Below are 113,257 nucleotides of genomic sequence, written 5' to 3' on the forward strand. Positions count from 1 at the left end.
CCGGCGGCTCCGGTCACGGTGACGGTCACTGGCGCAACATTGCTCACGGCGATCTCCTCGCGATAGCGGCTGATCTCTCCCCGAGCCTATCGACGCTCACATCGCGCGAACCCCGGCCGTGAGCAAGGGAACATCACTCGGGAAACCGCATCACACGCCGCCGGCGAGACCGAACCGCACGTCGGCGTGGGGACAGCGCCGAGCATTGTTCCCCGCGACAGGCACCTGACACAGGTGGCACCCGAACCGGCGCGAAGGCTCCTGCGAACGGGAGCGCTCTCTTGCGAATAGCAGCGCAGAAGCCGGTCAGCGCGCCAGGTCGGCGATATCGGAGTCGGCGAGGACGATCGTCCCGGCTTCGTCGCGAGCGCGGACCAGCCGGACAGCACGGTAGAGCGGGCGTTCCTCGGCATTGGCGTCGCGGGCCTCGGCGCGCAGTTGCTGGACCAGCATCCCGGAGATGGCCAGGGCGGCGGCGAGCGGGCATCCGGCCAGCGCGTCGGCGAGTTTGCGCAGGCCCAGGATGTGGAGTTCGCGGCCGCTGCCGGAGTCGCTGTAGATGGCCAACGGCACGATCTGGGTGTCGGGGCCCACGGTGACGCGCAGCACGATGCGGCTGATCTTGCCGGGGTGGACGACGATCTCCACGGCGGCGGCCGCGGCCAGGTCGAGGTGGCGTTCCCCGCGCCAGGTGCGGGCGTGGATGACGGTGCCGGACACGGTGATCCGGCGGCGTTGCACGGCCATGGCGTACAGGGCGGTCGGTGCGCCCAGGACCAGACCGGCCGCGAGGGCGGTCGGCCAGTGCACGAACAGCGCCATCAGCAGGCCGACCCCGATGCCGATGCCGAGCGCGGCCAGGGTGAGTTTGCGCAGCGCGGGGGCCAGCAGTTCGGGGGCGATCAGGTCGAGGCCGACCTCGCCGGATCCCGGCGTCGATTCATGAGTCACAGGAGTGCATTCGTCCAGGTATCGAGGGGTCGCGCGTACCGGCGGCACGCACGGCCCGGTGCGGTATATCAGCAGGCCTTAACCCAATACCCCGATTCGCACCCGCCCACTCGCGTATTGGGTTCGGCGTTCCCGAGGCCGTAACAAACCGACCGCGCCTACGCGGGTACCCGGGGTCAGCGACTCCTGACCCCGGGACCGGCGTACGCGATCAATCCTGTTCGCCCGCAAGGGCGGCCGCGACCTGGGCGACGGCCTCGTCCAGCGGGATCTGCCGCTGTTCGCCGCTGCCGAGGTCCTTGAGCCCGATCTCGCCGTCGGCAACCTCGCGGTCACCCAGGACCAGCGCGAGCCGGGCGCCGGACTTGTCGGCGGCCTTCATCGCGCCCTTCATACCGCGCCCGCCGTAGGCGAGGTCGACGCGGATCCCGGCCTTGCGCAGGTCGGCGGCCAGCACCACCAGGCGCTGCTTGGCGACGTCGCCGAGCGGGATGCCGAAGACCTGCACGCGCGGCCCGTCGACGGCGGTCTTGCCCTCGGCCTCGAGCGCGAGCACGGTGCGGTCGACGCCGATGCCGTAGCCGATGCCCGACAGCGCCTGCCCGCCGAGTTCGGCCATCAGCCCGTCGTAGCGGCCGCCGCCGCCGATGCCCGATTGCGCGCCGAGTCCATCGTGCACGAATTCGAAGGTGGTCTTGGTGTAGTAGTCGAGCCCGCGCACCATGCGCGGGTTGACCACGTACGGCACGCCGAGCGCGTCGAGGTAGCCGAGCACCTGCTCGAAGTGGGTCTTGGCGGACTCCGACAGGTGGTCGATCATGAGCGGCGCGTCCGCGGTCATCTCCTTGACCTCGGGACGCTTGTCATCGAGCACGCGCAGCGGGTTGATCAGCGCGCGGCGGCGGGTCTCCTCGTCGAGCGGGAGCTTCATGAGGAATTCCTGCAGCAGTTCCCGGTACTGCGGGCGGCAGGTCTCGTCGCCGAGCGAGGTGATCTCGAGCCGGAAGCCGGTCAGGCCCAGGTTGCGGAACCCGGCGTCGGCGATGGCGATCACCTCGGCGTCCAGGGCCGGGTCGTCGATGCCGATGGCCTCCACGCCGACCTGCTGCAGCTGCCGGTAGCGGCCCTTCTGCGGGCGCTCGTAGCGGAAGAAGGGTCCGGCGTAGCAGAGCTTGACCGGCAGCGGGCCGCGGTCGAGGCCGTTCTGGATGACCGCGCGCATGACGCCCGCGGTGCCCTCGGGGCGCAGGGTGAAGCTCTCGCCGTTGCGGTCGGCGAAGGTCCACATCTCCTTGGAGACGACGTCGGTCGACTCCCCCACACCGCGCGCGAACAGGGCGGTCTCTTCGAAAACCGGCAGCTCGACATGCCCGTATCCGGCCAGTCGCGCGGTCTCCACCAGTCCGTCACGGACGGCGGCGAACTCCGCGGAGGTGGGGGGCAGGTAGTCGGGGACCCCCCTCGGGGCACTGAAGCTGCTGGTCTTGGTCACGATTGTCAAGTTTCCACCACGGCCGCGCGCCAAGTCCAACCGGTTACCGGCCCGGCCCTCATATGTAGGTTTTTCTCAGCGAATGCAGGTAATGTCTGCCGCGGCCGCTGGGCTGACGGGCTCGTTCGTGCTGACGGCCCCTGTCTGTGCAGACATCAGATACCGACCGTTCACGGAGGGACAGTTAGTGCCGAGCAATGAACAGCGACGCGCTGCGGCGAAACGGAAGCTGGAGCGTCAACTCGAGAACCGGGCCCAGCGGGCGCGCAAGCGCAAGCAGCTCACCATCGCGGCGTCGGCGCTGGGCGTCGTGGTCGCCGTGGCGGCCGGTGTCGGCATCTACTTCCTGACCAAGGGCGATGACAACAGCACGAGCGCGAAGGCGTCCGAGACGCCCGACGCCTCGCTGACCGCCGCTCCCCCGCCGGCCGCGAAGGCCAAGCCGGCCTCGGTGAGCTGTGAGTACCGTCCGTCGCAGAAGCCCGCCGACAAGGCGGTGAGCGCGCCGGGCACGGCCAACATCACCACCGCCGGTCAGGTGAAGGCCACCATGGACACCAATCAGGGCCCCATCTCCATGTCCCTGAATCCGGGCGAATCCCCCTGCACGGTCAACAGTTTCGAGTCGCTGGCCAAGCAGAAGTACTTCGACGCGACCAGCTGCCACCGCATGACCACCGGTAAGGGTCTGCAGGTGCTGCAGTGCGGCGACCCGTCCGGCACCGGAATGGGCGGCCCCGGTTACGAATTCGACAACGAGTACCCGACTGACCAGTACGGGCCGACCGATCAGGCCGCGCAGTTCCCGGTCGAGTACAAGCGCGGCGTGCTGGCCATGGCCAATGCCGGCCCGGGCACCAACGGCAGCCAGTTCTTCCTGGTCTACGGCGATTCCCAGCTGCCGCCGCAGTACACCATCTTCGGCACGGTCGACGAGGCCGGGCTGGCCACCCTCGACAAGATCGCCAAGGGCGGCGTCGCGGGCGGCGGTCAGGATGGCAAGCCGGCCATGGATGTGAACATCCAGTCGGTCCAAATCAACTGACCAGCATGGTATTTCGGCCCCGGCGCGAATCGCGCCGGGGCCGTTGCTTTTCCGGCGAAAGTCTCGGGAAGGTCCCGTTGAACCTCTCGCCTAAGGCTTCCCTAACCAAAGAAAATCCTGAGTTTTCCCTCACCTGCCGGAATTGTGCGATATATGCTGGATCGCGACGCGCGCGTACGGCGGTTTCGGAGTTTTCGCTGGTAATCTCGTAGAACGGAGTACCAAGGCGAAGTAAAGCCCATCGGGCAATCCCCACTCGGGCCGGCGCTTCGCCCCATGTTCTCCGGGTGTCCGCGTTTGCAGGCGGGACGACCTATGCGCAACCACCGTTCGTGTAGCGATGTCCGTGACGAAGCACCATCATCCATAGTGATCCAACTGCAGCATCGGGGAGCAGGCAATGGCCGAGGAACTCGACGACATCGGCCGCGAAACGGCGGCGATGATGAGGCAAATGTTGCAGCTCGCGACACTTGTCGCGCTGCGCACCCGGGAACGTGGCCAGAAGGAAGCGGAAGCGCGTGTGAGGGTCACCGAGGCCCGCCAGAAGGAAGGCCGCGAGCGCCGGTTGCGTGAGGCGGCCGATGCCAAGGCCCGCGATCCGCGTAACCGTGAACTCTCGCGAATCCTGGAGCGCCCCACGCTCGAACGCGGTGGCGTGTCCCTCGAGAAGGATCGCTTCTCGGCGGCGACCGAGGCCTCCCGCATGGCCGCGCAGCAGGCCGGTCGCGGTGGCGCCCGGTACGACTCGGTGGAGCGGCGAACCGCTCTGGCCCAGCATCTTTCGCGGATGGGGATCTCGCCGGAACTGCAGTCGGTGCGCATGCTGATGGAAGTCGGTCAGGCGCAGTCCGCTCAGGACGCCGTGCGAATCCGCGAGCAGGAGGCGGCTCAGCGTCGCGTCCGCGAGCAGGAATCCCACGAGCGGGAGCGCGAACGCGCCCGCTCGCGCGAACGAGTCTGAGTACCAGTCGTTTCGGCCGTTGTGATGTGTACCGTGGCGGATCGCCTTGCGATCCGCCACGATCCGTTTCCGGGGCCTAGAGCGGGAACTCGCCCATGGTGGGGTTGCTGAACAGGCCCTGCTGCGGCGACTTCAGCGGCAGCGGCGTCAGCATGTCCTTGTGCCCGTTGCGCACGCTGCAGTACTTGAACGGGCCCTTGGGGTCGAACAGCTTCGCCATGTGCGGGTCGGCGTGGTCGAGGAACCACACGCTCAGTCCGGTCTTGCCGTCGTGGCGGAAGTGTTCCCACGCCCGCCACATGGCGTCCAGTCGCGCGACCGCCTCGGCGTGCTTCCACCATTCCGGACACCACACGGTGTCGCTGATGTCGGTCACCTGCCGGCGGTACACCAGGCTCAGGTAGTTCTCGACGAACTCGACCACGCTCTGGTAGACCATGCGCTGCGGCTCGTCGGGACGACGGCCACGGGAGTCGTCGAAGGGGAAATTCTCGGGGTGCTGCTCGTCGCTCACAGCGGTCGGACCTCCTTGGGAGCCGCGACATCCGGGATTGTCTCTTTGATCAGCGCGGGACTGGTCAGATCATCGATGGTGGTCTTCTTCGTCGGTGACGGGTCGTGCGCCTCGATGGAACGCTCCACCGCGGCCGCGTCGGTGCCCTCCCACCACGGGACGGTGCGCAACAGCACCGCTGGTGTGCCGGAGGAGAACAGGATGGCGCGCCCGCGCGGCAGGGTGGCCAGGGCGTGTGCGTTGAAGGTCCGCGAGGAGCTCAGCGAACGCGAATAGCTCTTGCCGCCCTTGGATTCCGACACCGACTGAGCGATCGAGTCGTAGTCGCCGATGGCCTCGGAGCGCTGTTGCAGGAAGGCCATGTCGTCGATGCCGCTGCCGATCACCTTGATATTGGCCGCGCCCCACAGCGCTTCCATGCCGTCGGGTCCCCAGCAGCGCGCGCCCTGGGCCCAGGACTGCAGCACCGTCATCACCACGATGCCGCGAGATCCGAAGTGGCTGTACTGCTTCGGCAGATCCTTCCAGCGCACCACGTTCGCGGCCTCGTCGAGCGCGGCCAGCAGCGGCACCGGCAGGCGGCCGCCGGGCGAGCGGGAGGCCTTGTGGGTGGCGACCTCGATGACCGCCGCGGTCAGCGCGCTCACCAGCGGCGCGGCCGAGCCCCGGCCTTCCAGGGACAGGCAGTACAGGGTGCCGTTGCCCTCCAGGAAGGCCAGCTCGTCGAAGGGTTCGCGGCCGCCGTTGGGGATGATCCACGGCTGGATGTGCGGCAGTTTCAGGCAGCGGATCATGGCCTTCGCGCCACCGAAGATGCCGTCGCGGGTACGCACGTCGAGGTTGTACTGCCCGGCCAGGCCCTCGGCCATGTAGTGCTTGGCGCTGCGGCGCAGGATCTCCACGGGCGTGGTGTCGAGCGGGTTGTTCACCCATTCCCACGCGCGCAGGATATTGCTGCCCTCGAGGCCCGCGGCCAGGAACAGTGCCGCGAGCAGGTCCTCGGCTTCGGGGTCGAAGTAGGAGTCCGCGCCGCCGCCGGCCGAGGGGCTGCCCTCGGCGTCGGAGAAATGCCCGGCCAGGCTGACCGCGCGCACCTCGGCGCCCGGGCGGTGCACGTCGACCCAGGCCAGCGGATCCCAGTACCACTGGGGTTCCTGCTGGGCCTGCCAGTCGTGCGAATCCGGGGCCACGCCTTGCGGATCGAAGACGAAGATCGGGGAACCCTTGCCCGCGCGCACATCCCGGGTGGCATCGACGACGTCACGCTTGTTGGAGGTGACGACCACCGGGCCGATGGCGGCCAGCACCGCCGGGATGACGCGGGAGGTGGTCTTGCCCTGGCGCGGACCCCAGATGTCGACCTGCAGGTCCTCGTAGGAGCCGTACATCATCTCGCCGTCGGCGACCGACATGCCGATCGGAATGCCCGGCACCAGCGCGTCTCCCGGCCGCATGAGCGAACCGGGGATGACCTTGTCGCCGGTGAGGTGGGTGTGCAGCGGCACGCCCATCTTCCCGGCCTTCTCCCGCACCCCGGCCAGGGTGAGCGCCTTGATCGCGCCGCCGGACCCCATGTGGTCGGCCTTGTCGTCGATGGCCAGACGGCCCTTCTTCGAGGCCTCGGCGCGGTGGCGCTTGTAGTACACCCAGCCCGCCGTTCCCGCGACCACCAGCAGCACGATGACGGTGGCGGCCGTGGGCCAGCGCACCTGACCCTTGATCAGGTTGACGACGATGGCGATCGGGTTGATCGGCAGGTTCTGGCGCGGAGAGCTGAGCAGATTGCCCAGTTGAACTGCCAGCCACAGGGTTCCGAAGATATAGAAACCCGCGTACACGAGGTGCAGGGTGCGGTCTGGACCCGGATCCGCCGGGTCCTGCACCGGTGTCTTCGCCATCTCTATCCTCCTGGGATGACCTGTGAGTCGTTGCCGCTCAACGGAATTCGTCCAGCAACCAGCTACCGCCGGGGCCACGCACGACGGTGGCGACGACCGTGGCCGGGGGTAGCTTTTCCCGCTTGCCGTCCGGGTGGACGACCGTCTGCTCGATACCGATCTTGTACTGCTGCCGGTTCGGGTCGGCGCCCGCGGGCGCCTTCTCGCCGGAGGCGAACGCGAACGCCTCGACGTGCGCGTTCTCCTTGGCCCATTCGGCCCACCGCAACGTCGGGCGCGGTGTGTCCACGGCGGTGGACGGGCTGTCCAGCGTGCGGATCAGGGTGGGGCCCAGCCATTTCCGGGCGCGGCGCAAGGCGTCGCCCTCGGATTCGGTGGCCGGGTTCCAGGTGTAGATCTGCTGCAGCGCCGCCACCGCGACCCCGTCGGGGGTGGTGGGGTCGGGCGCGGGCGCGACCTCCAGCAACCGGGTGGTGGTCGTGGGCGCTTGCCCGGCAGGCGGATTCGAGCCGCCGCCGTTCGAGCCGCCGCCGGAACAGGCGGTGGCCAGCATCGTGACGCTCACCACCAGCATCACCACCCCAATCGGACCACCCTTCCAGGCTAGTCTCCGGGTGCGGCGCGCGCGCCATACCAGCCGGTTTCGGTGCTCGGCGTGTCCAGCCCCGTTGCGGCCGTTCGGGTCATCGTCGCGGCAGCGGCTCATGTGCCGCGCTTGGCGTCGTGGAGGGTTTCCACCAGCGAGCGATTCATCTCCGCGGCCGCGGCCAGCTGTTGTTGCAGCAGCGCCACCTTGCGGCGCAAAGCGACCGCGTCCATCCGCTCGAGGCCGGGGGTCTCGGCGGCACGCACCCAGTTGCGCACCGAATTGGTGTGCACGCCGATCTGTTCGGCCACCACCCGGCACGCCTCGGATTCCGAGCGCAGCTTGCCGGTCAGCGCGATGACCTGTTCGACGGCGGCCTGCCGGACCTCCGGCGACACTCTTCGATACGACCGGTGCGGCATCATGCGGCGCTCCCCTCGTCCGAGCCGGACTCCGTGCCCGCGCCGCGGGTGGCGGTGGTCTCGGTGAATTCGCTGAAACGCTGGTTGGTGTCGTGGATTCCGCTCTCCCGCTCGGAGATGGTGAACTCCATGTGGAACGGGATGCCGGGGCGGCGGTCCTCGCCGATCTTGAGCAGGAACTTACCGGTGCCGGGCGCGGGCGGGCGCTGCTGACCCGGTTTGAGCGCCTCACCGGTGAGCGCCTGCGGCGCGGACCAGCTGGTCACCATGTCCTCCTCGGCGGCGGTGAACGGCACCGTGGAATCCAGACGTGCGATCTCCTCGGCCGGCAGCGCGCCGAAGATCTTGGCGCGCGCGCGTTCCAGGAAGCCGAGCGCCTTGGCGATGGCGGCCTCGGATCCCAGCGCCTGCAGGTCCTTGATGGTGTGGCTGATCATGATCAGCGAGGTGGCGATGCCGCGCTGCAGACGGGTGAGCTCGTCGACGCGGTCGACCATGAAGTCGCCCAGGCCCAGCACCTGCCACAGCTCGTCCATCACGACCTGGAAGTAGCGCTGCGGGCCCAGGTCGGCGTCGGCCAGCACGTGCGCCGCTTCGACGGACGCGAATCCGTCGGCCCAGCAGGCCAGCATGACGGCGGCCTTGAGCTTCTTGTCGCCGGTGGGGATGTGGGAGACGTCGATGCAGACCGCGGTCGCGGTGGTGTCGATGGGAGTCGTGGTGCGGCCGTTGAAGATCGCGCCGAACGGGCCCTGGGTCAGCGCGCGCAGCGAGCGGCGCAGCTCCTTGATCGCCTCGGCGTACTCCTCCTCGTCGTCGGCGCCCGCGTCCAGGCGCAGTTCGTCGCCGCCGGCGACCACCACGTCGAGCAGGTCCTCCATGATCGGCGGGTTCTCCGGGGTGAAGCCGCTGCCCTCGCGGTAGAGGATGCGCAGGCTGGTCGAGATCAGCGTCTCCTCGAAGTCGCGCACCCGCTCGCCTCGCACCAGTTCCACCAGACCGGCGACCAGGCTGACCTGGCGCGCCCGCATCTCCTGCATCACCTGGGTCTGCAGCTCCGGGAACTCGTGCAGCAGCGGCACGATCGAACCCAGCACACCGGCGGCGAGCGGATTCAGCTTGCCGTGGCCGTAGCCCAGGTCGATGACCTGGCCGCCGACCAGCTCCACCAGTTTGCGGTAGTCGGGCTTGACGTCGGCCAGCACCAGCGGCGTGATGCCCTGCGCGACACCGCCCAGCACGATCCGGCGCACCAGCGAGGACTTGCCGAAACCGTTGAGGCCCAGCACGAACAGGCTGGGCGCGGTGATGAAGCTGCCGCGCATGAACCAGTTCATCGGGTCGAAGCAGACCGGCGCGCCGGTGTGCAGATGCGAACCCAGCGGGGTGCCGATGAGCGGCGCGCCCGCGCCGACCGACCATGGCCACAGGCCCGCGACCTGCGCGGTGGTGGCGCGATACTCGACGGGACGGCCGACCACGTTCATCCGCCCGCCGCCCGCGCCGATATAGCCGCGGTCGGTGAGTTGTGCGGTGGTCCGGTCGAATTCGTCGTAGTTGCCGTACTCGATGCGCTCGGCCCGCGCCGCGAAATTGCGCCGCCGCAGGTCGTCGGTGTGCAACCGGAAGGTGGCCCAGGCCGCCTTGATCCCGTTGCCCTCCCGCGCGGTCACCTCCAGCTTGGCCCGCTGGGCGTCGTCGAGCAGCTTCGGACCGGACTGCTTCTTCTTGGCCGCCGCCTTGCGCGCCGCGGCCCGCTTGGCCGCCGCCGCCTCCCGCGTGGCCTGATCGAGATCCTTGTCCCGCTTGTCCTTCCGGAGTCCGCCGCGCCCGCGCTCCTCCGCGGTGGACCGCTCGGGGCGTCCATTGCGCGTGGGCCGGTTGCGCGCCGGGCGCTCCCCCGACTCGCTCTCGGGCCGCGCCGATCGCGCCCGCCCGGGCGTTCCGGTGCGGCCACCCAAATGCACGCGATCCGCGTCTGTCGCTCGGCCGCGTCCTTCGGAACCGCTGCCGCGCCGCGCATCCCGATCGCCGTCACCGGGCCGCGCGTCTCGGTCGCCGTCACCGCGTCGCGCGTCCCGGTCGCCGGTGCCGCGCCGCTCCCGTGGGAGGTCACCCTCGCCGCGCCGGTGACCATCAGCGCCTCGGTGACCGTCCGCACCTCGGTGACCGTCCGCGCCGCGGCGGCCGTCAGTGCCACGGTGGCTGTCCGCGCCGCGGCGGTCACGCCCGGGATCACCGTCGGCACCGCGATGGCCGTCGGCCCCGCGGCGGTCACGTCCGGGATCTCCGTCGGCGCGTCGGCGTTCACGCCCGAGTTCACCGTCCATACCGCGCCGTTCACGTCCGGTGTGTCCCTCGCCGTCACGTCGTGCACGGCCGGTAGGGCTGTCGCCGTCACGCCGTCCACGCGCGGAGTCGGTCTCGGCGCTCCGGCGGTCACGCCCGTCGCCGCTCTCGGCACCGCGCCGGGCGCGGCGGGGATCGTCGTCAGCGGGGCGTTCGCGGCGTGGGCGCTCGCCGGTCTCACCGCGGCGCGCCGTGTCGGCTCCGGGTTCCACGTCACGAGTCCGCTTGCGGTCCATGCGATCCCCCTCGGTCCGTTCCGGCCCGCGCGCCCGCCCGCGTTCCGCGGCCACGTCCCCGGAGCCCGCGCCGTCGCGCATCGCTGCGCCCGGGTCCGTCGCACCGCGCACCGCGAGCTCGCGCCCACGGGACACCGCGTCACCTGCCGACGGCTCGGACGGGCGGCTGTCACCGAGAACCGCAGTCGAATCGGTGTTCTGGCCACCGGGTTCGAGGGCGGGCAGGGCCGGAAGCCGCCGCTTCGGCGATGTACCGCTCCGCTCCCCGGCGATGTCGTCGCGACCGGTCGGTTCGATCGCCCCGGAAACCTCCTGCGTGCCACGGATCACCGTTGCCGCCCGGGATTCCACCGGATCCGGCCCACCGGCTTCCACGCGCACTCCGGCCGGCTCGAACCGACCACGGTCCGCCGATGCGCCCGGTTCCCCGGCCCGATCGCCGAGTCCCGGTGCGGGAACGACCGATTCGGCACGATCGAGCGAAGCCTGACCGCTGGTCGAGTGGGACTCCGGCTGCCCGTGCCCCTGCCCGGCCGCTCCCTGCTCCGCGCCCGGGACCGGATCGTCCTGTCGCGCACCGAGAGCCGCGTTGTCCCAGGCTCCGCTGTCGGCGCGGCGCACCTCGCCTCCCTCGGCACCGGACTGCGCGGCGTTGTCCGCGAACTCCGCCGAGTAGTCGATCGGGGTGTCGCGGCGGAGCATGCGGCGGTCCGGGAGGGTGCCGCGGCGGGGACGGTGCTCGTCGCGCATGACGCGAGAGCCGGTGGGCGGGTACGGGTCCGCGTCGTCGTAGGGTTCGGCGGGAGCCTGCTCTCGCCGCGAACCGCGGCGCGCAGGGGGTGGCGCGGCGTCGCGTTCGCGGACGGGCGGGTCGAGGTCACGTGACATGGTGGGCTACCCCGCGAGTGCTTTCGGGATGGTGGCGTGTTCGGGGAGGATCACCCCGCAGCCGAGGGAGGCCGCGAAGGCCGCGGCCTGATAGCGGTAGCAGCGGCGGATCTTCAGACGGGCCTGGGTGGACAGGTCCCGGGTGATCGACTCGATGCGGGGCAGATCGCCGCGCAGCGGTTCGGTGATGGTGACCAGCGCGCCGAAACGGGTGACACCGTGGCCGCGGGCCTGCTCCTCGCGGGCCTGCTGGGTGGCGCCGACGCGCAGGGTGGCCGCCGCGGACACCACGCCGCGCTCGGATTGCTGTGCGACGAGGGCGTTCTTGTAGTCGTCGTCCACGATCTGGGCGGCGTCACCGGCCGAGTGCGGGCGGTAGACGATGGTGATGCGCTTGCGCGGCACCTCCGGATTCGGCGCGAGCAGCCGCTGCAGCACGCGTTCGTCGACCGCGCCCTCGGGGGCGGTGTCCATCTCCCAGGTGACCGAGCGGCCGCCGTCGTGGATGAAGTGGTCCCAGCGCTCCTCGTGCGAGACCGGTCCGGCGTCGGCCCAATCCAGGCCGTGCCCACCGGGTTCGCCAGCCGCCACCTCGAGGTCGGCCTGCGCGGCCGGGTCGTAGCTGCGGCGGATGAAGGAGATGATGTCGTCGGCGGCCATGGGCTGGCAGCGCACGCCCGCCTCGGCCAAGGCCGCGCAGATGCCGGGCAGCCGGCGGCCGATCTCGACCGCCTCCTCCGCCGGATTCTTGCGCCGCTCGGCGGTGGTCGCCTTGAAGGTGATGGCCACGCGCGGCAGCAGCTGCACCCGTTCCTGCGGCAGTTCGGTGGCCAGCTCGTACATGACCTGCTGGGCCAGATCGGGCGCCTCGGGCCGGGTGATGGCGGAAACCTCGGTGAGCAAACGGTTTCCGGTCTCGGGCACGGTGTCGATGACCGGCACCACCGCCACGATGTCGGAGGTCTGGCCCAGCGAGGCCAGGAAGGTGCCCCACGCGCCGACCCAGCGGTCGATGACCGGCTGGTCGACGGCCTCGTGGCCCTGCGGCCAGGCCCGCAGCACGACCGTGTACTGGGCGAACTGCGGGAGGTGGATCATGCCGAAGCTGTAGCCGCCCGCGTCGATGCCCTCGTACAGGCGCGACGGGGCCATCAGCCCGGGCAGCCGGGTGACGCCGCCGGGGATCCGCGAGAAGCGCCCGCCCCGGTACACGTGCTCGCCCTTGGACCGGCCGCGCAACCAATGGAACATCATCAATCCGTTCTCGTAGCCGGAGCGGCCCCCCGTCCGCCACACCAGTGGAACCATCACGACCGTGCCGATACCCGCCACCACGGCGGCCGGTTGCGGACCGGCCACCAGCGCCGTCAGCAGCGCGGTGATGACGACGGCGAATCCGACCACGGTCTCGCCCCAGCGCAGGCCGAAAAGGCCGGCGCTGCGGGGCTTCTGCCACAGTCCGTACGAGCGCCGCTCGTAGGTGTCGGTCATCGTCATCGCGGGATGGTGCTCCTGCCGAGGTCGGGTGCGCGGTTGGCCCAGCGGTCACCGGCGACGTCGCCCGCGGTCGATTCGGCCTTGCCCAGCGAGGCGGTCGCCGCCCGGGCCTGCGCGACCCGGCTCGCCACCGCGGACGCGCCTGACGGTACTGCGCCGCCGCCCCCTTGGGCCGCAGGACTCGCGGCCGCGCCGCCACCGGCGGGACGCGGCGGCGGGGTCGGGCGCGGCGCGCCGCCGCCACCCGGGCCGCCGCCGGGACCGGGCCGGGGCCGTCCGCCCCGGCCGCCGCCGACATATCCGGCCGAACCCGGACCGGCGACCCCGCGCGGGGCCACCGCGCGCGAACCGACCGCGCCGAGCGCCGCGATACCGACCAGGGTGCCGGTGGTGGCGGCCAGACCCGAACCGCCGGAACCGACGATGGCCACCTCACCCGCGGTCGCCAGACGCATCAGCGCGGGCAGCACGAACGCCACGGTGCCCAGCAGCACGATGGCGACCAGCATGCGCTGGGCCTCGTCGGCGTCGGGCAGGTTCGCGGTGCCGGTGCGGTCGTCGGTGACGCCCGCGGTGGTGAAGGCGATCATGTAGACGATCGCGGCGACCGGCTTGTACAGCATGAACGCGATGATCCAGCGAATCAGCTTGTTGTAGGACGACATTCCGATGCCGGTGCCCGAGCCCGCGGCGGCCAGCGGCAGCACGCCCGCGGCGACCACCAGCATGCCCTGGCGCACGATGGCCAGCACGATCTGCGCGAGCGCCCCGAGCAGGCCGACGATGGCGATGATCAGCACCAGGCCCGGCGAGAACGCCTGCAGCTTGGAGGTCTTCACCATCAGCTCGGCCATGTTCTTGGCATTGCCGTTGGTGGAGTCGTTGATCACCCACTCGGAGAACTTGTCCGAGGCCTGGGTGGCGGCCACGATCACCGCGCCCAGCATCCAGGAGCTGAACACCACCCGGGCGAACATCCAGAACGAGTCCGTGGCCTGGTCGACCGCGGCCCCGCGTCTGGCTCGCGCCAGTTTCAGGCCGGTGAGTATCACCGAGGTCATCAGGAACAGGATCTGGACTTGATAGGTGTAGTCGTTGATCTTCGTGAAAAGTGTTCCGGCGTCGCTGACTCTCTCGTTCGGGATCTTCATCCAGAACGTGAGCGCCAGGATCAGCGCCTCACCGAGACCACTCATCAGCGAGTCCACGACCTTGCCGAAGGTGGAGTCCCACGCCTTGTCGCGCACGGTGTTGGCCACCTCGTTCGGGTGGGTGGCGACATTGCCGGCCTTGCACGCGGCCGAGGCCGCGTCGCCGAGCGAGATGCCGGGTACACCCAGTCCGTCGAGGGAGTCGTGTAATTCGTTGCAGGCCTGGTCGAAACCGTAGGTCTGGCCGTAGGCCACCGTCGGGGTCGCGATCATGACGGTGAATACGACCGCGAGAATCGTGACTAGCCGCCTCAGCATGTGGTCCACCTCTCGATGGGTCGCGATGCCATATCTTCTGTTGTCACCTGTGGAGCTGTTGTCGTCACCAACGGGTCCACCCCGCCAGCGAATCCACGTACTCGGTCTGCGAAGTCCGCGACGTGGAGGGTTTGAGCCGCCAGTCGCCGGCGTCCCAGACCATGATCAGGCGCACCGCCGCCCACAACTGCCGGTTGTCGACGACGGGCCCGCGCGCGGCGAGCCGCACGATGGCCATGTCGTCGGCGTAGTTCTCGACCTGGAAGCCGTCGGGGGCGACCAGGTAGCGGGTCACCTTCTCGGGCTGCTGTTTCGGCAGTCGCTGATCGGCGAGCGCCTGGTCGTAGGCGGTGAGCTGTTCGGCGGGCACGCGTACCTGCCGCACGTACAGCTCCCGGTCCGCGGGCCGGGCGTTGAGCCGATAGGTGATCTGCGCCGCCGCCAGGGCAGCGCCCTGCGGAGTGTGCGAATAACCCACGGCCAGGCCGTTTTCCAGGCGAGCCGGGCCGTCGGAGGTGGAGAAGGGGACCGACGCCCCGTACACCCGCTGCCAGCCGTGCGGGTCGGTGATGCCCAGCGGGGCCGCGGTCAGCCAGTCGGTGTCGGTGGCCTTGCGCTGCTTGCCGGATTCCTGCGGCAGGGGCTGGCCCGCCGTGTTGTTGGGGATGTCGATGCGGCGGCCGAACAGATCCACCTCGGGCGAGGCGAATCCGGTGGCGCCGGTGTCCGAGGTCGCCGGCGTCGCGCCGGGGTCGGGTTTGGCGCTGGGCTTGGCGTCACCGTGCCCGAAGTAGACCACCAGACCGGCGATCAGGATGACCGCCACCAGGGCGGCCGAGGCGATCACGCCGAACGAGACGCCGTCGCGCTCGGGCGACTCCTTCTCGCTCATCGCAATGCCTCCACGGTGTCGTGTACAAGAACGTGTGTGCGGGTGGTCAATTCGGTTGACCGGCCCCTCAGGTCGGCAGCAGGGCCAGCGCGATGCCGCTGGCCGAGGTCGCCATGATCGCGCCCAGCAGGCTCATCACCACCCCGTGCGTCGCCTCGTTGGCCGCCAGGTCGCCGCGGAACGCGTACCACAGCCGGCCCGCGGCCAGGATCATCCAGGCCAGGCAGAACAGCAGGACGCACCACAGCAGCCAGTCGATCAGCTGCATCATCGGCCGGAGCACATCGGCCGGCATCTGCTTGTAGGCCAGCACGGCCACCGCGTCCGCGCGGGTGGAGAGCGCGGCGTGCAGGGCCTGCGGCACCAGCGCGGCGGGCATTAGGTGATCACTGCGTTCATGATCGTGCCCGCGCTGGTCGCGACGATGCCTCCGATCATCGCGCCGGCCACCATCTTCGGGGACTCCAAACCGCCTCCCGTCCATTTCTCCCAGGCGAACCGGCCACCGGCGTAGGTGATGCCCAGGATTCCCGACAACAGAACGAACCAGGTGAAGTACCGAACCAGTTTCAGCAACTTGTCCGACGCGGGCGGCGCCTCGGGGGTCGGGTTACCGACCTGGGCGAGGATCTGACCGTACGCGTCATGTACGGCGAGGAGCATGCTCATTGTCTGTCCTTCTCCAAAAGCGAACTGCTAGTAACAATCTCGCCGATCACCGGCCCCGCCGTCCAACCGGAGGCGGTGCCTACTTCGGAAATCTTTCCAGCACAATGCAATCCAAGGGTGTTCATGATCACTCCCCCCGGTCCGCGAACACGTCGCGGGGAGAGTCGAGCGCGTCCTGGGCGGCGGCCACGATGCCCGCGCCCAGATCCCGTACCGCCTGCGTAACCTCTTCCAACGGATCGGGTTTGCGCTTGCGCTGCACGGGCGGCGGGTCGCCGGGCGACCAGACCGGCAACTGGTCGGCTTCGACCAGCGTCCACTCCTCGTGCCAGGGCAGCTGCCACACCTGACCGGCCAGCGAACCGACCACGTCGCGGTAGCGGCGGATCTCGGCGGGCATCCGGCCCGGGCGCGCGGCCACCGTGATCAGGCCCAGCACCTCACACGAACCGGCCAGTCCGGCGTGATGCTGGCGCAGCAGGTCGTGGGCGCGGGTGAGCCCGGCGATGGTCTCGCGGGCCACCAGCACGACGAACGGGGACTCCCGTTCGAAGACGCCGGGCCAGCGCCGATACGAATCCGCCGCCGGCGCAAGCACATGCGCGAGGGTGGTCGCGCCCGCGCCACCGTGCACGCCGAGCAGCCACACCAGCGGCGCCCGGCCGCCACCGGGTACGGGTCGGTCCCACAGGGGTGCGCGGCGGGCTTCCGGTGGTGGCACCACACCGGCCGCGAGAGCGGCCCCTGAATCGATGTTCCGGTCGGCGGATCGGCGTTCCTTCATGGCTGCGGTCATGATGCCACTCCAGCAAGCAGGCGGCGATACGCGCGGCGTGTCTCGGCGGCCAGCTCGCTGTGCCGCACCAGCTCGCCCCGCGCGAGGTGTGCGTCATAGGGTATCTCGACGATCTCGTTCACCCAACCGTCCAAATGCTCGCGCAAATGTTCAGCGATTCGAGAATCGCTGGCGGGCAACTGATGTGAGACGACGATCGTGGTGTCGCCGACAATTCCTTCGCCGGGGCCCTCCCCCTGCCCGCCGAACTGGTCGTCGAGCCACTCCAGGGTGACGCGCAGCCGGTTGGCGGCGTCCACGCGCGCCGGAATCGCCAGTACCAGTGCGATATCGGCGTCCTCGAGCAGCGGGCGCAGGTGCCGGCTGGCGATCGGATTGCCGCCGTCGTAAACCGGGGTGTACCCGGATTCGCCGAGAGCGCGGGCGACGGTCAGGTAGGTGGCGCGGCGGCGCAGCGGCGCGGGATCGCGCCACAGCAGCCCGATTCCGGACGTCGCCCGCGAGAGGCACTCCTTGAGCGGCGCGGGCTCGTCGTCGCCGCGGCCGTAGAGCCAGTCCTGCAGGCTGATCGGGCTCAAGTGCTCGTCAGCGCCCCGCAGCGCTAGATCGCTGCCCGCGAAAGTGCCGTCCACGGCCACGGTTCGGTCACCGGCGGCGCCCAGCTCCCCCGCGATGCCGAGCGCGGTGGTCGTCGTCCCGGCACCACCGCAGCCTCCCACCACCAGAATCGGGCGCGGGGCGGGTCCGGACTCGCCGGAATCGCCACGGCGCTTGCGCAAGCGCACCACCGGAGTCTTGGAACGCGCGGCACGACCCGACGATTCGCCCACTTCGGGCACCTCGTCGAGCCAGCGGCTCCAGTCCTGATCCATTGTCTCCGCTCTCTTCTTATCCGGCCGGAACGCCCACGGTGGGTCCATGGTCGCCGATGATCGCGGGGGCCGTCATCTCGTTGTACGCCGCCGCGACCGCGATCGGGTGAGAACCGGCTCCGGCACCGGGTTCGCCGAGGGATTGCGCCGCGCCGCCATGGGAATTCAGCACATACAGGGCAACCGCGCCGACGATGGCCAGCAAAACAATGGCAACGATCAGGAAGGCGAGCGTGAGCAGCCGTCGATCCGGGAGTCGTTGGGCGAGTGCGGGTTCGGGGGTCTCGAAGGTCTCACGCCACTGCGCGGTGGTGTCGATGGCCGGGATGGCGGGTTCACCACTGTCCGTGGGGAATTCGATCACCGTGTTGCCGCGGTAGCGCGGCGGCGGGGTGTAGGAGTCGATCTCGCCGGTCTCGGTCATCCAGTCCGACCATTTGCCGTCGAAGCGATTGTGCCGCAGTACGGATTCGGGAACCGGCGGCAGTTCGACCTCGGGCTCGGTGTCGTGAATGTAGTGCGGGAAGCGGGCCGGGCCGGCGCTCTCGTCGAAGGCGGGCGTCTCGGGGTCCGCGTCACGACCGGGCGGTTCGGGGGTGGCCGGGTCGAGGGCCGGGTACCAGCGCGACTGTTTTTTGTACGACTTCAACATTCCCGCTGCGGGCACGTCGCTCGGCATCGTCTGACCCTCTCGGCGGTCGGTCGTGGCTGACGGTGTGTTGTCGTCGGTGATCGGTGGTACCGGGTGAGGCCGCCGGAACCACGTCGCCACCGGCTCCGCGTCCGAACGGTCCCGATCGGAAATTCTCTCGCATGAACAGGATTCCAACGACTCGACGCGCCGGACGACACTCCGTTCAATCCGCGCGTGCGCGCGAGTAGCAGGGTTCGTACGGTCTCGTGAACGCCACGCCGACGGGGCGGTCTTCCCTGCGATCCGAGCGGAATCTACATTAACAAGACCAAGAATTTTGGAGGATTTGTGAAGACAGCAGATATCGTCGCGGTTGTGACCGGCGGCGCGTCGGGACTGGGCATGGCCACCGTGCGGGAACTGCACTCGGCCGGCGCGAAGGTCGTTATCCTCGACCTTCCCTCGTCCGACGGCAAGGCTTTCGCCGAAGAACTCGGTGAGCGCGCGGTGTTCTCCCCCGGCGACGTCACCAGCGAGGCGGACGTGAGCGCCGCGCTGGACGCCGCTCAGGCGCTCGGCACCCTGCGAATCGCGGTGAACTGCGCGGGAATCGGCAATGCCGTCAAGACGGTCGGCAAGCAGGGCGCCTTCCCGCTGGAGGCCTTCTCCAAGATCATCAACGTTAACCTGATCGGCACGTTCAACGTGATCCGCCTGGCCGCCGAGCGCATGTCCGCGGTCGAGGAGGCCGACGGCGAGCGCGGCGTCATCGTCAACACCGCCTCGGTCGCGGCGTACGACGGCCAGATCGGCCAGGCCGCCTACTCCGCCTCCAAGGGCGGCATCGTCGGCCTGACCCTGCCGGTCGCCCGCGACCTGGCCTCGTACAAGATCCGCGTCATGACCATCGCGCCGGGTCTGTTCCACACCCCGCTGTTCGCGACCCTGCCGCAGCAGGCCATCGACGCGCTCGGCGCGCAGGTGCCGCACCCCTCGCGCCTGGGCGACCCGGCCGAGTACGCCGCGCTGGTTCGCCACATCGTGGAGAACCCGATGCTCAACGGTGAGGTCATCCGCCTCGACGGCGCGATCCGTATGGCCCCGCGCTAAGCAGCGGAACGGGTGGATGGATCAGGCGTGTGCCGCCTGTTCCATCTCCCAGGGGGCCTGCGGCAGCACCGCACCGGTCTCCAGCAGTGACTTGAGGTTGGCCAGCACGGCGGGCCAGCCGCTCGAAATGCCTTGTAGCATTTCCTCGTTCGGCAGATTCTCGTGGGTGACGGTGAGCCGGACGATATCCTGGTGCGGCTCGATCAGGAACGTCACCACCGACGGCGAGCGCTCCTCCTGCGGCGAGTCCTCGAACGTGACGACCAGGCGGGTGGGCTGGTCGGCCTCGAGCACGGTGCCGACGACGTCGAGCTTGCCGGAGCCGTCGACGCGGCGGTGCTCCCAGCGCGAACCCTCCTGCCAGTCCGACACATTGGCGTGGCCCCAGTACTGGGCGGTCAGGTCGGCGTCGGTCAGCGCCTTCCACACCTGCTCGGCGCTGGCGCGGATATAGGTGACGTAGACGTAGTTCGGCACGGTGGTGGTCATCGCGTACTCCTCTGCCTGGTTCTTGATGGCGCGCAGGACATCCAGCCGGGGGTGGTCGAAAACGGAGATCCAGCGCTGTTCGATGTCGTGAATCGGGGTCGGATTGATGTAGTGCACCCGTTCGCGGCCGCGGCGTAGCACGGTGACCAGCCCCGCCCGCTCGAGAATGTCGAGGTGCTGGGTCACCGATTGCCGGGCCATCGCGACCCGTTCGCACAGTTCCCGCAGCGTCTGACCGTTGTGCTCACGCAGCCGGTCGAGCAGCTGCCGCCGAGTGGCGTCGGCCAGAGCCTTGAAAACCGTGTCCATGTCGGGTTCGGGTTGCACGACTCAAATTATGCAGGCATTTACCTGCATAAGTCAACGGGGGTGGCGCACACGCCGGGACGCACCCCCGATTACGTGGGAATTTCGTTCTCGGACATGACAATCCGCGTTCCAGCGGTCAAGATGGTCAACGGCCTTCAGCCGAACCGACATCGTTGTCTCTTCAGCGCCTCCTGCCGTGGCGCGGACAGGAGTGCCCGTGGCGACCACGCCGCAGCCCTCACACCCCGTGCCCGCGGGCGAGGATCCCGCATCCGCGGTGAGCCCCGCGTCCTCGGTGATCGTGGAGACGATCCCCCCGGCCCGCATCGGGACCCGGCTCGTGCACCCCGTCCTGCGCACCACGCTGCAGCAGTTCCTGCGCGCCGGGGCCTGGGTCGCCGACCTGGGACCGCGTCCGGCCAACCTGATCTTCCGGGTGACCCGGTTGTCCGAGCAGCCCGCCCGGGTCATGGGCACCCCGCGCGGCACCCGCCGCGAGACCCTGCGCTTCGAGCACTTCGAGGCCGAATGGCTGTGGAGCGCACCGGTTCCCGATCCGCGCGTGGACCGCGACGCCGCCATCCTCTACCTGCACGGCGGCGCGTTCATCGCCGGTGGCCTGCACAGCTACCGCCGCCACACCGCGCGTCTGGCCGCGCTGAGCGAGCTGCCGGTGCTGACCGTGGACTACCGCCAGCTGCCCGACGCGCACCCCAACGAGAGCCTCGCCGACGCGCTCACCGCGTACCGGCACCTGCTCGACGAGGGCTTCCCGCCGGAGAAGATCATCGTGGCCGGCGATTCGGCGGGCGGCGGGCTGGCATTGCGGCTCGCGCTCACGCTGCGTGAGCGGGAGCTGCCGTTGCCGGTGGCGCTGTCGGTCACCTCGCCGTGGGCCGATTTCGACTCCACCGCCCGTCTCGCGCACCCCAACAGCCGCGACGACGCGGTGCTGCCCGCGCTCGGACCGGACATGGTGGTGCGCCGCGGTATCGCGGTGGACGGGGAGCTGGATCCGGCGTGGTCGGTGGTGAATCACGACTTCACCGGCCTGCCACCGATCTTCCTGCAGGTCGGCTCCCGGGAGATGCTGCTGACCGACGCGCTCGCGGTGGCGCGCCGGGCCGAGGCGGCCGGGGTGTCGCTGCGCCTGCAGATCCGGCCCAGCGCGCCGCACACCCTCATCCACCTGGGCGCGGATCTGCTCGCCGACGGCCGCGACGCCGCCCGCGACGCGGCAGAGTTCCATCGTGCGATGATCGATCCGGGTCGCCTCGGCCGCAGCGCGGCCTGACCGCGAACACCGGCGGCGGCCCGATCCCGCGATCCGAGAGGCTCCGATGTCCCAGCCCGACAGCGCTTCCCGCACCGCCGTCCTGGTCACCGGCGCGGCCGCCGGGATCGGCCGCGCCATCGCCGCCCGCTTCGCGCGGGAGGGCTGGACGGTCGGTCTCTATGACATCGACGCCGACGCGGTGGCCCGCACCGCCGCGGAGATCGGCGGGCACACGATCACCGGCGCGTTCGACGTCACCGACGCGGCGGGCTGGGATCGGGCGCTGAAGGAATTCGCCGGGGCGACCGGTCGTCTCGACCTGCTGGTCAACAACGCGGGCATCCTGGTGTCGGGGGCGTTCGGCGAGATCGACGTGGACCGCCAGCACCGCGTGGTGGACGTCAATGTGAAGGGCGTCCTCAATGGGTGCCACGCCGCGCTCCCCTATCTGCGGCGGACGCCGGGCAGCCGGGTGATCAACCTCGCCTCGGCGTCGGCGCTCTACGGACAGCCCGGACTCGCCGTGTACGGCGCGACCAAGGCCGCGGTCCGCAGTCTCACCGAAGCCCTCGACCTGGAGTGGCGGCAGTACGGGATTACGGTCAACGATCTGCTGCCGCTGTTCGTGGCGACCGACATGATGACCGAGGTGAGCCGCGGGTCGAAATCCGCGACCACCCTCGGCGTGCGGCTGACCCCGCAGGATGTGGCGGAGGCGGTGTGGCGGACCGCGTCCGGGCGCGGACCACTGCGCGGCCCGCACGTACTGGTCGGACTACAGACCAAACTCACCGGCCTGGCGATGCGGTTGTCCCCGCCGTTCGTGACGCGCGCGATCGTCGGCTGGATCAGCAAGGCCGATTCGCTGCACTGACCGCGGTTCAGAGGGCGGCCAGGTCGCCCACGACGAAGATGATCAGGCCCACCGTCAAGGTCAGCGCGCCCGCCACACCGAGTGGCATGGTCTTGGCCTTGTCCGCGAATTCGTCCTCGACCCCGGTCAGCCAGTTGATGGTGTCCTTGGCGGCGATGAACGCGCCCGAGGCCACCACCAGCGCAGCGGCCGTGATGTTCCAGCCGTCGGGCAGATCCGACAGCCGGGCCGCCCAGACCATGCCGAGCACGAGCGCGCCCTGCAGGATGGCCCCGACGTGGGCGACATTGAGATAGCGGGGAGCGGGTGGAGTGCCCTCCCGCTGCCGCAGCGCGATCAGGGGATATCCCAGCAGCGCCCCGTAGGTGAGGGTCAACAGTCCGCCGATGATGAGGATCTTGTCCGTTGCCGTCATGACGACCCCTTCCGGATGGCTTCACGATAGGAGCGCCCGTCCGGGGCCGCCCGGATTCACCCGAATCGATGCCCGACCTTGATCCGGGTCAGCCGGTGGCGGTCCTTCCGCCGGCCGCGGTCCGCGCCGCCAGGGCGAATCGCAGTTCGCTGCGGCGGGCGACGGACAGTTTGCGGTACACCCGGGTGAGGTGCTGCTCGACCGTACTGGTGGTGATGTCGAGGGTTTCGGCGATATCGCGATTGCGGTTCCCGCTCGCGGCCAGTTCGGCGACGCGCCGCTCGGCCGGGCTCAGTGCCTCGAACCCGTTGCCGCCCATCGCGTCTCGTGGTCCCGGGCTGGAGTCGACCTGCAGTCGGGCCAGGAGCGGTTCCGCGCCGGAGGTTTCGGCGAGCCGCGCCGCCTCACGCAAGGGCGGGCGCGCCCGATCGGCTTCCCCCAGCGCCCGATAGGCGGCCCCGAGATCGGCCAGCACCGTGGCCAATTCGAGCTCGTCACCGCCGGAGCGGGCCAGGGCGGCCGCGCGCCGCAGCAGGGTGACCCGGCGCAGCGGGTCGCCGGTGGCGGCCAGCAGTCGCAGCGACACCCCGCCGCTGTGATGCCGTTCGGCCCCGCCGATCGCGTCCAGATGCCGGGTGGCGAAGGCGCGGGCCTGCCGCGACTCTCCCGCCGCCAGACTCACCGCGGCCAGGTCGTTGCGCCACGGCGCGAGCCACGCGAAGTCCAGACCCCATTCGGTCATGAGCCGGCCGCAGCGGCGGAAGTGGCGTTCGGCCTCGCCGAGCAGCCCGATGGCCAGGCAGTGCTCTCCGCGGGCGCGCAGATAGCCCAGCGCGAAACGGGTTTCGAACACCGCGCGCGGCAGCGGGCGTTCCAGCTGGGCGGCGGCCTCGACGTGACGGCCCTGCGCGGTGAGGGCGCGCACCAGCACCGCGACCGCCCGGCCCAGCCACACCCCGAGCTGTTCGGCGGGCAGCAGGTTCAGCGCGGCGGTGGCGTGCCCGGCGGCCTCGACCGGATTGCCTTTGCGGAGCAGCGTTTCCGCGCGGGCCGTGGCGAACAGCGCCTGCCAGGTCGGGGCGCGCCGCGCGGTCGCCTCCGCGAGCAGCGACGCGCACCAGGCGTCGGCGGCGGCGAGGCGGTCGGTGTGCAGCAGGCAGTCCACGGCGGCCACCAGCACTTCGACGGTGTCGGGCGCGAGGCGGTGCTGGGCCAGCACGCGTTGCGCCGCGGCGGCGGTCTCCTCCGGCGGCCGCTGTTTCCACAGGCCGTCGAGCAGGGCGGCGCCCTGCCGATGCGCCGAATCACGGTGCGGTGCGGGCGAGCCGGAGGCGGCCGGGCGCGGCGCGGTGAGCAGCCAGGAGTGCCGCTGGGCCTGGACCGGGTGGGTGTAGCGCAGCCACGCGCCCAGGAATTCGAGCCGATCGCCGAGCGCGGCATCGGCCTCCCGCCGCAGCCGCAGCAGCGCGTGGTCGGCGTGCAGGATGTGACCGTGCCACAGCATCTGCAGCACGGTCATGGGTAGTTCCGGGCACGGCACCCGCCCGGTGCGCAGGGCCGCCTTGAGCCGCCCGAAGTTACGGGTGCGCCCGGACGGGTTGATCCGCCATTCCACCGCGACCAGCCGGGTCGCGATGCCCGCCCGTTCGTCGGCGCGGCGGCTGGCCCGGTACGCGAGCTCCAGATAGGTTCCGGCGCTGTCGAGTTCGTCGGCCTCGAAGGCCCGGTCGGCGACCTCCAGGAGCACCTGCGCCGCCCACGATCCGCGGGCGTCGCCCGCCTCGACCAGGTGCGCGGCCACCGTCACCGCGGGCAGGCCCTCTCGGCACAGCAGTTCGGCGGCGCCCGCGTGCAGCGCGCGGCACTCCTCTCCTGGCAGTTCGCGCAGCACCAGCGCCGCCATGTCCGGATGCGGGCGGCCGTCGCCGAGGATCAGACCGGCGCGCGCCAGTTCCGCGATGATCGCGCGGATCTCGCCCGGCTCGCGGTCCGTCAGCGCCGCGACCCGGGCCGCCGTGGCCCGCTCGCCCAGCACCGCCGCCGCCCGCGCGACCCGCAGCCGTTCGGCCTCGGCCGTCCGTGTCCCGACACCGGCCCCCACCGGTAATCCCCCTCGGTCCCGTCCGACCGACCGTGCCATCTGAGGTCCCTTCACCGAATCGCGGGCGCCCGGCTGACGGACATGGCACGGCGAGCTTCGGTGTGCGCGAGCGGCATCATTGCAGCGAGGGCGTGTGGACGCCCAGGATCAGCCGGGGCACAGCGGGTTTCGAAATCTACTGCCAAATAGTGTATTTCACTTTCCCCTAGGAGGTGGGGGCGAGCACTCGCGGACGGTAGACCAGGGCCGCGGCCGCGTCGCCGTCCACGCCGAGGAACACCACGGACCGGGCTTCGTCGAGCATGCCCTGACCTGCCGCGCTCAGATACGCGTGCACCGGTCCCGCCGAATACGGGTCGCCCACGAAGGGATCGACTCCGGCCACCGCCGACGACGGCACCCCGACCCGGTAGGCCACGCGCTCGCGGAATCCGGCGACCGGGGCCGGGGCGAGCAGCACCGCCGCGCCGGTGGCGAAGTCGCCGGGTTCGAGGCCCTCGCCGGAAAGACATTCCCGCAGCACTGTTTCGGCGAGATCCAGCGGATCGGAGGTGGCGGCGCGCACGGTCAGCGCGCCGCGGCCCGCGGTTCCGGCGGCCTCGAGGTCGGCCCAGGCGGTCGGGGTGAGCGGACCGGTGTTCCCGGTCGTGTAGAGGCGGCCGAAACCGCCCCCGTCACCGCCGGCGTGCAACAGGATCGCGGCGCCGCTGGCCGTGTACGGGAAGTCCTCCCGACCGCGCTCGGTGGTGGGGTGGGTGTCCCCGGCGACGATGAGCGCATACTCGACATCGCCCAGCCCGGTGAAGCAGTGCGCGGTCATGAGCGCGTGCAGCACCCCGGTGCCGCCGTTGAGCAGATCGAAGGAGAAGGCGGGCAGGCGGCCGGTCGAGTACTCCAGGCCGACCTCGAGGCGCTTCTGGATCAGTGCGGCGACAGCGGGTTCGGCGATATTGCTGTCGCGGAACACCCCGGCGTTGATCACCAGTCCGACCCGGTCGGCGGAGATCTCGGCGGCGGCCAGCGCCTGCCGCCCCGCGCGGGCGGCGAGTTCGAAATAGCTGCCGGTGTCCGCGTCGGTGCACACGGCCGCGGAAACGATTGCGGTGTTCATGGATTCAGGCCTCCAGCCGGGAGATCGTCGCGGCGAGGTGACCGGAGACCACCCCGGACGCCTCGGGGATCAGCAGCACCTTGGAGCCGCGCGGAATTCGTCCCTGCGCCAGATGTTCGCGCAGCACCAGGAAGTGGGAGGTGGACGCGGTGTTGCCGTACTCGGCGTAGATATTGAGCGCCTGCGGCATGGGGGTGTCGAAATGGCGTTCGGTGAGCGAGCTGATGTACTCGATGGCCGGGCCGCTGAACTGGTGGTGGATCCAGTAGTCGTATTTCTCGCTCTCCCAGGCGCGGCCGGTCTCGAAGAGGAAGTCGGCCATGCGCGAAATGCCCTGCAGGAAACGGGATTCGCTGGCCAGTGCCCGATTGTCGGTGTACATGGCGATGCCGGTGGTCTTGTCGCTCGGCATGCCGATGCAGTGTTCCGCGCCGGCCGAGGTGGTCATGAGTTCGATGTAGTGGATCTCGTCGTCATCGTCGCCGCGGTCGTCGACCACCACCGCCACCGCGGCGTCGCCGACGGTGAGCGCCGCGAACTGCGGGTCGTAGGGCTTGGAGATCTCGTGGGTGGCGGTCTCGGCGATGGGGGTGATCTGCTCGCCGCTGACCACCAGGCCGCGACGCACCACGCCGGCCTTGATCATGCGGTCCAGCACCAGCACACCGGTGATCATCCCGGCGCAGGCGTTGGACAGGTCGAAATGCAGCGCTGTGCCCGCGCCGATGGCGGCGCCGAGTTGGGCGGCGAACGACGGGGCGAAGCAGTATTGCCCGGGCGCGGTGAACCGGGTGATCGAGACCGAGATGATCACGTCCAGGTCCTCGGCCGCGTAGCCGGAGCGTTCCAGGCAATCCTCGATGGCCCGCTGCGCGAGCACGAAGGAGGATTCGTAATCGCCGGGGTCGCTATTGTGCACGCGGCGATTCTTGATTCCGGTAATTCGTTCCAGATCCAAGGCCCGCGGTACCGACAGGGCATTGATGACGTCTTCGGTGGAACGGATGGTGCTGGGTGTATACGCGCCAATGGATTCGAAGCGTGTACGCATGTGGCCCCCTGCTCTCTCGGGTGGATTTCCGTAGGCCCCGATGCCGAGTGGAAAGCTACCGTACGGAGGGGCGGAGGAGAGCGGGGCAATGATCACGGATCAGCCTGTTGTACACAGTATTTCGAATCCCCATAGGGGTGGGATAGGGGGTCCGGAGTAACCGGTGTCGGTACCGCGAGACACACTAAACCCGTTGTATGTCAAACGAATTCGAATCGACACGGCTAGCGGCCGCGGAGAGCCCCGTGTAGCCTCACCGACATATTCCTCGCATTCCTCGACAATTCCCTGGGGGAAGTGTGTCGCATTCCTTGCCCACTGTTTATTGGCGCGCCCTCGATCGATTCACCGATATCGTTTCCGAGCATCCGGCCCGGGCGGCGGTGATCCACGCCGAGGGCCGCGACCGGGCCGGCCTGCCCGACTACCGGCAACTCACCTACGCCGAACTCGACGCGTGGTCGGACACCATTGCCGAGCGGTTCCTCGCGACCGGGGTGGGCCGCGGCGTGCGCACCATCGTGCTGGTGCGGCCGGGGCCGGAGCTGTACGCGGTGTTGTACGGACTGTTCAAGATCGGCGCGGTGCCGGTGGTGATCGACCCCGGCATGGGTTTGTTCAAGATGCTGCGCTGCCTGCGCGCCGCCGACGCCGAGGCGTTCGTCGGTGTCACCGAGGCGCAGGCGCTGCGCATCGTGTTCCGCGCCTACTTCCGCAAGGTGCGAGTGGCGGTCACCGTGGGCCGCTCCTGGTGGCAGGGACCCACCCTCGAGAGCTGGGGCCGCACACCGGCTTCCGCCCTGCCCGAGCGCGAGCCCGCGCCCGACGACGAGCCGCTGCTCATCGCCTACACCACCGGCAGCACCGGACCCGCGAAGGCGGTGGTGCTCACCCACGGCAATCTCGCCGCCATGATCGATCAGGTGGACGCCGCACGCGAGCACGTCGCGCCGGAGACCTCGCTGATCACCGCACCGGTGGCGGGCATCCTGGAACTGCTGCTCGGATCCCGGTGCGTGCTACCGCCGTTGATCCCGTCCAAGGTCGGGGCGACCGATCCCGCCCATGTCGTGGACGCGGTGGAACGGTTCCAGGTGCGGACCATGTTCGCCTCCCCCGCCGTGCTGATCCCGTTGCTGGACCACATCCGCCGCACCGGGGCCGCGCTGCCGAGCATCCGCAGCGTCTATTCCGGCGGCGCGCCGGTGCCGGACAGCTGCATCGCCGGACTGCGCGAGGTGCTGCCCACCGACGCCAAGGTGTACTCGGGATACGGCGCGACCGAGGCGTTGCCCATGGCCACCATCGAATCCCGGGAACTGCTGGGCGAACTCGTGACGCAGGCCCATACCGGGCACGGCGTCTGCGTGGGCGCGCCCGCGCTGCACGTGCGGGCCCGCATCATCCCCATCACCGATGATCCGCTGCCGGACTGGTCGGATGTCGAGGGGCGGGGCGGCCTCGCGGGCCCGCTCGGGATCGGGGAACTGGTGGTGGCCGGACCGAACGTCAGCACCCGCTACTTCTGGCCGCCGACCGCTGACCGGGTCGGCAAGATCACCGACGACGAGGTGATCTGGCATCGCACCGGCGATCTGGCCTGGCTGGACGACGCGGGACGAATCCGGTTCTGCGGCCGCAAGAGTCAACGGCTGGAGACGGCGCACGGACCGATGTTCACCGTCCAGGTCGAGCAGGTGTTCAATACCGTCGCGGGCGTCGCCCGGAGCGCTCTGGTCGGCGTGGGCACCCGCGGCGAGCACCTGCCGGTGCTGTGCGTCGAACTCGAGCCCGGGGCCGACCGCGACGCCGTCGAGCGCGAATTGCGCGGGCGCCGCGACGAATTCGAGATCACCAAGCCGGTGACGGAGTTCCTGTTCCACCCCCGCTTCCCGGTGGACATCCGCCACAACGCCAAGATCGGCCGCGAACGGCTGACGGTGTGGGCGGACAAGCAGCTCGGACAGGGGGCGTCATGAGGGTCTTGGTGACCGGGGCCTCGGGGTTCCTCGGCGGTGCGCTGACCCGCCGCCTGGTCGGCGACGGGGAGCACGAGGTGTCGATTCTGGTGCGGCCCACCAGCGATCTGCGCGACCTGACCCCGGCCTTGGACCAGGTGGAGCGGGTGGTCGGCGATCTCGGTGATCCGGCGTCGCTGGAGCGGGCGGTCGCGGGCGTGGACGTGGTGTTCCACAGTGCGGCCCGGGTCGACGAGCGCGGCACCCGCGCCCGGTTCTGGGCCGAGAACACCACGGCCACCGCGCGTTTGCTGGCCGCGTCCGCCGCCGGGGGCGCGCGCCGGTTCGTGTTCGTGTCGAGTCCGAGCGCGCTGATGGATCGTGACGGCGGCGACCAGATCGATATCGACGAGTCGGTTCCGTATCCGTCGCGCTATCTGAACCACTACTGCGAGACCAAGGCCGCCGCCGAACGCCTGGTGCTGGCGGCCGACGCGCCCGGCTTCACCACCTGCGCGCTGCGGCCGCGCGCCATCTGGGGCGCGGGCGACCGGTCCGGGCCGATCGTGCGGCTGCTGGAACGGGCGGCGGCGGGAACCCTGCCGGATCTGTCGGGCGGGCGCGGCGTCCACGCCTCGCTGTGCCACGTGGACAATATCGTCGACGCCATGGTCAAGGCCGCGGCCAGCGAGAACGTCGGCGGCAGAGCGTATTTCATCGCCGACGCCGAACGCACCGAGGTGTGGGGGTTCCTCGCCGAGGTCGCCGCCGACCTCGGATATCCGCCGCCGGGCCGGGCGCTGGACCCGCGCCTGGTGGCGCTGGTGGTGTCGGTGATCGAGAACCTGCGGCGGGTCCCGTATCTCGCCGAGCACTGGACCCCGCCGCTGTCGCGCTACTCGGTGGCGGTGCTCACCCGCACCGGCACCTACGACACCTCCGCCGCCGCCCGCGATTTCGGATACCGGCCCGTGATGGATCGCGACACCGGCATGGCCGAACTGAAATCCTGGATTCACCGCACGGGGGTGATCGCCGGATCCACCCGCTGACCAGCGTTCGGGCGCTCTCCGCGAAACCTTGTGTTACGCGCGGTACCGGCTACCATGGCTTGGATACAGCGCAGTACCGCACTCAATGAGGAGAGCGCCCGATGCCGGCATTCGACTATCACGGCGTATCCGTCGCCTACGACCACGCCGGATCCGGCGATCCGATCCTGTTCCTGCACAATATCGGCGGCGACCGCCACATCTGGGCCAACCAGACCCGGGCCCTGGCCGCCACCCACAGCGTCTACGCGCTGGATCTGTTCGGCTACGGCGACTCCGACTCCCCCACCAGCGGTTATACCGTCGCCAACTATGTGCGGCTGGTCTCGGAGTTCATCAGCGCCCACGATCTCACCAACGTGACGCTGGTCGGCAACTGCTTCGGCAGTGCGCTGTCGCTGCTCTACACCCGCGCCAACCCGCAGAACGTGCGCGCCCTGGTGCTGTGCAGCCCGCTCACGGCCGCCACCCTGCGGCCGACACCGACCGGTTGGACCGCTCGCGCCGCGTCCCGCATCCCTCTCGACTCCGTGGCGAGCGCGATCCGCCTGCCCGGTGTCGCCGCCAACCTCGTGGTCCGCGAACAGCTCGGCCCGCGCGGGCGCGCCATGACCTCCCCCTCCTTCACCGCCCTGCGCCACCGCTGGTCCGAGCCCCGCCGGCTGCTCCCGCCCGCCGCCATCGCGCGCGACCTCCCCACGCTGGCCACGCTCGACACCTTCCACCCCTCCCCGGCGTTCCCGCCCATCACCACCGTCTGGGGCGAGAAGAACCGCATCCTCTCCGCCGCCGCGGGCGCTCGTCTCAACGAGACCCTGCGTCCGGCCCACGCCATCACCCTCTCCGACTGCGGCCACCTCATCATGCTCGAGCAGCCCGAAACCGTCACCGCCGCAATCCGTTCCGCGACCACCACGGCCCTCGCGGGCTGAATCCGGTCGCGGCGCGCGACCCGTTCAGCAGTCCCCGGCCGCACGCCCCAGCAGCATGGACAGTTCGCGGATGCGGTCGACCAGTTCCGGTGGCTCGATGACCCGGAATTCGAAACCGAAGCCCGCCACATAGACGGCGATCGTGTCCAGTGAGTTCGCGCCGGTATGCAGGACGCAGCTGGTCGCGTCCACGGCTTCGAGGACTCCCCAGGTCGGGGAGATGAGATCCGCGGCCCGGTCGGCGGAGGTCAGCAGGGTGATCCGGGCGCGGTAGCGGTAGGGGGCCGAGGTGACGCCGCGCGAGACCTGGTCGGCGGGGTCGGGGGCCTCGCGCGGGATGAAACGGGGGCCGGTGGGAGTGCGCGGGATGAGGCGATCCACGCGGTAGGTGCGCCAGTCCTCGCGGTCGACATCCCATCCGGTCAGGTACCAGCGGCGGCCGTGGTGGACCAGGCGGTGCGGTTCGGTTGTGCGGTAGGAGGTTTCGGCGCCGGCGTGGGTGCGGTAGTCGAAACGCAGGCGATGCTGGTCGCGGATGGCGGCGGCGATGGCGGTGAGGGTGTCGGGGTCGACGCGGGGTCCGCCGGAGGGGACGGAGACGGTCGCGTCTTGGAGGGCGGTGAGCCGGTGGCGCAACCGCGACGGGAGCACCTGTTCGAGTTTGGTGAGCGCGCGCAGCGAACTCTCCTCGATGCCCGCGATGGTGCCGCCCGCGGCGGTGCGCAGGCCGACAGCGACCGCGACGGCCTCCTCGTCGTCGAGCAGCAGCGGCGGCAGGTTCGCCCCAGCACCCAAGCGGTATCCGGCGGAACCGGGCGTGGCGTCCACGGGATAGCCCAGGGCGCGCAGCTTCTCGATATCGCGGCGCACGGTGCGCACGTCCACCTCGAGCTGGGCGGCCAGATCCGCGCCGCTCCACTCGCGCGGGGTCTGCAGCAACGACAGCAGTCGCAGCAGTCGGGCCGAGGTTTCCAACATAATTCGATTCTGCCCGACAGCTAGGGCGGAATCTGTCCTAACCGGCTCGTAACGTTGTTCTCATGAGCGAACAGGTCACTCCCTTCCGCATCGACATCCCCCAGACTCAACTCGACGATCTGCGGCGGCGGCTCGAATCCGCCCAGCTGCCCGCCCCGCTGCCGGGCGACGACTGGGACACCGGCGTGCCCGTGCACTGGCTGCGGGAACTGGTGGAGCACTGGCGCACCGGATACGACTGGCGCGCGGCCGAAGCCGAGCTCAACCGGTATCCGCAGTTCCACACCGAGATCGAGGGGCAGCGGGTGCACTTCCTGCACATCCGCTCGGCCGAACCGGGCGCGGTGCCGCTGCTGCTGACCCACGGCTGGCCCGGCTCGGTGGTCGAATTCCTCGATGTCATCGGGCCGCTCACTGATCCCGCCGCCCACGGCGGGGATCCGGCCGACGCTTTCCACCTGGTCATTCCGTCGCTGCCCGGGTTCGGGTTCTCCGGCCCGGTCGCCGACACCGGGTGGACCCGCGCGCGGATCGGCCGGGTCTGGGCGCAGCTGATGGAACGCCTGGGCTACGAACGCTACGGGGTGCAGGGCGGTGACATCGGCGGCGCGGTGAGCCCGGAGGTGGCGCGCACCGCCCCGGACAAGGTGATCGGCGTGCACGTCAACGGCGGCCCGAATCTGCCGCCGCCGTCGGCCGCGGAGGAACTCGACCAGCTCACCGAGCTGGAGCGCGATCGCGTCCGCCGGATCGGGGCGTTCATGCGGGAGGAGTTCGGCTACATCGCGATCCAGTCCACCCGGCCGCAGGCGCTGGCCTACGGGCTGGTGGATTCGCCGGTGGGGCAGCTGGCCTGGATCATGGACAAGTTCCGGGAGTGGACGCACCCACGGAACGTGGTGCCGGACAAGATCATCGATCGGGATCGGCTGCTGACCAATGTGATGCTGTACTGGCTGACCGGCACCGCCGGGTCCGCGGCCTACGTCGGCTACGCCCAGACCGGCGAATGGGGTGCCCCCGCGGCTAATTCCGGTGTCCCGACCGGCGTCATCGCCTTCGCCCACGATGTCTGCATCCGCCGCTACTGCGAGCCCTCCAACACCATCACCCGCTGGGTGGACGTGGATCGCGGCGGGCATTTCGCGGCCCTGGAGGAACCCGAGATCCTGATCGGCGACATCCGCGAGTTCTTCCGCGACCTGCGCTGAGGCGCGGAATCCGGTGCGGTGCGGGCGGATTCACCGCTCGCACCGGCTCAGGGCAGCAGCGGCCGCACCTGCTCGGCGGCGAAGCGCACGAAGCCCGCCGGGTCCGGCTCGTCGGCGGTGGGTTGCAGCACGACGCTGGTGGCCCCGGCCTCCGCCCACCGGATCACGGTGTCGGCGATGGCACGGGCGTCACCGGCGGCGCCGAGGTCGGGGATGCCGTCGCGGTCCTGGGACGCCAGATCTGCCGCCACCCGCTCGGCGGCGCCGGGCCCGGTCGCCGCGAGCAGATACACGACCACCGGATAGGGCTGCGCCGCAGCCGCTTCGGGCCGGGCGGCCCGCAGGGTCTCGACGGCCGAACGGATCCCGGCCGCGGACGTGGAGTTGGTGAGGATCACCCCGTCGGCCGCGGCCCCCACCAACTCCAGCGTCTTGGGCCCGGTGGCCGCGGCCAGGATCGGCGGCGCGGCCGGCGGCGGCCAGTCCAGCGCCACCCCGTCGAGCTGAACGTACCTGCCCCGCACCGTGATCCGCTCACCCGCGAGCAGCGCGCGCAACGCCTCGAGATACTCCCGCAGCAGGGTCAGCGGCGAGGCGACCCGCTCCCCCACCTGCCCCATCCACTCCTGCACCCCGTGCCCCACACCCCAGATCCCGCGCCCGGGGAACATCCGCTCGAGGGTGGCCAGCTCCATGGCGGTGATCGCGACATTGCGCAGCGGCACCGGCAGCACCCCGACCCCGATCCGCACCCGCTCGCTCCACGCCAGTGCCGCGGCGGCCGTGGACACGCCGCCCTCCAGGAAGCAGTCCTCCCACAGCCACAGTTCCTCGAGTCCCGAGGAGTCCGCGGCCCGCACCACCTCCCGCAACCTTTCGGGCGGTTGCTGCGGCCGGAACACCACTCCCAGAGTCGTCATACCCCTGCCTACCACGTCGGCGGCGGAAATGACTGCGGCCCGGCCTCATTCGCGAGACCGGGCCGCCAGGACAGCGAAACTCAGCCGAAGTGGCAGACGTAGTGGACCGGCTCGGTGACCTCGATGACGAAGCTGGAGTTGCCCGGGACGGAGAAGGACTCGCCGCCCTTGTAGGCGACGGCCTCGGTCCCACCGGCGAGGGTGACGGTGCACTGGCCCTCGAGCAGCTCCATGATCTCCGGCGCGCCCGTGTTGAAGGTCAGGGTGGCGGGGAGGATGACACCGACCGACTTGCTGGTGCCGTCGGCCAGCTCGATGTTGTGGCTCACACACTTTCCATCGAAGTAGACGTTGGCGCGCTTGGTGACGGTGACATTCTCGAACTTCATGCTGCTACGGAGTCCTTCGCTCGGGTGGGGACCCGCCCTGGCGGGCGGTCCGGTTCGCGCCGATCGTACCGGTGACCTCCGGGCAATCGTTCAGTCGGGCAGGGCGGCGGCGCCCGCGTCGGCCAGTGCGTCCAGAGCCGCGACGGCCAGCGCCCGGCCCTGCTCGATGATCGGGGCGGCGCGATGGAAATCCATGGTGCCGCAGATGTTCTGCGGCACCGAGATCACCAGGTCGGGCGGGTGAGCGGCAAGATGCTGGCGGGTGATGGAGGCCAGCATCAGATCGATGGCCCGCTGCGCGACGTCGGTGGCGCGCACACTGCTCAGCGCGGGCGGTTGCTCCTCGACGGGAGCCTCCGGGGTGCGGCCGAGCCGTTGCGCGGAGGCCCGCCACCACTGGGTGAACCAGTTGGTCCGCGGTTGCGCCCGGTCGTAGGCGGGGTCGGGCGGACCGGACAGGTCGACCCCGATGAGCAGATCCGCCTGCCCCAGCGCCATGGTGGCGACCACCGGCAGCGGATCGAGGACGCCGCCGTCGACGAGCACGTGACCCTCGCGCAGCACCGGGGTGATGAAGCCGGGGATGGCGATCGAGGCGCGGATGGCGGCGTCGAGTTCGCCGTCGCGGAACCAGGTCGAGCGGCCGGTGGTGATGTCGGTGGCGACCGCGATGTAGGGAATCGGCAACTGCTCGATGCACAGTTCGCCGAGCATCTCCCGGATCCGGTCCAGGATCTTCCCCGCCCGGATCACACCGGGCTCGCTGAACGCTGGATCCAGCAGGCGCGCCACCTCGAACTGGCCGAGAGTCGTTGCCCAGGACGTGAATTCGTCGAGTTTGCCGGCCGCGTACAGTCCGCCGACCAGCGCACCCATCGACGATCCCGCCACCCCGGTGATCTCGTAGCCGCGTTCCCGCAGCTCGGCGATGACACCGATATGCGCGTATCCGCGGGCCCCGCCGCTGCCCAGGGCGAGGGCGACCCGCTTTCCGGTCGGGATCGCGCCGCCGAGCGGCAGCGCGCCGCCGATCGGGACGGTGCTGCTCGTCGGCACCGAATCGCTCGTCGGCGCCGAGTCACGCGTCGCCATGGACTTCTCCCGTCTCGACGGCGACCGGACCGACCGGTGTCGACTGCTCGGGCCGCCGGCGCCGCAGCAGGTAGATCCCCAGGGCACAGCCCGCGGTGATCCCCAGCGCCGCGTAGGCGGGCACGGGTTCGTGCGGTACCTGGGGCAGTCGATACCAGTGCGGTGAATATCCGATCCGCCCGAACGGCCTGCCGCGCAACGCGACCGCCGCCGACGGCACGAACAGCACCGACAGCGCGACCACCGCGCTCGTCGCGCGCCGCGGCAGCGCGGACCCGAGATTGCCGCCGCCCACCAGACCGATGGCCACCACGCCCAGCACCGCCCAGACCGGGTTCGAGACCCCGGTCAGCGCGAGCAGCGCCGCCACGGCGGCCAGCACCGCCGACGCCGCGATCGCGACATACGGGCGCGGCCGCAGCCACGCCACCAGCAGTCCCACCGCGACCGCCACGTCGATCAGCAGATTCGCCCAGCCCGGCCGCGGCACGGTGACCACCGCGGACGCCGCGGCGGCGAAGGCGACCAGCAACAGCAACAGCACCCCGTCGCGACCGGGCAGGATCACCGCGGCCAGCAACGCCCCGCCGATCACCAGCGCGACACCCGCGACGACCACCACGACCCGGTCACCGCTCTCGGCGAGCCAGCGCGAGGCCCGAGCCAGCGTGAACACCGCGACGGCTCCGGACAGGATCGGGGCCAGCGAGAAGTCCGGTCCCTCACCCGGCATCGGCCTGAGGTGGCTTCGGGCCGGCAGATTCGCCGCGACCAGCGCCAGCGCCACCAGGATCAGCCACACCGGCGGTGCGCCGCCGAATACGCGGTCCAGGGTGCTCGACCACCGATCCTCGTCGGGTGGCTGGGCGAGATCTCCGAAGATCACCGAGCTCAGGACGCCGAACAGATACGCGCCGCCCGCCAGGGACGGCGTCCACACCACGGGCGCGAGGCAGCCGATGATGACACCGGCGCACAGGGCGTCGACGTAGTTGACGGTGGTCAGCGAATCCATGCCGACCCCGGACATGCCCGCGTGATTGACCAGGATGCCCAGCAGCGCGACCGCGACCGCGCACCAGGCGGCGCGGCTGCTGCCGATGCTCACCACCGCGGCCGCGCAGATCACCGCGACCAGGGCGCCGGACTCCATGGCCAGCGGCACGCTGCGCACCATGAGGTCGACCTTCTGGGGTGCGGAGGTGAACCAGCCGTAGCTGACGGGCATCATGATCGCCAGCCCTGCCGTCGCGGTGGCGGCGTAGACCGCCGCGAACCGCACCAGCGCCCGCCACTCCACCATGTCCTTGACGGTACGGCGCTCAGCGAACAGCCCGCAATCACGACTCGCGGACGCGCCGGTCCGGATCACGGGCGCTATCGTTCACCTATGTCTGCTGCAACTGAGAATGTTCGCGTAGATAGTGAGTTCGCGCCCCTGCGGACCGTGGTGGTCTCTCAGAGCGAATTCCGCGCTCCGGACAATACCGAGCTACTCGGCCATGCGATGCCGGTGGAACCGGCCGCGGTGGGCATCCTCGACGTGGTCTGGGGCAAGACCTTCGGCGAGGTGTACCCCGACAAGCAACGCGCGTGGGAGGCCGAACGCGACGAGCTCGCCGCGGTCCTGGAACGCCACGGCGTGGAGGTGCTGCGCCCGCGCCTGTTCACCGCCGCCGAGAAGGCGGCCGCCGGACCCGAGGGCTACGCCAACTTCTTCGTCCGGGATCCGTGGTTCACGGTGGGCGAGAACGTGATCGAGGGCGTACTCCAGTTCCCGCACCGCCGCCGCGAGGTGCTGCCCAGCCGTGATCTGCTGCTGGCGCGCGTGATGCCCGCTGCCGCGCACTACGTCTCGCTGCCGCAGCCGGGCATCGGCCATCCGGGACCCGGTCCGTTCCTGGAGGGCGGCGATGTCCTGGTCCTCGGCAAGCAGGTCTTCGTCGGCCTGTCCGGGATGGCGAGCAATGCCCTGGGCTACAACTGGCTCGCGAAATACCTTCGCCCCCAGGGCTTCACCGTCACCCCGGTCCGAATGCCCGAGCACGTCCTGCACCTGGACTGCGCGCTGGGCCTGGTCCGCGAGGGGCTGCTCATCGCCTGCCCCGACCGCCTTCCCGACGGCCTGCCCGCCGTGCTGCGCGACTGGGAGCGCATCGAGGTCACCGAGGACGAGGCGGCCGCCATGGCCACCAACGGTCTGCCCATCGACAGCGAAACCTACATCACCGACCCGCGATTCGACCGGGTCGGCACCCAGCTCAAAGAGCGCGGCATCACCGTCGAGTACATCGACTTCTCGGTGTCGCGCCTGTTCGGCGGCGCGTTCCGCTGCTCCACCCAGCCGCTGCTGCGCGCCGAATGACCGCTCCCCCACCCCGTTTCGGGGTGGAGGGAGGTCAGGCGGCGGAGGTCACGCGGTAGACGTCGTAGACGCCTTCCACATTGCGGACCACATTGAGCAGGTGCCCGAGGTGCTTCGGGTCGCCCATCTCGAAGGTGAACTTGGAGATGGCGACCCGGTCACCGGAGGTGGTGACCGCGGCCGAGAGGATATTGACCTTCTCGTCGGCGAGCACCTTGGTGACGTCGGAGAGCAGGCGGGTCCGGTCGAGGGCCTCGATCTGGATGGCGACCAGGAAGACCGACGACGGCGACGGCGCCCACTTGACCTCGATGATGCGTTCGGGCTCCGCGCGCAGCGAGTCGGCGTTGGTGCAGTCGGTGCGGTGCACGCTGACCGCGCCGCCGCGGGTCACGAAGCCCATGATCTCGTCGCCGGGCACCGGGGTGCAGCACTTGGCCAGCTTGGAGACGGTACCGGGCGCGCCCGGGATCTCCACGCCTGCATCGCCGGTCGTGCGCTGGCGGGCGGGCACCGTGGACGGCGTGGACCGCTCGGCCAGTTCGTTCTCGACATCGCTGACGCCGCCGAGCTGGGCCATGAGCCGCTGCACCACGTGGTGCGCGGACACCTGGTTCTCGCCGACGGCCGCGTACAGCGCGGAGATGTCGGTGTAGTGCAGTTCGTGGGCGAGGGCGCTCATGGCGTCCACGCTCATCAGACGCTGCAACGGCAGGCCCGAGCGACGGACCTCCTTGCTGATGGCGTCCTTGCCCGCCTCGAGGGCCTCCTCGCGGCGTTCCTTGGCGAACCACTGCCGGATCTTGGCCTTGGCGCGCGGGGACACCACGAAGTTGGACCAGTCGCGCGAGGGGCCGGCGTTCTGGGCCTTGGAGGTGAAGATCTCGACGACCTCACCGTTCTCCAGCTGCCGTTCCAGCGCCACCAGGCGGCCGTTGACCCGCGCGCCGATGCAGCGGTGCCCGACCTCGGTGTGCACCGCGTAGGCGAAGTCGACCGGGGTCGACTTCTGCGGCAGCGTGATCACATCGCCCTTGGGGGTGAACACGAAGATCTCCGGCGACTTCAGGTCGAAGCGCAGCGACTCCAGGAACTCGGCCGGGTCGGCCGCCTCCCGCTGCCAGTCGAGCAGCTGACGCATCCACGCCATGTCGTCGACTTCGGTGGAGTCGTTGGAGTGCTTGCCCTTGGTCTCCTTGTACCGCCAGTGCGCGGCGATGCCGAACTCGGCGGTCCGGTGCATGTCCTGCGTGCGGATCTGCACTTCCAGCGGCTTGCCGTCGGGGCCGACCACGGTGGTGTGCAGCGACTGGTAGACGCCGTAGCGCGGCTGGGCGATGTAGTCCTTGAACCGCCCGGCCATGGGCTGCCACAGCGAGTGCACGACGCCGACCGCGGCGTAGCAGTCGCGCACCTCGTCGCAGAGGATGCGGATGCCGACCAGGTCGTGGATGTCGTCGAAGTCCTTCCCCTTGACGATCATCTTCTGGTAGATCGACCAGTAGTGCTTGGGGCGGCCCTCGACGACGGCCGTGATCCGGCTCGAGGCCAGCGTGTTGACGATCTCGGCGCGCACCTTGGCCAGGTAGGTGTCACGCGAGGGCGCGCGGTCGGCGACCAGGCGGACGATCTCGTCGTACTTCTTGGGATGCAGGATCGCGAACGCGAGGTCCTCGAGCTCCCACTTGACCGTGGCCATACCGAGGCGATGCGCCAGCGGCGCGATCACCTCGAGGGTTTCGCGCGCCTTCTTGGCCTGCTTCTCCGGCGGCAGGAAGCGCATGGTGCGCATGTTGTGCAGCCGGTCGGCGACCTTGATCACCAGCACGCGGGGGTCGCGGGCCATGGCGATGATCATCTTGCGGATGGTCTCGGCCTCGGCGGCGGCGCCCAGGTTGACCTTGTCCAGCTTGGTGACGCCGTCGACCAGGTGGGCGACCTCGGTGCCGAATTCGGCGGTCAGCTCGTCGAGCGAGTACCCGGTGTCCTCGACGGTGTCGTGCAGCAGGGCGGCCACCAGGGTGGTGGTGTCCATGCCCAGCTCGGCCAGGATGTTGGCGACCGCGAGCGGATGGGTGATGTACGGGTCGCCGGACTTCCGGAACTGGTGCTGGTGCTTCTCGTCGGCGACGTCGAAAGCCCGTTGCAGCAGAGCCAGATTCGCCTTCGGGTACAGCTCGCGGTGCACGCTGGCGAGCGGTTCCAGGACCGGCTTGACCGCCGCGATACCGCGCTGCCCGGTCATCCGGCGGGCCAGGCGGGCGCGGACGCGGCGGGAGGCGGAGGTGGGGACGGCGGTGGTGTTGCGGGCGGCGGCCGCGGACTGTGCGTTGGCCGCCGGGGTGGCGGATCCTTCCTCGGGCGATTGCCCCGAGTTCGCCTTCTCCAGATGCTGTGTCATGCCACCTCCGCTCGCGGCCTCGAAAGGAAAACCATATCGGACCGTTCAACCACCCAGATCATCCACTTTAGTCCTGGAATCGGATCACGACCGGGGCAGCGTTCACCGCCGGTGCCAACCGCTCCGGAGCGATGAACGATACCCGTCCTGCTCACTGTTCGCTCGGACTCGCCGCGAGCCCGTCACCGGTCAGTTCCAGCCGTCGTGTCACCCCGATGCCGGCCAGGAATCGCGGGTCGTGGCTGACCACCACGAGCGCGCCCTGGAAGCTCGCCAGCGCCTCGGTGAGATGGGCGAGGCTGGGCAGGTCCAGGTTGTTGGTCGGCTCGTCGAGCAGCAGCAGTTTCGGCGCCGGTTCGGCCAGCAGCAGCATGGCCAGCGCCGCCCGCAGCCGCTCCCCGCCCGAGAGCGCCCCGGCCGCGACGTCGGCGTCGGCGCCGCGGAACAGGAACCGGGCCAGCTGGGCGCGGATCCGCTCGGGTGCGGCATGCGGCGCGGTGGCCGCGACGTTCTCGAACACGGTCTTCGACTCGTCGAAGACGTCGAGGCGTTGCGGCAGCATGCGCCACGGCACGGCCGGGCCCTCCTCCCGAATGCGGTGCAGCAGCGTGGTTTTGCCGATGCCGTTGCGTCCGGTGAGCGCGATGCGTTCGGGCCCGGTGATTTTCAGGGTCACGGTGGGCCCGCACGCCAGTCGCGCCTCGGTCAGGTCGAGGACGTCCTGGCCCGGGTAGAGCCGGGTGCCGGGCAGGTCGACACGGATCTCGCGGTCGTCGCGCAGCCGGTCCTGCATGTCGGTCAGATGATCCCGGGCCTCCTCCACCTTGCCGATGTGGTTGTTGCGCAGCTTGCCCGCCGACACCTGGGCCTGGCGTTTGCGCTCGCCCATGACGATCTTGGGTTCGCGCTTCTGGTCCCACATCTTCTGCCCGTACCGCTGGCGGCGGTCGAGTTTGATGCGGGCTTCGACGAGTTCGCGCGACTGCTTGCGGACATCGCTGCGAGCCTCCCGGACGGCCGCGCGGGCGGCTTCCTGCTCGGCGTCGATGATCCGTTGGTAGTCGGTGAAGTTGCCGCCGAAGAGCCGCACCTCGCCGTGCCGCAGTTCGGCGATGGTGGTGACCCGGTCCAGCAGTTCGCGGTCGTGGCTGACGGTGAGCACGGTGCCGGGGAACTGGCCGACGACCTCGTAGAGCCGCTCACGCGCCACTCGGTCGAGGTTGTTGGTCGGTTCGTCCAGCAGCAGCACATCGGGTTCGCGCAGCAGTTCGGCCACCAGGCCGAGCAGCACGGTCTCCCCGCCGGACAGGGTGTCCAGGCGGCGGTCCAGGTGCGCGACATCGCCTGCGACGTAATGCAATCCGAGTCGCCCCAGCAGCGCCACCGCGCGTTCCTCGATGTCCCAGGCCGTGCCGACGGTCTCGAAGTCGGTGTCGTCACCGGTCCCGGATTCGATGCGGTGCAACGCCTTCCGGAGCTCCGACAGCCCGAGCACCTCGTCCACCCGCTGTCCCGCGGCGAGTCCGAGGTCCTGACGCAGGTACCCGAATCGTCCCGGCATGGTCACCGAGCCGCGCTGGGCGCGCAATTCGCCGGTGAGCAGGCGGAACAGGGTCGATTTCCCCGCGCCGTTGGTGCCGACCAGGCCGACGTGACCCGGCCCGAACTGGGCGTCGAGTCCGTCGAACACAGGGGTGCCGTCCGGCCACGCGAAGGTGAGATCGGAAACAGAAATAACAGGCATAGACATGCGGGCCTCCCGAGAGTGAGCGAATGCGGCGCGCGATTGCGGGCCACTCGGCGATCACCTCAGAAGATCAACGGCATGTCTCCGATCAGACGGGAATGAGAACCGAACTACGGTAACCGAGATCAACAGGCCCGGGCAAGAACATATTTCGTGAGCCGAGTCTCAGCGCACGTCAGCGCGCTGTGACGCGCAGATACCCGAGCGCCGCCAGCGCCAGTGCGGCGGCCACGCCGAACATGACGGTCACGCCGTGTCCGAGGGTGACCCCGCCCAGCACGCTCCCCGCCCCGATGCCGAGGTAGATGCACGAGGCGTTCAAGGCCACCACCAGCCCGGATTCCGCGGGCGCGGCGGCGATGAGCCGGTGCTGTTGCGCGGGCGTCTGGCACCAGGTCGCCGCACCCCAGCCGAGTGCCAGCACACCGACGAGCACGGGAAGCCGCGCACCGGTCGATGCCAGCACGGCCATGGCGCCGAGGGAGCCGGCCATCAGCGCGTATCCGGAGGTGAGCACCGCGACGGGTCCGAACCGATCGGTGGCGTAGCCCGACGACAGATTGCCCGCGATCGCGCCGACCCCGTACAGGCCGAGCACCCACGCGGTGTCCGACGCACCGATTCCCAAGGCCCCCAGGGCCGGAACCGCGTACGCGTACCCGGTGTAGGCCGCGCCCATGCCGAGCACGGTGAGCGGCAGCACGGCCGCCACGGATCGGTCGCGCAGCACCGCCAGCCGAGTCGCCAACGGCACCACCGGATTTCCGGGCAGCGCGGGCACCCACGCCGCGACTCCCGCCGCGGCCACCGCGCACACGACCGCGACGCCGATCAAGGCCGAGCGCCACCCCATCCGCTCGGCCAGCAGGTCACCGAGCGGCACGCCGAGCGCGGTCGCGACGGTCAGACCGCCGACCACGACGGCGAGCGCACGCGCTCGAGCCCGCGGCGGAACGAGCGCCGAGGCCACCGCCGCCGCGTTCGGGGTGAAGGCGGCGGCCCCGAGCGCGGCCACGATCCGGGTGGCCAGCAGGATCCCGAACGCCGGCGCCAGTGCCGAGCCGAGGTTGGCCAGGGCGAGCACCAGCAGCGCCGACACCAGCAGGGTCCGGCGCGCCAGCCGCGCGGTCAGCGTCGCCAGCACCGGCGATCCGAGCGCGTAGGTGGCGGCGAAGACCGTCACCGCCAGCCCCGCACCGGCGAGCGAAACGTCCAATGTCCCGGCCACATCCGGCAGGAATCCGGCCAGAATGAACGAGTCGGTGCCGACGGCGAAGGTGCCCAGCGCCAGAATCCCCGTGCGCCGCAGCCCGTTCCGATCGGCCACGTGCGCGGGTGCGGCCGAACCGGCCTTAACCGGGATACTCATCGTCCCGAATCTCCTTCCGAAGAAACCCGGCGCGGGCCGGGTCGGTTCTCGCGGGCGAAACGACCGGTCAGCCGGTCACGTTCTCGTAGAAGCGGCGTGTGTACTTCGAGGCATTGGCAGGCGTCCCGGCCATCACGTCGGCCACCGTCTGCGCCGTCAGCTCCCGCCGCCAGGCCAGTTCCGCCCGGCCCATCGCCGCGGCGATGCCGCAGGGTTGGGCGAATTCCTCGCGCCCCCGCGCGGCGCCCGCGCCGCGACGGCGAATCTCGGTGCATCGGAAGGCTTCCGTGCGCCCTTCGACGGCGGCGACGACGTCCATCAAGGTGATGCGTTCGGGCGCCCGCGCCAGCCGGTATCCGCCGCGCGCTCCAGGAGTGGACTCGAGGATCCCTTCGCGCACGAGCGGCTGGAGCCGCTTCTTCAGGTACTCCGGCGGCAGTTCGAAGATCTCGGCGAGCCGGGCGGTGGCGATCGGCGCGTGATCGTCGAGCCAGCCCAGGGCCACACAGCAGTGCAGCCCCCACTCGACGCCTTCACCCATCAACATGAATAGGGATACTACATGTCCCGATACCCCGGGCCAACCCCGTTCAGCTGCCGATGCGGCGCGCCTTCATGCCGTTGGCGAGGGGCACCTCGCCGACCTTGCCGCCGGCTTCGGCGTGCAGCATGCGGCCGCCGCCGGTGTAGATGCCGACATCGGAGGGCCCACGCGGCCCGAACGACCCGAACACCAGGTCGCCGGGCTTAGCCGACAGCAATGGCACCTCGACCCCCTGCTCCCACTGCTGTTCGGCGGTCCGCGCCAGGGTGATGGCGCTGCCGCTGCCCGCGAACACCGCGGCCGCGGTCAATCCGGCCTGGTCGAAGCCGCCGTCGCTGGGCCCGCCGGGGCCGCCGCCGCCGAACACGTACGGCGTCCCGATCCACTGCTCACCGGCGGCCACGATCTGCGGCCCGAGGTCGGCGTGCGAGTCGGCCTGGAACCGGCCCTCGCTGCCGAGGCTGCGGAACCCGGGTTCGGCGGCGAGGATGCGCGCCACGTAGGGCCGGGTCTCGGTGTAATGGCGCGAGATCTGATTGGGCATGCCGCCCGAGGCCAGTACCGCGCCCTCACCGGCGTTGTAGGCGGCGACGGTGAGCGCGGTCAGGTCACCGGACACCTTGCCCGCCGCCATCCAGCCCTCGATGGTCTTGGCGATGGCGCACATGTAGCGGCCCTGCCCGATGATGGCGTCGGCCGGATCCAGCACGTTGGCATAGCCTTTGCCGTCCGCGTCGATGACGTAGGGCTGTCCGTCGGGGGCGAGAGCGCGGGCGGTGCCCGGCATGAACTGCGCGATGCCCTGCGCGCCGTCCGGGGAGACCGCGTCGGTGCGGAACCCGGATTCGGCCTGCCCCTGCGCGGCCAACAGCGACGCGCCGATCTCCGGGCACAGCGAACCCGCACGCCGGTACCAGATCTCGAGTTCGGCGGGCACCTTCCCGGCGGCGAGATTGCCGCCCGCGGTGCCGAATCCGTTCTCGCAGTACGGCCCCGAGGGCGCGGGGATGCTGCCGCCGGCCAGCCACGGCATCGGGTCGACCTGGTGGCCGCCGGTCATGCGCCCGCCCGGGACCAGCTCGAAATGCAGGTGCGGGCCCGAGGATTCGCCATTGCTGCCGACGTCGGCGATGTGGCGGCCCATCTGCACGATGTCGCCGGTGCGCACGAAGATGCCGTTCTCGTACATGTGCCCGTACACCGTCGAGTAGCGGCGGCCGCTCTCGTCGAGAGAATCGATGACCACCCAGTCGCCGAACCCCGAGGCCGCGCCCGAGGCCACCACCAGACCGTCGGCTGCGGCGTAGATGGGGGTGCCCGCGGCGGCGGCCATGTCCACGCCCAGGTGCGCGCCACCGCGCGCGCCGAAGGTGTCGGAGATGGTGAATGTGCCTGCGGCGAGCGGGTATTGGTGGCGTCCCGCGCCGGTCAGGCTGCCCGCCTCGTTCACCCGGCCGGGCGCGGCGGCCATGGAGGCGTTGGCGGGGGCGAGCACGGTCGAGGTGGGGGCCGCGTCCTTGACGGCGACCAGCACCCGGTCCAGGCGGTTGCGGGCCGCGTCGCCGCGATCCCCCAGCGGCGTCCACTGGATGCCGGCGGCCGCGCCGGGAGTCCAGCTGCGCTGCTTCCAGATCAGGTAGTCGACGCGGAAGGCGGCGGCGTTCTCCTGCAGGAACGACACGATGGCGTCGCCCTTGCCGGAATCGCCGCCGACGATGAATTCCACGGCGCGCCCGGCCTTCAGGTCGGGGCTGGCATCGTCGTCGACCACGCCGCGCATGTCCATCATCCCGAAGCGCGCCACCGTGCAGCGCAGGACGCGCAGCGCGCCCTCCTGCAGCCCCGCCTCGACAGGCGAGCCGGTGGACGGGCAGCTGGGTTCGGTGCGCGCGGAGGTGAGCGCGGGAATGGCGGGCGATCCTGGGCCGCAGCTGGTCTCACTGGCGGGCAGGATGATGACGAGCAGCAGCGTCATCATCCCCAATATCAGGCAGATCGCCCCACCCACGAGGTACTTGGGCCTCACGCCCGAAAGCTCCCGGCCGCCGCGCTGATCACTCGGACATCATGCCATGGCGGACACGCGGTTTCACGGACCTGCGTGTCTGTTTCGACCGGCATCCGGCGGGCATCCCTCCGATATGCCGTACGTCGCCCGCAATGAAGTCCACGCCGCTCGCATCATCAGCGGCGTCGGCGCGTTGTTCGCCCTCATCGAGGGCGTCTACATCCTGATGCTGGTCCTCGATGCCGACCAGTCCAACAAGTTCTTCGTCTTCATCAAGGGGCTCGCCGAACCACTCGCATTGTTCTTCCCGGGACTGTTCCACACCGGGAGCGTCGACTTCGACATCATCCTGGACTACGGCCTGGCCGCCATCTTCTGGCTGGTGGTCAGCGGATTCGTGGCCCGCGTCATCGCCCGCTGACCGAGCGGACGATGACGCGCGACCGGAGAAAGCCGGTCAGAGCTCGACGATCGAGGTCACTGGGTAATCCCCCTGGCGCTCACGGCCGTTGAGGAAGCCGAGCTCGAGCACCACCGCGGCCGCGGTCACCTCGGCCCCGGCGGCGACGAACAGTTCGGCCGCCGCGGCGAGGGTGCCGCCGGTGGCGAGCACGTCGTCGAGCAGCAGCACCTTGCGGCCCTTCAGGTCGATGCCGTCGGCGGGGATCTCCAGTGCGGCCGAACCGTATTCGAGGGTGTACTCGCGGGAGATGACCGGCGGCGGCAGCTTGCCCGCCTTGCGGACCGCGACCACGCCGGTGCCGAGGATGGCGGCCACGCCCGCGCCCAGCAGGAAGCCGCGCGCGTCGACACCGGCGACCAGATCGGCGTCGGGAGCGCAGGAGGCGAAGCAGTCGAGCACGGCGCGGAAGCCCGCGGAATCGGCGAACACCGGGGTCAGGTCGGCGAAACGCACGCCCGGCGTCGGGAAGTCATCGTGCCAGCGGGTCAGCCGCCGCACCGCTTCCTCGGCCCGGGCGGCCCGCTCCCCCACCAGCTCGGCCGTCTCCAGCATCTCGTGCTTGCTCATCTACACCCACTCCTCGTTCACCACGCCGGTCCGGCACAACTACCGTTTCAGTACCCAGCGATCCATATTCCAGCCCGCGCCCGCCTTCGTGGCGCTGGCGATCCCGTTCTCCATGCCGTTGCCGAACCCGATGGTGCGGGGGGAGGCGAACAGCGGAATCGACGGCATCTCGCTCCAGAGCAGGTTCTCCTGCTCATTGAGCAGATTCAGCACGGCTGTCGAGTTGTCCTCCGCCGCAAGCTGATCCGCGATGGCATCGTAGCGGCCGTTGCCGAACCGCCCGAAATTCAGGCCCGCGCCGGAACGCAGCGCGGCGATGGCGTCGGTCGCGGCGAGCGTGCCGGAGGGGCCCGGCATGGCGGCGGTGCCGCCCAGGATCGCGTCGACCTTGCCCTCGGTGAGCTGCGCGGCGGTGAAATCCGGTGCGCCCGCGTCGATCACGTTCACCCCGGCGCCCTTGCAGGCGTCGGCGATGGCGGCGACCATGGCGGCGCGCCGCTCGTCGGGCTTGACGTAGCCGATCCGCACGGTCTGGTTGGCCACGCTCGAGGACGCGGCCGCCTGGGCGGCGGTGCCGTCGCCCTTGTACTTGTCGCCCGCACCCGAGATCGACTGGTAGTAGACCGAATCCTGTTGCACGGTCCGCGAATTCAGCGGCCCGGCGCCCAGGCCGATCTTCACGGTGTAGTCCGGGTGGCCGAACTTCTCGAACAGCGCCTGCCGCGGCACGCAGGAGGCGAAGCCGCGACGCGCGTCCGTGCGGTCGAACACACCGCCGGTGGCGAGCACCAGTTGCTCGACGCCGCGACCGGGCAGATTCTGGCTGTGGAAGCTGCCCAGACCCACGTCGCCCAGCGATCCCGCGCCCACGTCCAGCACGCCGATCGAGTTGTCCGACACCTTGGACTTCAGGTCCGAGTGCCGGTCCCAGACCACGATCCGCCCGGTCCGGGGCTGGTTGCCCCACCACTTCTCGTTCTTCACCAGGACCAGGCCGTCCTTGTCGGTGAAGGAGTCGATCCGGTACGGACCCGACGACGGCAGCACCGTGGCGTCCACCTTGCCGGGGGTGAGCTTCCAGCCGTTGTTCCAGAAGTCGGCGACCCGCTCGAGAGTGGGCTGGTCGCCGGTCTGCACCGGGGTCACCACGTTCGGGATCTTCACCTGGGTGGCGACCACGTGCGCGGGCATCAGCTCGGCGGCGTTGAACAGCGTCTTCCACGCCGCATAGTGCTTGCCCGGGCGGAACAGCACGGTGGCGTCCTTGGATCCGGGCTGGCAGTCGACGCGTTCGATGTCGCGGTAGCCGTCGGTGCTCGCCGCCTCGAACATCGGGACCGGGCCGCCCGGTGCGGGCTTGGTGAACCGCCCGCTGCGCGCGGCCCAGGTCAGCACCAGGTCGTCGCAGGAGGTGGGGATGCCGTCGGAGTAGACGCCCTCCGGGTTGAGCCGGTACTGGATGGTCTGGGCCTCGCCCGGCACCTCCTTGGCGGTGCCGGTATCGGTGTCGGCCACCGGCTGCCCGTCGGGTCCGGTGTAGAAGAACCCGGTCAGCACCCGCGAGAACACCGCGGTCGCACCGCTGTTCGCACCGAGCGCGCTGCCGCCGTTGTAGGAGGCGACGACCGCGTCCACGCCGTACCCGATGGAGGGCACCTGGTTCTTACCCGCGCAGCCCGCCAGCGCGCCGGCGGCGAGCGTGCCCGCCATCAGCGCGACGACGGTCCGGCGCACAGTCGTGTCGACGGCGGTCCGGCGCACAATCTTCTGGTCTTGCTTCACCCGCGAAACCCCCTGTGCGCCTAGTGCCGTCGCTGCTGTCGTTTCCCACTCGGCCGGGCGCCCGGACGCGGCGCCCGGGTGCCCTGGCTACGCGGCCCGTGCTCGCGCGCGGCGCCGTTGGCGTCCGAACCGCGACCGGCGACGCCGGCCCGCTCGGCCGCCGCCACGCCCACACGGGCCCGGTTGCCGCCCGCCCGGCGGTTGAGCACCTTCTTGGTGTGCGCGGCGACCGGACCCCAGGTCTCCTTGAGCGACACCAGGATCGGGACGGCGAAGAAGATCGACGAGTAACCACCGACGATCATGCCGACCAGCTGCACCAGCGCCAGGTCCTTGAGCGTGCCGACGCCCAGCAGCCACACCGCGATCACCAGCATGCCGATGATCGGCAGGATGCCGATGACGGTGGTGTTGATCGATCGCATCAGGGTCTGGTTGGCGGCGAGGTTCGCCTTCTCCGCGTACGTGTGCTTGGTCAGGTGCAGCACACCGCTGGTGTTCTCCTCGACCTTGTCGAAGACGACCACGTTGTCGTAGAGCACGTAGCCCAGAATCGTGAGCAGACCGATCACCGCCGCCGGCGTCACCTCGAATCCGACCAGCGAGTAGATGCCCGCGGTCACGATGAGGTTGAACAACAGCGAGGCGATCGCCGCGAACGACATGTCCCGTTCGAAGCGGATCGCGATATAGAGCATCGTCAATCCGACGAACACCACCAGCGCGAGCAAGGCCTTGTGGGTGACCTGGCCACCCCAGGTCTCACTGATCTCGGCCACGCTGATCGCGTTGCGGTTGGGCTGTCCGCTCGAGTCCTTCGGCTGGAACGAGTCGTACAGCGCGTTCTGCAGCTTGTCGGCCTGCTCGGCGTTCAGCGAATCCGACCGGATCTGGATGGTCGACGAGGAGCCCGAGCCCACCTTCTGCACGGTCACCGGGTCGTGGCCGAGCGCGGACCGGTAGACATCCTCCACCTTGGAGGTGGTGACGCTGTCCGAGGCGGGCAGCTGGATGCGCGAACCACCGGCGAAGTCGATGCCCAGGGTGAACCCCTTGAACACCATGCTGGCCATCGCGATCGCGATCAGCGCCGCGGCGATGCCGTAGTAGACCTTGCGCTTGCCGACGATCTCGAAACCGCCGGTACCGGTGTAGAGCCGCTCGAACAGGCTGTGCCGCTTGTCCGCGGGCGTGGCCTCGTAGTCGAGCTCGGAGTCGGAATCCACCACGATGGGTGAGGACTTGGCCATGATCACGCCTCCTTCACCAGAACGCGGGCGGTGGCCTTGCGTTCCTGTGCCAGCTCTGCAATTGCGCCCAGGCCGTTCACCGACGGCTTCGCCCAGAACGGCGACCGCGAGACCAGCATCATCAGCGGCGCGGTCACCAGGTACAGGACGATGACGTCGAGGACGGTGGTGACACCGAGGGTGAAGGCGAAGCCCTTCACCTGGCCCGCGGCCAGCAGGTACAGCACCGCGGAGGCGATCAGCGAGACCGTCTTACCCGAGAGGTTGGTGCGCTGGGCGCGCTGCCAACCGCGCGGCACCGCCGAGCGGAAGCTGCGGCCCTCGCGCATCTGGTCCTTGATGCGTTCGAAGAACACGACGAACGAGTCGGCCGTCATACCGATACCGATGATCAGACCCGCGATACCGGCCAGGTCGAGGGTGAACCCGATCCAGCGGCCCAGCAGCACGATCAGCGCGTACACCGCCACACCCGCCGCGAGCAGCGAGAAACCGGCCAGGAAGCCCAGCATGCGGTAGTAGAGCAAGCAGTACAGCAGCACCGCGACCAGGCCGATCGCGCCCGCGATCAGGCCCGCGCGCAGCGAGGACATGCCCAGCGTCGCGGAGACCGTCTCGGCCTCGGAGGTGGTGAACGACAGCGGCAGCGAACCGTACTTCAGGGAGTTCGCCAGCTCCTTGGCGGTGGTGGCGTTGAAGTTGCCGCTGATCTGGGTGCTGCCGCCGAACTGGTTGCCGGACTCGACTCGCGGCGCGCTGACCACCTTGGTGTCCAGCGCGAAGGCCAGCTGCTTGTTCAGGTACTCGTTGGTCAGCTTGCCCCAGGCGTCCGAACCGCTCGACTTGAACTCGACGTCGACGACCCAGCGGCCCTGACGCGAATCCAGCTGTCCGGTCGCGTTCTTGATCTCCTGGCCGTCCAGCTTGGACTTGTCGAGGAGGTAGACCTCGGTGCCGTCACTGCTGCACGCGACCAGCGGCAGGTTCGGATCGTCGTTGCCCTGCAGCGGATCCGGCTTGGTGCAGTCCATGGTGGCCATGGCCTGCAGCTGCGCGGCCTGATCGGTGCTCTGCCGCAACGCCTTCGCGGCCGCGATCTCCTGCTGCGACTGCTGCGGGCTCGGCGCCGGGGTCGGCGACGGGGTGGTCGGAGCCTGCGCCGGGAACACCCGGTTCTGCGGGACCGTCGCCTCGGTGGTCGTCGCGGCCGACGTGGTCGGCGCGGACGAGGTGGTCTCGGGCGTCACGGTGCCGGGCGCGGCCGGGGCGGTGGTCGGGGCGCCCGCGGGCGGCTGCTGCGGCTGAGCCTGCTTGCCGACCTGCGGCGCGGTCACATTGAGCACCGGGCGCACGTACAGCTTGGCGGTGGTGGCCAGCGACTTCGCCTGCGCGCCATCCTCGCCGGGGACCGTGATCACCAGGTTGTCACCCTCGATGACGACCTCGGAGCCGGCGACGCCGAGTCCGTTGACGCGCTTCTCGATGATGTCCTGGGCCTTCTTCAGGCTGTCCTGGCTGGGCTTGCCGCCGTCCGGGGTGCGAGCCGTCAGGGTGACCCGGGTGCCGCCCTGCAGGTCGATGCCGAGCTTCGGGGTGTGGACTTTGTCGCCGGTGAAGAAGATCAGGCCGAACATCAAAGCCACCAGCGCGGCGTAGACGCCGAGCAGGCGCAATGGATGCGCCGTTCCCTGTGAAGGTGGCACAGTACTTATCTCCTAGGCGGGATCGAGGGTGGAACTAGCGGGTACACACCGCAGCGCCACCGGCCGCCGGTGTACGTCGAGTACAGCCCGGAACGGCCGATGGCGCCGGATGTGTTCAGTCCTTGGTCAGCCGCGGGGTGTCGTCGGCGGCTTCGGTGGTGACGTCCTCGGCCGCGGCGGTGCCGTTGGTCGCGGGGGTGCCGGCGGTGCCATCGGCCGCGGGGGTGGCGGCGGTGTCGTCGGCGGCGGCCGTGTCGTCGGCCTCCTCGTCGTTGCGCACCTCGAGCACCGACTTGCGCAGCCAGGTGGTGACGACCTCTTCGGCGATCTCCAGATCGACGGTGGCGTCATCGAGTTCCACCACGGTGCCGAACAGACCCGACGTGGTGACCACCCGGTCGCCGACCTTCAGGGCGTCCTGCATGTCGGTCACCTTCGCCATCTCGCGCTTCTGGCGGCGTACGCCGAGGAACATCGGGATGAGCAGGGCAACCAGCAGCAGCGGCAGCAGAAGGTCCATCGTCGAAGTCAGCTCCTGGTCAGTGGTCAGACGGTTGTTTCCCGACAGTCTGCCAGTAATCCCTGAGAGAACGCGCGCCGACCTGTCCCAGAGTCCACCGGTTTTCGCCCAGGGCTGATTCCCCGGGCCACGCGGTCGGCCCCCGACAGTGCCGACCGCGCAGTCTCACTCAGGCGGGCCGCTGTCCGTAGCTGTAGTCGTCCAGGGGGAAGCCAGCCGCTTCGCGGTGCGCGTTCAGGGTGCTTGTCGGGCGCAGCAGGGCGGCCTCGCCGTGCTGGTTGAAGTAGTAGCTGCGCGCGGTCGAGCACTGGCCGCCGTAGAAGACCGAGGAGCCGAGCTTGTCGGTGACGCGGTCGAGGAATTCGGCGTTGGCGCGCTCGGTGACCTCGAAGACCTGCTCGCCGCGGCGGAACATCTCCCCGAACAGGCGCGTCATGTGCTTCATCTGCGCCTCGATGGTGGTGAAGTACGACAGGCCGCTGTAGGAGTAGGGGCTGTTGAGGCTGACGAAGTTGGGGAACTTCGGCACCGTGATGCCCTCGTAGGCCTGGAAACGGTTGTCGCGCCAGAACTTTCCGAGGTTCACCCCGTCGCGGCCGATGATCTCGATGGCCGGGAAGTTGACGTCCCACAGGTTGAAGCCGGTGGCCAGGATCAGGGTGTCGACCTCGGTCTTGTGGCCGTCGGCGGTGACGATGCCGTCGGGCTCGATGCGCTCGATGGAGTTGGTCTCCAGGCGCACGTGCGGCTCGTTGAAGGTCTTGAAGTACAGGTTCGAGAAGGTGGGTCGCTTGCAGCCGAAATCGTAGTCCGGCGTGAGCTTCTCGCGGGTCCGCTTGTCGCGGACCTGGGTGCGCAGGTGGGCCTTGGCGAGCAGCGCGGCGGCCTTGTTGAGCGGCTTGGCCTGCTTGAAGTGCAGCACCCCGACCACCATGAGCGCCTCCAGCATGGAGGTGTTGATCAGGCGGGCGGCCTGCTGGGTGACCGGAACGCGGGCGAACAGCTTCTGCACCGAGGGCGGGATGGGGGCGTCGACCTTGGGCACCACCCAGATCGGGGTGCGCTGGAAGACGGTGAGCGCCTGCGCCTTCTTGGCGACCTCGGGGATCAGCTGCACGGCGGTGGCGCCGGTGCCGATGATGGCGGCCTTGGTGCCGGTGAGGTCGAAGCCGTCCTCCCAGGCGGTGGTGTGGATGATCTTGCCCTCGAACGTGTCGATGCCCGGGAACGGCGGGGTGTAGGGCTGCGACAGGAAGCCGGTGGCGGCCATCAGGTAACGCGCGGTGAGGGATTCACCGTTCTCGACCGACACCACCCAGTGCTGCTGCTCGGCGTCCCAGCGGGCGCCGCCCACGGTGGCGCCGAAGCGCATGCGGCGGCGCAGGTCGTACTTGTCGGCGACGTGTTCGGCGTACTTCTTGAGCTCCGCGCCCGGCGCGAACAGCCGCGACCAGTTCGGGTTGGGTTCGAAGGAGTACGAGTAGGTGACCGAGGCGATGTCCACCGCCAGGCCCGGATAGTGATTGACGTGCCAGGTGCCGCCGAGGTCGTCCTCGCGCTCGAGGATGAGGAAATTGCCCAGGCCGAGCCGATCCAGCTCGATCCCCGCACCCATACCGCCGAAACCCGCCCCGACCACGATGGCGTCGTACTGAGGTGCCACGCCGAACCTCCCGCTGAGCTGTGCGTTCTACGAAAAATGATTCATCTGTCACGGAATGACATCTCATTCCGTTTGTGATCACCGTATCATCGGCCTGGTGACGAAGCCATCCTCGAGAATCGAACGACGCAAGGCCGAACTCCGCCGCGAGATCATCGACACGGCGTTCGTGTGTTTCGCCGAGAAGGGCTACCACGCCACCGGCATCGCCGATATCGCCGCCGAGCTCGGCATCGGGCACGGCACCTTCTACCGCTACTTCGAGAACAAGCGCGACATCATCGACCACGTCATCGACGACCTGGCCGCGCGGATCATCGAAGCGCTGGGCACCGACAACGCCCCCGACGCGGCCGACAGTCTCGAGGAGTACCGGGCGCAGGTGGACCGGATCGGCGACGCGCTCAACCGGATCTTCCTCGAGGACCGGCGGGTGGCGCAGCTGCTGCTGTTCCAGGCCACCGGGATCGACTCCGAATTGACCGAGCGGCTCTACGGCCTGCTCGACACCGCCGACGCCTTGACCGCCGGATACCTCGAGCACGGGGTCGAACACGGTTATCTGCGTGCGGATCTCGACACCGTGAACACCGCGCGCGCGGTCACCGGGATGCTGCTGGCCGCCATCGTGCACGGCATCCGCACCCCCGACCCGCAGGCGGTGGACGATCTGAGCCATGCCATCCGGGCGCTGCTCATCGACGGCGTGCGCAAGCACTGAGGCGGCGATCCGGCAGGCGCTGAAACCCGTGGACAAACAGACCCGTATGTCCGGTGCGGCCGGATCCGCAAGGGGCGGAAGTAATTCGGACACGACGCTCTTGGCACAATGGCCCGAGTGACCCCCGAGGACGTCCGCCGCCGCCGGTTCGGCCCCGCACCGCACGGGCCGCACGGCTACCACCCCGCCCAGGTGGACGCCTTCTGCGCGCGCGTCGCCGACACCATGGCGGGCCACGACCATCTGACCGTCGCCGATATCCGGCTCGTCGAATTCGACGGTCCCCCACCCGGGCAACCCGGTTACGACATCGAACAGGTCGACGACTTCCTCGACCGGCTGTGCATGGAACTGGAATACCTACGCCTGGGCCGGACCCACCAGCCCGTACGCCGCACCCACGACCAGCTCACCCCCGAAGATGTCCTGCACATCCAATTCTCCACTCCCCCTTACGGTTTCCGCGGCTACCGGGCCGAGGAAGTGGGGGTGTTCCTGGACCGCCTGGCCGCCACCCTCGCCCATCACGGCCCCAACGGCCTGACCGCGGACGAGGTCCGGGCCATCACCTTCCACCTCGCGCCCATCGGCGATCCCGCCTACCACCTCGACGAGGTCGACGCCTTCCTGGACCTGGTGATCCGACAGCTAGAAGGAGTGCGCGCGGAGCCGCACCAGCCCCGCGCACACTCCTGACCCTGCCGGTGAGTTCAGCCCTGCTGTTTGAGTCCTCGTGCGGGGTCGATGAATTCGTTGGTGACCAGGGTGGTCGCCGTCAGATTGTCGGGGACCTCGCGACCGCGGGCCTTCAGCAGCGGGGTGACCTGGGTGATGGCCCGGGTGACGCGGTCGAGGTCGAAGTTGCCGAGGGTGTTGCCGGGGCCGTTGGCGACGATCTTCTCCTTCAGCTGCACCTTGACCGAGTCGGTGTTTCCCGCGGCGGACATGGGCGGGCCGTCGGGGATGGTCTGGGCGATGTGGAGCAGGGCCTGGTTGGTGGGTTCGGGGTCGGTGACGTAGTCGATCTCGGCCTGTTGCAGCAGGGGGACGAGTTTCTGCAGGCAGGGGCGGAGTTTGTCGAGTTCGCCGCTGCGGACCGACCACGCGTGGGGGTAGCTCTCGTACCCCGCGTCGGCGACCAGGAGGTGGCCGGTGGCCTTCTGCCAGCCCTTCACATCGTGTTCCCAGCGGTAGGGCTCGTTGGAGACGTAACCCTGCTGCATGACGCGGCCGTGTTCGGCGACGAAGCGGCTGGGGGTGCCGTCGTACGAGGCGTCGGCCTGTTCCTTCTTCACGTCACCGTGGGCGATCAGGTAGTCCATGTAGATCTTGCCCTCGGAGTACAGGATCGGGGCGTTGGTGCCGGGCACGTCCTTCCACGAATTGACCGTGTAGGTGGCCGGATCCCACATGACGATCTGCGGGTTCTTCTGCAGGGAGGCGAACACGCCGGTGAGCGGGAACTTGGCGGCGGCGCGGACCTGCTCGTCGGTGGGGACCAGGCCGAGGGTGATGGAGGTGTCCTGGTACATCTGGGCGGGCACCGGCTGCCCACCCAGGAACGGACCGCCCAGTCGCACTTCGACATTCACGCCGGTGTCGCCGAGCGGGCCGGAGTAGGCGCCCTTCTTGGCGTCGACGGTGCCGTTCGGACCGACCAGCTGATAGGCGGCGGCGCGTTCGGGCGTCGCGAACCAGTCCGTCTGGATGACGACGGTGGCCGGACAGACCCCGGCCAGCGCGCCCTGCCCGGTGGGCTTGGGAGTGGTGGCTCCCCCACCGCAGGCGGCGGTGAGCAGGACACTGCCGGTGAGGGCGGCAGCGGCGAGGACACGATTCTTCACGAGCATTCCTAGGGGTCGATACGTTTGCCGTGCGCGCGATCGACGCGTCCGGCGAGGAAGTCGAAGATCCAGAACAGGATCAGCCCGACGAGGGAGGACAGCAGCAGCGCGGTGAGCAGTTCCTCCGTGGCCAGCCGCTGCCGATAGACGTCGATCATGCGACCGATGCCCGGATTGCCCTGGCGGAAGAAGAAATCCGCGACGATGGAGCCGATGACGGCCATGCCCGCGGAGATCTTGAAGCCGGAGATCATGGCCGGGAGGGCGGCGGGGAGTTGGAGTTTCACCAGACGCTGCCGACGATTGGCGCCGTGCAGCGTGAACAGGTCGTGCTCGGCGGGTTGCACCGATTTCAGGCCGAACAGCGTATTGGTGATGACCGGGAACAGCGACACCATGACGCACACGATCACCCGGCTGCCGAACTCGTAGCCGAACCAGAACCCGAACAGCGGCACCACGGCCAGCACCGGAATGGTCTGCAGGATCACCGCGTACGGATAGAGGGAGTACTCGGCCCAGCGGGCTTGGCTCATGATCACCGCGAAGGCGACGCCGAGCACGATGGCGATGGCGAGGCCGACCAGCGCGATCTGCACGGTCGCTGCGAGCGCGGTGAGGATCTCGGTGCGGGTGGCCGCGTCCAGGAGCCCCTTGGAGACCACGGCTTCCGGTGGGGGCAGCAGGAATCGGGATTCCTCGGCGATCAGGTAGTGGCTGGCGATGGACCACGCGGCCATGACCAGGACGAACACGACAACGGGTGCGATGACCCGGATCGGCGCGATCGCGAAGGGCCAGCCTGGTTTCCGCAGGAGCTGCCGCCACATCGGGGTGCGTGGTTCTCCGCTCGTGGTGGCGTCGGGTACGACGATTCCGCTGTCCGCGGCGGCGGCGGTCATGCGGCTCGCCCCAGCGGCTGAGCCGTGCCTCGTTCGGCCTCGTGGAGCGCCGCGGACACCTCGGCCGCGATGGCCCCGAACTCGGGGGCGTATCGCAGTTCCGGTGAGCGCGGAAAGTCCAGGGGCACCGTGATATCGGCTGCTACCCGGCCGGGCCGCCCGGTCAGCACGACGACCCGGGTGGACATGAACACCGCTTCGGCGACCGAGTGGGTGACGAACACGCCGGTGAACCCCGAACGCCGGTACAGGCCGCTCACTTCCTCGTTGAGGCGTTGCCGCGTGATCTCGTCCAGCGCGCCGAACGGTTCGTCGAACAGGAACAGTTCCGGGGAACCGGTCAGGGCGCGGGCGATCGAGGTGCGCATGCGCATGCCGCCGGACAACTGCGCGGGCTTGTGGTTCTCGAACCCCGTGAGCCCGACCAGTTCCAGCGCTTCCCGGGCCGTGGCGCGCCGGGTGGCCTTGTCCACGCCCGCGAGTTCCGCGGGCAGTTCGACATTGCGCAGGACCGACCGCCACGGCAGCAGGGTCGCTTCCTGGAAGACGTAGCCGAGCTTGGCGTCGGCGACGGAAATGGTTCCGGCGGTGGGCTTCTCGAATCCGGCAGCGAGCCGTAGCAGGGTGGACTTGCCGCAGCCGGAGGGGCCGACCAGGGAGACGAATTCTCCGGGCCGGATGGCGATATCGATGCCGTCGAGCGCGTGCGTGCCGTTCTCGAAGGTCAGTCCGACATGATGAAAGGCCAAGGCCGGATCGGTGTATACGGTGCCGGCGGCGGCGGTGGCATTCCCGCTCGCGGCGGCGTCCGTATTCCCGTCCGGGCCTTCGCCTTTGACGGTGGTGGAGGCGGTGGTGCGCATGTCCACATTTCTATCGGCGACTCGTTGCCGAATGCGGTCCAGGCGATTACACCCTTGTTTCGTATACGATCAGCGGTGCACCGGTTCGACGGTCAGTCGCCGAGCAGTCGGCCGTCCCGCGCGACCACGCGGCCACGCTTGACCACCAGCGATCGCGGCGGCACGGAAACCACAGCGGCAGCTGGCGTTTCGGCGACCACCGCGAACAGGTCGGCGGTCGCGCCCTCCCGCAGCCCGTAGTCCTCGATCCCGAGCAGAGCCGCTCCCCCGTAGGTGCCCGCGGCCAGGGCCAGTTCGATGTCCTCGTCGAAGACCAGGCGATCCCGGAACGCCACCTGCATGACCCGGCGCAGCATGTCGCCGTCGCCATAGGGGGTCCACAGGTCCCGGATGCCGTCGTTGCCGAGGGCCAGCCCGGCTCCGGCGTCGTTCATGACTCGGACCGGCACCACGGGCGCGCTGCCGACCGCGCAGGTCACCATCGAAACCCCGGCCTCGGCGAGGCTTTCCGCGATCCGGCGCTGCTCGGCCGGCTCCAGCTCGCCCATCGCGTAGGCGTGGCTGATGGTGACCCGCCCCGCCAGACCGGTGGCCTTGGTGCGGGCCACGATCAGGTCGTACTGCCAGGCGCCGAGCGCGCCGCGGTCGTGCAGGTGGATGTCGATGCCCGCCCCGTACTTCTCGGCGAGGTCGAACAGCACATCCAGCTGCCCGACCGGATTCCCGTCGTACCCGGCGGGATCCAGCCCGCCGACCACCTCCACGCCGTCGGCCAGCGCGGCCTCGAGGAGTTCGGCGGTGCCCGGCCGGGTCAGCAAACCGCCCTGGGGGAAGGCCACGAGCTGGACGTCCACCCGATCCGCGTGCCGGGCCGCGGCCGCCCGCACGGCGTCCACGCCGCCCAACCCGACGTCGGGATCGATGTCGATGTGGCTGCGCACGTGTGTGGTCCCCGCGGACACCATGGCCCCCAGCAGGTTCGACGCGTAGTCGGCGCTCGGCAGCCCGAGTTCGTCGCGGCGGCCCTCGCCGTTCGCGATCCGGCCGGCGAGCGTGCCGCCACCGGTGTTCGGCACCCACGGCCCGCCGTACATGGTCTTGTCGAGGTGGCAGTGCGAGTCCACCAGGCCCGGGAGCACCAGCGCCCCCGCGAGATCCACGGACTCGACGCCGTCAGCGGTGAGCCCGGATCCGATCGCGGCGATCCGCCCGTCGCGAATCAGGATGTCGGCGACCGTGACCGGCGCACCGGGCGTCCAGGGCCGGCCGCCGCGGAGCAGAAGATCGTTCATGAGATGCACCACCTGTGTCGTAGGAGAGGGAGAACGGAGCAGTCAGGGCGGAAACGCGGTCAGGACAGCAGCATGGCCGCGCCCGCCCCGACGCCGAACACGATGACCACCGCCCGGAAGGCGCCCGGCCGCAGCCGATCCGCGACCCGGGCGCCGACGATGCCGCCGAGCAGGCAGGCCGGGGCGAGCACCGCGACCGCCCACCACTCGACGGGCCCGAACAGCGCGACCGCGATCACCGCGGTACTCGACACCGTGAGCGTGAGAAGACTTTTCAACCCATTGAGCCGGGTGATCGAGGCATCGATCCCCAGGGCCAGCGCGGTGAGCAGCACGATCCCCATGCCGCCATTGAAGTACGCGCCGTAGGCGGCGCCGAGGAACACGCCCGCGAACAGTCGCAGCCGAGAGTCCCCGCCGTGCTCGGACAGCTTGCGCGACACCATCGGCTGCGCCGCGAACAGCGCGGTGGCGGCGAGAATCAGATAGGGCACCAGCGCCGCGAACACCTTGGGCGGCGCAGCCAGCAGCGCGATCACCCCGCCGGTGGCGCCCACCACGCCGGTCAGCACCAGCCCGGGGACCAGGGTCCGGTGTTCGTCGAGCCGCTTGCGCAGCGCGGCGGCCCCGCCGAGGTATCCGGGCCAGACCGACACGGAGTTGGTGACCGTCGCCGTGACCGGCGGCAGCCCCGTGGCCAGCAGCGCCGGGAACGACAGCAGACTGCCGCCCCCGGCGATGGCATTACAGACGCCCGCCCCTAATCCGGCGGCGAACAGGAGCACGAGATGCGCGGGATCCATGAGTTCCTTCCGAACAGAATGGCCGCATCGTATACAAACCACCGCTGGACGGCGACCCGAAACCGCTGTGGCGCAGTCGGACCCGTGAATACGACGTCTGTCCAGTGACTTTCGGGCCGATACAGTAGATTTGCCACATCCTGTCGGCCGAGGCCACGATGGATCGTATGCAACTGCCCGTTCCACCGAATCCCTGATGAGGCTGCCGTGACCAGCACCGCCGGGCGTATGACACCGCAACAGCTGTGTCGCGCCATCCGTGACGACATCATTCGCGGCGCGTACGCCCCCGGCCAGCGCCTCACCGAGGACGCGCTCGCCGAGAGCTACGGGGTGTCCCGGGTACCGGTCCGGGAGGCGCTGCGCACCCTGGAGGCCGAGGGTTTCGCCTCGTCACGGCCCTACGCGGGCGTCTTCGTGGCGGCACTGACCGAGGACGAGGCCGCGGACCTGCTGGAGATCCGGGCCCGCCTGGAACCGCTGTGCGCGTCCCGCGCCGCCGTCCGGCGCACCCCCGAACAGCTCGGCCGCCTGAAGGAGCTCACGGCCCTCGGCCAGGACGCCGTGCGCGCGGGCCGCCTCGACGAGCTCGCCCGCCTCAACAGCCGTTTCCACGAGGTCCTCGCGGAGGCGTCCGGCAGTACCCTGCTCGCGCAGCTGATCATGCAGCTGAGCTGGAAGATCGCCTGGGTCTACTCGGTCGAACTGCCCCGCCGCGCCACCGACTCCTGGCATGAGCACGAACAGATCTGCGCCGCCCTGGAAGCCGGCGACCCCGACCGCGCCGCGGCCGTGGTCACCACCCACATCGCGCACGCCGCGACCGCCTACCGGTTCCGCCTTCGCACCGAAGACCCTGCGCCACAGCCCGGTTCGGCTCCGCGCGCTTCGTAACACCGGGGAAGCAATTACCGCCTCCGCACGAAACACGGCTCTCGTATACAAACGGAGTCACTTTCGTTCCGGGAGGTAGCCATGACGGATTCGACGCCGCACCAGGTGGATCTACTGCTGCGGGCCGCCCGCATCGCCGATGACGCGGACCTGGTCGACATCGCGATCTCCGAGGGCACCATCGTCGCGATCGGCCCCCGACTTCCGGAGCAGGGCGCCGAGGAAATCGACTGCGCCGGACGCGTGGTCATCCCCGGCCTCGTCGAATCCCACGTCCACCTAGACAAGGCGCTCCTGGACGCCGAGAAGTCCAACCCCGACGGCACCCTGGCCGGAGCCATCAGCGTCACCGCCGAACTCAAACGCGGATTCACCGTCGCGGCCATCCGCGACCGCGCCCGCCGCGTACTCGATATGGCGATCGCCAACGGCACCACCGCCATTCGCGCCCACCCCGACGTCGACCCGATCGTCGGTCTCCGGGGTGTCACCGCACTGCTCGACCTGCGCGAGGAGTATCGGGACCGCCTGGATCTCCAGATCGTCGCCTTCCCGCAGGAGGGCATCCTCCAATCCCCCGGCACTCTCGACCTGCTGCGCGAAAGCCTGCACGCGGGCGCCGACGTCCTCGGCGGCTGCGCGTACAACGAGCGCACCGTGGAGGACTGCCGCCGCCACATCGACCTCATCTTCGACCTGGCCGCCGAGTTCGATGTGCCCCTGGACATTCACGCCGACTTCGCCGACGACGCCACCGATCCGCGGTACGCCATGGCGGACTACATCGCCTCGGTCACCGAGCTCACCAGCCGTCATGGTCGAGTGACGCTGGGGCACATGACGTCCCTGGCCGGTCGGTCCCCGTCGGATCGTGCGCGGACGCTCGAGCGTCTCGCGGCGGCCGGGATCTCGGTGGTGCCGCTGCCGGCGACGGATATGCATCTGGGTGGGCGATCGGATGCCACCAATGTGCGTCGTGGGGTCGCGCCGATTCGGGAGCTGTGGGAAGCCGGGGTGACCACCGCGTACTCGTCCAACAACATTCGGAACGCCTTCACTCCGTACGGGAATGCGGACATGCTCGATATCGGGCTGTTCCTGGCTCAGACCGGGCATCTGTCCGGGCCCGAGGACTTGCATCGGATTCTGGGTATGGCCACTACCGAGGCTGCCCGAACCATCGGGATCGCGGATCGCTATGGCGTGCGGGTCGGGGCCGTGGCCGATCTCGTTGTTCTGTCGACGTATCGTGTGGCGGATGCTCTGCTCGACCGGCCTGATCGGAACTATGTGTTCAAGGGTGGGCGGCTGACCGCTCGGACTACTCGGGTGCGGGAGCTCGTCGGGCCTGGGGCACGAGATGTCCGATCGCCCTGATTCTTTCACCCAATATCGAAACCATCCTCAAATCCGTACCGGGTGCTCCAACCACACACAGGCTGCTCGGAATTCCCCGGATCCTCGCCAATGGAAAACCAACCGCGGGCCCGCCGGCAATCGAGGCCAAACACGTCAGATGCAACGTCCGAGCCCGCCCCGACTCCAACGCCCCGGCGGATGCCACCCGAAGCGGTGGAAGTGTGGCGACCGTCGGCAACACGAGAAACCGCCCACGCAAGGCATCCCGGAGTACGCCCGCAGCATCTCGAAGCACCGAGCGTGCCGCGAACGCCTCCTCCGCTGTGACCATCGACGCGATGCGAAATCGCTGCGCCACTTCCGATTCCAACGATGCAGGATGCGCCGAGATCCACGCGCCGTGGTTCCTCCAGGCTTCGAACGCCTGCACCGTCCGGAACGCCGTGAACCACGATTCGAGGTCGGCGTTCAGGCGGTAGTCGACCGCGCCGAGCTGCCTGGCCGCCTTCGAGGCGGCTTCCGCGACCTCGTCATCGGCCACAGCGCACAGGTCGGGATCGACGATGAGCTCGTACGGTCCCGAATTCTGCTCGGGAAGCAGGCATTCCGCGACCGACCACAGCGTGTCCAGGTCCCGTGTCATCCAGCCCACGGTGTCGAAGGACTCCGCCAGCGGCAGCAGTCCTGCAGTGGAGATGCTTCCGAGAGTGGTCCGCATCCCCCACAGTCCCTGATACGCCGCGGGCACCCGGATCGATCCCGCCGTATCGGTTCCCAACCCGACGGTGACCTCGCCCCGCGCGACCGCCACCGCGGACCCGCTCGAGGATCCACCCGGAATCCGCTGCGGGGCAGCTGGATTGATCGGCATCCCGTATCGCCCATTGCCGCCGGTGATGCTGTAGGCGAATTCGTCGGTGTGCGCGATCCCGGTGATGTCGGCCCCCGCCGCGAGCAGACGAGCCACCACCACCGCATGGGCATCCGAGGGCGCTCCCAGAAATTCCGGAACCCCGCCACCGAGTGGATATCCGGCGACAGCGTAGAGATCCTTCACCGCCACGGTGTGTCCACTGAGCGCCCCATCACCGGTGGCGGCGACCAGGGGCGCACCCCGCTCCCGCCACACTCGCGGATCGAACTCGGCTGTCTCCTTGTCCACTTCGCGCACCGCCGTCATCACACCCTCGCCAGCACGAGCTCGGCCAACTCGGTCGCAGCGTGTCCGGCGAAGTCCGCGACCCGCACCTCCCCGTGCACACCCCGAACCTGGTCCACCGCCTGGGAAATAGTGAAATCCGCTGCGGCACTGAGATACAGGTACGCCTGCCGGGGATCAGCCTCGAACAGCGACACCACCAGTTCGATGGCGTTCTGGACGCACGTTTCGAGCGCCTCGTTCAGATCCGGGCTCAATCCCGTCGGAATCAGCAGCCCGTGCGAGGCGGCGAACGGTCCGATCCCTCGCCCCAGACCGGCCGCGACCTGCGCCGCCGGAATCACATCGACCGTCAAGGTGGCCCGCAACGGCGCTTCCAACGCCGTCAGCGCCACTTCCCCATTCCCCTGGGCGAAGTGCGGATCCCCGATATAGAACAGCGCCTCCGCGACCTGCACCGGCAGGAACAATGTCGAACCCACCGTCAGCCGCCGGATATCGATATTGCCGCCATGCGCCCCCGGCGGCACCGAGGACACCCGCGTCTCCGTATCGGTCGCGACACCCATGATGCCCAGGAACGGGTGCAGCGGAAACCCGGCCTGCCCCGGCCGATCCGGATGCAGCGGCATCGTCCCGTACCAGGCCCCACCCCGCTCTTCGACGGCGCAGAACTGACCGTAATTCCCGTCGAACCCGGCCTTGTTCGCCAGCACACCACGCCCGTGCCGGGTGGAGACGACACCATAGGGCGCACGCATGGCCAGCGCGTCGATCCGAACAGCGAGCAGGTCCCCCGGTTTCGCCCCCGCGACGGCGATCGGCCCGGTGATGATGTGCGGTCCCGCCAGTGAGTCCCGACGCCGGGTTCCGGCCACCTCGATCGCGTCGGCGAGCACCTGATCCCGCTCGACCCCGTGCCGCCCGAAGTAGGCCAGCGGGTCGGACCCCTGATCCTCCAGAATCCCTTCGTGACTCACGGTGTCGACCACGATGCTCCCGCCCGCCTCCACGGTCGCGACGGGTTTGTCGCCGACTCGCGGCAGCCGCCCCCACAGCACCGCTGACGGGTCGACCGGCAGATACCCTGCGCTCTCGATCCCCTCCCCCGGTTGCAGTACCGGAAACGCCGGGGCGAACCCCCGCACAATCGACGTCACGCGCCCTACCTTCCCTACCCGGCCAGAATTGGTCGGACCATCCGATCTGCCGACCATAAGTCGGCCCGACCGTCGGTGCAGGGCCACGAAACCTAACGTAACTGCCGTTTTACCTACCCGAAATGGTCTGCCCGGGAAGGGATTTAGACTCGGGGCGTGACGGCATCGATTCCGCCGCTCCGCCGGCGCGCACGCAGCGTCAGCGCGGAGGTCGCGGCGCACCTGGAGGGTTTGATCACCAGCGGGGAACTGCGGGCCGGGGATCGGCTGCCGCCGGAACGGGAGCTGGCGGCCGGGTTGAGCGTGTCGCGGTCCTCGTTGCGGCAGGCCATGTTCGAGCTGGAATCCAAGCAGCTCATCGAACGCCGTCAGGGCCGGGGCAGCACCGTCACCGAGAACCCGCGCCGGGCAGGTGATCTCGCGGGCGGGCTCGCGGACCTCGATATCGAGCTCGGCCACGCCACCGAACTCCGCGACCTGGTGGAACCGCGGATCGCCGAGCTGGCCGCCCTGCGCGCCGTCGAATCCAACCTGCTGTCGCTCGACGATGTCCTGGCCCGCTCCAGTGACTCACTCTCCCCCGCCGAATCCCTGCGCCTCGATATCGAATTCCACACCCTCCTCGCCCGCGCCGCGCAGAACCCCCTGCTGGTGACCCTCTGCGCCATGACCACCGACTGGACCCGCCGCACCCGCGCGCTCTCCCACCGCACCCGCCACGCCCGCGCCCTGTCCATAGACGGCCACCACCGCATCTACGCCGCGGTCGCGGCCCACGACGGACCGGGTGCGGCCGCGGCGATGGAACAGCACCTGCGTGAGGTCCGCGAGGTCAGCCGCCCACGCCGGTGAGCACCGCCTCGCTCCGGAAGGTGCGGCGATAGGCCAGCGGCGCGACGCCGATCGCCTCGTGCAGGTGCTGCCGCAGCGAGGCGCCGGTCGCGAAACCGACCTCACCGGCGATCCGGTCCACGGAAAGCTCTGTGGATTCGAGTAGTTCGCGCGCCCGGAACACGCGCTGCTGAATCAGCCACCGGCCGGGACTCATCCCGACCTCGTCGCGGAAACGGCGCGCGAAAGTGCGGCCGCTCATGCGTGCCCGATCGGCCAGGTCGGCCATGGTCAGTGGTCGGTGCAGGTTCTCCAGTGCCCACTGCCGGGCTTCGGCGGTGCCCGCGGCCGTCGGCGGCGGGACCGGCTGTTCGATGAACTGCGCCTGCCCGCCCTCGCGCCACGGCGGGACGACGCAGCGCCGCGCGACGGCGTTCGCGACCTCGCTGCCGTGGTCGCCGCGAATCAGGTGCAGGCACAGGTCGACTCCGGCGGACGCGCCCGCCGAGGTCAGGAGGTCGCCGTCATCGACGTAGAGCACATTGGGGTCGACACGGATGCCGGGGAAGGCTCGCTGGAAGCGGTCGGCGAGGTTCCAGTGGGTGGTGGCCGGCCGGCCGTCGAGCAGTCCGGCCGCGGCGAGCACGACGGCGCCGGTGCAGATGGACACGATTCGCGCACCAGGACGGATCGAGGCCAATGCCGCCGAAACAGCCTGCGGCAGGCCCTGTTCCAGGATCGGAGTCACATCGCACGGCGGAATCACCACGGTGTCCGCGGTTTCCAGCACGCGCGCATCGTGCGCGACCGCGATATCGAAGTCCGAGCTGCTGCGCACCGGTCGCCCGTCGAGCGAGCAGGTGATCACCCGGTACCGCCCGTCCGCGGTCCCGAACACCCGGTTCGGAATGCCGAGCTCGAACGGATACACCCCGTCGAGCGCCAGCACCACCACGGTATGCGGCCGAGCAACCTCCGACTCCATGGCACGATCCTATCGAATAATGGCGATCATGCCATTTACTGGATCGGCTCCTTTCGGCATGCTGAGGGCATGAGCGACAAGGGCTACACCCTCCCCACCACCATGACGGCCATCGGACAGGACGTGCTCGGCGGTCCCGAGGTCCTGCACGAGGTGAAAGTGCCGGTGCCGCAGCCCGGTCCGAGCGAGCTGCTGGTCCGGGTTCGCGCCACCGCGTTGAACCCGACCGACTGGGCGCACCGCGCCCGCGCAGGCCTGTTCCTGCCCGCACCCCCGTACGTGCTGGGCTGGGACGTCTCGGGCGAGGTCGTCGCCACCGGCGTCGGCGTCACCCTGTTCGAGCCCGGTGACGAAGTGTTCGGCATGCTGCCGTACCCGCACGGGCACGGCGCGGCGGCCGAATTCGTCACCGCACCGGCCCGCGCGTTCGCCCGCAAGCCCGCCAATCTGGGGCACCCGGAGGCCGCCGCGATCCCGCTGGCCGCCCTGACCGCCTACCAAGCCCTGGTCGACACGGCGAACGTCGTGGCCGGGCAGCGGGTCCTGATCCACGCCGCCGCCGGGGGCGTGGGCCACTTCGCCGTACAGATCGCCAAGGCCCGCGGCGCGTACGTGATCGGCACCGCCGGCGCCGCCAATCACGATTTCCTGCGGAGCATCGGCGCGGACGAGGTACTCGACTACCGCACCACCGATTTCGCCGAGACGCTGCGTGATATCGACATGGTTCTCGACCCCATCGACGCCGACCACGCGCTGCGCTCACTGCGGACGCTGCGCCCCGGCGGCCTCCTGGTCACGCTGCGCGCCTTGGGCGCCGACCACGTGAAGGCCGCGGCCGAGGAGCTCGGCGTCCGTGCCGCGGTCATGCTCGTCGAGGCCGATCACACGGGCATGGACGCGCTGCGCGAGCTCGCCGAGACCGGTGCGTTGCGGCCCACCCTCGCGGGAGTGTTCCCCCTCGCCGAGGCCGCCGCGGCGCACGCCCTGGGCGAAACCGGCCACACCGTCGGCAAATTGGTTCTCACCGTGGACTGACGGCTCGCGACGCGCACCGGCCGTCCCCGAGACGGCCGGTGCCGCACCGTCCTACGACTCGAACAGGTCCATCTGCGGTTCGTGCCGACGCACCTCGATGGAACCGAAGACCAGGTCCGGGGGCGGGACCAAGCCCAGGTGCTCCCAGGCGGCGGCGGTGGCGATGCGACCGCGGGGTGTGCGGGCCACCAAACCCGCTCGCACCAGGAAGGGTTCGCAGACTTCCTCCACCGTCGTCGATTCCTCGCCGACCGCGACGGCCAGGGTCGATACGCCCACCGGGCCGCCGTTGAAGCTGCGGATGAGGGCGCTCAGGACGGCGCGGTCGAGGCGGTCGAGGCCGAGCGAGTCGACGTCGTACACCGCCAGTGCGGCATGGGCGATTTCGGGAGTGACGAGGCCGTCGGCCTTGACTTCCGCGTAGTCGCGGACGCGGCGCAGCAGGCGGTTGGCGATACGCGGCGTCCCGCGGGAACGTCCGGCGATCTCGGCGGCCGCGTCGGATTCCAGGCGCACGCCCAGGATTCGGGCCGAGCGTTCGAGGATCTGCTGCAGTTCGAGCGGCTCGTAGAAGTCCATGTGGCCGGTGAAACCGAACCGGTCACGCAGCGGGCCGGTCAGCGCGCCCGAGCGGGTGGTCGCGCCGACCAGGGTGAACGGGGCGATGTCGAGGGGAATCGAGGTGGCGCCGGGGCCTTTGCCGACCACCACGTCGACGCGGAAGTCCTCCATCGCGAGGTACAGCATTTCCTCGGCGGGGCGGGCCATGCGGTGGATCTCGTCGATGAACAGGACGTCGCCCTCGACCAGATTGCTGAGCATGGCAGCCAGATCGCCGGCGCGTTCCAGGGCGGGGCCGGAAGTGAGGCGCAGGGCGGTGCCGAGCTCACCGGCGATGATCATGGCCATACTCGTCTTGCCCAGTCCCGGTGGGCCCGAGAGCAAGACGTGGTCGGGGGTCCCGCCGCGCAGTTTCGCGCCGCGCAGCACCAGGGCCAGCTGTTCGCGCACCCGCGGCTGGCCGATGAAGTCGTCGAGCGACTTCGGGCGCAGACTGGCCTCGATCTCGCCGTCGGACTGCAGATAGCTCGCGGTGACGCTGGATTCGTCCGCGTCGAAGTCCGCGTCGTCGAAGTCGTCGAAATCCTCTGCCATGACCGGTTATCGATTCTTGCCGAGCAGGCCCAGCGCCGTGCGCAGCGCCTGGGAAGTACCGATGCCGGGTTCGTCGGCGAGTACCGCGTCGACCGCGCCCTCGGCCTGCCGGGCCGGGAAGCCGAGCCCGATGAGCGCGTCCACCACCTGCTCGCGCACCGGCGTGACCATGGGCGCGGGACCCGATCCGGGCGGACCGGACTGCACCGGAACCAGATTCACCTTGTCGCGCAGCTCCACCACCATGCGCTCGGCGCCCCGCTTGCCGACCCCGGGCACCCGGGTCAGCGCGGTCACGTTCGATTCCGCGAGCGCCTTGCGCAGCGCCTCGGGCTCCAGCACCGCGAGCACCGCCATGGCCAGCTTCGGGCCGACGCCGGACACGGTCTGCAACAGCCCGAACAACTCTCGCGCCTCGGTGTCGGCGAAGCCGAACAGCGTCATGGAGTCCTCGCGCACGATCATGGTCGTGTAGAGGCGGGAATCCTCGCCGCGGGTCAATCCGGCCAGGGTCGCCGGGGTGGCGTTGAGCCGGTAGCCGACCCCCGCCGCCTCGATCACCACATGGTCGAGCCCGATCTCGAGCACCTCGCCGCGCACCGACGCGATCACCGCGTTACCGCCTTCCGATTCGGAGATTCACCACGCTGGGAACCAGCAGTACGGCCGTTACCGCGTTGCTGGGCAAGCCTTTCCTCGTACAGCCGCCGCTGCCGCTCGGCCATCGCCTCCGCCTTGGCCATGCGATCCAGCATGGGCGCACGCCAGCAATGGCAGATGGCCAGGGCGAGCGCGTCGGCGGCGTCGGCGGGTTTCGGCGCGACGGACAGCCCGAGGATACGGGTCACCATCGCGGTCACTTGCGCCTTGTCCGCCGAACCGTTGCCGGTGACCGCCGCCTTCACCTGCGACGGGGTGTGGAAGTGCACCGGGATGCCGCGGCGTGCGGCCGCGAGGGCGATCACGCCGCCCGCCTGCGCGGTGGCCATGGCGGTGCGGACATTGTTCTGGGAGAAGACCCGTTCGATGGCGACGACTTCGGGCCGGTGCTTGTCCATCCAGGCCTCGGCGGCGTCGGAGACCTGCAGAAGCCGTTGCGCCAGATCCATTTCCGGCGGGGTGCGCACCACGCCGACCTCCAGCATGGACACCTGCCGCCCGAGCGTGCCGACCACCATGGACAGACCGCACCGGGTGAGCCCGGGGTCGACGCCCATCACCCGCACCGAAACCCCTCTCACCGTGAACGAACAACTGTTCGAGAGTCTAACGGACCCCCGCCGCGACATTGTCCATCGACACGGCTGGTCGGGGACCGGATCCAGCGCTCGCACCCCGGAAACGCGACGCGGGCCGCCTCCCGGGAAGGGAAGCGGCCCGCGTCGTGAAAGCTGACGTCAGGCGTCGAGCTCGGCCAGCACCTCGTCGCTGATGTCGACATTGGTGTAGACGTTCTGGACATCGTCGCTGTCCTCGAGCGCGTCGACCAGCTTGAACACCTTGCGGGCCAGGTCCACGTCCGCCGGGACGGTGACCGACGGCTGGAAGCCGGACTCGGCGGAGGTGTAGTCGATGCCGGCCTTCTGCAGCGCGCTGCGCACCGCGATCATGTCGCTCGGCTCGGAGATCACCTCGAACTCGTCGCCCAGGTCGTTGATCTCCTCGGCGCCCGCGTCGAGCACCACATCGAGGATGTCGTCCTCGGACTGCCCGGCCTTGTCCAGCACCACGACGCCCTTGCGGGAGAACAGGTACGACACCGAACCGACGTCGGCCATATTGCCGCCGTTGCGGGTGACGGCCAGACGCACCTCGCCGGCCGCGCGGTTGCGATTGTCGGTGAGGCATTCGATCAGCAGAGCGACACCACTGGGGCCGTAGCCCTCGTACATGATGGTCTGCCAGTCCGCGCCGCCCGCCTCTTCACCGCCGCCGCGCTTGCGCGCGCGCTCGATGTTGTCGTTGGGCACCGACGACTTCTTCGCCTTCTGGATGGCGTCGTACAGCGTCGGGTTGCCGTCCGGGTCACTACCACCGGTGCGGGCCGCCACCTCGATGTTCTTGATCAACTTGGCGAAGAGCTTGCCGCGCTTCGCGTCGATCCCGGCCTTCTTGTGCTTGGTGGTGGCCCATTTGGAGTGGCCGCTCATTCCCTACTTCCTCGTTTCAGGGGGCTGAATGGTTTCCGACATTCGAGCGTACGTCAGACCCCGGCGCGCGGACGCACCGCGGTGTCGACGAACAGCTTGTGGACCCGCAGATCGCCGGTTACCTCCGGATGGAAGGACGTGGCGATGACATTGCCCTGCCGCACCGCCACGATCCGGCCCGCGGCCGGACCCGACGGCACCCGCGCCAGCACCTCGACGCCGTCACCGGCCCGCTCCACCCACGGCGCGCGGATGAACACCGCCCGCACCGGGCCGTCGGTGAGGCCCGCGAAGTCCAGATCGGTCTCGAACGAGTCGACCTGACGGCCGAAGGCATTGCGGCGCACCGTCATATCGATGCCGTGCAGGGCCTGCATGTCCGGGCGGGTGTCGAGCACCTCCGAGGCCAGCAGGATCATGCCCGCGCACGACCCGTAGGCGGGCAGGCCGTCGCGCAGCCGCTGCCGCAGCGGTTCCAGCAGCTCGAAGACTTCCAGCAGTTTGCTGATGGTGGTGGATTCGCCACCGGGGATGACCAGTCCGTCGACGGCGGCGAGCTCGGATTCCCGGCGCACCGGGACCGCCCGCGCATCACAGGCCTCGAGAGCGTGCAGGTGTTCGCGCACATCGCCCTGCAGGGCCAGCACACCAATCGTCGGTTTCACGCCGTCGAGCATACGTTTGCCGGGGTGTGTGGCCCTGCTCACCCAAGGCGTCAGGGTTTCGTCAGGACGAGTGTCCGCTCGGCGATTCGGGAGAACACTCGCGCAGGTGACTGATGTTCTTCCGCAAACCCCGCCCGGCCCGCGCGGTGGAGTCGACGCTCCGCCGCCGCGGTCCGGGCGTACCCCAGCCCAGCCGTGGCGCGGGCACACCGATTCCCCCGGCGGGCTCACCGTCGCGACGGGGCTGGCCGGGCTCTCGCTCGACGCCATGGCCTCGGTCGCCTACGGCCCCGAGGCGATCGTGCTGGTGCTGGCCGCGGCGGGCGCGGCCGGACTGGGCTTCACCCTGCCGGTGACCCTGGCCATCGTGGTGTTGCTGGCCGTGCTCATCGCCTCCTACCGCCAGGTGATCGCCGCCTTCCCGAACGGCGGCGGCGCGTACGCGGTGGCGAAAGCGCGGCTGGGACGGCGGACCAGCCTGGTCGCCGCAGCGTCACTGATCGTGGATTACGTCCTCAATGTCGCGGTCTCCATCGCCGCGGGCGTAGCGGCGCTGACCTCCGCGTTCCCCACGCTGTTCGAGTACACGCCATGGATCTGCCTGGCCGTGCTGGCGGGGATCACGGTGCTCAATCTCTACGGCATCCGCGAGAGCGCCCGCGCGTTCATGCTCCCGACGGTCGTCTTCGTATGCGGCATCCTCACCGTGATCGTCGCGGGCCTGCTGCGGTCCGAACCCGCCACCGTCGCCACCGGTACGGCCGTCGCCGAGAACGCGCGCACCATTGGAATCCTGTTGCTGCTCAAGGCTTTCTCCAGCGGATGCGCGGCCCTTACCGGGGTGGAGGCCATCGCCAACGCCGTGCCTTCCTTCGCTCAGCCCAAGGTCAAGCGCGCGCAGCGGGCCGAGGTCGCGCTGGGCGTGCTGCTGGGCGTCATGCTGATCGGTCTGGCCGCGCTGATCGGCAAGTTCGCCATTCACCCGATCGAGGGCACCACCGTGCTGTCGCAGCTGACCGAGGCGGCGCTGGGTCACGGAATCGGCTACTACATCGTGCAATTCGCGACCGTCGTGCTGCTGGCGCTGGCGGCCAACACCTCCTACGGCGGGCTGCCGACCCTGACCAAGATCCTGGCCGACGACAACTGCCTGCCGCATCGGTTCGCGGTGAGCTCGCCGCGGCAGGTGTACCGGTTCGGCGTACTCGCGCTGGGTGTTTCGTCCGCGGTGCTGCTGATCGCCTCGCGCGGCAATATGAATGCCCTGGTGCCGTTGTTCGCGATCGGCGTGTTCGTGGGCTTCACCATCGCCCAGGTCGGCATGGTGCGGCACTGGCTGGGCGTGCGCACCGCGGGCTGGCGGTGGCGCGCGGCACTCAACGGGTTCGGCGCGATCCTCACTTGTGTGGCGCTGATCGTCACCACCGCAATGAAATTCACCGAAGGCGCGTGGCTGATCGTGGTGGTGCTGCCGCTGCTGGTGGCGGCCATGGAGAAGATCCGCGCCACCTACACCCGCATCGACGGCTGCCGGGGCGCGGGCTGTGTCCCCGCCGAGCCCAAGGCCACCGAGACCGCCATCGTGGTCCCGGTGTCGGAGGTGTCCGAGCTCAGCCGTGAGGCGCTCTCGGCGGCGATGTCGCTGGGCCGGGACGTGACCGCGGTGCACGTGTGCCTGCCGGGGGAGAACATCACCGTCTTCACCAAGGAATGGGAGACCTGGCATCCGGACGTGCGTCTGGTGCTGCTCGAGGACGGCGGTCACACCGTGGGCGGCCCGGTGGCGCGCTACGTCGCCGACAACTTCGCCGGCCGCCGCAAGGTGGTGGTGATCGCGGAGGTCGAGCCGCCCGCGGGCTGGAATCACGTGCTGCCCAGCCATCGCAGCGACGAGCTGGAGCGGGTGCTGCGCAAGATGAACGACACCGTGGTCTGCCACCTGCGGGTGCAGATCGCCTGACCTCGAAACCACGGGCGCGCCGCCGGATTCCACCGGCGGCGCGCTCGATTCGTCTGTGGCTCAGGCGGTTCCGGGCGGGTACGACTGCGCCTGCGGATCCTTCAGGGTGCGGGTCAGCCCCTCCTGCATGACGACCGCCACCAGTTCCCCGGCCTGGTTCCAGATCCGTCCCCCGGTCAGCGCCCGGCCGGCGCCCGCCGACGGCGACTGCTGGTCGTAGAGCAGCCAGTCGTCGGCGCGGAACGGGCGCAGGAACCACATGGCGTGGTCGAGCGAGGCGTTCTGGGTGGGCTCGTCGGGGTGGATGACCTTCGAGGAGCCGAGCAGGGTCATATCGCTCATGTAGGCGAGCGTGCACACGTGGAACAGCGGGTCGTCGGGCAGCGCGTGCCGGTAGCGGAACCACACCTGCTGCTGGGCGGCCAGGCCGCCGCGGCGGTCCACCTCGTCCTGCGGGATGGTGCGGATGTCCCAGTGCTCCCATTCGCGCATGGCCCACAGCCGTTCCGGGCTCATGGACTCCTTGGCGTCGGGCAGGTCCGACGGCGGCGGCACGGTCGGCATCTCGTCCTGATGCTCCGGCCCCTCGTCGCCCACATGGAACGAGGCGGACATGGTGAAGATGGCCTCACCGTTCTGCACCCCGGTCACCCGGCGGGTGCAGAAGGAGCGGCCCTCCCGGATGCGTTCCACCATGTAGACGGTGGGCCGCTCCGGGTTCCCGGGCCGCAGGAAGTACCCGTGTAGCGAATGCACCTGATAGTGCGGATCCACCGTGCGCACAGCCGCCACCAGCGCCTGTCCGGCCACCTGCCCGCCGAACGTGCGCGGCAGCTGCGTCTTGGTGGACGCGCCGCGGAAGATGTCGCGTTCGAGTTGCTCGATTTCGAGCGCCTCTTCGATCGTCGCCATGCACCCGTCCCTTCGCGTTTGTCCCGCTCAGGCTAACAACCCGGCAAATCTATCGAATTGTAGACGTCCGTTTCTGATACGATAGTTTTATGTCCTGGAAGCGCCGCCTCCTGATCGCCGCAAGTTGCGTTGCCGCCCTGGTGGTGTCAGCCGGCGGATGGGTGATCGTCCAGCACGACTTCGCCTTCCGCGAACAACGGGTCACCATCACCGGCGGCGCGCAGCCCCTGCAGGGCACGCTCGCGGTGCCGAAGCGCGAGTACGCCGCCGGCTTCCACTGATCCGCAGTACAGGAGTACGTCATGAGAGTTCTGGCCTTGGGCGCGGCGGGCGCGATGGGCGCGGCCGCCGTCGAGACCGCGGTGCGGCTGCTGGGCGTCGAGCGCGTCGAGATCGCCGACCGTGATGGCGACGCCGCCGCGGCCGCGGCCCGGCGACTGGCGGGCGCGCCGGTGCCGGTGACCGCGCGCACGCTCGACGTCACCGACGATCACGCACTGCGCCAGGCGCTTTCGCACGCCGATCTGGTGCTCAACACCGTCGGCCCCTACTACCGCTTCGGCCGCACCGTGCTGCGCGCCGCGATCGAGACGGGCACGCACTATCTCGATATCTGCGACGACTGGGAGCCGACGGTCGACATGCTCGATCTCGATCCGCACGCGCGGGCGGCCGGCGTCTGCGCGATCGTGGGCATGGGGGCGAGCCCCGGTGTCAGCAATCTGCTCGCCGCACTGGCGGGGGCCGAGCTCGACACCGTGTTCGACGCGTATACCGCGTGGCCGGTGGATGTTCCGGGCGCGGGCGCGGAGGACGCGCTCGCCACCGCCGGCCCGCCCAGCGCGGCGGCCGTGCACTGGATGCAGCAGTTCAGCGGCACCATCTCCACGGTGGCCGCCGGGCGGCTGACCGCGCAGCCCCCGCTGCGCGCGGTGGAGCTCACCCTGCCCGGCGGGCGGCGCGGCACCGCCTACACGGTCGGCCACCCCGAGCCGATCACGTTGCAGCGCAGTCTGAAACCGCTCGGCGACGCCGCCAACCTCATGGTGATCACCCCGTTCACCCTCGCCTACCTCGACGTGTTGCGCCGGGACATCGACGCGGGCGTGCTCACCGCCGAGACCGCCGCCGAGCAGCTGGTGCGCCCCACCCTGGGACGCATCGCCCGATCCGTGCCGACCGCCGTCCGAACCCGCGGACCGGGCAACCTGCCGCCGTTCTTCGCCGCGCTCTCGGGGACCCGCGACGGCCACGAATACCGGGTGCTGGCGCACCTCGGCCGCTCCGGCGACGAGTCCATCGGTACGCTCTTCGACGATATGGCGCGCGCGACCGGAATCCCCTTGGCCCTGGGCATGTCCCAGGTCATCGACGGCACCGCCCGCCGGCCCGGCGTGCATCCGCCCGAAGCGGTCATCGACCCCGAACGGTTCTTCCAGGAGCTGGGCCGCGAATTCGGCAGCGCCGGGCCGATGGTCTCGATCGAGCGGGAACGGGTGGGGTGAGCATGCAGGATCCGACTCCGGCGACGGAGATCTCGACCCGGACCCTCGTGGAGAGCATGATCCGCGAGGACGCCACCATCGACGCGGGCGAGCTGTACGAGGTCGCCGGAACGCTCGGGATGAGCGATCAGCAGGTGCGGCTGTGCATCAAACGGCTGGTGGCCGAAGGGCGTTTCACCCACGAGGGCCGCGGTCGCAAGGCGGTGCTGCGCGCCACCGGCGACACCCTCGACACGATCGAACCCGACCTGGAATACCTGCGGTTCGTCTACGCCCAGGACCGTGGGCAGGTGAGCTGGGACCGCACCTGGCATCTGGCGGCCTTCGCCGTCCCCGAGGCCAACCGGCAGGCGCGCGACGCCATGCGGGAGGCCATCGTGCGCCACGGCGGCGCACCGATCCACGGTGGACTGTATGTGTCCCCGCACGCCTGGGAGGACCGCATCCGTTCGGTCGCGGGCACACTCGGCATCGGCGAGCAGCTCACCACCCTGTCGACGACCGACCTGTCGGTCGGCGGCAGCACCGGGGGCATCGAACTCGCGGCCCGGCTGTGGCCCCTGGACCGGCTCTCCGCCGGGCACGAGCGACTGCGCGCGATCGCCGAGCACACCCTGTCGGCCCTGCGCACCGCGACCGCGGCGCAGCAACTCTCGCTGGCGATCACGCTGGCGACCGAGTTCGACACCGCGCACGACGACGATCCGCTGCTGCCGCCCGACCTGCTCCCCCACCCCTGGCCCGGCGTGACGGCCCGCGCCGCGGCGGCCGCATGCTGGGCGGCACTGGACGCCGCACCCCTGCCGCCGATCCGGCTCTTCCGGTGGTACACGGACACGATCGCCGAGATCACCAGGCCGTCCACCACGCGATAGCCCACAACGACAGGCGCTCCCGCAACGGGTGGACCCCGGCACTGCGCGCTCCACGCCGGCCCGCATCGCCGCCCCCGCGCGAGACGCCGGGAATCCTGCAGCAAGATGGTTTGGTGCCCGATTTCGCCGCCGTGTCCCCCGAAGCGCTGCTCGAGGTCGTCGCCGAGCGCGCCGCGACGGTCCGGGGGTTCGCGGTCGTCGCGGTGGACGGCGCGGACGCGGCCGAACCACTGATCGTGGCGCGCGGGGCCGCTGACCTGCTGCGCGGGCGCGGACGTCCGGCGGAGGTCGTCTCGCTGCACGACTTCGTCCGCCCCGCCTCGGTCCGGCTGGAATACGACCGCGACAGTGAATTCACCTACCGCACAGGCTGGTTCGACTACGCCGCAGTGAACCGCGAAGTCCTGACCTCGCTGCGCGACAACGGCCGCTATCTGCCCGCCCTGTGGAACGAGCACACCGACCGTTCGGCACGCGCCCGCATCCGTGAGGCCGCCGACGGCACCGTGCTCTTCCTCGCCGGGCCCATGCTCCTGGGCCGCGGCCTGGACTTCGATCTGACCGTGGCCCTGCGCATGTCGGAAGGCGCACTGCGCCGGCGCACGGACCCCGCCCAGATGTTCACGGTCGACGGACTGCTCGAATTCCAGCGGGAGCGGGCCGAAACGCCCGATCTGCTGGTGGCCTGGGATCACCCCGACCGCCCGGCCCTGCGGGTCGGCTGAGCCGAGAACCGCCGTCACCGCGCCGATCGACCTGCTGCGCAACGAGTTCGCCACCCGCGGCGTCCCGACCGCGCCCGACGAGGTCCTGGTGGACATCGTCGACACCGTGTACCTGCCGCTGATCAGGGGCTATTCACTCACCGCCTGATCGGCGGGCAGCGCTGGAACCGGTTACGCGGCACCGGTTTCGAGCAGCGTCTTGGCGCGGTCCAGGCCCGCGACCTCCGCGGTCATCGTCTTCTGGACCGGGCCGCTCATCAACAGCCTCTTCAGACCCGACAACTCCGCCGACAGCGAGAACGTCACCTCGGTGGTGGCCTCGCCCACCGGCACGAAGGTGTAGGCGACCGTGGGCCGCAGCGGCCCGGCGATGCCGCGCAGCACCACAATCCGGTTCGGCTCGTACTCGGTGATCCGGACATCGGCGGGAATGCCGCGGCCGCCGGGCCCGGAGATCGTCTGCCGGTAGACGGTGCCCACGGCCGGTTCGCCCTCGGCGGTGATCTCCTTGACGCCGCTGCGCCACCGGGCGCTGTTGGTGGCGTCGGCGAAGTACGCGAAGACCTGGTCGATCGGGCGGGCAATGGTCACCGTGCGGGTCGCGGCGGGCATGACGGTCCTTTCACCGGGGTGGGCGGAGCGATGCTGGCGTTCATGACACCAGCATCTCGACCGTCAGGCCACGACCGTCGCGGTGTGTCTCACCACTGCCGATGCCGGGCCTCGAAGGTGTCGGTCGGGTACTCGTCGGCCGCCGGAGCGCTGCCCGCCCGGCGCGCGGGCCAGAACCGGCTGGCGTACTGCCCGCGGATGCGGCTCAGATCCGGCTCGTCGATCTCGGTGATCCCGACCTGGAACAGCAGGATCATGGTCGCCATGCTGACCGCGATGATCAACGGGGTGAGCAGCTGCGCGGGCTGGGCGCCCGACGGCGAGTGCATGTGCGCGGCCATGTGGGCGTGCATGGCGAACATGCCGGTGTAGTGCATGCCGCACACCGCGACTCCCATGATGAGCGCGGCGGCGATCGTGGAGATGATGCCGCTCACGTGCAGCGTGAACCACAGCGCCGCCGTGGCCGCGACCACCGCGATCACGATGGACAGCAACACCACCCACGGGTCGTAGGCCACCATCGCGTCGGTCTTCATCGCGTACATCCCCGAGTAGTGCATCGCCCCCACCCCGAGCCCCGTGATGGTTCCGCCGGTGATCAACGCGAACGCCTCCCCGCGCTGATGCACCACGATGTACAGCCCCAGCCACACCACCCCCATCGCGATGGCGGCACTGAGCAGGGTGATCGGCACGTTGTACCGAATGGTGCTGTCCTGCACCGAGAACCCGAGCATCGCGATGAAATGCATGACCCAGATCCCGGTCCCGCCGAGCGCGATCGCCCCGGTGATGATCCACCCGCCGTGCCCCTGCTGATTCCGCGCCCGCACCATGCACCGCAGTGCCAGCAACGATCCGGTGACGGACATGACATAGGCCAGAACGGGTGTCAGCCAGCCATAGGTGAAATGGTCGATCGCCAGCATGCGGGCTCCTTGCCAGAAACACGATATTTGACTGTTCACCGGTGAATCAGCCGAACACTAGCCACAAAACACCAGGTAGTAAATTTGCCGAACCCCACTGCCCGAAAAGCGATCACAGTTTGCCAGCCGGTATGCACGCAGGTAGCCACCGGTATGGGCCGTCCCCCGCTCCTCCGCGCGTCCCGTCTCCAGCCCTTGACAGCTAGCACCCACCCCGCAAACTCAAAAGGGCCGAAAGTCCCTCGCACACAATGAAAAACCGCCGGGTGGTCACGAGGACCACCCGGCGGTGTGAATCAGGCTGCGGCCGAATCGATTACCGGCCGCGCTCGGCGGGGACTACCAGCCGCGCTCGGCGAGGCGGTGGGGCTGGGGGATCTCCTCGACATTGATGCCGACCATGGCCTCGCCCAGGCCGCGGGAGACCTTGGCCAGGACGTCGGGGTCGTCGTGGAAGGTGGTGGCCTTGACGATGGCGGCGGCGCGCTCGGCCGGGTTGCCGGACTTGAAGATGCCGGAGCCGACGAAGACGCCCTCGGCGCCGAGCTGCATCATCATGGCGGCGTCGGCGGGGGTGGCGATGCCACCGGCGGTGAACATCACGACGGGCAGCTTGCCGGTCTCGGCGACCTCGCACACCAGCTCGTAGGGGGCCTGCAGTTCCTTGGCGGCCACGTACAGCTCATCCTTGGACAGCGAGGTCAGGCGGCGGATCTCGGCGCGGATGGTGCGCATGTGGGTGGTGGCGTTGGAGACGTCGCCGGTGCCGGCCTCACCCTTGGAGCGGATCATGGCCGCGCCCTCGGTGATGCGGCGCAGCGCCTCGCCCAGGTTGGTGGCGCCACACACGAACGGGACGGTGAAGGCGAACTTGTCGATGTGGTTGGCGTAGTCCGCGGGGGTCAGCACCTCGGACTCGTCGATGTAGTCGACACCGAGCGACTGCAGGATCTGCGCCTCGACGAAGTGGCCGATCCGGGCCTTGGCCATGACCGGGATGGAGACGGCGTTGATGATGCCGTCGATCATGTCCGGATCCGACATGCGGGACACGCCACCCTGAGCCCGGATGTCGGCCGGGACCCGCTCGAGCGCCATGACGGCGACCGCACCGGCGTCCTCGGCGATCTTGGCCTGCTCCGGCGTGACGACATCCATGATCACACCGCCCTTCAGCATCTCGGCCATGCCGCGCTTGACGCGGGCGGTACCGATCGTGGGGGTGGTGTCAGGCGAGGTCACGGCAAACTCCTGGGTCATGTGGGCCAATCGGATTGTTTGAATTCGAACACCGGCTCGGAATCGAACACCACGATTCTAGGCTGCGGGTTCAGGCCACTTCATAGCCAGTCCGACACGACTGGACTGCCTACCTGCGCCGGAATGACGGGCGTCACAATTCCGGGGCTACCGCGTCGCAAATACTCATTTGCCCGAACACGTCCCGCCCGCCAGGATCGAGGGCGATGACAAGTGAATTGCACGAGGTCCGCGCGCTGCTCGCCGCGGACGATGTGAGCGGCGCGGCGCGCACGCTGTGCCAGATCGCCGACACCCTCCCCATCCATGAATTGGCCTCGATCACAGCCGAATTGGCGGACCGCGCCGACCTGGACAAGCTCGCGTTGGCGGCACGGGCCGCCGCGGGAGCGCCGGACAACCCCGATGCCTGGACCATCTTCGGCTACGAGTGCATCGAATACGGCGTGCCGTTCGCCGCGATCCCGGCCTTACGGGAGGCTCTGCGCGCCGGCACCACCAAACCCAATCTGGCCCTCTCCGAACTGGTCACCGCGTTCGAGGACGAGTACCGCCACGCCGAGGCGGTCGAGGCACTGCTCGCGCACGAATCGATCCTGCGCCCCTACCCCGAGCGGTATCTGCTGACGTACGACTCGATCCTGGCGGGCGATCTGGACCGGGCTCGCACCGAGTTCGCGCGGCTGCCCGCACCCGAGAACGAGGACTGGCTGCCCGCCCGCGACCGCGTGCACCGGATGCTGCTCCGCGCGGACCGGGTCGCCCCGGTCAGCGCGCTGGACGGCGCCGACCTGCGCGGCTGGCAGTACACGCTCACCGGCGGCTACCTGGCGACCCTGTCGCCGTACGGTTTCGACGCCGGGATGACCGGCCGCTGGGCCTACCTGGGTGACCGGCTCGAACTGTGCCGCCACACCCTCGACCGGCTCGCTGTGATCCTGCGCTCCGCCGGGCTCGCACCGACCTCGGTGTCGTTGCTGCCGGGCCGGTCCGACCGGATCATCGGCTTGGCCGCGGCGGAACTGCTCGGTCTGCCGGTAGTCGAATTCGCGCCGGACCGGACCGACACGCTCGTCGTGGCCTACTCCCTCGCCGACCTGGACCCCGACCTGAGCCGCGCTCTCACCACCCGCGCGTCCGGGCAGATCCTGTTCGAGCACGCCACCTACTGGGTCCGGCCACCGGCGGTGGCCGCCGACATCAGCGGCCTGCTGTGCCAGGTGGCGGTGGAACCGTGGGGCCCGAACACCCGCCTGGGCGAGAACGGCCCGGAAACGGCGCCCGCCGATGCCCGCCCGGAGTCCGAGATCGCGCGGGAGATCGTGAAAGCCGACGGCACCCCGGACTCGGGCGACGACCGTACTCCGCCCGACCCCGACGAGGTTCTGGCCGATTTCGTCGCCGCGACCCGGGACACCTGGCTGCTGGGCGCCCGGACCCCGGTGAATTCACCGGGCCCGGTGCGCAGTTCGTTCTTCGGCTGAGCGCTCGCGACCGGTGAGCGTTCAGTCCAGCTGATAGAAGTAGCGGCTGGTGGGGACGAGGTCCAGGTTCAGGTGCGCCCCGAACCGGACCACGCTCTCCATCATGGCCGTGACCCGGCGCTGCAGTTCGGCGTCGTCGCCGCCGCTGCCGTAGAAGGCGTGCGCGCTGGTCATGGCGGCCATCGGGAACAGTTCCTCGACGAGCGCGTCGACCTGCTTGCCCTCGGTGAGGGCCTGGGCGACGGTGTTCTGCACGTAGCCGAAGGTGTCCTGGGTCTCGATGGCCACCGGGGTGTGCAGGACGTGCCAGTTGTGCAGCCACTCCTCGCGGGTGAGGTTCTCGGGGATCCGCAGGATGGCGATATTGGCCAGCGCGTCGGTGCGCTCGCCGTCGGCGACCTCGGGCGGTTCGATCGGGCGGCGCTCGTGCACGACCCACCCGTTGACGTCGTCGGCCACCGCCCGCAGCGCGGCGGTCACGGCCTCGTGGTCACCCTCGGTCCATACGCTGACGATGGCGTCGATCGGCGCGTCATAGGTGGTGTGCCGCACCTGGGCGGCCTCCACGTCGGCGTCCCGGACGTTCACCTGCAAGGCGCTGACGCCCAGCCCGGTCAGCTCCTTGCGCAGCTGCTCGCCGCGCAGCCGCTCCCCCAGATCCGCACCCCACAACGCGTACATCAACTTCATGCCGTAAGTCCTTGCCACCGATCACCATTGATCGGCCCACCGTAACCGCGGATCGGCCCCGGCGGACGGGGTTCGCGCCCGCGGTCCCACCCAGCGGACGCGCCCGGGGTCAGCGGATGGAACGGACTTCGGGATCGGTGTCGGAGTCGGCGGCGGTGATCGCCTCGGCGAGCAGATGATCGAGGTGGTACGGGTACACGGTTTCGCCCGAGTGGTCGAGGTGGGCGATATCGGTGGGGGTGCACCACTTGTTGCCGGTGATGGAACGGCGTTCGACGAAGTTCAGGTTGGTGGGGACCGGGTCGAAAGTCTTGGCGCGCAGCGCGAAGAAGAGTTCCTCGGAGCGGATCAGCTCCCCGTTGAACGGGAACACCGCGACGCGCCGCCACAACGGACCGCGCAGCGCCGACGAGTCGGCCGCGTGACCGGTCTCCTCGTAGAGTTCGCGGATCGCGGCCTCGCGCAACGTCTCCCCCGGATCGACGCCGCCGCCGATGGTGAACCAGAACGGCACATCCGGAACCTTCGGGTCGACGCCCTGCAACAGCAGGACCCGATCCTGCTCGTCGATCAGCACCACGCGGGCCGAGGTCCGGACGGTGTCGACCTCGAGGCCGGTCGAGGCGGCCGCGGTGACGCGTTCGGCGATCTCGAAGTACACCGGCAGCGGCGCGGTACCGCCGAGGTGCAGCCACCGGACCAGGCGTCGGGTGCGTAGGGCGAGGGTGTCGCGGACGGCGTCGTTGTGGAAGCGGCGGGCGATGAGCACCCGGGCCTCGGCGTCGGCCAGTTCGGCCACCAGCTGCGGCGGCAGCAACGCGATGTCGACCGCGGACAGCGCGGCGGCGAGCTGGTTCTCGACCGTCTCGCGGTCCCGCCAACTGGAGCGTTCGGCGCGGTCGGCCAGCGCGGTCAACCGCCGCGCCTGCTCGACCAGCGCCGGATCGTAGAGACCGGCCAGCGTGACCGCCACCGACCGCGCGACGACCGCGCGCCGGGCCAGCGCCGCGTCGAGCGCGTGGCGGGCCTGGTCGGTGCGCACGTGCAGCCGGTCGAGGCGGTTGGCGGTGGTGTACGCCCAGACCGCGGCGGTGATGACGGCCGCCGCGACGAGCGCGAGAACCAGAATGGTCGTCGCGGAGAAAGTGATCATCCGGCGGTCCTGACGCGCACGTCGCCGACGGTGACGGTCTCGTACACCCGCAGGATCTGCTCGGCCACGACCGGCCAATCGTATTCGCCGACAACCTGATTGGCGGTGCGGATGTACTCCTCGCGCCGCTCGTCGTCGGTGAGCATGGCGCTGATCGCCGCCGACAACCGCTCGGAGTCGCCGACCGGCACCAGCATGCCCGCGGTGCCGTCGCGCAGCACCCGGCGGAAGGCGTCCAGATCGCTGGCCACCACGGCGGTTCCGGCGGCCATGGCCTCCACCAGCACGATGCCGAAGCTCTCGCCACCCAGGTTGGGCGCGACGTACACGTCGGCGCTGCGCATCGCCGAGGCCTTCTCGGCATCGGTGACCTGGCCCAGGAACCGCAGGTGTCCCGCGTTCTCCCCGGCCTCACGGCGCAACCGGTCCTCGTCACCGCGCCCGACGATCAGGATCTCCACGCCGGGATGCCGGCGGACCAGCTCGGGCAGCGCGCCCAGCAGGACCTCCATGCCCTTGCGCGGTTCGTCGAACCGGCCCAGGAACAGCACCGACTTGCCGGGCTTCGGATAGCCGTCCAGCAGCGGCGCGTGCGCGAACGCGGGCACGTCGACCCCGTTGGGGATCTCGACCGCGTCGCCGCCGAGAGCTTCCACCTGCCAGCGCCTGGCCAGCTCGCTCACCGCGATCCGGCCGCTGATCTTCTCGTGGTACGGCCGCAGCACGCCCTGGAAGGTGCTCAGCACCAGCGATTTCGTGGTCGAGGTGTGGAAGGTGGCCACGATCGGCCCCTCCGCGATCTTCAACGCGAGCATGGACAGGCTGGGCGCGTTGGGTTCGTGGATATGCAGGACATCGAAGTCGTTGTCGGCGATCCAACGCCGGATGCGGGTGTAGGCGGTGGGTCCGAAGGACAGTCGCGCGACCGACCCGTTGTAGGGGATCGCGACCGCTTTACCGGCGGAGACCACGAAGTCGGGCAGCGGCGTGTCGTCGGCGGCGGGCGCGAGCACGCTCACCTTGTGGCCGCGCTCGATGAGCACCTGCGCCAGCTCCACGACATGCGACTGCACCCCGCCCGGAACGTCGAACGAGTACGGGCAGACCATGCCGATCTTCATAGTGCCCCTGTCCCCGGCTCCTCGGAGCCCCGTGCCCTCGGCTCACCCGAGTTCGTTGCCCGCTGCTCCCGAGAGCCCAGCGCCTGCTGCGCGGCCGCGATACGATCCAGCCTGGCCTGCGACAAATCACTCTTCCACACCGGCTGCAACATGTGCCAGTCGGCCGGATGGGCGGCGATATTGGCCGCGAACACGTCGGTCAGCGCCTGGGTGGCGGGGGCCATCCCGCCCGCCAGATCCAGGGCCTCGAACACCCGCATGCCCCAGCCCTCGCGGCCGTCGGCGTCGACGGTGAACCAGCAGTGCACCGGCAGCAGCGCCGCCCCGGTCTCCTGGGCGAGCTTGGCCGCGCCCGCCGGCAGCCAGCTGTCCGCGCCGAAGAACGTGACCGGCACGCCCTTGCCGGTGATATCGCGCTCCCCCATCAGGCACACGATCTTGTTGTCCCGCAACCGATCCGCCAACTGCGGGAACGGCGGCTGCTCGCCGCCGGTCAGCGGGAACACCTCGAAGCCGAGACTCTCCCGAAATTCGACGAACCTCTCGAACAACGACTCCGGCTTCAAACGCTCGGCGACAGTGGAGAACTGGCCGTAGTTCTGGACCAGCCAGACCCCGGCCATATCCCAGTTGCCCGAATGCGGCAGCACCAGCAGCACGCCCTTGCCGCGGGCCAGCGCGGCGTCGACGTGCTCGATGCCCGCCACGCGCAGCGACTCGCCCAGCGCGGCGTGGTCCATCGACGGCAGCCGGAACGCCTCACGCCAGTAGCGGGCGTAGGACCGCATGCTGTCGCGGATCAGGCTGTCCGGCACCAGGTCCGGCGTGGTGCCGAGCACCCGTGCCAGGTTCTTGCGCAGCTGGTTCGGATTGCCCCGGCGCGCGGCCTTGTTCGCCTTGCGGGCGGCGAGGTCCGCGCCCCGATCGAACAGGCGGCGCGCGGTGCGCTCGGGCAGGGCGCGGACCAGCCGCCATCCGGCCGCGTATGCCTTGTCGGTCATCGCGGACGTGAAATCGGTTGTCACCGCTGCGGTTCCTCCGGGGCCTGCGCCGCGGGGGCGATGATGTCGCGGGCCCCGGGCGAATTGCGAACCGCCAGCACCCGCTGGAAGACGGTGACGATGCTGAGCACGGCCAGGATGTACATGGCGACATACACCGCGTACGACAGCCATTCGATGCCGAAATAGCCACCGATACCGGTGAATCCGGCGCCGACCAGCACGATGACCAGCCGGTCGGGTCGCTCGATCAGGCCGCCGTCCGCCGAGAGCCCGCTGGCCTCCGCGCGCGCCTTGGCGTAGGAGATGACCTGCGAGGTCACCAGTACCACCAGCGTCGCCACGAACAGGTGCTTCGAGTGCTCGGTGTACACCGACCACCAGGCCAGCGCCGCGAAGATGGCGCCGTCGGCCACCCGGTCACACGTGGCGTCCAGCACCGCACCGTATTTCGTGCCGCCGCCGCGCGCGCGGGCCATGGCGCCGTCCAGCATGTCGAACATGACGAACAGCCAGATCACCATGGTTCCCCAGAACAGGTGATCGGTCGGGAACAGCGTCACCGCCGCGGCGATCGAGGCGGTGGTGCCGATGAGCGTCATGGCGTCGGGCGTCAGCCCCGTGCTCACCAGCGCTTTGCCCAGGGGCGCGGTCGCTTTGGCGAACGTCTCGCGACCGAAGAAGCTCAGCACGCTACGAACTCCCGGCCACTACCGCTCACGCGGTGCCCGTGGGGCATGAGCGGGGGCCCTCCATGGTCACGCTTCGCTACCGCCTCCGGGCCTGACCCGCTCATGCCGAATCCGCTTCCTTCCACGCCTGTGCCAGCAGCGCCCGGGTCTCCCGGAGCAGCTGCGGCATCACCTTCACTCCGCCGACGACGGTAATGAAGTTCGCGTCCCCACTCCAGCGCGGCACGATATGTTGATGCAGATGATCGGCGAGTGAACCCCCGGCAACGCCACCGAGATTCAGCCCGACATTGAAGCCCTCGGGCCGCGACACCTGCTTCATCACCCGGATCGCCTGCTGCGTGAACGCCATCAGCTCGGCGCTCTCCGCGGCGGTCAGGTCCTCCAGGTTGGCGACGCGACGGTAGGGCACCACCATCATGTGGCCGGGGTTGTACGGGTACAGGTTCAGCACCGCGTACACCGATTCACCGCGCGCGATGATCAGCCCGTCCTCGTCCGACATCTCGGGGATGTCGGTGAAGGGATGCCCGGTCTTCTTGGGCGCGTCGGCCTTCGGCTCGGCCGCGGTGTCGCGATCCTCGGCCTCGCCGGTGATGTAGGACATCCGGTACGGGGTCCACAACCGCTGCAGGCGATCCGGGTCCCCCGCACCGGTGTCCACGATCTGCTCGGGCACGGGCACGAATGCTTCGCTCATCGACCCGCCTTGCGGATCTCGAAGCCCTCCGCGGTCGGCGAGCTGTTCTCCCGCCGCTGCACCCAGTCCACGACGGTGGCGACCGCGTCGGCCACCGGCACGCCGTTGACCTGGGTGCCGTCGCGGAAGCGGAAGCTGACCGCGTCACCCTCCACGTCGCGCGCGCCGGCCAGCAGCATGAACGGCACCTTCTGCGCGGTCTGGTTGAAGATCTTCTTCTGCATGCGGTCGTCGCTGCGGTCGAGCTCGGCGCGAATCCCGTTGTCCTGCAACTGCTCGATCACCTTGTCCAGGTGCTCGGCGAACGCCTCGGCGACCGGGATGCCGACCACCTGCACCGGCGACAGCCACGCCGGGAACGCGCCCGCGTAGTGCTCGGTGAGCACGCCGAAGAAGCGCTCGATGGAACCGAACAGCGCGCGGTGGATCATGACCGGGCGGTGCTTGGCGCCGTCGGAGCCGGTGTACTCGAGCTCGAAACGCTCGGGCAGGTTGAAGTCGAGCTGGATGGTCGACATCTGCCAGGTGCGGCCCAGCGCGTCCTTGGCCTGCACGGAGATCTTCGGGCCGTAGAACGCGGCGCCGCCCGGATCCGGGACCAGCTCCAGACCGGAGTCGGTGGCCACCTTGCGCAGGGTCTCGGTGGCCTCCTCCCACAGCTCGTCGGAACCCACGAACTTCTTCGGGTCCTTGGTGGAGAGCTCCAGGTAGAAGTCGTCGAGGCCGTAGTCGCGCAGCAGCGAGAGCACGAACTGCAGCGTGGAGGTGAGCTCCGCGTGCATCTGCTCCTTGGTGCAGTAGATGTGCGCGTCGTCCTGCGTCATGCCGCGCACCCGGGTCAGGCCGTGCACGACGCCGGACTTCTCGTAGCGGTAGACCGAGCCGAACTCGAACATGCGCAGCGGCAGTTCACGGTAGGAGCGCCCGCGCGACCGGAAGATCAGGTTGTGCATCGGGCAGTTCATCGGCTTGACGTAGTAGTCCTGGCCGGGCTTGCGCACGGTGCCGTCCTCATTGAGTTCGGCGTCCAGATGCATGGCCGGGAACATGCCCTCGCGGTACCAGTCCAGGTGTCCGGAGACCTCGAAGAGGTGGCCCTTGGTGATGTGCGGGGTGTTGACGAACTCGTAGCCGGCGGCGGTGTGGCGGCGGCGCGAGTAGTCCTCGAGCTCCTTGCGGATGATGCCGCCCTTGGGGTGGAACACCGGCAGGCCCGAGCCCAGCTCGTCGGGGAAGGAGAACAGGTCCAGTTCCAGGCCGAGCTTGCGGTGATCGCGCTTCTCGGCCTCTTCGAGCAGGCGCAGGTGCTCGTCCTGGGCCTCGGTGGACTCCCAGGCGGTGCCGTAGATGCGCTGCAGGTCCTCGCGGGACTGGTCACCGCGCCAGTAGGCGGCCGAGGAGCGGGTCAGCTTGAACGCGGGAATGTACTTGGTGGTCGGCAGGTGCGGGCCGCGGCACAGGTCGCCCCAGATCTTCTCGCCGCTGCGCGGGTCCAGGTTGTCGTAGATGGTCAGCTCTTTGCCGCCGACCTCCATGACCTCTGGATCGTCGATGCCCGACTTGTCGGAGATGAGCTCGAGCTTGAACGGCTCCTTGGCCAGTTCGACCCGGGCCTCGTCGATCTCGACCACCCGGCGCGAAAACCGCTGCGCGCCTTTGATGATCTTCTTCATCCGGGACTCCAGCTTGGCCAGATCCTCCGGGGTGAAGGGACGGTCGACCTGGAAGTCGTAGTAGAAGCCGTCCTTGATGTACGGGCCGATGCCCAGCTTGGCCTCGGGGAACTCCTGCTGCACGGCCTGGGCCAGCACGTGGGCGGCCGAGTGCCGGATCACATTGCGGCCGTCGGGGGAATCGGCGGTGACGACCTCCACCTCGGTGTCCAGCTCGGGCACCCAGGTCAGGTCCTTGAGCGCGCCGTCGGCGTCGCGCACCACGAGCACCGCGTTCGCGCCCTTGCTCGGCAGGTCCGCCTCACGCACCGCGGCCCCGGCGGTAGTCCCAGCCGTGACCCGGACGCGGGCGACTGGGGTCTGCTGGGGTGAGGTGCTCACGGCTGGACACTCCTAAGGCGTTTCACGGCGGTGCTCGGTCCGCCGTACAGGTTGGACATGACGACCGGGCACCCCCTGGTGAAGGGCAGAGCCCCGGCGGCCACCACTCTATCGGCACGGTTGGCACCGCGCGCCGATGGACCACCCCAGCGTCACACGGTGTTCGGCCGCCCCGCGCCCTCAGCCGCGTGCGGCGACCTCGGCGAGCAGGACCTCGCGCTCGGCGGCGGGGCGCTTGGGGCAGCTGGTGCACATGGTGCAGCCGGGGACCTCGAAGACCAGGCAGCAGGAGATGCGGCGCACGAAGGTGCGGCCGCCGACATCCTGGAATCGAGGCACCGGCAGCCGCCCGGCCACGTCGCGGGCCAGCCGCGCGCCCGCCTCCTCGGCGCCGATGTCGAGGGCGCGATTGCCGATGGCGTCGGCCACGATCGCCCACAGTGCGGCCACGCCCGCGCCGGAGACCTCGGCGACCACGGGGATCACCCGGGACAGGGTGTGGCGCAGCGCGTGACCGACAGCAGCTGTCGCACAACCGCTTTCGGGTCCCGAGGCGCAGCCTTCGAGATTGGCGGCGGGGACTTCGGACTCGGTGACGCCGGCCGGTGCGGGCGTCAGCGGATCCACGAGCGAGGCGGCGGCCGCGTCCGGGGCCGTCACCGCGTCGGATCGGAGGGCGAGCAGGTGGGCGGCGATCCGGTAGCCGTGCGGTTCGCCCAGCACCCGCTCGACGCCGCCGTCCGGCCGCATCTCGAGGACGATGTGCTCGAGCGCGGGGTCGAACACGGGCGCATCGCTTGCGATCGCCGCGACGATCGGGTCCACCAGCGACGAGGCGGCCATGCACCACCACAGGGTGCCCGAGACCCGTGAGTCGGCAGTTCCCCACGAGATCCCCATGTCGGCGATCCGTTCGGCCAGCCACTCCGGCCGTAGCAGGTCGGTGCCCGGCGCGAGGGCCTGTGAAACGGGGGGCTGCGCAACCATTTCCATTCGACTCCGATCCGGCCGTTCACGGTGATTACTACCCACGATGTCACGTTTCCGCGCCGAAGTGGACGGCTCCCCCGCGACCTCCGGCGCACCCGATCAACTCGCGTTCACCGCGAGGCGCGCTCAGCGTACGGCGCGGGCCCGCCGCCGCCCGGCAGACGCGCCCGGACACGGTCGGCGGTTCCACGTCGCGCCCGGCCGCGCGATGTCCGCTTCACCCGAAAAGCGTGATGGCGCGGGCACTCCCAGCCGGGAGGCCCGCGCCATCAGGCGATGCGAGTGCCGATCAGTGGGTGTGCGCCAAGGCCGATAGCTCGGGGGCGTCGATCTCGCGGATGCCCGCCGAGGTCACCTCGAGCACCCGGGCGGTGCCGATGTCGAAGAACAGGCCCTTGATCTGCAGGCCGTGTTCGGCCATGGCGCGCCGGACCACGGGGTGGGCCCGCAGGGTGTCCAGCTGGACCGCCACATTGACGATGGAGAGCTGATCGTCCACGCCGTATCCGGCCCGGGCGGCCGCGGCGGCGACCGGGTCGTCGGGGTGGAAGCGGTCCAGGCTGGCGTGGCCGTGGACCAGCCAGTTGCCCAGGCCCGGGCCGGTGGGTCCGCCCGCGACCAGGGCTTTCATCGCCCCGCAGGCGGAGTGACCGCAGACCACGACATTGTCGACGCGTAGTTCCTCGATGGCGAACGACAGCGCCGCCTCGATGGAGGTGTCACGGCCACCGGGGACCACGAAGTTGCCGACATTGCGGATCGTGAACAGGTCACCGGGTCCGGTATTGGTGATCACGTTGGGCACGATCCGCGAATCCGCGCAGGTCAGGAAGAGCGAGTGCGGGTTCTGGACGTCGCGTAGCTCGTCGAGGTGCGGGCGCACCACGTGGGCGTTGCGGCGATGGAAGGCGGCGACGCCGTGGGTGATCGGGTTGCCGTCGTCCTCGCGCCAGGGGCGAAGCACGTCGTCGAGCAGGGTGCGGGCGCGGCCGCGGACCGGCGGGCCGTCCAGGGCGTGCGCCATGCGGGCGGTGCCGAGTTCCACGTATTCGACTGTGCCGCCGGTGTTCTCGTGCTGGTTGGCCCAGTCGTGGATGGCTTCGTAGGCGGCGTGGTCGAGGAAGTCGACGCTCAGTTCGACCAGCACGTCGGCGCCGGTCGGGACCTTGCCCAGTTCCGTGGACAGTTTCGGCAGCGCCAGGAAGGTGCAGGTGCCGTCTATGCTCACCAGCCAGCGATCGGTGCCGGCGACCTCGGCCGCGGTCACCGCCACGCGCACGACGCGCCACAGCAGCAGCCCGAAGGCCAGGACCAGGCCGATGATGACACCCTCGAGCAGGTTCAGGAACACCACGCCGAGCACGGTCACCACGTACACCAGCAGGTCGCCGGTGCGGCGGGCCAGCTTGATGTGGGCCAGCTTCACCAGCTGCACGCCGACCACGATGAGCAGACCGGCCAGCGCCGATTTCGGAATCTGCTGCACCAGTCCTACCAGCGCGACCGAGAACACCAGCACCCAGACGCCGTGCATCAGGGCGGAGGCGCGGGAGCGGGCCCCGGCCTGCACATTGGTGGCGCTGCGCACGATCACGCCGGTGACGGGCAGGCCGCCCAGGGTGCCGGAGATCATGTTGGCCGCGCCCTGACCGATCAGTTCGCGGTCGAAGTTGGTGCGCGGGCCGGTGTGCATCTTGTCCACCGCGACCGCCGACAGCAGGCTCTCCACGCTGGCGATCAGAGCGATGGTCAGGGCGGCGAGCACGACCGCGCCCCAGTTGCCGGACGGCATTCCGGGCAGGCCGATGGCGTCGAACAGCGAGCCGCTCAACACGATTCGCTCCGGGGAGCCGGGCAGCACCAGCGACAGCACGGTGCCGACGACGACCGCGACCAGCGGGCCGGGCAGCACCTTCACCTTGCCGGGCACGTACTTCCAGCCGAACATGATGGCCATCACGACCACGCCGATCAGGAAGTCGTCGCCGTGGATGCTGGTCAGCTCACCGGGGAGCTGAATCACGTTCTGCCAGGCCGAACTATGGGACGCGCCGCCGAGCAGCACATGCAGCTGCTGCAGCGCGATGGTGATGCCGATTCCCGCCAGCATGGCGTGCACCACGACGGGTGCGATGGCCAGGGCGGCGCGGGCAATTCGGCTGAGCCCGAACAGAATCTGGAGCAGACCGGCCAGGACGGTAATGAAACACGCCGTCTTCCAGCCGAATTGGGTGATGGTTTCGGCGACGACGACCGTCAGACCGGCCGCGGGGCCGCTGACCTGCAGCGGGGAACCGCCGAGCAGGCCGACCACGATACCGCCGACCACGGCGGCGATGAGTCCGGCCGCGATGGGCGCGCCGGAGGCGACCGCGATGCCGAGTGACAGCGGCAAGGCGACCAGGAAAACTACGAGGGACGCAGGCAGATCATGACGCAGCAGGCTGTCGAGCCTGCCATTGGATCTACCTGGCGGTGAATCGGTGTCGCGAGACATATCGCTCCTCAGCGAGCATGTACAGGGGCATCGAATAAAGACCGCGGACGGCGTTGGCCGCGCACTCACCGGACGAGCAAAGGCCAGGCTAAAGGTAAAGCCTTAGCAAAGTCTGAGAAAAACGCCGCATATTGCTAACGGGGCGTGAATCCGTCCGGATTCACGCCCCGTTAGCCGAAAAACCACGCGAACGCCCCAAATCTCCTGCGGGCACAGCACAACTCAGGCGGGGCAGGCCGCCGCTCGCGGGGGCTGGGCGACCCGGCCCACACCGTCGATCTCCGCGATGCCGTCCACCGTGACCTCCACCACCCGCGCCGTGGCGATGTCGAAGAACAGCCCCGACAACACCACCCCGCGCTCCTCGACCCCGCGCCGCACCACCGGATGCGCGTACAGCGTCTCCAGCTGCACCGCCACGTTCACCATGCCGAGCTGGTCGACCGGACCGAATCCGGCTGCGGCGGCGGCGATTCCGACCGGATGCCCGAGCCGGAACCGGTCCAGGCTGGGCCGGGCGTGCGCGAGCCAGTCGTCGAGCTGGGACCCGGTGACCAGTTCACTGTGCAGCGCGCTCATCGCGCCGCAGCCGGAGTGCCCGCACACCACCACCGAGCGCACATCGAGCTTGTCGAGGGCGTAGATCAGCGCGGCCTCCATGGACGAGTCCTGGGCGTCGCGCGGAACCAGATTGCCCACGTTGCGCACGGTGAACAGATCGCCCGGGCCGCTGTTGGTGATCACGTTCGGCACGATGCGCGAGTCGGCGCACGTGACGAAAAGCGAGTCCGGCTCCTGCCCGTCACGCAGCACACCCAGGTGCGGCCGCATGACGTGCGCGTGACTGCGGTGGTAGGCCGCCACACCCGCGACGATCGGGTCCACATCGGTGGCGGTGCGCCGCCACGGCCCGAGCACCTCGTTGAGCAGGTGCCGCGAATGCCCGCGCGCGGACGGACCGGCCGCGGCATCGGCCATGCGGACCGCGCCGACCTCGATGAACTCGACCGTGCCGCCGTCGGCGCGATGCTGATCCACCCATTCCTGCAGGGCGTCGTAGGCGGCGTGGTCCAGGAAGTCGACCGTCATCTCCAGCACCACATCCGCGTTCGGCGGCACCTTGGCGAGTTCACTGGTGAGCTCGGGTAAGGCCAGGAAGGTGAAGCTGCCGTCCACCGTGACCCGCCAGCGCACGGCGTCGGTCCCGCCCAGCGCGACCTCCTCGGCGGTCACCGTCACCCGCACCACCCGCCACAGCAGCAGCGCGAAGGCCAGGGCGAGACCGACCACCATGCCCAGCAACAGATTCCAGAACACCACCACGAACACGGTGGCCGCGTACACCACCAGATCGCCGGTGCGCTGGGCCCGCCGGATATGGGCCAGTTTGATCAGCTGGATGCCGACCACGATGAGCAGCCCGGCCAGCGCCGCCTTGGGAATCGAGCGCGCCACCCCGACCAGCGCCACCGAGAACAGCAGGATCCACAGCCCGTGCAGCATGGTCGAGGCCCGGGTGCGCGCTCCCGCTTTGACATTGGTGATGCTGCGCACGATGACCGCGGCCACGGGCAGACCGCCGATCAGGCCGGAGACCACGTTGGCCGCGCCCTGCCCGATCAGCTCGCGATCCAGATCGGTTCGGCGAGTGGCGTTCTGACGCATCCGGTCGACCGCGACGGCCGATAGTAGGGTCTCCACGCTGGCGATGAGCGCGATGGTCACCGCCATCAGGGCGATGGCGGCCCAGCTGCCGTGCGGCAGCTGCGGCAGCCGCAGTTCGTCCAGCAGCGATCCGTCGATGGTGATGTGCTCGACACGCACCGGCAGCAGCCGGGCCAGCACGGTGGCGACCAGGACCGCCGCCAGCGGCGCGGGCACCTTGCGCACGGGTTCGGGCACGTGCCGCCAGCCGACCAGGATGGCGATCACGACCAGTCCGATGCACAGGTCACCGGCCTTCACCGAGGCCAGCTGGTGCGGCAGCCCGGCGATGGCGGCCCAGGACGAGGTCAGGGTGTCGCCGCCCAGCAGCACGTGCACCTGCTGCAGGGCGATGACGATGCCGATCCCGGCGAGCATGGCGTGCACCACGACCGGCGCGATGGCGAGCACGCCGCGCGCGATCCGGCTGAGCCCGAACAGGATCTGTAGTCCGCCGGCCAGCATGGTGATGAAACAGGTGGCGGCCCAGCCGAACTGGCTGATGGATTCGGCGACCACCACGGTCAGCGAGGCGGTGGGCCCGCTGACCTGTAGCACCGAGCCGCCGCAGAGCGCGGCGACCACCCCGCCCACCACCGCGGCGATGAGTCCGGCGGCGACGGGGGCGCCCGCGGCCACCGCGATGCCGATCGACAGCGGCAGCGAGACGAGGAAGACGACGAGTGACGCCGGGAGGTCGTGGCGGACCAGGGTGGCCCACGAGTCCCGGCGTGGAGGGCCGGGAAGCGACGTCCGTGGAGGCTGATCGGTGTCGGTGGACATATTTCTCCTTCGCCGGCACGGCGGAGCCGCCCGGTTCATCGGTCAACATGTACTGGCATCGAGAGGCAGCGGCGGGCGAGGCTGGAGAACCACGACGCTTGGCAGAACGCGGGTAAGCGTAAAGACAAGGCAAAGGAAACGAAAAGCGTTTGCGGCGATTGATGCGAACCGCTACCAAACTGTGACACAGCTCACGTGTTCGCGCGAATCGGATATCACCGACTGTTCACCCGAAACACCCTGTGGGTTCGCCCGCGATGCCTACTGTGCGCGCGAGATTGCTGTGGAACCCGGAGTGAGTCGGGGTCCTTCGGAAAGGGTCCCGCGGAATGTCGCTCCCCCGCCGTGTCGTCATCGCGGCCGTCGCGCTCGCGACCCTGTCCACCGCCGCCTGCGGCAAGCCCCCGGAGCCGAGAACGGTTCCGGCGGCGACCAGTTCGTGGACCGCGCCGCCCGGGCTGCGCGGCGAGCTGACCCTGTACTCGGCCAACCCGCAGGACCTCACCGACGAGCTGGTGGCCGCCTTCACCAGGGCCTCCGGGGTCAAGGTCACCGTGTTCAGCGCCGAGACCGGCAAGATCACAGCCAAGCTCGACAAGGAGGGCCCGAATCCGGCCGCCGACGTGGTGTACCTGGCGTCGTGGACGCCCGCCGCCCAGTACGACCTCGACGGCCGCACCCTGCCCTACACCCCGCGCGGCGCGGACCGCGTGCACGACGGGTGGATCGGCAAGAATCACGGCTTCCTGGGCCGCGACGGGTCCGCGCTGACCATGGTGGTCAATACCAAGGCGTCCCCGCGCCTGCCCAACGACTGGGCCGACCTGGCCGCGCCGGAGTTCCGCGGCAAGGTGATCATGCCCGACCCCCGCGAATCGGGCACCGCCCGCGACCTGCTGGCGGCCATGGTCAGCGCGTGGGGCAAGGACGACACCTGGGCCGTCTTCGACGCGCTGTTCGCCAACGGCATGGTGGTGCGCGGCGGCAACGGTCCCGCCCTCGACGAGGTCAGCACGGGCAATGGGTGCGCGGTGATTCTCGGCGGCGTCGACTACGCGGCCTACGACGCGGCCGCCAAAGGCGTTCCGCTGCGGGTCATCTCGCCCGCCTCGGGCACCATCGTGACGCCGCGCCCGGTCTTCATCCTGAACACCACCAAGAACCCCGCCGCCGCGAAGGCCCTGGTGGACTACATGTTCACCCCCGAGGCCCAGCAGATCTCGGCGGCCCACAGGATGATTCCCGCCCGCACCGACATCCCGGTGGCCCCGGGCACCCGCACCTACGCCGAGGTCAAGCAGCTGCCGTTCTCCTGGGATCAGATCAAAGGCAACGGCGCGGCGATCCTCGCCGAGTTCGTCCAGCGCTACCTGCGCTGACCCCGCGCGACCTCAGCCCCGGCCGTGCGCCCGCTCGTAGGCCGCGCGGGCGTCGGCGGCGCGGGCGCGTTCGCGCTGATCGGCCAGATCCGGGTCCAGGCCGTGCTTGGCCAGGCGGGCCCGGCGGAACACGTACATCAGCGCCGCGGTGAAGTAGATGAGCGGCAGATACAGCAGCGCCATCATCGACGCCCCCATCCACAGCGGCCCCGGAATCAGCAGGAACAGGCACAGCGGCGGAATGATCGGGATCAGGATGCGCAGCATGTACCGGCGGGCCGCGCCGCGCCCGGTCAGATCCTCGATCACCCAGGGGTGCATCGACGCGGGCAGGGCGCCGCCCGCGATATAGCGCAGGCGCTGCCAGAGATTCGGGGTGTCGTTCGTGCTCATCGGTCAGAGCGCCTCGGCCAGACGCACTTTCAGCGCGGCCAGTTCGGCGCGCAGGGCGTCGGGCAGGCGGTTGCCGCCGATGCTCGCGTACCACTCGTCGATGGATTCCAGCTCGCGCACCCACTCCTCGACGTCCACGGCCAGGGCGGCGTCGGCCAGGCCGCGGTAGCCCGCGCCCAGTCCCTCGAGGTCGAGCGCCTCGGCGGTGGGCACGTAGCCGATGGGGGTGCGCACGGCGTCGGCGGCGCCGTCCAGGCGCTCGAGCGCCCACTTCAGCACGCGCACGTTGTCGCCGAAGCCGGGCCATAGGAACTTGCCGTCGGCGCTGCGCCGGAACCAGTTGACCTGGAAGATCTTCGGCAGTTGCGCGCCCTCACGCGCACCCATGGCCAGCCAATGCGCGAAGTAGTCGCCCACGTGATAGCCCAGGAACGGCAGCATGGCCATGGGGTCGCGGCGCACCACGCCGACCGCGCCCGCCGCGGCCGCGGTGGTCTCCGAGGACAGCACCGAGGCGGTGAACACGCCGTGCGCCCAGTCGAACGACTCGGCGACCAGCGGGATGGTGGTGGCGCGGCGGCCGCCGAAGAAGATGGCCGAGATCGGCACGCCGCGCGGGTCGTTCCATTCCGGGGCCACCGACGGGCACTGCTCGATCGGGGTGCAGTAGCGCGAGTTCGGGTGCGCGGCCGGGGTTCCCGATTCCGGGGTCCAGTCGTTGCCGCGCCAGTCGATCAGGTGCGCGGGCGGCTGGTCGGTCAGGCCCTCCCACCAGGCGTCGCCCTGGTCGGTGCGGGCGGTGTTGGTGAAGATGGAGTTGCCCGCCTCGATGGTGGCGATGGCATTGGGGTTGGTCTTGGCGCCGGTTCCCGGTGCGACGCCGAAGAATCCGGCCTCCGGGTTGACCGCGTAGAGCCGTCCGTCGGCGCCCAAGCGCATCCAGGCGATGTCGTCGCCCACGGTCTCGGCCTTCCAGCCGGGCAGGGTGGGTTCGAGCATGGCCAGGTTGGTCTTGCCGCACGACGACGGGAACGCGGCCGCGATGTAGTGCGTCTTCCCTTGCGGCGAAGTCAGTTTCAGGATGAGCATGTGCTCGGCCAGCCACCCCTCGTCGCGGCCGATCACCGAGGCGATGCGCAGCGCGAAGCACTTCTTGCCCAGTAGCGCGTTGCCGCCGTAGCCGGACCCGTAGCTCCAGATGGTGCGGGTCTCGGGGAAGTGCGCGATGTACTTGGTCTTGTCGCACGGCCACGGCACGTCGGCCTGGCCCTCCGACAGCGGCGCGCCCACCGAGTGCAGGCACTTCACGAATTCGGTGCCGGGGGTGAGCTGTTCCCAGACCTGCGCGCCGGAGCGGGTCATGATCTGCATCGAGACCGCCACGTACTCCGAATCGGTGATCTGCACACCGTATTTCGGCTCCCCGGCGTCGAGCGGGCCCATACAGAAGGCGATCACGTACATGGTGCGCCCGGCCATCGCGCCGCGGTAGTGCTCGGTCAGCACGGTCCGCATGTCGACCGGATCCACCCAGTTGTTGGTGGGCCCGGCGTCGCTCTCGCGCTCGGAGCAGATGAAGGTCCGGTCCTCCACCCGCGCCACGTCGTCCGGATCGGAGACGCACCAGAAGGAGTTGGGCTTGGCGGGCAGCGGGACGAACGTGCCCTTGGCCACCAGGTCCGTGGTGAGCCGGTCCCATTCGACGCGGGACCCGTCGCAGTAGACGATCCGCTCGGGCGCGGTCAGCTCCGCGACCTCGGCGACCCAGGCCGCGATGTCCGGGTGCGCGGTCGGGGCCGCGGTGGAGGCGACGGTGGCGGTAGGACGTTCGGGCACGACGAACCTCTCTTCACGAAACAACTAGGTTTTCATTTTAGAAAACATGCAATCAGTTGGTGGGCGGACCCCCGGAAAAACCGTGGGCCTCGCGGCTATGCGGAGTGTTCGAGCGCCTCCGCCTGGCCGGTGACCACGCCGGTGAGGATGGCCCGCGCGACCGCCAGCAGCTCCGCGACCTGCGGCGAAGTGAGTTCGTAGGTGACCGAGAGGCCTTCGCGGCGGGCCGAGACCAGCCCGGCGCGGCGCAGAATCGACAGCTGCTGCGACAGATTCGCTGCCTCGACGCCGATCTCGGTCAGCATCTCCGAGACCGCGTACTCGCGCCGGCTCAGCAATTCGAGGACCCGGATCCGCACGGGATGGCCGAGCGTCTTGAAGAAATCCGCCTTCATTTGATAGAGCGGCCGTTGCAGTCCTGGCATGTCGCGAGCCACTCCTTCCGAGGGCGGATGGGCATCCGGATACGCTGCCCGACCCGGTGATTGCAGAGTTTAGCAAACAGGACAATCATGCTAGGTTCGGTCGTTCCCCGGACCGCCCACAGGAAGACCGAACGTGCCCATCGCCACCCTCAATGGGATTCGCCTCAACTACGACGTCACCGGCAACGGACCCCTGGTCGTCCTCGTCATGGGCACCGGCAGCCCGGGCCGGGTCTGGCGGACCTACCAGGTCCCGGCCCTGGTGAAGGCGGGTTTCCGGGTCGCCACCTTCGACAATCGCGGCATCGCGCCCTCGGAGGAGAGCGCCCACGGCATGCGGATCGAGGACCTGGTCGCCGACACCGCGGCGCTGATCGAACTGCTCGGCGGTCCGGCGCACGTGGTGGGCACCTCGCTGGGCGCGCGCGTCACCCAGGAACTCGCGCTGGCCCGCCCGGATCTGGTGACCAAGGCCGTCATGCTGGCCACCACCGGCCGCTCGCATCCCCTGGCCAGCACCCTGAACAAGGGTGAGCAGGCGCTGCAGCAGCAGGGCGTGAAACTGCCGCCGGAGTACGCGGCCGCGGTCAAGGCGATGCTGAACCTGTCCCCCGCGACCCTCCAGGCCGACGACTCCGCGCAGCAGTGGCTCGACATCTTCGAGTACTCCGCGAGCGTCGCGCCCGGACCGGGCGTGCTCGCGCAGATGCGCATGGACCGGACCGGCAACCGCCTGGCCGACTACGCCCGCATCACCGTCCCCAGCCTGGTGGTCGGATTCGCCGACGACCGCATGCTGCCGCCGATGTTCGCCCGCGAGGTGGCCGAGGCGATTCCGGGTGCGCGGTACGTGCAGCTCGAGAAGTGCGGCCACTACGGGTATCTGGAGCAGCCCGAAGCGGTCAACAGCGCCATCATCGACTTCCTCACCGGCGCCCACGCCTGAGCCCCGACCACTTCCGTCCACCACCCGCCGAGGAGCCGATCGTGTCCGACTCGCTGCCGCCGTGTCCCGCCTGTTCCAGTGAATACACCTACGAGGTGGGCGGATTGCTCACCTGCCCGGAGTGCGCGCACGAATGGACCGTCGAGACCGAGGCGGCGGCCGAGGACGGCGTGATCCGGGACGCGGTCGGCAACGTCCTCGCCGACGGTGACACCGTCACCGTGATCAAGTCGCTCAAGGTGAAAGGCAGCCCCACCGGCATCAAGGCGGGCACCAAGGTCCGCAATATCCGCCTCGTCCCGGGCGTCGGCGACCACGACATCGACTGCAAGGTCGACGGCATCGGCGCCATGCAGCTGAAATCCAGTGTGGTGAAGAAGGTCTAGAGCCGACCTCGCCCACGGGTCAGTCGACGGGTTCCTGCTGGGTGGTGCAGTGGATGCCGCCCCCGCCCGCGGCGATGGCGTCGATATTGATCTGCACCACCCGGCGATCCGGAAACAGCCGGGCCAAGGTGGAGTAGGCGGCCGAATCGGCTTCCGCGTCACCGAATTCCGGGGCGATGACGCCGCCGTTGCAGACGTAGAAGTTGATGTAGCCGGCAGCGAAGTCGTCGCCCGCGCCGCGATAGCGCAGATCGACCGGCGCTTCGAGGGTTTCGATCTCGAGCGGGCGTCCCTGCGCGTCGGTGGCGTTGTGCAGAATCTCGAGGTGGCGGCGGGTGACGTCGTAGTCGAAGGACTCCTCGTTGTTGTCCAGCGCCGCGACCACGACGCCCGGGCGGGCGAAGCGGGCGTAGAAATCGGTGTGGCCGTCGGTGATGTCCTGCCCGGCGATGCCCGGTAGCCAGATCACCTTCTTGATGCCCAGCAGATGGTCGAGCTCGGCCTCCACGTCGGCCTTCTTCCAGCCGGGATTCCGATTCGAGTTCAGCACACAGGATTCGGTGATGAGCGCGGTGCCCTCGCCGTCGACCTCGATGCCGCCGCCCTCGAGCACCAGATCGGTATGGGCGGTCTCGACGCCGGCGCGGCCGTCGACGATGGTGGCGACCTTGCTGTCGCGCTTGTGCTGCTGTTTGCCGCCCCAGCCGTTGAAGTTGAAGTCGACACCGGACTTGCCGTGATTGCCGTGCACGAACACCGGTCCGGTGTCACGCATCCAGAGGTCGTCGAGGTCGGCCACGATCAGTTCCACGTTCGCGCCGCCGATCAGCCGGCGGGCCAGATCGAGCTCGTCCTGGCGCACCAGCATGGACACCGGCTCGAAGCGGGAGATGGTGGAGGCGATGGTGGCCAGGTTCTCGCGCACCTGCGGCAGCAGCTGCCGGCCCCAGATCGCTTCGCTCGCACCGAAAGCCATCCAGGTGCGCTTGTGCGGCGCGCCCTCGTCCGGCATCACGCCGGAGTGACCCTCGTGGGACGAGCCCGTCGAGGGCTCGCCGTCGAACCACGACGAGATGGATCCTTCACAGCCCGCGAGCAGCAGCCCGCCCATCGTCAAGATCCCCGTTCGCATGAACCGGCGTCGTCCTTGCATTGCACTGTCTCCTTTGAAAGAAGGCCCGGCGCGGCGTTTCCCTCTCCGGCGCGCTGAATCCACTGAACCCGCTGGTCAAACGGCCGCCACACACACAGCAGCCCGAGCCGGGCACCAGCGACTCTAATCTCTGACTGAATTTTCAGTCAAGGTCGGATCGTGTGATCCGGCTCCCTCCCCGACCGGGCGCGCGCAGACTGGGAAGGATGACCACCGCCCGCGTTTCCGCTGCTCTGGCCTCCGCAATCGTCATCACCGGGGTCGTGGCCGTCGGCCCGACCACCGCACCCGCACACGCCTACGGACCCGCCTCGTGCGTCCCCGGCGACCCCACCCGCCCCACCGGCGAGCTGTTCGCCACCACCAACACCGCCACCATCACCGACCCCGCCGACCCGCGCCTGAATGATCGGCTGGACCTGCTCGAACTCGACGAGAACTTCACCGCCCTGACCGAACTGGCCTTGCCGGTCGGCTCACAACTGATCGACGGGGTGGCCTGGTCGGCCGACACCGGCGTCACCTACGAGCGCTCCAAGCGATTCCTGCTCGCCTGCACCGACTACAAGAACCTCTGCTGGGTCGCCGACGACCTGCGCGGACGCTACCGCCAGGACACCGTGCTGACCTTCGAATACCTGCCCGGTGAGGACGCGCGAGCCGACGACTTCACCGTGACCGTCACCGGCCTGGACCGCGTCCGCTTCGGCGACGCCCTCGCCGCGAATCCGGCGGTGGCACAACGACTCGGCGGCGGCTCGTTCACCGCGTCCGGCGAACTGATCCTGGTGGGCGACCGCGCCGACACCGCCCTGATCCGCGACTTCGTCACCAGCCTGGGCGGTGACTGGAATACCGCCGAATTCCGTTACGGCGACCGCGAATTCGTGCGCTCCACCGGCACCGCGGCGCTGGCCTGCGCCGTGTGACCCGAGCGGTCCGGTTAATCTCGAATCATGGTGTCGCGCATGAACGGGACGGTGCTGCCGCCCAGCCTGGTGGAGATGGCGACGCGGCACCTGCGGGCCGAGGTGCTCAGCGGCGCGTTCGAGCCCGGCGACCGGATCGGCGAGGAAGCACTGTGCGCCCGGCTGGGGACCAGCAGGGCGCCGGTGCGCGAAGCCCTGCGGCTCCTGGCCCAGGAAGGGCTCATCGAGCATCTGCCCCGGCGCGGATTCCGGGTGGCGGTCTGGTCGCGGACCGACATCCTCGAGCTGTTCGAGTTGCGGCGGGTGCTCGAGCGCCACGCCATCGACAGCGCGTTCCCGCTGGCGACCGAGGGCGACCCGCTGTGCCGGGTCCGGGCGGCGCTCGAGGAGATGCGCGCCGCCGACGCCGCGGGCGACGCGTTCGAGCGCGACAATGCCCATCGCCGGTTCCACGCCGCCATCGTGGCGCTGGCGGGTAATCGGCAGCTGGAACTGGCCTACGAGCCGATCCTGGTCAAACTCCAGCTGCCCATGGCCCGCAATCTGCGCGCCGAGGCCCGGCTCGCCCAGCGCCACAACGGGGTTCGCAGACACGAGGAACTGCTGACCGCGCTGGAATCCGGTGACGCCGCCACCGCGCGCGACGCCCTGCTGCGACACGGGGAGCGGGCGTACCTGGACCTCGATATCCGCTAACACAGCGGATACATTGCGACACCGTCGATTTCACACATTCTGTCGACAATCGACAAATGGTGAATCCGAGCCCCACCGTCGCGGAAATACTGGCCTCCCACGAAAGCGGCAGCGGCTCTCCGACCCACACCGCCGCCCGGGTCGCCGACTCCATCGCGGCGCGCGGCGAGGACGGCACCTGGATCACGCCGGTCCCTCGCGACCAGCTGCTGGCCGCGGCCGCCGAGATCGAGCGACGGCCCGGCGCGCGCACGCTACCGCTGTACGGCGTGCCGTTCGGGGTGAAGGACAGCATCGACGTGGCGGGCTGGCCCACCACGCTGGCCTGCCCCGAGTACGCCTACACCGCCACCGGGACCGCACCCGCGGTCGAGCGTCTGCTCGCGGCGGGCGCGCTGTTCGTCGGCAAGACGAACCTGGATCAGTTCGCGACCGGCCTCAACGGCACCCGCACGCCGTATCCGATCCCGCGCAGCGTGTTCGGCGGCGAATTGATCTGCGGCGGTTCCAGTTCCGGGTCGGCGCGCGCGGTGGCACTGGGTGAGGTGCCGTTCTGCGTGGCCACCGACACGGCCGGCTCCGGCAGGGTGCCCGCGGCGCTCAACGGAATCCTGGGCTGGAAGCCCTCGCGCGGACTGATCAGCGCGCGGGGTCTGGTCCCCGCCTGCAAGTCGCTGGACTGCCTGACCCTGATGGCCGGCACCGTCGAGGACCTCGATCGGGTCTTCGAGGTGATCGCGGGCGTGGATCCGGCAGATCCGTGGAGCCGGGGGCGCGGGCGGCGCTTCGGCGGCGGGCGGTTGCGGGTCGGGCTGCCCGATCCCGGCGAGCTGGAGTTCTTCGGGGACCAGGTGTTCCGCACCGCGCATCTCGACGCCCGGAATCTGCTGGGACGCCACGGCTTCGACTGTGTGCCCATCTCCCTGGAACCGTTCCTGGCGGCGGGCGAACTGCTCTACCAGGGTCCGTGGGTGGCCGAGCGGCTGGTGGAGTTCGAGGACTTCCTCACCGAACACCCGGACTCGATCCTGCCGGTGATCCGCGAGATCCTCACCGGCGGTTTCCGATTCACCGCGGTGGACGTGTTCCGGGCGCAGCAACGCCTCCAGGAACTGCGCGCCACGGTGGCCCGGGTCTGGGACGACGTCGACGTGGTGGTGACGCCGACCATCGGCACCACCTTCACCGTCGCGCAGGTGCTGGCCGATCCGATCGCCACCAACACCGTGCTGGGCCATTACACCCATTTCGGCAATCTGCTGGACCTGACCGCGATCTCGGTGCCGATGGGCGTCGCCGCGGACGGCCGCCCGCTGTCGGTGATGGTGTTCGGCCCGGCCCTGGCCGACGACGCGGTGCTCGCCGCGGCCGCCCGCCTGCTCGACGAACCGCGCCCGGTCGCGGCGCACGCGGATCTCCGGCTCGTACAGAAGGAACGGCAATGACGGCACTTCCCCGAATTCCGGCGCGGCCGGGCGATTTCGCCTTCGACCCGAACGCGGTCGCGCTGCTGGTCATCGACATGCAACGCGATTTCCTGCTCCCCGGCGGGTTCGGCGAGAGCCTGGGCAATGACGTGGCCCTGCTGCGCACCGTCATCGAGCCGCTGGCCGGACTGCTGGCCACCGCTCGCGCGGCCGGGATTCCGGTGATCCACACCCGCGAGGGCCATCTGCCCGACCTGTCGGATTGCCCGCCGGCGAAACTGCTGCGCGGCGATCCCGCCCAGCGCATCGGCGACCCGGGCCGGTTCGGCCGCATCCTGATTCGCGGCGAGTACGGGCACGACATCATCGACGAGCTTGCGCCGCTGGACGGCGAAGTGGTGATCGACAAACCCGGCAAGGGCGCGTTCTACGCGACCGAGCTGGCGCAGGTGCTGGCGGACAGGGGCATCGGCTCCCTGCTGGTCACCGGCGTCACCACCGAGGTCTGCGTGCACACCACGGTGCGCGAGGCCAATGATCGCGGTTTCGAGTGCCTGGTCGTCTCCGACTGCGTCGGTTCGTATTTCCCGGAGTTCCAGCGCGTCGGGCTGGCCATGATCGCCGCCCAGGGCGGCATCTTCGGCTGGGTCGCCGACTCGGCCGCGGTCCGCGCCGCGCTCACCTCCGCCGTCTCCCCCAGCCCGGCCCAGTGAACAGGAAAACCCATGTCCGTCGAAACCCCGATCGCCGGTGAAACCGGTAGCGCCGCACCGCTGTCGCTGCCGTGGTGGACCCGCGGCGACACCAATGCCTTCTTCGGCCTGTCGTTCAATATCCTCGTCAATGTCCTGACCCTGACCACGCTGTCGATCGCGGTGGTGAAGATCCCCAGCGCGGATGTGCTGGGCACGGTGCTTCCCGCGCTGGGCGTGGCGCTGGTGCTGGGCAACCTGTACTACATGCTGCTGGCGCGGCGGCTCGCGCGGCGTGAGGGCCGCGCCACGGTCACCGCGCTGCCGTACGGGCCGAGCGTGCCGCACATGTTCATCGTGGTGTTCGTGGTGATGCTGCCCATCTACCTGAAGACCAACGACCCGTTGCGGGCGTGGTCGGCTGGTCTGGCCTGGGCGTTCATGATCGGTGTGATCGTCATGATCGGCGCGTTCGTCGGGCCCTACATTCGCCGGATCACCCCGCGTGCCGCCATGCTCGGCACCCTGGCGGGCATCTCGATCACCTTCATCGCCATGCGGCCCGCCGCGCAGATGTGGGAAGCGGCCTGGATCGGTTTGCCGGTGCTGGCCATCATTCTGATCGGCTTCTTCACCGATGTGCGGCTGCCGGGCAATGTTCCGGTCGGCTTGGTGGCGCTGCTGGTGGGCACCGCCATCGGCTGGATCGGCGGCTACATGTCGGTCCCCGACGTCTCCCAGGCCGCGCACGACATCGCCCTCGGGCTGCCGGACCTGCGCCTGCATCTGCTCTTCGACGGGCTCGCGCATCTGGCGCCGTTGCTGGCCACCGCGATTCCGCTGGGCGTCTACAACTTCACCGAGGCCATGAGCAATGTCGAGAGCGCCGCCGCCGCGGGCGACAACTACAACCTGCGCAGCGTGCTGCTGGCCGACGGTCTCGGCGCGATCATCGGCTCCGGCTTCGGTTCCCCGTTCCCGCCCGCGGTCTACATCGGGCACCCGGGGTGGAAGGACGCGGGCGGACGCACCGGCTACTCGCTCGCCAGTGGCGCGATCATCGGATTGATGTGCCTGCTCGGCCTTTTCGGCGTGCTCGCCACCCTGCTGCCCATTCCGGCGATCGTCCCGATCCTGCTCTACATCGGCCTGCTGATCGGCGCCCAGGCCTTCCAAGCGGTCCCGCGCCTGCACGCGGTCGCGGTGGTGGCCGCGCTGCTGCCGAATCTGGCCGAGTGGGGCGTCGGTCAGATCGACAACGCCCTCAGCGCCGCCGGCACCTCCGCCGACAAGATCGGCACGGGCGCGCTCGGCCAGGCGGGCGTGGTCTACGACGGCCTGAAGACCCTGGGCGCGGGCGCGGTGCTGGCCGGTCTGGTACTCGGCACCATGGTCACCTTCATCCTCGAAAAGCGTTTCCGCGCGGCCGCTCTCGCCAGCACGGTCGGCGCCGGGCTCAGTTTCGTCGGCCTCATCCACGCCGCCGAGGTCGGCTGGGCCGCCGCCCCGAAGGTCGCCCTCGGTTATCTCTTCTTCGGACTCGTCTGCCTCGCCTGCTCGTTCCTGCGCGGCACCCGCCCGGCCACCGACGCGGCCCCCACCGTTCCCGACTGATCCGCCCGACCGGTCACCGCTCCTCCTTGGTCTCGTCGAGAAAGATCCGCAACCCCTCCCCGATCTTGCCCGCGGCATTCTCCAACTGCTCGGGCGAGAGCACCTTCCCGAACGACGCCGCCTTCAGCAGCTGTCGCTGCACCTCTTTGAGGTTCATCGTCGCCCAGTCGCGTCGTGAGAGTTCCGGCATGCTCCGGGACATTACCTCGAGTAGAACGTTTGTTCGAGTGCCGAGAATCGTGACAGCGGCGCGTCAGGGCGGTGTCAGGTCCGTGTAAGCGGGGGTGGGGATTGTCAGTGGCGTGAACAGCACTGTGATCGCCGATTCCGGACTGCGGACGATGTACCGGGACCCGATGGATTTCGGGGCCCTCGATGCGGGCTTCGAGCGCGGGCTCGTCGCCGTGGGCGGGTTTCTGCGCGGGGATCATGTGGTCGCGCAGTTGATTCGGTTCGCGGTGGTGGGTGGGGTCAGCAATATCGCGTATGTGCTGATGTTCATGGCGGTGAACGGGAGTGGGGCGCTGGTGGCGAATATCGCGGGGTCGGTGGTGAGTACGGCGATCGCGAACGAGTTGCATCGGCGGTTGACGTTCCGGGCGGCCGGGCGGGTCGGGTGGTTCAGCGCACAATGGGAGGGCGGCGGGCTGGCCGCGATCGGGCTGGTGATCAGTACTGCGGCGCTGGCGGGGCTCGATTTCTGGGCGCCCGGGCTCGGGGAGCTCGGTCAGGCGACGGCCGTGCTCGCGGTGATGGCGGCCGTCGGCGGAATGCGGTTTCTCGCGCTGCGCGGGTTCGTGTTCTGAGGCTGGGTGTCACATTTCGATCGGCCGCGGTGTCCAGTGGGTGACGCCACAGACGGGAGCCCTGCCATGATCGGTACCACCGCCGCCACCGACGCGTTCGTCGCGCACCGGAATCTGCTGTTCACGGTCGCCTACGAGATGCTCGGATCGGCGGCCGACGCCGAGGACGTACTGCAGGAGACGTGGCTGCGCTGGATCGGGGTCGACCTCGAGGAGGTGCGGGACCAGCGGGCGTATCTGGTGCGCATCACCACCCGGCAGGCGCTGGGCCGGTTGCGGACGCTGGGCCGGCGCAAGGAGTCCTATGTCGGGCAGTGGCTGCCGGAGCCGCTGCTGACCGCGCCCGATGTGGCCGAGGATGTCGAACTGGCGGAAAGCGTGTCGATGGCCATGCTCCTGGTGCTCGAGACGCTCACCCCCACCGAGCGCGCGGTGTTCGTGCTGCGCGAGGTGTTCGACCTGCCGTACGAGGAGATCGCCGCCGCGGTGGACAAGTCCGCGGCCGCGGTCCGCCAGATCGCGCACCGCGCCCGCGCGCACGTGGCGGCCCGCCGCCCGCGCGGCCCGGTGTCGCCCGCCGAGTCCCGTGAGGTGCTCGACGCGTTCCACCGCGCGGTCGAGACCGGTGACCTGCAAGGGCTTTTGGATCTGCTCGCACCGGATGTGGTCGCGTTCGGTGACGGCGGCGGGCTCCGATCCGCGCTGCCGCGCCCGATCGTCGGCGCGGACAAGGTGGCCCGCGTGCTCACCACCGGCTGGCATCGATTCGGCGACAGCGCGTCGTTCGACACCACCTGGGTCAACGGCCATCCCGCGCTGGTCATGCGACGGGACGGTGAGGTCGACACCGTCCTGGCGTTGCGCATCGACGACGGCCTCATCACCGGGTTGTACGCGGTCCGCAATCCGGAGAAGCACTCCCACATGGACCACGTGACCGCGCTGAGCCGGTGACCCGGTCGGGTGAGAGTCGTGTCAGGCGTGTGAGGTTCGCGTTTCGGCCGGGCCGATGATGCCGTGCAGCACAAGCTCGACCAGACGGTCGGAGGCCGCCGCGGTGACCTCGGACCGATCATTGGTCCACGCGATCGCGGTGGCGATCTTGACGATGTCGTCGGTGGTGACATCGGGGTGCGCACGCCCCGCCCGTTGGGCGCGGCCCAACACGGTCCCGGCCGCATCGAGCGCCGCGGCACAGTGCGGCGCCAAGGGGCTGTCGGGGATCTCGAGGGCGCGCATGATCTCCTCGGACAGCCCCCGTACACGGCGAATATGCGACACCAGAGCGGCGACCCACAGCGAGAGGGCGGCCGCGGAGTCGGGCTCGGCGTCGAGGGTGCTCGCGAGTGCGGTGACCTCGTCGAGGCTGGTGCCGACCACGGCGGCGATGAGATCTTCTCGCTGCGGGAAATGCCGATAGAGGGTGGCCGGGCCGACCCCGGCGCGGCGGGCGATCTCATTGAACGACACGTCGACGCCCTGGTCGGCGAACATCTCACGGGCTGCGTCGAGCAGTCGGGCGCGACTGCGTCGGGCGTCGGCTCGGCTACCGCCCGGTGGCGGTGATGCGGCTTGTTCCACGGGGCTCCTCAGCGAATCGGAATGCCATTCCGTATATTCGGAATGGCATTCCGAATTGTAGTGGACGGGAGTCGAACATGATGTTGCCGACCGATTTGCCGCGCACCGGCATCTGGGTGAACGGGCTCGATCTGCAAGCGCCGGCCGTGGCGACCGAGCTGGCAAGAGAGCTGGAGGAGCTGGGGCTGGGCGCGATCTGGCTCAGCGAAGGGCTCGCGCACGACCCGTTCGTCACCGCCGCCGGCCTGCTCTCCGCCACCAGCAGGCTGATGGTCGGCACCGGGATCGCGGTGACGTACGGCCGCCATCCGCACTGGATGCGAGCCTCGGCCCGAGCCGTCCTGGATACCTACCCAGGTCGGTTCGTGTTCGGGGCCGGCACATCCAATCCACGAGTCGTCGAAGGCGTGCTCGGACTCGAATACCGCAGACCGCTGGCCGCTTTGCGCGAGTTCCTCGATGATCTCGACACACCGGACGCCCTGCGGGCCCAGCTCGGATTGCCGGACGCCGGCCGGTTGCCCCGGGTGCTGGCGGCGCTCGGTCCGAGCGCATTGCAGCTGGCTCGGGACAGGGCCGACGGCGCTATCACCTATCTCGTGACGCCCGACCACACCGCACAGGCCCGCGCCGTTCTCGGACCGGACCGGACGCTCGTGGTCGAACAGGCCGTCGTGGTCGGGGCCGCCGACGCGGACGCGCGAACCCGCGCTCGCGCACACGTGGGGGCCTACCTGTCCAACCCCGGTTATCGCGCGAGTTGGCAGCGGCTCGGCTTCACCGACGCCGATCTCACCGGTAGTGACCGGCTCGTCGACGCGTTGGTCGCGATCGGGGAAGACCATGTGCAGCAACGGATTGCGGCCCACATCGCCGCCGGCGCCGACCACGTCTGCCTGCAGGCGCTACCGGCGGAGCCGTTCACCATCCCGGCGCGACAGTGGAAGCTTCTGGCCGCCATCGATTGACGGCCGCCGCCTCAGCCGCGGCCGATGTAGGGCATGCCGGTCGCCATCACGGTCACGAACGGCACGTTCACCGCCAAGGGCAGGTCGACGGTGTGGGCGACGACCCGGGCGACGTGGGCGGCGTCGATGGTCGGTTCGGGGCGGATGCTGCCGTCGGCCTGCAATGATCCCGCCGCGATGCCCGCGGTGAGTTCGGTTGCGGCATTGCCGATGTCGATCTGCCCGACCGCGATGTCGTGGGCGCGGCCTTCCAGGTTGAGGGCCTTGGTGAGGCCGGTGATGCCGTGCTTGCTGGCGGCGTAGGCCACCGTGTTCGGGCGCGGGGTGTGGGCGGAGATGGATCCGTTGTTGATGATCCGCCCGCCGCGCGGCGTCTGGGTCTTCATGAGCCGGAACGCGGCCTGCGCGCACAGGAACGCGCCGGTGAGGTTGATGTCGACGACCTGCCGCCACTCCCCCACGGACAGTTCGTCGATCGGCTTGCTGGGCCCGAAGATCCCGGCATTGTTGACCAGCACGTCCAGCCGCCCCCACTGCCGCGTGAGGTGCGCGAACACCTCGTCCACGGCTGCGGGATCGGTGACATCGGCGGGAACGACGTCCACGCCGCCCGGGCCGGGTGCGGCCGCGGCGGTCTCGTCGAGGGTGGCACGGGTGCGTCCCACCGCGACGACCTGATGCCCGGCGGCGGTCAGCGCGTGGGTCATGGCGCGCCCCAATCCGGCTCCGGCTCCGGTGACGAGAACGATCTTCGATGTGCTCACGGGATCCGAGCGTATTCGGTCAGTCCGCGGCCCGATCGGCCGGAAGCACGTTGGTGCGCAGGTGCCGGACCAGCGCGACCAGCCGTTCCAGGGTGGCGTGCTCGGGATCGGTGAGCCGCAACTGGAGCAGTTCGCGGCCCGAGGCGTGCAGGATGCGCGCGGTGTACTCGGGGTCGGGGAGTTTCGGAAACGCCTGCCGCAGTTCTTGTTCCAGGAAACCCCGGACCGCCGCCTGCGAGACGGCCTGACGCTCGTGCAGTTCCGGCGGCGCGCCGGCCGGCGGGAACAGGAACAGCCGCCACGTCTGCGGATGCGCGTCGATGGCCCGGACCGCGCCTTCGAAGGCCCGGATGAACGGGTCGGGGTCGGCGGTCTCGTCGACCTGGGCGAACCCCTCGGCGAACTGGATCGCCGCGCGAGCGCTCTCCCGATCGATCAGTGCGACGAAAAGCCCTGCCATGTCCCCGAATTGCTGATACAGCACCGGCCGGGTGACCCCGGCCGCGTCCGCGATCCGATTGGGGGTGGCCGCGGCGAATCCTTCCGCCCCGACGATCTCGTGGGTGATGTCGAGGATCTGCTCGCGGCGGTTCTCTGCGCTCATCCGCCGCCGCGTGTGGGGAGCGGTGGTCACCCTTGACAGCGTAACTTACAACCTGTCAGCCTCTAACTAACAGGTTGAAAGTTGAGGTGCTCCGATGTCGCCGCACTACCCCGAACTCGCCGAGCGCGTGCGCAGCCAGCGCGCACTGCAGCCGGACCTCTACGGCTCGATCGATTTCGACGAGTCCCCCTTCCGGTTCACCGTCGATCCGGGCGACAAGTCGTCGCTGCCCGGCTGGGTCGCGCCGCGCGAGCCGCTGCTGGCCGACGAGCGGGTCGTCGAATTGATGCGCACCGCAACGATGCTCGGCGATGTGGTGGCCGACCCGTACGCGGCGCTGGCCCCGGAGTACGGGGTCAAGGGCTTGATCGGGATGCTGCGGCAGGCGTGCCGTGCGGGCGTCGACTCGGTGCCCGGCGCACCCGATGAACTGCGGGCGTTTCTGGCGGCCATGGAGGCGAGGCCCGCCTGGCTGGACATGGAGCTGGTCGAGGAGGGCGCGCGGCATTCGCGGGTCGGCGCGGCGTTCCTGTCGCCAGTCCTGATCCGGGGCGCGTTCCTGGCGACGTTCCTCAATACCTATGCGGCGCTGCCGATGACGTTGACGGGGGCGCTGTCGGGGCGGCGCGCGGCGCGGCGGGTCAACGAGACCGCGTCGTTCTTCGCGGTGACCACGCTGCCGGGCGCGCTGGAACGGCACGGCGAGGGTTTCGAGGCCGCGGCCATGGTGCGCCTGATGCATTCGATGGTGCGCTACAACGCATTGGCGCGCGGGGAACGGTGGGACGCCGACGTGTACGGGGTACCGCTGCCGCAGGTCGATCAGATGCCCGCGGGGTTGATCAATATGTATCTGCTGGCGACGATGGCGATCCGCCGGGGCCGCACCGAGTTCAGCGCCCGCGAACGCGCGATCCTGGAGTTCAGTCGCTACCGCTGCTTCCTGCTGGGCCTGCCGGAGGAATTGCTGCCGACCACCGCGGCGGGCATCCTCGAGGTCTTCCACGGCCGGGCTGCCGTGCTGCGCGACGATTTCGACGACGCCACGTGCGGCGCGCTGGTCCGCTCCACCATGTCGGCGTACCTGCGCCCGGGTCGCTCACGCTACGACCGTGTCGCCGACGCGATCGAGAGGAGCTGGAGCCGTGCGTTCTTCCTCGGCTTCTGCGGCGGCAACCGCAAGGCCGCCGCCGCCATGAGCGTCACGATGACTCTCCCCGACGCCATCCGGGTGGGGCTGACCGCGCCGTTCATCATCCTGCGGTTCGTCCTCATGACCGTCGCGAGTCAGTCACCGATGCTGCGCCGCGCGACCGACGCCTACGCCATCCGCAAGGTGCGCGAGCAGCTCGTCATCTATGGA

At 69.6% G+C, this 113,257-nt stretch carries 109 protein-coding genes (2 of these 109 only partly in view); 36 read left to right on the forward strand and 73 right to left on the reverse strand.

Annotated features, from left to right (window positions below; genetic code table 11):
• The 3 genes from ABZ382_RS03790 to hisS form a co-directional block, all read right to left on the reverse strand.
• Positions 1–47 carry the 5' portion of a malate dehydrogenase gene (locus tag ABZ382_RS03790; RefSeq protein ID WP_357083474.1) on the reverse strand. The gene continues 955 nt to the left of window position 1, outside the view, so 47 of the gene's 1,002 nt are visible here — the first part of the coding sequence; the start codon lies at positions 45–47; its stop codon lies beyond the left edge, outside the window.
• 259 nt (positions 48–306) lie between these two features.
• Positions 307–951, reverse strand: coding sequence for a hypothetical protein (locus ABZ382_RS03795; RefSeq protein ID WP_357083477.1), 645 nt, complete (start codon positions 949–951; stop codon positions 307–309).
• Positions 952–1,162: 211 nt separating this feature from the next.
• Positions 1,163–2,443, reverse strand: coding sequence for a histidine--tRNA ligase (hisS, locus tag ABZ382_RS03800; protein WP_357083480.1), 1,281 nt, complete (start codon positions 2,441–2,443; stop codon positions 1,163–1,165).
• A gap of 187 nt (positions 2,444–2,630) precedes the next feature.
• Here hisS and ABZ382_RS03805 point away from each other — a divergent pair, with 187 nt between their 5' ends.
• Together ABZ382_RS03805 and ABZ382_RS03810 are read left to right on the forward strand one after the other, a co-directional pair.
• Complete coding sequence (locus ABZ382_RS03805) at positions 2,631–3,488, forward strand: peptidylprolyl isomerase (protein ID WP_357083483.1); 858 nt, start codon at positions 2,631–2,633, stop codon at positions 3,486–3,488.
• Positions 3,489–3,888: 400 nt separating this feature from the next.
• A complete protein-coding gene (locus ABZ382_RS03810; protein ID WP_357083486.1) occupies positions 3,889–4,452 on the forward strand; it encodes a hypothetical protein in 564 nt (187 codons plus the stop codon).
• A gap of 76 nt (positions 4,453–4,528) precedes the next feature.
• Here ABZ382_RS03810 and ABZ382_RS03815 read toward each other — a convergent pair whose 3' ends face one another.
• The 5 genes from ABZ382_RS03815 to ABZ382_RS03835 form a co-directional block, all read right to left on the reverse strand.
• On the reverse strand, positions 4,529–4,966 hold the full coding sequence (locus tag ABZ382_RS03815) for a DUF4913 domain-containing protein (RefSeq protein WP_357083489.1): 438 nt from the start codon (positions 4,964–4,966) through the stop codon (positions 4,529–4,531).
• The gene (locus tag ABZ382_RS03820; protein WP_357083492.1) at positions 4,963–6,864 is read right to left on the reverse strand and encodes a TraM recognition domain-containing protein; all 1,902 of its coding nucleotides are present in this window, start codon (positions 6,862–6,864) and stop codon (positions 4,963–4,965) included. Before ABZ382_RS03820 ends, ABZ382_RS03815 begins: the two co-directional genes overlap by 4 nt.
• A 37-nt stretch (positions 6,865–6,901) precedes the next feature.
• Entirely contained in the window at positions 6,902–7,438 is a 537-nt protein-coding gene (locus tag ABZ382_RS03825; protein WP_357084036.1) for a hypothetical protein, read from the reverse strand.
• Between the two features lie 128 nt (positions 7,439–7,566).
• On the reverse strand, positions 7,567–7,848 hold the full coding sequence (locus tag ABZ382_RS03830; RefSeq protein WP_357083494.1) for a transposase: 282 nt from the start codon (positions 7,846–7,848) through the stop codon (positions 7,567–7,569).
• A 23-nt stretch (positions 7,849–7,871) separates the two neighbouring features.
• Positions 7,872–9,839: a hypothetical protein gene (locus tag ABZ382_RS03835; protein ID WP_357083497.1), complete on the reverse strand. Its 1,968-nt coding sequence runs from the start codon at positions 9,837–9,839 to the stop codon at positions 7,872–7,874.
• On the opposite strand from ABZ382_RS03835, the gene ABZ382_RS03840 reads away from it, so the two are divergent.
• Complete coding sequence (locus ABZ382_RS03840) at positions 9,834–11,342, forward strand: hypothetical protein (RefSeq protein ID WP_357083500.1); 1,509 nt, start codon at positions 9,834–9,836, stop codon at positions 11,340–11,342. The two genes, ABZ382_RS03835 and ABZ382_RS03840, sit on opposite strands and share 6 nt — an antisense overlap.
• A gap of 9 nt (positions 11,343–11,351) precedes the next feature.
• On the opposite strand, the gene ABZ382_RS03845 is transcribed toward ABZ382_RS03840, so the two are convergent.
• The 9 genes from ABZ382_RS03845 to ABZ382_RS03885 form a co-directional block, all read right to left on the reverse strand.
• Entirely contained in the window at positions 11,352–12,842 is a 1,491-nt protein-coding gene (locus ABZ382_RS03845; RefSeq protein WP_357083503.1) for an SCO6880 family protein, read from the reverse strand.
• Entirely contained in the window at positions 12,839–14,311 is a 1,473-nt protein-coding gene (locus tag ABZ382_RS03850; protein WP_357083506.1) for a hypothetical protein, read from the reverse strand. The genes ABZ382_RS03845 and ABZ382_RS03850 overlap by 4 nt, the downstream gene beginning before the upstream one ends.
• 64 nt (positions 14,312–14,375) lie before the next feature.
• Positions 14,376–15,203 (reverse strand): hypothetical protein, encoded by an 828-nt coding sequence (locus tag ABZ382_RS03855; RefSeq protein ID WP_357083509.1) that lies wholly within the window; start codon positions 15,201–15,203, stop codon positions 14,376–14,378.
• Positions 15,204–15,270: 67 nt separating this feature from the next.
• Positions 15,271–15,582 (reverse strand): hypothetical protein, encoded by a 312-nt coding sequence (locus tag ABZ382_RS03860; protein WP_357083512.1) that lies wholly within the window; start codon positions 15,580–15,582, stop codon positions 15,271–15,273.
• Positions 15,582–15,872 carry a hypothetical protein gene (locus ABZ382_RS03865; RefSeq protein WP_213556317.1) on the reverse strand — a complete coding sequence of 97 codons (291 nt, stop codon included), beginning with the start codon at positions 15,870–15,872 and terminating at the stop codon, positions 15,582–15,584. The genes ABZ382_RS03860 and ABZ382_RS03865 overlap by 1 nt, the downstream gene beginning before the upstream one ends.
• Positions 15,869–15,997 (reverse strand): hypothetical protein, encoded by a 129-nt coding sequence (locus ABZ382_RS03870; protein ID WP_357083515.1) that lies wholly within the window; start codon positions 15,995–15,997, stop codon positions 15,869–15,871. The genes ABZ382_RS03865 and ABZ382_RS03870 overlap by 4 nt, the downstream gene beginning before the upstream one ends.
• 2 nt (positions 15,998–15,999) lie before the next feature.
• Positions 16,000–16,656, reverse strand: coding sequence for a hypothetical protein (locus tag ABZ382_RS03875; RefSeq protein WP_357084039.1), 657 nt, complete (start codon positions 16,654–16,656; stop codon positions 16,000–16,002).
• 8 nt (positions 16,657–16,664) lie between these two features.
• The gene (locus ABZ382_RS03880) at positions 16,665–17,540 is read right to left on the reverse strand and encodes a hypothetical protein (RefSeq protein ID WP_357083517.1); all 876 of its coding nucleotides are present in this window, start codon (positions 17,538–17,540) and stop codon (positions 16,665–16,667) included.
• Between the two features lie 16 nt (positions 17,541–17,556).
• The gene (locus ABZ382_RS03885) at positions 17,557–18,219 is read right to left on the reverse strand and encodes a hypothetical protein (protein WP_357083521.1); all 663 of its coding nucleotides are present in this window, start codon (positions 18,217–18,219) and stop codon (positions 17,557–17,559) included.
• 303 nt (positions 18,220–18,522) lie between these two features.
• Between ABZ382_RS03885 and ABZ382_RS03890 the strand changes: the two genes are divergently transcribed.
• Entirely contained in the window at positions 18,523–19,284 is a 762-nt protein-coding gene (locus ABZ382_RS03890) for a 3-hydroxyacyl-CoA dehydrogenase (RefSeq protein WP_357083524.1), read from the forward strand.
• A gap of 21 nt (positions 19,285–19,305) precedes the next feature.
• Here ABZ382_RS03890 and ABZ382_RS03895 read toward each other — a convergent pair whose 3' ends face one another.
• Positions 19,306–20,082 carry a metalloregulator ArsR/SmtB family transcription factor gene (locus tag ABZ382_RS03895; RefSeq protein WP_357084042.1) on the reverse strand — a complete coding sequence of 259 codons (777 nt, stop codon included), beginning with the start codon at positions 20,080–20,082 and terminating at the stop codon, positions 19,306–19,308.
• Between the two features lie 217 nt (positions 20,083–20,299).
• Here ABZ382_RS03895 and ABZ382_RS03900 point away from each other — a divergent pair, with 217 nt between their 5' ends.
• Positions 20,300–21,376, forward strand: coding sequence for an alpha/beta hydrolase (locus ABZ382_RS03900; RefSeq protein ID WP_357083527.1), 1,077 nt, complete (start codon positions 20,300–20,302; stop codon positions 21,374–21,376).
• A gap of 46 nt (positions 21,377–21,422) precedes the next feature.
• Positions 21,423–22,232 (forward strand): SDR family oxidoreductase, encoded by an 810-nt coding sequence (locus tag ABZ382_RS03905; protein WP_357083530.1) that lies wholly within the window; start codon positions 21,423–21,425, stop codon positions 22,230–22,232.
• Between the two features lie 7 nt (positions 22,233–22,239).
• On the opposite strand, the gene ABZ382_RS03910 is transcribed toward ABZ382_RS03905, so the two are convergent.
• From ABZ382_RS03910 to ABZ382_RS03925, 4 genes are all read right to left on the reverse strand, one after another.
• Positions 22,240–22,647, reverse strand: a complete 408-nt coding sequence (locus tag ABZ382_RS03910) for a hypothetical protein (protein ID WP_357083533.1) — start codon at positions 22,645–22,647, stop codon at positions 22,240–22,242.
• Positions 22,648–22,735: 88 nt separating this feature from the next.
• Positions 22,736–24,748, reverse strand: a complete 2,013-nt coding sequence (locus tag ABZ382_RS03915) for a LuxR C-terminal-related transcriptional regulator (RefSeq protein WP_357083536.1) — start codon at positions 24,746–24,748, stop codon at positions 22,736–22,738.
• 205 nt (positions 24,749–24,953) lie between these two features.
• Complete coding sequence (locus tag ABZ382_RS03920) at positions 24,954–25,859, reverse strand: hypothetical protein (RefSeq protein WP_357083539.1); 906 nt, start codon at positions 25,857–25,859, stop codon at positions 24,954–24,956.
• Between the two features lie 4 nt (positions 25,860–25,863).
• Positions 25,864–26,910, reverse strand: a complete 1,047-nt coding sequence (locus tag ABZ382_RS03925) for a 3-oxoacyl-[acyl-carrier-protein] synthase III C-terminal domain-containing protein (protein WP_357083542.1) — start codon at positions 26,908–26,910, stop codon at positions 25,864–25,866.
• A 311-nt stretch (positions 26,911–27,221) separates the two neighbouring features.
• Here ABZ382_RS03925 and ABZ382_RS03930 point away from each other — a divergent pair, with 311 nt between their 5' ends.
• The 3 genes from ABZ382_RS03930 to ABZ382_RS03940 all read left to right on the forward strand — a co-directional run bounded on the left by ABZ382_RS03930 (position 27,222) and on the right by ABZ382_RS03940 (position 30,852).
• Positions 27,222–28,889, forward strand: a complete 1,668-nt coding sequence (locus ABZ382_RS03930) for a fatty acid CoA ligase family protein (RefSeq protein ID WP_357083545.1) — start codon at positions 27,222–27,224, stop codon at positions 28,887–28,889.
• Positions 28,886–29,920, forward strand: a complete 1,035-nt coding sequence (locus ABZ382_RS03935; RefSeq protein ID WP_357083548.1) for an NAD-dependent epimerase/dehydratase family protein — start codon at positions 28,886–28,888, stop codon at positions 29,918–29,920. The genes ABZ382_RS03930 and ABZ382_RS03935 overlap by 4 nt, the downstream gene beginning before the upstream one ends.
• A 101-nt stretch (positions 29,921–30,021) precedes the next feature.
• Positions 30,022–30,852, forward strand: coding sequence for an alpha/beta hydrolase (locus tag ABZ382_RS03940; RefSeq protein WP_357083551.1), 831 nt, complete (start codon positions 30,022–30,024; stop codon positions 30,850–30,852).
• A 24-nt stretch (positions 30,853–30,876) separates the two neighbouring features.
• Here ABZ382_RS03940 and ABZ382_RS03945 read toward each other — a convergent pair whose 3' ends face one another.
• A complete protein-coding gene (locus ABZ382_RS03945; RefSeq protein WP_357083554.1) occupies positions 30,877–31,830 on the reverse strand; it encodes a YafY family protein in 954 nt (317 codons plus the stop codon).
• Positions 31,831–31,892: 62 nt separating this feature from the next.
• On the opposite strand from ABZ382_RS03945, the gene ABZ382_RS03950 reads away from it, so the two are divergent.
• Positions 31,893–33,041 carry an epoxide hydrolase family protein gene (locus ABZ382_RS03950; protein ID WP_357083557.1) on the forward strand — a complete coding sequence of 383 codons (1,149 nt, stop codon included), beginning with the start codon at positions 31,893–31,895 and terminating at the stop codon, positions 33,039–33,041.
• 47 nt (positions 33,042–33,088) lie between these two features.
• Here ABZ382_RS03950 and ABZ382_RS03955 read toward each other — a convergent pair whose 3' ends face one another.
• The 4 genes from ABZ382_RS03955 to ABZ382_RS03970 form a co-directional block, all read right to left on the reverse strand.
• Complete coding sequence (locus ABZ382_RS03955) at positions 33,089–33,961, reverse strand: LLM class flavin-dependent oxidoreductase (RefSeq protein ID WP_357083560.1); 873 nt, start codon at positions 33,959–33,961, stop codon at positions 33,089–33,091.
• Positions 33,962–34,041: 80 nt separating this feature from the next.
• Entirely contained in the window at positions 34,042–34,350 is a 309-nt protein-coding gene (locus tag ABZ382_RS03960; protein ID WP_357083563.1) for a pyrimidine/purine nucleoside phosphorylase, read from the reverse strand.
• Between the two features lie 90 nt (positions 34,351–34,440).
• Entirely contained in the window at positions 34,441–35,442 is a 1,002-nt protein-coding gene (locus tag ABZ382_RS03965) for a patatin-like phospholipase family protein (RefSeq protein ID WP_357083566.1), read from the reverse strand.
• A complete protein-coding gene (locus ABZ382_RS03970; protein WP_357083569.1) occupies positions 35,429–36,745 on the reverse strand; it encodes a hypothetical protein in 1,317 nt (438 codons plus the stop codon). Before ABZ382_RS03970 ends, ABZ382_RS03965 begins: the two co-directional genes overlap by 14 nt.
• A 144-nt stretch (positions 36,746–36,889) precedes the next feature.
• Between ABZ382_RS03970 and ABZ382_RS03975 the strand changes: the two genes are divergently transcribed.
• Entirely contained in the window at positions 36,890–37,807 is a 918-nt protein-coding gene (locus tag ABZ382_RS03975) for an arginine deiminase family protein (RefSeq protein ID WP_357083572.1), read from the forward strand.
• Positions 37,808–37,841: 34 nt separating this feature from the next.
• On the opposite strand, the gene ABZ382_RS03980 is transcribed toward ABZ382_RS03975, so the two are convergent.
• The 5 genes from ABZ382_RS03980 to ABZ382_RS04000 form a co-directional block, all read right to left on the reverse strand.
• The gene (locus tag ABZ382_RS03980; protein WP_357083575.1) at positions 37,842–40,208 is read right to left on the reverse strand and encodes a RelA/SpoT family protein; all 2,367 of its coding nucleotides are present in this window, start codon (positions 40,206–40,208) and stop codon (positions 37,842–37,844) included.
• 151 nt (positions 40,209–40,359) lie between these two features.
• Positions 40,360–41,958, reverse strand: coding sequence for an ATP-binding cassette domain-containing protein (locus ABZ382_RS03985; protein WP_357083578.1), 1,599 nt, complete (start codon positions 41,956–41,958; stop codon positions 40,360–40,362).
• Positions 41,959–42,130: 172 nt separating this feature from the next.
• Positions 42,131–43,324: an MFS transporter gene (locus ABZ382_RS03990; protein WP_357083581.1), complete on the reverse strand. Its 1,194-nt coding sequence runs from the start codon at positions 43,322–43,324 to the stop codon at positions 42,131–42,133.
• 67 nt (positions 43,325–43,391) lie between these two features.
• Complete coding sequence (locus tag ABZ382_RS03995; protein ID WP_357083584.1) at positions 43,392–43,871, reverse strand: Rrf2 family transcriptional regulator; 480 nt, start codon at positions 43,869–43,871, stop codon at positions 43,392–43,394.
• A gap of 43 nt (positions 43,872–43,914) precedes the next feature.
• Positions 43,915–45,894: a peptidoglycan DD-metalloendopeptidase family protein gene (locus tag ABZ382_RS04000; RefSeq protein ID WP_357083587.1), complete on the reverse strand. Its 1,980-nt coding sequence runs from the start codon at positions 45,892–45,894 to the stop codon at positions 43,915–43,917.
• Between the two features lie 115 nt (positions 45,895–46,009).
• On the opposite strand from ABZ382_RS04000, the gene ABZ382_RS04005 reads away from it, so the two are divergent.
• Positions 46,010–46,297 (forward strand): hypothetical protein, encoded by a 288-nt coding sequence (locus ABZ382_RS04005; protein ID WP_357083590.1) that lies wholly within the window; start codon positions 46,010–46,012, stop codon positions 46,295–46,297.
• A 36-nt stretch (positions 46,298–46,333) separates the two neighbouring features.
• Here the strand turns inward: ABZ382_RS04005 and ABZ382_RS04010 are convergent, their stop codons facing one another.
• The 6 genes from ABZ382_RS04010 to ABZ382_RS04035 all read right to left on the reverse strand — a co-directional run bounded on the left by ABZ382_RS04010 (position 46,334) and on the right by ABZ382_RS04035 (position 53,824).
• Entirely contained in the window at positions 46,334–46,873 is a 540-nt protein-coding gene (locus tag ABZ382_RS04010; protein WP_357084045.1) for an adenine phosphoribosyltransferase, read from the reverse strand.
• Positions 46,874–46,945: 72 nt separating this feature from the next.
• Positions 46,946–48,616 (reverse strand): ABC transporter substrate-binding protein, encoded by a 1,671-nt coding sequence (locus tag ABZ382_RS04015; protein WP_357084048.1) that lies wholly within the window; start codon positions 48,614–48,616, stop codon positions 46,946–46,948.
• 92 nt (positions 48,617–48,708) lie between these two features.
• Positions 48,709–49,938, reverse strand: a complete 1,230-nt coding sequence (secF, locus tag ABZ382_RS04020; protein WP_357083593.1) for a protein translocase subunit SecF — start codon at positions 49,936–49,938, stop codon at positions 48,709–48,711.
• Positions 49,939–49,940: 2 nt separating this feature from the next.
• On the reverse strand, positions 49,941–51,641 hold the full coding sequence (gene secD, locus ABZ382_RS04025; RefSeq protein WP_357083596.1) for a protein translocase subunit SecD: 1,701 nt from the start codon (positions 51,639–51,641) through the stop codon (positions 49,941–49,943).
• Between the two features lie 115 nt (positions 51,642–51,756).
• Positions 51,757–52,161: a preprotein translocase subunit YajC gene (yajC, locus tag ABZ382_RS04030; RefSeq protein WP_357083599.1), complete on the reverse strand. Its 405-nt coding sequence runs from the start codon at positions 52,159–52,161 to the stop codon at positions 51,757–51,759.
• A gap of 169 nt (positions 52,162–52,330) precedes the next feature.
• Positions 52,331–53,824: an NAD(P)/FAD-dependent oxidoreductase gene (locus ABZ382_RS04035; protein ID WP_357083602.1), complete on the reverse strand. Its 1,494-nt coding sequence runs from the start codon at positions 53,822–53,824 to the stop codon at positions 52,331–52,333.
• A gap of 94 nt (positions 53,825–53,918) precedes the next feature.
• Here ABZ382_RS04035 and ABZ382_RS04040 point away from each other — a divergent pair, with 94 nt between their 5' ends.
• Entirely contained in the window at positions 53,919–54,545 is a 627-nt protein-coding gene (locus ABZ382_RS04040) for a TetR/AcrR family transcriptional regulator (RefSeq protein ID WP_357084051.1), read from the forward strand.
• Between the two features lie 108 nt (positions 54,546–54,653).
• Complete coding sequence (locus ABZ382_RS04045; RefSeq protein WP_357083605.1) at positions 54,654–55,241, forward strand: DivIVA domain-containing protein; 588 nt, start codon at positions 54,654–54,656, stop codon at positions 55,239–55,241.
• Between the two features lie 14 nt (positions 55,242–55,255).
• Here the strand turns inward: ABZ382_RS04045 and ABZ382_RS04050 are convergent, their stop codons facing one another.
• The 5 genes from ABZ382_RS04050 to ABZ382_RS04070 all read right to left on the reverse strand — a co-directional run bounded on the left by ABZ382_RS04050 (position 55,256) and on the right by ABZ382_RS04070 (position 60,249).
• Complete coding sequence (locus ABZ382_RS04050; RefSeq protein ID WP_357083608.1) at positions 55,256–56,389, reverse strand: ABC transporter substrate-binding protein; 1,134 nt, start codon at positions 56,387–56,389, stop codon at positions 55,256–55,258.
• 8 nt (positions 56,390–56,397) lie between these two features.
• On the reverse strand, positions 56,398–57,291 hold the full coding sequence (locus tag ABZ382_RS04055) for an ABC transporter permease (RefSeq protein ID WP_357083611.1): 894 nt from the start codon (positions 57,289–57,291) through the stop codon (positions 56,398–56,400).
• Positions 57,288–58,154 carry an ABC transporter ATP-binding protein gene (locus ABZ382_RS04060; protein WP_357083613.1) on the reverse strand — a complete coding sequence of 289 codons (867 nt, stop codon included), beginning with the start codon at positions 58,152–58,154 and terminating at the stop codon, positions 57,288–57,290. The genes ABZ382_RS04055 and ABZ382_RS04060 overlap by 4 nt, the downstream gene beginning before the upstream one ends.
• A gap of 92 nt (positions 58,155–58,246) precedes the next feature.
• Complete coding sequence (locus ABZ382_RS04065; RefSeq protein WP_357083616.1) at positions 58,247–59,446, reverse strand: amidohydrolase; 1,200 nt, start codon at positions 59,444–59,446, stop codon at positions 58,247–58,249.
• Between the two features lie 59 nt (positions 59,447–59,505).
• Positions 59,506–60,249, reverse strand: coding sequence for a sulfite exporter TauE/SafE family protein (locus ABZ382_RS04070; RefSeq protein ID WP_357083619.1), 744 nt, complete (start codon positions 60,247–60,249; stop codon positions 59,506–59,508).
• A 207-nt stretch (positions 60,250–60,456) separates the two neighbouring features.
• Here ABZ382_RS04070 and ABZ382_RS04075 point away from each other — a divergent pair, with 207 nt between their 5' ends.
• Together ABZ382_RS04075 and ABZ382_RS04080 are read left to right on the forward strand one after the other, a co-directional pair.
• Positions 60,457–61,143 (forward strand): GntR family transcriptional regulator, encoded by a 687-nt coding sequence (locus ABZ382_RS04075; RefSeq protein WP_357083622.1) that lies wholly within the window; start codon positions 60,457–60,459, stop codon positions 61,141–61,143.
• 81 nt (positions 61,144–61,224) lie between these two features.
• Positions 61,225–62,520, forward strand: coding sequence for an amidohydrolase family protein (locus ABZ382_RS04080; protein ID WP_357083625.1), 1,296 nt, complete (start codon positions 61,225–61,227; stop codon positions 62,518–62,520).
• On the opposite strand, the gene ABZ382_RS04085 is transcribed toward ABZ382_RS04080, so the two are convergent.
• The gene (locus ABZ382_RS04085; RefSeq protein ID WP_357083628.1) at positions 62,465–63,682 is read right to left on the reverse strand and encodes an amidase family protein; all 1,218 of its coding nucleotides are present in this window, start codon (positions 63,680–63,682) and stop codon (positions 62,465–62,467) included. The two genes, ABZ382_RS04080 and ABZ382_RS04085, sit on opposite strands and share 56 nt — an antisense overlap.
• The gene (locus tag ABZ382_RS04090) at positions 63,682–64,821 is read right to left on the reverse strand and encodes an acetamidase/formamidase family protein (RefSeq protein ID WP_357083631.1); all 1,140 of its coding nucleotides are present in this window, start codon (positions 64,819–64,821) and stop codon (positions 63,682–63,684) included. Before ABZ382_RS04090 ends, ABZ382_RS04085 begins: the two co-directional genes overlap by 1 nt.
• 156 nt (positions 64,822–64,977) lie before the next feature.
• Here ABZ382_RS04090 and ABZ382_RS04095 point away from each other — a divergent pair, with 156 nt between their 5' ends.
• A complete protein-coding gene (locus tag ABZ382_RS04095) occupies positions 64,978–65,673 on the forward strand; it encodes an FCD domain-containing protein (protein WP_357083634.1) in 696 nt (231 codons plus the stop codon).
• Here the strand turns inward: ABZ382_RS04095 and ABZ382_RS04100 are convergent.
• Positions 65,654–66,637 carry a helix-turn-helix domain-containing protein gene (locus ABZ382_RS04100; RefSeq protein WP_357083636.1) on the reverse strand — a complete coding sequence of 328 codons (984 nt, stop codon included), beginning with the start codon at positions 66,635–66,637 and terminating at the stop codon, positions 65,654–65,656. The two genes, ABZ382_RS04095 and ABZ382_RS04100, sit on opposite strands and share 20 nt — an antisense overlap.
• Positions 66,638–66,706: 69 nt before the next feature.
• Between ABZ382_RS04100 and ABZ382_RS04105 the strand changes: the two genes are divergently transcribed.
• Positions 66,707–67,675 (forward strand): NADP-dependent oxidoreductase, encoded by a 969-nt coding sequence (locus ABZ382_RS04105; RefSeq protein ID WP_357083639.1) that lies wholly within the window; start codon positions 66,707–66,709, stop codon positions 67,673–67,675.
• 51 nt (positions 67,676–67,726) lie between these two features.
• On the opposite strand, the gene ruvB is transcribed toward ABZ382_RS04105, so the two are convergent.
• The 5 genes from ruvB to pdxT form a co-directional block, all read right to left on the reverse strand.
• Positions 67,727–68,830, reverse strand: coding sequence for a Holliday junction branch migration DNA helicase RuvB (gene ruvB, locus ABZ382_RS04110; protein ID WP_357083642.1), 1,104 nt, complete (start codon positions 68,828–68,830; stop codon positions 67,727–67,729).
• 6 nt (positions 68,831–68,836) lie between these two features.
• The gene (gene ruvA, locus ABZ382_RS04115; RefSeq protein WP_357083645.1) at positions 68,837–69,442 is read right to left on the reverse strand and encodes a Holliday junction branch migration protein RuvA; all 606 of its coding nucleotides are present in this window, start codon (positions 69,440–69,442) and stop codon (positions 68,837–68,839) included.
• Positions 69,439–70,056, reverse strand: a complete 618-nt coding sequence (ruvC, locus tag ABZ382_RS04120; RefSeq protein ID WP_357083648.1) for a crossover junction endodeoxyribonuclease RuvC — start codon at positions 70,054–70,056, stop codon at positions 69,439–69,441. Before ruvC ends, ruvA begins: the two co-directional genes overlap by 4 nt.
• 171 nt (positions 70,057–70,227) lie before the next feature.
• The gene (locus ABZ382_RS04125) at positions 70,228–70,980 is read right to left on the reverse strand and encodes a YebC/PmpR family DNA-binding transcriptional regulator (RefSeq protein WP_357083651.1); all 753 of its coding nucleotides are present in this window, start codon (positions 70,978–70,980) and stop codon (positions 70,228–70,230) included.
• A 53-nt stretch (positions 70,981–71,033) separates the two neighbouring features.
• Positions 71,034–71,657: a pyridoxal 5'-phosphate synthase glutaminase subunit PdxT gene (pdxT, locus tag ABZ382_RS04130; RefSeq protein WP_357084054.1), complete on the reverse strand. Its 624-nt coding sequence runs from the start codon at positions 71,655–71,657 to the stop codon at positions 71,034–71,036.
• A gap of 94 nt (positions 71,658–71,751) precedes the next feature.
• Between pdxT and ABZ382_RS04135 the strand changes: the two genes are divergently transcribed.
• Positions 71,752–73,605 carry an APC family permease gene (locus ABZ382_RS04135; protein WP_357083653.1) on the forward strand — a complete coding sequence of 618 codons (1,854 nt, stop codon included), beginning with the start codon at positions 71,752–71,754 and terminating at the stop codon, positions 73,603–73,605.
• 60 nt (positions 73,606–73,665) lie between these two features.
• Here the strand turns inward: ABZ382_RS04135 and ABZ382_RS04140 are convergent, their stop codons facing one another.
• A complete protein-coding gene (locus tag ABZ382_RS04140) occupies positions 73,666–74,517 on the reverse strand; it encodes an acyl-CoA thioesterase II (protein WP_357083656.1) in 852 nt (283 codons plus the stop codon).
• Positions 74,518–74,606: 89 nt separating this feature from the next.
• Between ABZ382_RS04140 and ABZ382_RS04145 the strand changes: the two genes are divergently transcribed.
• The 4 genes from ABZ382_RS04145 (at position 74,607) to ABZ382_RS04160 (ending at position 77,622) form a co-directional block, all read left to right on the forward strand.
• Positions 74,607–74,798: a hypothetical protein gene (locus ABZ382_RS04145; RefSeq protein WP_357083659.1), complete on the forward strand. Its 192-nt coding sequence runs from the start codon at positions 74,607–74,609 to the stop codon at positions 74,796–74,798.
• A 21-nt stretch (positions 74,799–74,819) separates the two neighbouring features.
• Positions 74,820–76,022, forward strand: coding sequence for a saccharopine dehydrogenase NADP-binding domain-containing protein (locus ABZ382_RS04150; protein ID WP_357083662.1), 1,203 nt, complete (start codon positions 74,820–74,822; stop codon positions 76,020–76,022).
• A gap of 2 nt (positions 76,023–76,024) precedes the next feature.
• Positions 76,025–76,897: a PaaX family transcriptional regulator C-terminal domain-containing protein gene (locus tag ABZ382_RS04155; RefSeq protein WP_357083665.1), complete on the forward strand. Its 873-nt coding sequence runs from the start codon at positions 76,025–76,027 to the stop codon at positions 76,895–76,897.
• A 113-nt stretch (positions 76,898–77,010) separates the two neighbouring features.
• Positions 77,011–77,622, forward strand: a complete 612-nt coding sequence (locus ABZ382_RS04160) for a hypothetical protein (RefSeq protein WP_357083668.1) — start codon at positions 77,011–77,013, stop codon at positions 77,620–77,622.
• Between the two features lie 171 nt (positions 77,623–77,793).
• Here ABZ382_RS04160 and ABZ382_RS04165 read toward each other — a convergent pair whose 3' ends face one another.
• From ABZ382_RS04165 to pdxS, 3 genes are all read right to left on the reverse strand, one after another.
• Positions 77,794–78,234, reverse strand: coding sequence for an SRPBCC family protein (locus ABZ382_RS04165; protein ID WP_357083671.1), 441 nt, complete (start codon positions 78,232–78,234; stop codon positions 77,794–77,796).
• Positions 78,235–78,323: 89 nt separating this feature from the next.
• Positions 78,324–79,166, reverse strand: a complete 843-nt coding sequence (locus tag ABZ382_RS04170) for an MHYT domain-containing protein (protein ID WP_357083674.1) — start codon at positions 79,164–79,166, stop codon at positions 78,324–78,326.
• A gap of 339 nt (positions 79,167–79,505) precedes the next feature.
• On the reverse strand, positions 79,506–80,408 hold the full coding sequence (gene pdxS, locus ABZ382_RS04175; RefSeq protein ID WP_357083676.1) for a pyridoxal 5'-phosphate synthase lyase subunit PdxS: 903 nt from the start codon (positions 80,406–80,408) through the stop codon (positions 79,506–79,508).
• Positions 80,409–80,632: 224 nt separating this feature from the next.
• Between pdxS and ABZ382_RS04180 the strand changes: the two genes are divergently transcribed.
• A complete protein-coding gene (locus ABZ382_RS04180; protein ID WP_357083679.1) occupies positions 80,633–81,910 on the forward strand; it encodes a hypothetical protein in 1,278 nt (425 codons plus the stop codon).
• A gap of 21 nt (positions 81,911–81,931) precedes the next feature.
• Here ABZ382_RS04180 and ABZ382_RS04185 read toward each other — a convergent pair whose 3' ends face one another.
• From ABZ382_RS04185 to ABZ382_RS04230, 10 genes are all read right to left on the reverse strand, one after another.
• Positions 81,932–82,600: a hypothetical protein gene (locus tag ABZ382_RS04185; RefSeq protein ID WP_357083682.1), complete on the reverse strand. Its 669-nt coding sequence runs from the start codon at positions 82,598–82,600 to the stop codon at positions 81,932–81,934.
• Positions 82,601–82,709: 109 nt separating this feature from the next.
• A complete protein-coding gene (locus tag ABZ382_RS04190) occupies positions 82,710–83,750 on the reverse strand; it encodes an NUDIX hydrolase (protein WP_357084057.1) in 1,041 nt (346 codons plus the stop codon).
• Positions 83,750–84,874: a glycosyltransferase family 4 protein gene (locus tag ABZ382_RS04195; protein ID WP_357083685.1), complete on the reverse strand. Its 1,125-nt coding sequence runs from the start codon at positions 84,872–84,874 to the stop codon at positions 83,750–83,752. Before ABZ382_RS04195 ends, ABZ382_RS04190 begins: the two co-directional genes overlap by 1 nt.
• Positions 84,871–85,875 carry a phosphatidylinositol mannoside acyltransferase gene (locus tag ABZ382_RS04200; RefSeq protein WP_357084060.1) on the reverse strand — a complete coding sequence of 335 codons (1,005 nt, stop codon included), beginning with the start codon at positions 85,873–85,875 and terminating at the stop codon, positions 84,871–84,873. The genes ABZ382_RS04195 and ABZ382_RS04200 overlap by 4 nt, the downstream gene beginning before the upstream one ends.
• A gap of 20 nt (positions 85,876–85,895) precedes the next feature.
• Complete coding sequence (gene pgsA, locus ABZ382_RS04205) at positions 85,896–86,567, reverse strand: phosphatidylinositol phosphate synthase (RefSeq protein ID WP_357083687.1); 672 nt, start codon at positions 86,565–86,567, stop codon at positions 85,896–85,898.
• Positions 86,568–86,667: 100 nt separating this feature from the next.
• Complete coding sequence (locus ABZ382_RS04210) at positions 86,668–87,267, reverse strand: HIT domain-containing protein (RefSeq protein WP_357083690.1); 600 nt, start codon at positions 87,265–87,267, stop codon at positions 86,668–86,670.
• A complete protein-coding gene (gene thrS / locus ABZ382_RS04215; protein WP_357083693.1) occupies positions 87,264–89,321 on the reverse strand; it encodes a threonine--tRNA ligase in 2,058 nt (685 codons plus the stop codon). Before thrS ends, ABZ382_RS04210 begins: the two co-directional genes overlap by 4 nt.
• 180 nt (positions 89,322–89,501) lie before the next feature.
• Positions 89,502–90,308 (reverse strand): (2Fe-2S)-binding protein, encoded by an 807-nt coding sequence (locus ABZ382_RS04220; protein WP_357083696.1) that lies wholly within the window; start codon positions 90,306–90,308, stop codon positions 89,502–89,504.
• A gap of 292 nt (positions 90,309–90,600) precedes the next feature.
• A complete protein-coding gene (locus tag ABZ382_RS04225; protein ID WP_357083699.1) occupies positions 90,601–92,808 on the reverse strand; it encodes a bifunctional SulP family inorganic anion transporter/carbonic anhydrase in 2,208 nt (735 codons plus the stop codon).
• Positions 92,809–93,030: 222 nt separating this feature from the next.
• Entirely contained in the window at positions 93,031–95,295 is a 2,265-nt protein-coding gene (locus ABZ382_RS04230) for a bifunctional SulP family inorganic anion transporter/carbonic anhydrase (RefSeq protein ID WP_357083702.1), read from the reverse strand.
• Positions 95,296–95,624: 329 nt separating this feature from the next.
• On the opposite strand from ABZ382_RS04230, the gene ABZ382_RS04235 reads away from it, so the two are divergent.
• On the forward strand, positions 95,625–96,674 hold the full coding sequence (locus tag ABZ382_RS04235) for an extracellular solute-binding protein (RefSeq protein ID WP_357083705.1): 1,050 nt from the start codon (positions 95,625–95,627) through the stop codon (positions 96,672–96,674).
• A gap of 12 nt (positions 96,675–96,686) precedes the next feature.
• Here ABZ382_RS04235 and ABZ382_RS04240 read toward each other — a convergent pair whose 3' ends face one another.
• The 3 genes from ABZ382_RS04240 to ABZ382_RS04250 all read right to left on the reverse strand — a co-directional run bounded on the left by ABZ382_RS04240 (position 96,687) and on the right by ABZ382_RS04250 (position 99,328).
• Positions 96,687–97,067, reverse strand: coding sequence for a DUF5313 family protein (locus ABZ382_RS04240; protein ID WP_357083708.1), 381 nt, complete (start codon positions 97,065–97,067; stop codon positions 96,687–96,689).
• A gap of 3 nt (positions 97,068–97,070) precedes the next feature.
• Positions 97,071–98,903, reverse strand: a complete 1,833-nt coding sequence (locus ABZ382_RS04245) for a phosphoenolpyruvate carboxykinase (GTP) (protein ID WP_357083711.1) — start codon at positions 98,901–98,903, stop codon at positions 97,071–97,073.
• A gap of 95 nt (positions 98,904–98,998) precedes the next feature.
• Positions 98,999–99,328, reverse strand: a complete 330-nt coding sequence (locus tag ABZ382_RS04250; protein WP_357083714.1) for a metalloregulator ArsR/SmtB family transcription factor — start codon at positions 99,326–99,328, stop codon at positions 98,999–99,001.
• A gap of 133 nt (positions 99,329–99,461) precedes the next feature.
• On the opposite strand from ABZ382_RS04250, the gene ABZ382_RS04255 reads away from it, so the two are divergent.
• On the forward strand, positions 99,462–100,274 hold the full coding sequence (locus ABZ382_RS04255) for an alpha/beta hydrolase (protein ID WP_357083717.1): 813 nt from the start codon (positions 99,462–99,464) through the stop codon (positions 100,272–100,274).
• A 41-nt stretch (positions 100,275–100,315) separates the two neighbouring features.
• Positions 100,316–100,660 carry a zinc ribbon domain-containing protein YjdM gene (locus ABZ382_RS04260; RefSeq protein ID WP_357083720.1) on the forward strand — a complete coding sequence of 115 codons (345 nt, stop codon included), beginning with the start codon at positions 100,316–100,318 and terminating at the stop codon, positions 100,658–100,660.
• A gap of 19 nt (positions 100,661–100,679) precedes the next feature.
• Here the strand turns inward: ABZ382_RS04260 and ABZ382_RS04265 are convergent, their stop codons facing one another.
• Positions 100,680–101,792 (reverse strand): agmatine deiminase family protein, encoded by a 1,113-nt coding sequence (locus ABZ382_RS04265; protein WP_357083723.1) that lies wholly within the window; start codon positions 101,790–101,792, stop codon positions 100,680–100,682.
• 227 nt (positions 101,793–102,019) lie between these two features.
• On the opposite strand from ABZ382_RS04265, the gene ABZ382_RS04270 reads away from it, so the two are divergent.
• The 5 genes from ABZ382_RS04270 to ABZ382_RS04290 are packed head-to-tail and all read left to right on the forward strand — an operon-like array spanning position 102,020 to position 107,171.
• Positions 102,020–102,742: a hypothetical protein gene (locus ABZ382_RS04270; RefSeq protein ID WP_357083726.1), complete on the forward strand. Its 723-nt coding sequence runs from the start codon at positions 102,020–102,022 to the stop codon at positions 102,740–102,742.
• 27 nt (positions 102,743–102,769) lie between these two features.
• The gene (locus ABZ382_RS04275; RefSeq protein WP_357083729.1) at positions 102,770–103,438 is read left to right on the forward strand and encodes a GntR family transcriptional regulator; all 669 of its coding nucleotides are present in this window, start codon (positions 102,770–102,772) and stop codon (positions 103,436–103,438) included.
• 56 nt (positions 103,439–103,494) lie between these two features.
• Entirely contained in the window at positions 103,495–104,883 is a 1,389-nt protein-coding gene (locus ABZ382_RS04280; protein ID WP_357083732.1) for an allophanate hydrolase, read from the forward strand.
• The gene (locus tag ABZ382_RS04285; protein WP_357083735.1) at positions 104,880–105,578 is read left to right on the forward strand and encodes a cysteine hydrolase; all 699 of its coding nucleotides are present in this window, start codon (positions 104,880–104,882) and stop codon (positions 105,576–105,578) included. The genes ABZ382_RS04280 and ABZ382_RS04285 overlap by 4 nt, the downstream gene beginning before the upstream one ends.
• 12 nt (positions 105,579–105,590) lie before the next feature.
• Entirely contained in the window at positions 105,591–107,171 is a 1,581-nt protein-coding gene (locus tag ABZ382_RS04290; RefSeq protein WP_357083738.1) for a regulator, read from the forward strand.
• A gap of 13 nt (positions 107,172–107,184) precedes the next feature.
• Here ABZ382_RS04290 and ABZ382_RS04295 read toward each other — a convergent pair whose 3' ends face one another.
• A complete protein-coding gene (locus ABZ382_RS04295; RefSeq protein WP_357083740.1) occupies positions 107,185–107,361 on the reverse strand; it encodes a DUF6374 family protein in 177 nt (58 codons plus the stop codon).
• Positions 107,362–107,527: 166 nt separating this feature from the next.
• Between ABZ382_RS04295 and ABZ382_RS04300 the strand changes: the two genes are divergently transcribed.
• Together ABZ382_RS04300 and ABZ382_RS04305 are read left to right on the forward strand one after the other, a co-directional pair.
• Positions 107,528–107,977 carry a GtrA family protein gene (locus tag ABZ382_RS04300; RefSeq protein ID WP_357084063.1) on the forward strand — a complete coding sequence of 150 codons (450 nt, stop codon included), beginning with the start codon at positions 107,528–107,530 and terminating at the stop codon, positions 107,975–107,977.
• 66 nt (positions 107,978–108,043) lie between these two features.
• Positions 108,044–108,931 carry an RNA polymerase sigma-70 factor gene (locus ABZ382_RS04305; RefSeq protein WP_357083743.1) on the forward strand — a complete coding sequence of 296 codons (888 nt, stop codon included), beginning with the start codon at positions 108,044–108,046 and terminating at the stop codon, positions 108,929–108,931.
• A gap of 21 nt (positions 108,932–108,952) precedes the next feature.
• Here the strand turns inward: ABZ382_RS04305 and ABZ382_RS04310 are convergent, their stop codons facing one another.
• Complete coding sequence (locus tag ABZ382_RS04310) at positions 108,953–109,558, reverse strand: helix-turn-helix domain-containing protein (RefSeq protein ID WP_357083747.1); 606 nt, start codon at positions 109,556–109,558, stop codon at positions 108,953–108,955.
• On the opposite strand from ABZ382_RS04310, the gene ABZ382_RS04315 reads away from it, so the two are divergent.
• On the forward strand, positions 109,543–110,526 hold the full coding sequence (locus ABZ382_RS04315; RefSeq protein WP_357084066.1) for a TIGR03620 family F420-dependent LLM class oxidoreductase: 984 nt from the start codon (positions 109,543–109,545) through the stop codon (positions 110,524–110,526). The genes ABZ382_RS04310 and ABZ382_RS04315 overlap by 16 nt on opposite strands.
• A gap of 11 nt (positions 110,527–110,537) precedes the next feature.
• Here ABZ382_RS04315 and ABZ382_RS04320 read toward each other — a convergent pair whose 3' ends face one another.
• Together ABZ382_RS04320 and ABZ382_RS04325 are read right to left on the reverse strand one after the other, a co-directional pair.
• Positions 110,538–111,290 (reverse strand): SDR family oxidoreductase, encoded by a 753-nt coding sequence (locus ABZ382_RS04320; RefSeq protein WP_357083750.1) that lies wholly within the window; start codon positions 111,288–111,290, stop codon positions 110,538–110,540.
• A 19-nt stretch (positions 111,291–111,309) separates the two neighbouring features.
• Positions 111,310–111,924, reverse strand: coding sequence for a TetR/AcrR family transcriptional regulator (locus ABZ382_RS04325; RefSeq protein ID WP_357083753.1), 615 nt, complete (start codon positions 111,922–111,924; stop codon positions 111,310–111,312).
• A gap of 64 nt (positions 111,925–111,988) precedes the next feature.
• Between ABZ382_RS04325 and ABZ382_RS04330 the strand changes: the two genes are divergently transcribed.
• On the forward strand, positions 111,989–113,257 hold the 5' portion of the coding sequence (locus tag ABZ382_RS04330; RefSeq protein WP_357083756.1) for an oxygenase MpaB family protein. Its footprint extends 57 nt past the window's final position; 1,269 of the gene's 1,326 nt are visible here — the first part of the coding sequence; the start codon lies at positions 111,989–111,991; the stop codon falls past the right edge of the window.

It is taken from the genome of Nocardia sp. NPDC005825, assembly GCF_040630175.1.
Lineage (GTDB): Bacteria > Actinomycetota > Actinomycetes > Mycobacteriales > Mycobacteriaceae > Nocardia.

Coding starts and splice junctions, on each gene's coding strand:
- ABZ382_RS03825 (WP_357084036.1), bottom strand. CDS start 7,438: ATGCTGGTGGTGAGCGTCACGATGCTGGCCACCGCCTGTTCCGGCGGC.
- ABZ382_RS04195 (WP_357083685.1), bottom strand. CDS start 84,874: ATGAAGATCGGCATGGTCTGCCCGTACTCGTTCGACGTTCCGGGCGGG.
- ABZ382_RS03935 (WP_357083548.1), top strand. CDS start 28,886: ATGAGGGTCTTGGTGACCGGGGCCTCGGGGTTCCTCGGCGGTGCGCTG.
- ABZ382_RS04295 (WP_357083740.1), bottom strand. CDS start 107,361: ATGCCGGAACTCTCACGACGCGACTGGGCGACGATGAACCTCAAAGAG.
- ABZ382_RS03965 (WP_357083566.1), bottom strand. CDS start 35,442: ATGGCGACGCGTGACTCGGCGCCGACGAGCGATTCGGTGCCGACGAGC.
- ABZ382_RS03895 (WP_357084042.1), bottom strand. CDS start 20,082: ATGGACACGGTTTTCAAGGCTCTGGCCGACGCCACTCGGCGGCAGCTG.
- ABZ382_RS04070 (WP_357083619.1), bottom strand. CDS start 60,249: ATGGATCCCGCGCATCTCGTGCTCCTGTTCGCCGCCGGATTAGGGGCG.
- ABZ382_RS03925 (WP_357083542.1), bottom strand. CDS start 26,910: ATGCGTACACGCTTCGAATCCATTGGCGCGTATACACCCAGCACCATC.
- ABZ382_RS03985 (WP_357083578.1), bottom strand. CDS start 41,958: ATGTCTATGCCTGTTATTTCTGTTTCCGATCTCACCTTCGCGTGGCCG.
- ABZ382_RS04065 (WP_357083616.1), bottom strand. CDS start 59,446: ATGAACGATCTTCTGCTCCGCGGCGGCCGGCCCTGGACGCCCGGTGCG.
- ABZ382_RS03855 (WP_357083509.1), bottom strand. CDS start 15,203: ATGAGCGAGAAGGAGTCGCCCGAGCGCGACGGCGTCTCGTTCGGCGTG.
- ABZ382_RS04290 (WP_357083738.1), top strand. CDS start 105,591: ATGTCCGTCGAAACCCCGATCGCCGGTGAAACCGGTAGCGCCGCACCG.
- ABZ382_RS04265 (WP_357083723.1), bottom strand. CDS start 101,792: ATGCGAACGGGGATCTTGACGATGGGCGGGCTGCTGCTCGCGGGCTGT.
- ABZ382_RS04180 (WP_357083679.1), top strand. CDS start 80,633: ATGACAAGTGAATTGCACGAGGTCCGCGCGCTGCTCGCCGCGGACGAT.
- ABZ382_RS03960 (WP_357083563.1), bottom strand. CDS start 34,350: ATGAAGTTCGAGAATGTCACCGTCACCAAGCGCGCCAACGTCTACTTC.
- ABZ382_RS03945 (WP_357083554.1), bottom strand. CDS start 31,830: ATGTTGGAAACCTCGGCCCGACTGCTGCGACTGCTGTCGTTGCTGCAG.
- ABZ382_RS03905 (WP_357083530.1), top strand. CDS start 21,423: ATGTCCCAGCCCGACAGCGCTTCCCGCACCGCCGTCCTGGTCACCGGC.
- ABZ382_RS04275 (WP_357083729.1), top strand. CDS start 102,770: ATGGTGTCGCGCATGAACGGGACGGTGCTGCCGCCCAGCCTGGTGGAG.
- ABZ382_RS03840 (WP_357083500.1), top strand. CDS start 9,834: ATGCACGCGATCCGCGTCTGTCGCTCGGCCGCGTCCTTCGGAACCGCT.
- ABZ382_RS04235 (WP_357083705.1), top strand. CDS start 95,625: ATGTCGCTCCCCCGCCGTGTCGTCATCGCGGCCGTCGCGCTCGCGACC.
- ABZ382_RS04055 (WP_357083611.1), bottom strand. CDS start 57,291: ATGACCGCCGCCGCCGCGGACAGCGGAATCGTCGTACCCGACGCCACC.
- ABZ382_RS03870 (WP_357083515.1), bottom strand. CDS start 15,997: ATGAACACCCTTGGATTGCATTGTGCTGGAAAGATTTCCGAAGTAGGC.
- ABZ382_RS04270 (WP_357083726.1), top strand. CDS start 102,020: ATGACCACCGCCCGCGTTTCCGCTGCTCTGGCCTCCGCAATCGTCATC.
- ABZ382_RS04045 (WP_357083605.1), top strand. CDS start 54,654: ATGGCCCGAGTGACCCCCGAGGACGTCCGCCGCCGCCGGTTCGGCCCC.
- ABZ382_RS04230 (WP_357083702.1), bottom strand. CDS start 95,295: ATGTCCACCGACACCGATCAGCCTCCACGGACGTCGCTTCCCGGCCCT.
- ABZ382_RS03880 (WP_357083517.1), bottom strand. CDS start 17,540: ATGGATCAGGACTGGAGCCGCTGGCTCGACGAGGTGCCCGAAGTGGGC.
- ABZ382_RS04220 (WP_357083696.1), bottom strand. CDS start 90,308: ATGGTTGCGCAGCCCCCCGTTTCACAGGCCCTCGCGCCGGGCACCGAC.
- ABZ382_RS03845 (WP_357083503.1), bottom strand. CDS start 12,842: ATGACGATGACCGACACCTACGAGCGGCGCTCGTACGGACTGTGGCAG.
- ABZ382_RS04225 (WP_357083699.1), bottom strand. CDS start 92,808: ATGTCTCGCGACACCGATTCACCGCCAGGTAGATCCAATGGCAGGCTC.
- ABZ382_RS03920 (WP_357083539.1), bottom strand. CDS start 25,859: ATGAACACCGCAATCGTTTCCGCGGCCGTGTGCACCGACGCGGACACC.
- ABZ382_RS04185 (WP_357083682.1), bottom strand. CDS start 82,600: ATGAAGTTGATGTACGCGTTGTGGGGTGCGGATCTGGGGGAGCGGCTG.
- ABZ382_RS04280 (WP_357083732.1), top strand. CDS start 103,495: ATGGTGAATCCGAGCCCCACCGTCGCGGAAATACTGGCCTCCCACGAA.
- ABZ382_RS03885 (WP_357083521.1), bottom strand. CDS start 18,219: ATGCCGAGCGACGTGCCCGCAGCGGGAATGTTGAAGTCGTACAAAAAA.
- ABZ382_RS04155 (WP_357083665.1), top strand. CDS start 76,025: ATGCAGGATCCGACTCCGGCGACGGAGATCTCGACCCGGACCCTCGTG.
- ABZ382_RS03875 (WP_357084039.1), bottom strand. CDS start 16,656: ATGAAGGAACGCCGATCCGCCGACCGGAACATCGATTCAGGGGCCGCT.
- ABZ382_RS03820 (WP_357083492.1), bottom strand. CDS start 6,864: ATGGCGAAGACACCGGTGCAGGACCCGGCGGATCCGGGTCCAGACCGC.
- ABZ382_RS04305 (WP_357083743.1), top strand. CDS start 108,044: ATGATCGGTACCACCGCCGCCACCGACGCGTTCGTCGCGCACCGGAAT.
- ABZ382_RS04140 (WP_357083656.1), bottom strand. CDS start 74,517: ATGGCGACGATCGAAGAGGCGCTCGAAATCGAGCAACTCGAACGCGAC.
- ABZ382_RS03950 (WP_357083557.1), top strand. CDS start 31,893: ATGAGCGAACAGGTCACTCCCTTCCGCATCGACATCCCCCAGACTCAA.
- ABZ382_RS03860 (WP_357083512.1), bottom strand. CDS start 15,582: ATGCCCGCCGCGCTGGTGCCGCAGGCCCTGCACGCCGCGCTCTCCACC.
- ABZ382_RS04085 (WP_357083628.1), bottom strand. CDS start 63,682: ATGACGGCGGTGCGCGAAGTGGACAAGGAGACAGCCGAGTTCGATCCG.
- ABZ382_RS04210 (WP_357083690.1), bottom strand. CDS start 87,267: ATGAGCGAAGCATTCGTGCCCGTGCCCGAGCAGATCGTGGACACCGGT.
- ABZ382_RS03970 (WP_357083569.1), bottom strand. CDS start 36,745: ATGGTGGAGTGGCGGGCGCTGGTGCGGTTCGCGGCGGTCTACGCCGCC.
- ABZ382_RS03850 (WP_357083506.1), bottom strand. CDS start 14,311: ATGCTGAGGCGGCTAGTCACGATTCTCGCGGTCGTATTCACCGTCATG.
- ABZ382_RS03865 (WP_213556317.1), bottom strand. CDS start 15,872: ATGAGCATGCTCCTCGCCGTACATGACGCGTACGGTCAGATCCTCGCC.
- ABZ382_RS04165 (WP_357083671.1), bottom strand. CDS start 78,234: ATGCCCGCCGCGACCCGCACGGTGACCATTGCCCGCCCGATCGACCAG.
- ABZ382_RS04200 (WP_357084060.1), bottom strand. CDS start 85,875: ATGACCGACAAGGCATACGCGGCCGGATGGCGGCTGGTCCGCGCCCTG.
- ABZ382_RS04015 (WP_357084048.1), bottom strand. CDS start 48,616: ATGGCGGGCACGCTCGCCGCCGGCGCGCTGGCGGGCTGCGCGGGTAAG.
- secF (WP_357083593.1), bottom strand. CDS start 49,938: ATGGCCAAGTCCTCACCCATCGTGGTGGATTCCGACTCCGAGCTCGAC.
- ABZ382_RS03980 (WP_357083575.1), bottom strand. CDS start 40,208: ATGACACAGCATCTGGAGAAGGCGAACTCGGGGCAATCGCCCGAGGAA.
- ABZ382_RS04105 (WP_357083639.1), top strand. CDS start 66,707: ATGAGCGACAAGGGCTACACCCTCCCCACCACCATGACGGCCATCGGA.
- ABZ382_RS03940 (WP_357083551.1), top strand. CDS start 30,022: ATGCCGGCATTCGACTATCACGGCGTATCCGTCGCCTACGACCACGCC.
- ruvB (WP_357083642.1), bottom strand. CDS start 68,830: ATGGCAGAGGATTTCGACGACTTCGACGACGCGGACTTCGACGCGGAC.
- ABZ382_RS04315 (WP_357084066.1), top strand. CDS start 109,543: ATGCGGCTTGTTCCACGGGGCTCCTCAGCGAATCGGAATGCCATTCCG.
- ABZ382_RS04145 (WP_357083659.1), top strand. CDS start 74,607: ATGTCCTGGAAGCGCCGCCTCCTGATCGCCGCAAGTTGCGTTGCCGCC.
- ABZ382_RS04250 (WP_357083714.1), bottom strand. CDS start 99,328: ATGCCAGGACTGCAACGGCCGCTCTATCAAATGAAGGCGGATTTCTTC.
- ABZ382_RS04285 (WP_357083735.1), top strand. CDS start 104,880: ATGACGGCACTTCCCCGAATTCCGGCGCGGCCGGGCGATTTCGCCTTC.
- yajC (WP_357083599.1), bottom strand. CDS start 52,161: ATGGACCTTCTGCTGCCGCTGCTGCTGGTTGCCCTGCTCATCCCGATG.
- ABZ382_RS04100 (WP_357083636.1), bottom strand. CDS start 66,637: ATGGAGTCGGAGGTTGCTCGGCCGCATACCGTGGTGGTGCTGGCGCTC.
- ABZ382_RS03995 (WP_357083584.1), bottom strand. CDS start 43,871: ATGTTGATGGGTGAAGGCGTCGAGTGGGGGCTGCACTGCTGTGTGGCC.
- ABZ382_RS04005 (WP_357083590.1), top strand. CDS start 46,010: ATGCCGTACGTCGCCCGCAATGAAGTCCACGCCGCTCGCATCATCAGC.
- ABZ382_RS04080 (WP_357083625.1), top strand. CDS start 61,225: ATGACGGATTCGACGCCGCACCAGGTGGATCTACTGCTGCGGGCCGCC.
- ABZ382_RS04170 (WP_357083674.1), bottom strand. CDS start 79,166: ATGCTGGCGATCGACCATTTCACCTATGGCTGGCTGACACCCGTTCTG.
- ABZ382_RS03810 (WP_357083486.1), top strand. CDS start 3,889: ATGGCCGAGGAACTCGACGACATCGGCCGCGAAACGGCGGCGATGATG.
- ABZ382_RS04300 (WP_357084063.1), top strand. CDS start 107,528: ATGGATTTCGGGGCCCTCGATGCGGGCTTCGAGCGCGGGCTCGTCGCC.
- ABZ382_RS03955 (WP_357083560.1), bottom strand. CDS start 33,961: ATGACGACTCTGGGAGTGGTGTTCCGGCCGCAGCAACCGCCCGAAAGG.
- ABZ382_RS04125 (WP_357083651.1), bottom strand. CDS start 70,980: ATGAGCGGCCACTCCAAATGGGCCACCACCAAGCACAAGAAGGCCGGG.
- ABZ382_RS03990 (WP_357083581.1), bottom strand. CDS start 43,324: ATGAGTATCCCGGTTAAGGCCGGTTCGGCCGCACCCGCGCACGTGGCC.
- pdxT (WP_357084054.1), bottom strand. CDS start 71,657: ATGCTCGACGGCGTGAAACCGACGATTGGTGTGCTGGCCCTGCAGGGC.
- ABZ382_RS04060 (WP_357083613.1), bottom strand. CDS start 58,154: ATGCGCACCACCGCCTCCACCACCGTCAAAGGCGAAGGCCCGGACGGG.
- ABZ382_RS04240 (WP_357083708.1), bottom strand. CDS start 97,067: ATGAGCACGAACGACACCCCGAATCTCTGGCAGCGCCTGCGCTATATC.
- ABZ382_RS04150 (WP_357083662.1), top strand. CDS start 74,820: ATGAGAGTTCTGGCCTTGGGCGCGGCGGGCGCGATGGGCGCGGCCGCC.
- ABZ382_RS03910 (WP_357083533.1), bottom strand. CDS start 22,647: ATGACGGCAACGGACAAGATCCTCATCATCGGCGGACTGTTGACCCTC.